At 60.0% G+C, this 92,947-nt stretch carries 93 protein-coding genes and 2 pseudogenes; 44 read left to right on the top strand and 51 right to left on the bottom strand.

Annotated features, from left to right (window positions below):
* Nucleotides 1-221 precede the first annotated feature (221 nt).
* Nucleotides 222-836, top strand: a pseudogene (locus tag SM754_RS18480) (restriction endonuclease); the annotation flags it as partial.
* Between the two features lie 10 nt (nt 837-846).
* Here SM754_RS18480 and SM754_RS18475 read toward each other — a convergent pair.
* Nucleotides 847-1,104 (bottom strand): helix-turn-helix domain-containing protein, encoded by a 258-nt coding sequence (locus SM754_RS18475; RefSeq protein WP_323677635.1) that lies wholly within the window; start codon nt 1,102-1,104, stop codon nt 847-849.
* Between the two features lie 265 nt (nt 1,105-1,369).
* Between SM754_RS18475 and SM754_RS18470 the strand changes: the two genes are divergently transcribed.
* From SM754_RS18470 to SM754_RS18440, 7 genes are all read left to right on the top strand, one after another.
* Nucleotides 1,370-1,687 (top strand): hypothetical protein, encoded by a 318-nt coding sequence (locus SM754_RS18470; protein WP_323677634.1) that lies wholly within the window; start codon nt 1,370-1,372, stop codon nt 1,685-1,687.
* A complete protein-coding gene (locus tag SM754_RS18465) occupies nt 1,684-1,947 on the top strand; it encodes a hypothetical protein (RefSeq protein ID WP_323677633.1) in 264 nt (87 codons plus the stop codon). The genes SM754_RS18470 and SM754_RS18465 overlap by 4 nt, the downstream gene beginning before the upstream one ends.
* A 70-nt stretch (nt 1,948-2,017) precedes the next feature.
* Nucleotides 2,018-2,404, top strand: coding sequence for a hypothetical protein (locus SM754_RS18460; RefSeq protein WP_323677632.1), 387 nt, complete (start codon nt 2,018-2,020; stop codon nt 2,402-2,404).
* Nucleotides 2,401-2,832: a hypothetical protein gene (locus SM754_RS18455; protein WP_323677631.1), complete on the top strand. Its 432-nt coding sequence runs from the start codon at nt 2,401-2,403 to the stop codon at nt 2,830-2,832. Before SM754_RS18460 ends, SM754_RS18455 begins: the two co-directional genes overlap by 4 nt.
* Complete coding sequence (locus SM754_RS18450) at nt 2,829-3,773, top strand: hypothetical protein (RefSeq protein WP_323677630.1); 945 nt, start codon at nt 2,829-2,831, stop codon at nt 3,771-3,773. Before SM754_RS18455 ends, SM754_RS18450 begins: the two co-directional genes overlap by 4 nt.
* 652 nt (nt 3,774-4,425) lie before the next feature.
* Nucleotides 4,426-4,728: a hypothetical protein gene (locus tag SM754_RS18445; RefSeq protein WP_323677629.1), complete on the top strand. Its 303-nt coding sequence runs from the start codon at nt 4,426-4,428 to the stop codon at nt 4,726-4,728.
* Nucleotides 4,729-5,238, top strand: coding sequence for a PIN domain-containing protein (locus tag SM754_RS18440; RefSeq protein WP_501993822.1), 510 nt, complete (start codon nt 4,729-4,731; stop codon nt 5,236-5,238).
* 113 nt (nt 5,239-5,351) lie between these two features.
* Here SM754_RS18440 and SM754_RS18435 read toward each other — a convergent pair whose 3' ends face one another.
* On the bottom strand, nt 5,352-5,786 hold the full coding sequence (locus SM754_RS18435) for a cytidine/deoxycytidylate deaminase family protein (RefSeq protein WP_323677627.1): 435 nt from the start codon (nt 5,784-5,786) through the stop codon (nt 5,352-5,354).
* Between the two features lie 229 nt (nt 5,787-6,015).
* On the opposite strand from SM754_RS18435, the pseudogene SM754_RS18430 reads away from it, so the two are divergent.
* The 4 genes and pseudogenes from SM754_RS18430 (at nt 6,016) to SM754_RS18415 (ending at nt 10,780) form a co-directional block, all read left to right on the top strand.
* Nucleotides 6,016-6,650: pseudogene (locus tag SM754_RS18430) on the top strand (IS6 family transposase).
* Nucleotides 6,651-6,985: 335 nt separating this feature from the next.
* A complete protein-coding gene (locus SM754_RS18425) occupies nt 6,986-7,774 on the top strand; it encodes a hypothetical protein (RefSeq protein ID WP_323677626.1) in 789 nt (262 codons plus the stop codon).
* Between the two features lie 363 nt (nt 7,775-8,137).
* Entirely contained in the window at nt 8,138-8,737 is a 600-nt protein-coding gene (locus SM754_RS18420) for a hypothetical protein (protein ID WP_323677625.1), read from the top strand.
* Nucleotides 8,738-9,199: 462 nt separating this feature from the next.
* Nucleotides 9,200-10,780 (top strand): hypothetical protein, encoded by a 1,581-nt coding sequence (locus SM754_RS18415; protein WP_323677624.1) that lies wholly within the window; start codon nt 9,200-9,202, stop codon nt 10,778-10,780.
* A gap of 330 nt (nt 10,781-11,110) precedes the next feature.
* On the opposite strand, the gene SM754_RS18410 is transcribed toward SM754_RS18415, so the two are convergent.
* Nucleotides 11,111-13,618 carry a hypothetical protein gene (locus tag SM754_RS18410; protein WP_323677623.1) on the bottom strand — a complete coding sequence of 836 codons (2,508 nt, stop codon included), beginning with the start codon at nt 13,616-13,618 and terminating at the stop codon, nt 11,111-11,113.
* 187 nt (nt 13,619-13,805) lie between these two features.
* On the opposite strand from SM754_RS18410, the gene SM754_RS18405 reads away from it, so the two are divergent.
* Entirely contained in the window at nt 13,806-13,979 is a 174-nt protein-coding gene (locus SM754_RS18405) for a hypothetical protein (protein ID WP_323677622.1), read from the top strand.
* A gap of 131 nt (nt 13,980-14,110) precedes the next feature.
* Here the strand turns inward: SM754_RS18405 and SM754_RS18400 are convergent, their stop codons facing one another.
* From SM754_RS18400 to SM754_RS18305, 20 genes are all read right to left on the bottom strand, one after another.
* Entirely contained in the window at nt 14,111-16,036 is a 1,926-nt protein-coding gene (locus tag SM754_RS18400; RefSeq protein WP_323677621.1) for a hypothetical protein, read from the bottom strand.
* The gene (locus SM754_RS18395; protein WP_323677620.1) at nt 16,036-17,397 is read right to left on the bottom strand and encodes a hypothetical protein; all 1,362 of its coding nucleotides are present in this window, start codon (nt 17,395-17,397) and stop codon (nt 16,036-16,038) included. The genes SM754_RS18400 and SM754_RS18395 overlap by 1 nt, the downstream gene beginning before the upstream one ends.
* Nucleotides 17,398-17,419: 22 nt before the next feature.
* A complete protein-coding gene (locus SM754_RS18390; RefSeq protein WP_323677619.1) occupies nt 17,420-18,535 on the bottom strand; it encodes a hypothetical protein in 1,116 nt (371 codons plus the stop codon).
* A complete protein-coding gene (locus SM754_RS18385) occupies nt 18,535-19,311 on the bottom strand; it encodes a hypothetical protein (RefSeq protein WP_323677618.1) in 777 nt (258 codons plus the stop codon). Before SM754_RS18385 ends, SM754_RS18390 begins: the two co-directional genes overlap by 1 nt.
* Before the next feature lie 16 nt (nt 19,312-19,327).
* Nucleotides 19,328-19,687, bottom strand: coding sequence for a hypothetical protein (locus tag SM754_RS18380; protein ID WP_323677617.1), 360 nt, complete (start codon nt 19,685-19,687; stop codon nt 19,328-19,330).
* A 42-nt stretch (nt 19,688-19,729) separates the two neighbouring features.
* Nucleotides 19,730-20,032, bottom strand: a complete 303-nt coding sequence (locus tag SM754_RS18375) for a hypothetical protein (protein ID WP_323677616.1) — start codon at nt 20,030-20,032, stop codon at nt 19,730-19,732.
* Nucleotides 20,029-20,247 (bottom strand): hypothetical protein, encoded by a 219-nt coding sequence (locus tag SM754_RS18370; RefSeq protein ID WP_323677615.1) that lies wholly within the window; start codon nt 20,245-20,247, stop codon nt 20,029-20,031. Before SM754_RS18370 ends, SM754_RS18375 begins: the two co-directional genes overlap by 4 nt.
* On the bottom strand, nt 20,244-21,602 hold the full coding sequence (locus tag SM754_RS18365; RefSeq protein ID WP_323677614.1) for a hypothetical protein: 1,359 nt from the start codon (nt 21,600-21,602) through the stop codon (nt 20,244-20,246). The genes SM754_RS18370 and SM754_RS18365 overlap by 4 nt, the downstream gene beginning before the upstream one ends.
* Nucleotides 21,602-22,045: a hypothetical protein gene (locus SM754_RS18360; RefSeq protein ID WP_323677613.1), complete on the bottom strand. Its 444-nt coding sequence runs from the start codon at nt 22,043-22,045 to the stop codon at nt 21,602-21,604. The genes SM754_RS18365 and SM754_RS18360 overlap by 1 nt, the downstream gene beginning before the upstream one ends.
* Nucleotides 22,046-22,048: 3 nt before the next feature.
* The gene (locus SM754_RS18355) at nt 22,049-22,225 is read right to left on the bottom strand and encodes a hypothetical protein (protein WP_323677612.1); all 177 of its coding nucleotides are present in this window, start codon (nt 22,223-22,225) and stop codon (nt 22,049-22,051) included.
* Nucleotides 22,215-23,090: a hypothetical protein gene (locus tag SM754_RS18350; protein ID WP_323677611.1), complete on the bottom strand. Its 876-nt coding sequence runs from the start codon at nt 23,088-23,090 to the stop codon at nt 22,215-22,217. The genes SM754_RS18355 and SM754_RS18350 overlap by 11 nt, the downstream gene beginning before the upstream one ends.
* Before the next feature lie 20 nt (nt 23,091-23,110).
* Nucleotides 23,111-23,389, bottom strand: a complete 279-nt coding sequence (locus tag SM754_RS18345) for a hypothetical protein (RefSeq protein WP_323677610.1) — start codon at nt 23,387-23,389, stop codon at nt 23,111-23,113.
* A gap of 129 nt (nt 23,390-23,518) precedes the next feature.
* Nucleotides 23,519-23,725: a hypothetical protein gene (locus SM754_RS18340; protein WP_323677609.1), complete on the bottom strand. Its 207-nt coding sequence runs from the start codon at nt 23,723-23,725 to the stop codon at nt 23,519-23,521.
* Nucleotides 23,726-23,727: 2 nt separating this feature from the next.
* Nucleotides 23,728-24,834, bottom strand: coding sequence for a hypothetical protein (locus SM754_RS18335; RefSeq protein WP_323677608.1), 1,107 nt, complete (start codon nt 24,832-24,834; stop codon nt 23,728-23,730).
* Between the two features lie 129 nt (nt 24,835-24,963).
* Nucleotides 24,964-25,782, bottom strand: a complete 819-nt coding sequence (locus SM754_RS18330) for a hypothetical protein (protein ID WP_323677607.1) — start codon at nt 25,780-25,782, stop codon at nt 24,964-24,966.
* A gap of 2 nt (nt 25,783-25,784) precedes the next feature.
* Nucleotides 25,785-27,398: a S8 family peptidase gene (locus tag SM754_RS18325; RefSeq protein ID WP_323677606.1), complete on the bottom strand. Its 1,614-nt coding sequence runs from the start codon at nt 27,396-27,398 to the stop codon at nt 25,785-25,787.
* A gap of 37 nt (nt 27,399-27,435) precedes the next feature.
* Complete coding sequence (locus SM754_RS18320) at nt 27,436-30,669, bottom strand: carbohydrate-binding protein (RefSeq protein ID WP_323677605.1); 3,234 nt, start codon at nt 30,667-30,669, stop codon at nt 27,436-27,438.
* 1,284 nt (nt 30,670-31,953) lie between these two features.
* Nucleotides 31,954-32,658: a hypothetical protein gene (locus tag SM754_RS18315; RefSeq protein ID WP_323677604.1), complete on the bottom strand. Its 705-nt coding sequence runs from the start codon at nt 32,656-32,658 to the stop codon at nt 31,954-31,956.
* Nucleotides 32,659-32,837: 179 nt separating this feature from the next.
* Complete coding sequence (locus SM754_RS18310; RefSeq protein WP_323677603.1) at nt 32,838-33,038, bottom strand: hypothetical protein; 201 nt, start codon at nt 33,036-33,038, stop codon at nt 32,838-32,840.
* Nucleotides 33,039-33,083: 45 nt separating this feature from the next.
* Nucleotides 33,084-33,350 (bottom strand): hypothetical protein, encoded by a 267-nt coding sequence (locus tag SM754_RS18305; protein WP_323677602.1) that lies wholly within the window; start codon nt 33,348-33,350, stop codon nt 33,084-33,086.
* A 206-nt stretch (nt 33,351-33,556) separates the two neighbouring features.
* Between SM754_RS18305 and SM754_RS18300 the strand changes: the two genes are divergently transcribed.
* Together SM754_RS18300 and SM754_RS18295 are read left to right on the top strand one after the other, a co-directional pair.
* Nucleotides 33,557-33,775, top strand: coding sequence for a hypothetical protein (locus SM754_RS18300; RefSeq protein WP_323677601.1), 219 nt, complete (start codon nt 33,557-33,559; stop codon nt 33,773-33,775).
* Nucleotides 33,772-34,041, top strand: a complete 270-nt coding sequence (locus tag SM754_RS18295; protein WP_323677600.1) for a PD-(D/E)XK family putative nuclease — start codon at nt 33,772-33,774, stop codon at nt 34,039-34,041. Before SM754_RS18300 ends, SM754_RS18295 begins: the two co-directional genes overlap by 4 nt.
* Before the next feature lie 12 nt (nt 34,042-34,053).
* Here the strand turns inward: SM754_RS18295 and SM754_RS18290 are convergent, their stop codons facing one another.
* A complete protein-coding gene (locus tag SM754_RS18290) occupies nt 34,054-34,617 on the bottom strand; it encodes a hypothetical protein (protein ID WP_323677599.1) in 564 nt (187 codons plus the stop codon).
* Nucleotides 34,618-35,050: 433 nt separating this feature from the next.
* On the opposite strand from SM754_RS18290, the gene SM754_RS18285 reads away from it, so the two are divergent.
* Complete coding sequence (locus SM754_RS18285) at nt 35,051-35,191, top strand: hypothetical protein (RefSeq protein ID WP_323677598.1); 141 nt, start codon at nt 35,051-35,053, stop codon at nt 35,189-35,191.
* Nucleotides 35,192-35,284: 93 nt separating this feature from the next.
* On the opposite strand, the gene SM754_RS18280 is transcribed toward SM754_RS18285, so the two are convergent.
* Nucleotides 35,285-35,572: a DUF7692 domain-containing protein gene (locus SM754_RS18280; protein WP_323677597.1), complete on the bottom strand. Its 288-nt coding sequence runs from the start codon at nt 35,570-35,572 to the stop codon at nt 35,285-35,287.
* Nucleotides 35,573-35,795: 223 nt separating this feature from the next.
* Nucleotides 35,796-36,329, bottom strand: a complete 534-nt coding sequence (locus SM754_RS18275) for a hypothetical protein (RefSeq protein ID WP_323677596.1) — start codon at nt 36,327-36,329, stop codon at nt 35,796-35,798.
* Nucleotides 36,330-36,539: 210 nt separating this feature from the next.
* Here SM754_RS18275 and SM754_RS18270 point away from each other — a divergent pair, with 210 nt between their 5' ends.
* Together SM754_RS18270 and SM754_RS18265 are read left to right on the top strand one after the other, a co-directional pair.
* Entirely contained in the window at nt 36,540-36,914 is a 375-nt protein-coding gene (locus SM754_RS18270) for a hypothetical protein (RefSeq protein ID WP_323677595.1), read from the top strand.
* 63 nt (nt 36,915-36,977) lie between these two features.
* A complete protein-coding gene (locus SM754_RS18265; protein WP_323677594.1) occupies nt 36,978-37,457 on the top strand; it encodes a hypothetical protein in 480 nt (159 codons plus the stop codon).
* A 22-nt stretch (nt 37,458-37,479) separates the two neighbouring features.
* Here the strand turns inward: SM754_RS18265 and SM754_RS18260 are convergent, their stop codons facing one another.
* Genes SM754_RS18260 through SM754_RS18250 form a run of 3 tightly spaced genes read right to left on the bottom strand, consistent with a single transcriptional unit; the run spans nt 37,480 to nt 38,841 of the window.
* Nucleotides 37,480-38,301: an IS5 family transposase gene (locus tag SM754_RS18260; protein ID WP_323677593.1), complete on the bottom strand. Its 822-nt coding sequence runs from the start codon at nt 38,299-38,301 to the stop codon at nt 37,480-37,482.
* A gap of 4 nt (nt 38,302-38,305) precedes the next feature.
* Complete coding sequence (locus SM754_RS18255) at nt 38,306-38,620, bottom strand: DUF4365 domain-containing protein (protein WP_323677592.1); 315 nt, start codon at nt 38,618-38,620, stop codon at nt 38,306-38,308.
* The gene (locus SM754_RS18250; RefSeq protein WP_323677591.1) at nt 38,617-38,841 is read right to left on the bottom strand and encodes a hypothetical protein; all 225 of its coding nucleotides are present in this window, start codon (nt 38,839-38,841) and stop codon (nt 38,617-38,619) included. Before SM754_RS18250 ends, SM754_RS18255 begins: the two co-directional genes overlap by 4 nt.
* A 207-nt stretch (nt 38,842-39,048) precedes the next feature.
* On the opposite strand from SM754_RS18250, the gene SM754_RS18245 reads away from it, so the two are divergent.
* From SM754_RS18245 to SM754_RS18220, 6 genes are all read left to right on the top strand, one after another.
* Nucleotides 39,049-39,249: a hypothetical protein gene (locus tag SM754_RS18245; RefSeq protein ID WP_323677590.1), complete on the top strand. Its 201-nt coding sequence runs from the start codon at nt 39,049-39,051 to the stop codon at nt 39,247-39,249.
* Nucleotides 39,249-39,617, top strand: a complete 369-nt coding sequence (locus tag SM754_RS18240; RefSeq protein ID WP_323677589.1) for a hypothetical protein — start codon at nt 39,249-39,251, stop codon at nt 39,615-39,617. Before SM754_RS18245 ends, SM754_RS18240 begins: the two co-directional genes overlap by 1 nt.
* Nucleotides 39,610-39,942, top strand: a complete 333-nt coding sequence (locus tag SM754_RS18235; RefSeq protein WP_323677588.1) for a hypothetical protein — start codon at nt 39,610-39,612, stop codon at nt 39,940-39,942. Before SM754_RS18240 ends, SM754_RS18235 begins: the two co-directional genes overlap by 8 nt.
* A 133-nt stretch (nt 39,943-40,075) precedes the next feature.
* On the top strand, nt 40,076-40,936 hold the full coding sequence (locus SM754_RS18230; protein WP_323677587.1) for a hypothetical protein: 861 nt from the start codon (nt 40,076-40,078) through the stop codon (nt 40,934-40,936).
* Nucleotides 40,933-41,673: a DUF8168 family protein gene (locus SM754_RS18225; RefSeq protein ID WP_323677586.1), complete on the top strand. Its 741-nt coding sequence runs from the start codon at nt 40,933-40,935 to the stop codon at nt 41,671-41,673. The genes SM754_RS18230 and SM754_RS18225 overlap by 4 nt, the downstream gene beginning before the upstream one ends.
* On the top strand, nt 41,670-42,581 hold the full coding sequence (locus SM754_RS18220) for a hypothetical protein (protein ID WP_323677585.1): 912 nt from the start codon (nt 41,670-41,672) through the stop codon (nt 42,579-42,581). Before SM754_RS18225 ends, SM754_RS18220 begins: the two co-directional genes overlap by 4 nt.
* Before the next feature lie 488 nt (nt 42,582-43,069).
* Here SM754_RS18220 and SM754_RS18215 read toward each other — a convergent pair whose 3' ends face one another.
* From SM754_RS18215 to SM754_RS18205, 3 genes are all read right to left on the bottom strand, one after another.
* Entirely contained in the window at nt 43,070-44,518 is a 1,449-nt protein-coding gene (locus SM754_RS18215) for a transglutaminase-like domain-containing protein (protein WP_323677584.1), read from the bottom strand.
* A 266-nt stretch (nt 44,519-44,784) separates the two neighbouring features.
* Nucleotides 44,785-44,955: a hypothetical protein gene (locus tag SM754_RS18210; RefSeq protein ID WP_323677583.1), complete on the bottom strand. Its 171-nt coding sequence runs from the start codon at nt 44,953-44,955 to the stop codon at nt 44,785-44,787.
* Nucleotides 44,956-44,988: 33 nt separating this feature from the next.
* The gene (locus SM754_RS18205; protein ID WP_323677582.1) at nt 44,989-45,387 is read right to left on the bottom strand and encodes a type II toxin-antitoxin system death-on-curing family toxin; all 399 of its coding nucleotides are present in this window, start codon (nt 45,385-45,387) and stop codon (nt 44,989-44,991) included.
* 828 nt (nt 45,388-46,215) lie between these two features.
* Here SM754_RS18205 and SM754_RS18200 point away from each other — a divergent pair.
* The gene (locus SM754_RS18200; RefSeq protein WP_323677581.1) at nt 46,216-47,121 is read left to right on the top strand and encodes a DpnII family type II restriction endonuclease; all 906 of its coding nucleotides are present in this window, start codon (nt 46,216-46,218) and stop codon (nt 47,119-47,121) included.
* Here SM754_RS18200 and SM754_RS18195 read toward each other — a convergent pair.
* A complete protein-coding gene (locus tag SM754_RS18195; protein ID WP_323677580.1) occupies nt 47,118-47,342 on the bottom strand; it encodes a transcriptional regulator in 225 nt (74 codons plus the stop codon). The two genes, SM754_RS18200 and SM754_RS18195, sit on opposite strands and share 4 nt — an antisense overlap.
* Nucleotides 47,343-47,447: 105 nt before the next feature.
* On the opposite strand from SM754_RS18195, the gene SM754_RS18190 reads away from it, so the two are divergent.
* The 5 genes from SM754_RS18190 to SM754_RS18170 all read left to right on the top strand — a co-directional run bounded on the left by SM754_RS18190 (nt 47,448) and on the right by SM754_RS18170 (nt 52,033).
* On the top strand, nt 47,448-48,380 hold the full coding sequence (locus SM754_RS18190; RefSeq protein WP_323677579.1) for a DNA adenine methylase: 933 nt from the start codon (nt 47,448-47,450) through the stop codon (nt 48,378-48,380).
* A gap of 154 nt (nt 48,381-48,534) precedes the next feature.
* Entirely contained in the window at nt 48,535-49,353 is an 819-nt protein-coding gene (locus SM754_RS18185) for a hypothetical protein (protein ID WP_323677578.1), read from the top strand.
* Nucleotides 49,354-49,358: 5 nt separating this feature from the next.
* Entirely contained in the window at nt 49,359-49,694 is a 336-nt protein-coding gene (locus SM754_RS18180; protein WP_323677577.1) for a hypothetical protein, read from the top strand.
* Nucleotides 49,695-49,844: 150 nt separating this feature from the next.
* Nucleotides 49,845-50,846 carry a Cdc6/Cdc18 family protein gene (locus tag SM754_RS18175; protein WP_323677576.1) on the top strand — a complete coding sequence of 334 codons (1,002 nt, stop codon included), beginning with the start codon at nt 49,845-49,847 and terminating at the stop codon, nt 50,844-50,846.
* Between the two features lie 395 nt (nt 50,847-51,241).
* Nucleotides 51,242-52,033: a DNA adenine methylase gene (locus tag SM754_RS18170; protein WP_323677575.1), complete on the top strand. Its 792-nt coding sequence runs from the start codon at nt 51,242-51,244 to the stop codon at nt 52,031-52,033.
* A 400-nt stretch (nt 52,034-52,433) separates the two neighbouring features.
* On the opposite strand, the gene SM754_RS18165 is transcribed toward SM754_RS18170, so the two are convergent.
* From SM754_RS18165 to SM754_RS18140, 6 genes are all read right to left on the bottom strand, one after another.
* Nucleotides 52,434-53,273: a DUF6036 family nucleotidyltransferase gene (locus SM754_RS18165; RefSeq protein ID WP_323677574.1), complete on the bottom strand. Its 840-nt coding sequence runs from the start codon at nt 53,271-53,273 to the stop codon at nt 52,434-52,436.
* Entirely contained in the window at nt 53,270-54,220 is a 951-nt protein-coding gene (locus SM754_RS18160; protein WP_323677573.1) for a helix-turn-helix domain-containing protein, read from the bottom strand. The genes SM754_RS18165 and SM754_RS18160 overlap by 4 nt, the downstream gene beginning before the upstream one ends.
* Nucleotides 54,221-54,675: 455 nt before the next feature.
* Nucleotides 54,676-56,166 (bottom strand): lamin tail domain-containing protein, encoded by a 1,491-nt coding sequence (locus SM754_RS18155; RefSeq protein WP_323677572.1) that lies wholly within the window; start codon nt 56,164-56,166, stop codon nt 54,676-54,678.
* 285 nt (nt 56,167-56,451) lie between these two features.
* Entirely contained in the window at nt 56,452-57,522 is a 1,071-nt protein-coding gene (locus tag SM754_RS18150) for a type I restriction enzyme HsdR N-terminal domain-containing protein (RefSeq protein WP_323677571.1), read from the bottom strand.
* Between the two features lie 265 nt (nt 57,523-57,787).
* Nucleotides 57,788-59,185: a hypothetical protein gene (locus tag SM754_RS18145; RefSeq protein WP_323677570.1), complete on the bottom strand. Its 1,398-nt coding sequence runs from the start codon at nt 59,183-59,185 to the stop codon at nt 57,788-57,790.
* Between the two features lie 513 nt (nt 59,186-59,698).
* Nucleotides 59,699-61,867 (bottom strand): hypothetical protein, encoded by a 2,169-nt coding sequence (locus SM754_RS18140; RefSeq protein WP_323677569.1) that lies wholly within the window; start codon nt 61,865-61,867, stop codon nt 59,699-59,701.
* Between the two features lie 378 nt (nt 61,868-62,245).
* Here SM754_RS18140 and SM754_RS18135 point away from each other — a divergent pair, with 378 nt between their 5' ends.
* Complete coding sequence (locus SM754_RS18135) at nt 62,246-66,040, top strand: helicase-related protein (protein WP_323677568.1); 3,795 nt, start codon at nt 62,246-62,248, stop codon at nt 66,038-66,040.
* 196 nt (nt 66,041-66,236) lie between these two features.
* On the opposite strand, the gene SM754_RS18130 is transcribed toward SM754_RS18135, so the two are convergent.
* Both SM754_RS18130 and SM754_RS18125 read right to left on the bottom strand, forming a co-directional pair.
* A complete protein-coding gene (locus SM754_RS18130; protein ID WP_323677567.1) occupies nt 66,237-66,674 on the bottom strand; it encodes a hypothetical protein in 438 nt (145 codons plus the stop codon).
* 9 nt (nt 66,675-66,683) lie between these two features.
* Nucleotides 66,684-67,760: a DUF8098 family protein gene (locus SM754_RS18125; protein ID WP_323677566.1), complete on the bottom strand. Its 1,077-nt coding sequence runs from the start codon at nt 67,758-67,760 to the stop codon at nt 66,684-66,686.
* A 210-nt stretch (nt 67,761-67,970) separates the two neighbouring features.
* Between SM754_RS18125 and SM754_RS18120 the strand changes: the two genes are divergently transcribed.
* The 3 genes from SM754_RS18120 (at nt 67,971) to SM754_RS18110 (ending at nt 74,402) form a co-directional block, all read left to right on the top strand.
* Nucleotides 67,971-69,146, top strand: a complete 1,176-nt coding sequence (locus SM754_RS18120; protein ID WP_323677565.1) for a PD-(D/E)XK nuclease family protein — start codon at nt 67,971-67,973, stop codon at nt 69,144-69,146.
* 168 nt (nt 69,147-69,314) lie between these two features.
* Nucleotides 69,315-70,682: an AlbA family DNA-binding domain-containing protein gene (locus tag SM754_RS18115; protein ID WP_323677564.1), complete on the top strand. Its 1,368-nt coding sequence runs from the start codon at nt 69,315-69,317 to the stop codon at nt 70,680-70,682.
* Between the two features lie 120 nt (nt 70,683-70,802).
* Complete coding sequence (locus SM754_RS18110) at nt 70,803-74,402, top strand: Eco57I restriction-modification methylase domain-containing protein (RefSeq protein ID WP_323677563.1); 3,600 nt, start codon at nt 70,803-70,805, stop codon at nt 74,400-74,402.
* Nucleotides 74,403-74,606: 204 nt separating this feature from the next.
* Here the strand turns inward: SM754_RS18110 and SM754_RS18105 are convergent, their stop codons facing one another.
* On the bottom strand, nt 74,607-77,831 hold the full coding sequence (locus SM754_RS18105) for a tetratricopeptide repeat protein (protein WP_323677562.1): 3,225 nt from the start codon (nt 77,829-77,831) through the stop codon (nt 74,607-74,609).
* 110 nt (nt 77,832-77,941) lie between these two features.
* Here SM754_RS18105 and SM754_RS18100 point away from each other — a divergent pair, with 110 nt between their 5' ends.
* Complete coding sequence (locus SM754_RS18100; RefSeq protein WP_323677561.1) at nt 77,942-79,003, top strand: SPL family radical SAM protein; 1,062 nt, start codon at nt 77,942-77,944, stop codon at nt 79,001-79,003.
* Here SM754_RS18100 and tcmP read toward each other — a convergent pair.
* Entirely contained in the window at nt 78,989-79,987 is a 999-nt protein-coding gene (gene tcmP / locus SM754_RS18095) for a three-Cys-motif partner protein TcmP (RefSeq protein WP_323677560.1), read from the bottom strand. The two genes, SM754_RS18100 and tcmP, sit on opposite strands and share 15 nt — an antisense overlap.
* Before the next feature lie 56 nt (nt 79,988-80,043).
* On the opposite strand from tcmP, the gene SM754_RS18090 reads away from it, so the two are divergent.
* The gene (locus SM754_RS18090) at nt 80,044-80,751 is read left to right on the top strand and encodes a hypothetical protein (RefSeq protein ID WP_323677559.1); all 708 of its coding nucleotides are present in this window, start codon (nt 80,044-80,046) and stop codon (nt 80,749-80,751) included.
* 344 nt (nt 80,752-81,095) lie between these two features.
* Here SM754_RS18090 and SM754_RS18085 read toward each other — a convergent pair whose 3' ends face one another.
* Complete coding sequence (locus SM754_RS18085) at nt 81,096-81,590, bottom strand: hypothetical protein (RefSeq protein WP_323677558.1); 495 nt, start codon at nt 81,588-81,590, stop codon at nt 81,096-81,098.
* Nucleotides 81,591-82,023: 433 nt separating this feature from the next.
* Here SM754_RS18085 and SM754_RS18080 point away from each other — a divergent pair, with 433 nt between their 5' ends.
* Nucleotides 82,024-83,028: a type II restriction enzyme NmeDI-related protein gene (locus tag SM754_RS18080; protein WP_323677557.1), complete on the top strand. Its 1,005-nt coding sequence runs from the start codon at nt 82,024-82,026 to the stop codon at nt 83,026-83,028.
* 136 nt (nt 83,029-83,164) lie between these two features.
* On the opposite strand, the gene SM754_RS20630 is transcribed toward SM754_RS18080, so the two are convergent.
* The 6 genes from SM754_RS20630 to SM754_RS18055 all read right to left on the bottom strand — a co-directional run bounded on the left by SM754_RS20630 (nt 83,165) and on the right by SM754_RS18055 (nt 87,094).
* The gene (locus tag SM754_RS20630; protein WP_501993821.1) at nt 83,165-83,449 is read right to left on the bottom strand and encodes a winged helix-turn-helix domain-containing protein; all 285 of its coding nucleotides are present in this window, start codon (nt 83,447-83,449) and stop codon (nt 83,165-83,167) included.
* 129 nt (nt 83,450-83,578) lie between these two features.
* Nucleotides 83,579-84,403, bottom strand: coding sequence for a hypothetical protein (locus SM754_RS18075; protein WP_323677556.1), 825 nt, complete (start codon nt 84,401-84,403; stop codon nt 83,579-83,581).
* Nucleotide 84,404: 1 nt separating this feature from the next.
* Nucleotides 84,405-84,668, bottom strand: a complete 264-nt coding sequence (locus SM754_RS18070) for a hypothetical protein (protein WP_323677555.1) — start codon at nt 84,666-84,668, stop codon at nt 84,405-84,407.
* Entirely contained in the window at nt 84,668-86,383 is a 1,716-nt protein-coding gene (locus SM754_RS18065; protein ID WP_323677554.1) for an outer membrane protein assembly factor BamB family protein, read from the bottom strand. Before SM754_RS18065 ends, SM754_RS18070 begins: the two co-directional genes overlap by 1 nt.
* Nucleotides 86,384-86,554: 171 nt before the next feature.
* A complete protein-coding gene (locus tag SM754_RS18060) occupies nt 86,555-86,749 on the bottom strand; it encodes a winged helix-turn-helix domain-containing protein (protein ID WP_323677553.1) in 195 nt (64 codons plus the stop codon).
* Nucleotides 86,750-86,836: 87 nt separating this feature from the next.
* A complete protein-coding gene (locus SM754_RS18055) occupies nt 86,837-87,094 on the bottom strand; it encodes an ArsR family transcriptional regulator (protein ID WP_323677552.1) in 258 nt (85 codons plus the stop codon).
* A 266-nt stretch (nt 87,095-87,360) separates the two neighbouring features.
* On the opposite strand from SM754_RS18055, the gene SM754_RS18050 reads away from it, so the two are divergent.
* The 7 genes from SM754_RS18050 (at nt 87,361) to SM754_RS18020 (ending at nt 91,773) form a co-directional block, all read left to right on the top strand.
* Complete coding sequence (locus SM754_RS18050; protein WP_323677551.1) at nt 87,361-87,687, top strand: hypothetical protein; 327 nt, start codon at nt 87,361-87,363, stop codon at nt 87,685-87,687.
* Nucleotides 87,684-87,953 (top strand): hypothetical protein, encoded by a 270-nt coding sequence (locus SM754_RS18045; RefSeq protein ID WP_323677550.1) that lies wholly within the window; start codon nt 87,684-87,686, stop codon nt 87,951-87,953. Before SM754_RS18050 ends, SM754_RS18045 begins: the two co-directional genes overlap by 4 nt.
* 73 nt (nt 87,954-88,026) lie before the next feature.
* Nucleotides 88,027-88,407: a hypothetical protein gene (locus SM754_RS18040; RefSeq protein WP_323677549.1), complete on the top strand. Its 381-nt coding sequence runs from the start codon at nt 88,027-88,029 to the stop codon at nt 88,405-88,407.
* Complete coding sequence (locus tag SM754_RS18035; protein WP_323677548.1) at nt 88,404-88,835, top strand: MarR family winged helix-turn-helix transcriptional regulator; 432 nt, start codon at nt 88,404-88,406, stop codon at nt 88,833-88,835. Before SM754_RS18040 ends, SM754_RS18035 begins: the two co-directional genes overlap by 4 nt.
* Nucleotides 88,832-89,779, top strand: coding sequence for a hypothetical protein (locus SM754_RS18030; protein WP_323677547.1), 948 nt, complete (start codon nt 88,832-88,834; stop codon nt 89,777-89,779). The genes SM754_RS18035 and SM754_RS18030 overlap by 4 nt, the downstream gene beginning before the upstream one ends.
* 861 nt (nt 89,780-90,640) lie before the next feature.
* On the top strand, nt 90,641-91,237 hold the full coding sequence (locus tag SM754_RS18025; protein WP_323677546.1) for a hypothetical protein: 597 nt from the start codon (nt 90,641-90,643) through the stop codon (nt 91,235-91,237).
* Nucleotides 91,234-91,773: a hypothetical protein gene (locus SM754_RS18020; RefSeq protein WP_323677545.1), complete on the top strand. Its 540-nt coding sequence runs from the start codon at nt 91,234-91,236 to the stop codon at nt 91,771-91,773. Before SM754_RS18025 ends, SM754_RS18020 begins: the two co-directional genes overlap by 4 nt.
* A 227-nt stretch (nt 91,774-92,000) precedes the next feature.
* Here SM754_RS18020 and SM754_RS18015 read toward each other — a convergent pair whose 3' ends face one another.
* Entirely contained in the window at nt 92,001-92,822 is an 822-nt protein-coding gene (locus tag SM754_RS18015; RefSeq protein ID WP_323677544.1) for a DUF429 domain-containing protein, read from the bottom strand.
* Nucleotides 92,823-92,947 lie beyond the last annotated feature (125 nt).

Below are 92,947 nucleotides of genomic sequence, written 5' to 3'. Positions count from 1 at the left end.
AGCAGGTCTGCGAGCATCCTAGGCAGATCACTCAACGACCTGCTCGTTCCTCAAACTGGCTCAACTAGACAGTGCCGAGAAACGAAATAGGTGCGTACATCGACAGAGAAACCGAGGAAACTACCATTCTTTCTAAAACCGAGGCCGCGCTCCATTCAGGTAGTGACCGACTTGTTCACGACATCCTGTCAGAACTGGCAACCAAACTCAGTCACTTCCACGAGGCTCACGAAGACCTGAACCTCTCACTTCTAGACTATCTCGGTGCATATGAAGAAGGGCAGGCGCTCAACGAGATTGGACTTACCCAACCTCCCGAAGGTTCCGCAGACTCTCTCCTACAGAAAACCACAGCAGAGCGGCCGAACCTCCGCGTTGGAAAGGCCACCGTGCAACGAGAGTCGGACTCGACGGTCGAAATCCGATTGACTGCCAGATACAAACCAGACACCGACGACGGTCACGAGCTCGACCAGTGGGGATACACCGAGACTGAACCACTCCCAGCGCTCCGCATCACCGACCTCACCGAGCTGCAGGCAGACCTGATTGAAGCCTTCGTCCCCGTGGCCGTCGACGAAGCAGGTGGCTTCGCCGGCTTCCGCGAAACTGCGACCAAGACGAACTCGTTAATCGACCGACTCCAGAAACTAACACTCCCGGTCGTCGACGACATCGAAGCAGGTCTGTCCAACTACAAGGACACGAAAGCACGTGCCGACGAGCTCAACGCAAAAATCGAACGCACTGACACCCTGATTGACGAAACCGTCTACCAGCTCTACGGCCTCACCGACGAAGAAATCGAGATCGTCGAAGAGGCCGTTGAAGGATGATATAGAGGGCCTACTCGTCGTCGAAGTCAGCACCCTCTGGGTCATCCTCACCGTTCAGCCAAGCACGCCCCCTAACTGACAGTTGGTGAAGCCCTCTGTCTTTGTCATAATAAGACACCATTCCATGCTTGCGGAGAGTTAGTAGATGGTTTCGAACGGTTCCCTGGTCCCAGTCTGAGTTCGCGGCCAGAACACTCGGAGTCAGCACCATCTCATTCCGGTCCCCGTTCTGGAGTAAATCCAAGATGTCCCGATCAACCGGAGTCATCCACGAGGTTAGAGACGGCCGCATCGTATGCACCGCCAACCCCACGCCGTTTTATAATTTTCATCCAGCGCACTGTAGTGAGTGCAAGACCACTTAGAATTACGTTAGCGTCAGTAACCACTAAGTATCTGGATGACGCCAGCGTAACTGACGCGAGCGCCACGCGGACCTGCCGCTCTCCGAGCGTGGGTCCTCACGAAAACTGCGGGCCCCGATGCTGGGACATCGGGCCCGCGTGGGCTCCGTCGAACCAGCCGACGCAGCCATGAACAAGGATGCTAGCGCGGGAGAAAAACCCCCCGCACTGATCGACGCACAGCCCGCCGACCACCACGACGAACCCGCGGTCCTCGTCCACCAAACCCACCGCGTCACCGCACGCGGCATCGAAACGAGCACCACCCTCACCACCCCCGACGAATCCCAACACATCACCGAAACCGTCGCCCACCAACTCCGGCACGCCTTCGACGTCGACCCGGAAGCGCACGGCCTCGACGTCGTCGCCCACGCTGCGGATGGTGGGACCGGGTGGACGGCGGGCCGCAACGCCGCCCGCAGAGCGTCGGAGGGTGAGCGATGACGGACCCCGCGTACGGGTACACTGACGCCTGCCCGCACTGCGACGCTGGTCCCGAGGCCCTCTATCGGCGCGGTCCTGGGTTCTCGAAGTCCCAGCGCACCGTCGACCCCGACAAAGACTGGTACTGTCGCGAGTGCCACCAGGGGTTCGACGAGCCTGCACGTCGTGAGCGCGGGCACCCGGGTGGGTTCGATCAGGGGAGTCTCGCCGCCCAGCTTGACCAGGCCGACCCCAGCGCCGTCAGTGGTGACCCACGATGACCACCAGCACTCGCCACACGCTCGCCACCACCACCACCATCGCACTCACCACCACCCGCACCCTCCACCCATGACCACGCACGGACTCCACGTCGGCGACACCCACATCATCCCCGGAACCATCCTCAGGCACGCCCAGCTCGGCGTCGTCCAGGTCACGCAGATCACGCCCGGGCACGACGGCGACCCCCGCATCGAGATCCAACCCACCGAGACCGACGCGCGAGACTGGTTCATCCTCACCCACACCGCCCTCCGCCAAGCGTGGGGCGACACCATCACCCCCACCCCCGACAGCCAGACCCCCACCACGGCGACGATGCACGAGGGTGTGCGGAATCAGCCGTGGGCGGATGGGGGGCGGGTGGTCGACGACGACCACGAGTGTCTCCCCGCGACGGATCAGACGACCGACCAACTGCGCTGCCGGCTCTGCGGCCAACTCCTCGACCAATGACCAACCACACCACCACCCCCGACAGCACCGACACCACCACCGACGACACCGAACACGACCCGGAGTTACGGTTCGACACCCTCTCCGGGTTCCAACGCGACATCCTCCGCGCGCTCTACGCGCTCGACGCCACGCACCCGCAGGCGAGTGAGCCCGCCACCACGATCCGCGCCCACCTCACCGCCTACCCCCACTACGATGACGCCCCCACCACCAGCCGCTTCTACCCCACCACCCACCGCCTCCAAGACCGCGGCTGGATCCACATCACCCACGACCTCGACGACGCCCGCCACAGACACTACCACCTCACCACCCCCGCAACCCACCAACTCGACCAGATCACCACCATCGAACACCACACCACCCACCCCGCAATCACGCACCCACACCCCACCCCCAACCCGCACGGTGGTGATGACGCATGACCAACGCAGACATCCAGGCCGAACTCGACGCGCTCCGAGAGCGCGTCGCCGACGTCGACGCCCTCGAAGCCCGCATCACCGAACTCGAAGCCCACGTCAACACCCTCGAAACCGAAGTCGACCAGCTCGAAGCCGAAGTTGACACGCTCGAAAGGGAGGTCGACACCCTCGAGACCGACCTCGAAGCCGAGCGCGAGCGCCGAGCACGTGCTGAGCGGGCGCTCGCGGCGGTCGACCGGCGGACGACCGCGGACCTGGAGTTCCTCCGCACCGACGTCTGGGACCTCGAAGACATCGTCTACGGCGAGCTGGACGGCGCGGCCGCCGACGTGCACGTGCAGAACGACGGCGACGTCTTCACGCGGCTCGACCAACTGGAGACCCGCGTCGAGGAGGTCGCCCACGGCGAGGTCGACGCCGCCGAACTCGCCGCCCAACAAGCCGGCCCCTCGGTTGAGGACCTCACGCCCCTCCATCAGCTCTACACCACCGCCACGAATCTCGAACCGTTCGAGCATGACCTCAGCTCGAATCAGGAGATCGCCGCCCGCCTGTTCCCGCATCTCGCGCAGTACGCCACGCCACACGGCGATGAGCTCCACCTGTCCGCAGCGAAGCTCACGGACGTCATCGAACGCGAGATCGCCACCCCAGAACTCGCGAAACGCCTCGACGTCCGACACCCGAACCGGAACACGGTGCGGCGCGTGATGGAGTTCATCGGCCGCTTCGGCAAGGACCTCCTCGAGTTCGCGCCCGCGAGCAGCAACACGCGGCGGAACGACCAGAACCTCGTCATCATCGACCGCGACGCCTGGCGCGAGTACACTAGCCAGTTCAGCGACCGTGACGCCGTCAACGGGGTGACGGCGACGGCCAGCGAGGGTGATGGCGAACAGCGCGTGCTCACCGACGGCGGGGGTGACGTTACGCTGTCGTAACACGGCCACGACGAGGACCGTAACACACCACGGTGGGCGATAGCCCCAACCTATCACCACGCCAAACGATTCCACCGACGCCGCCGCTGCAAGCATCTATCGACTAGCGGTTGGTGCGGGGACTCGTCCGGGACTCGTCCAGTATGCGGCGAGTCCCGGACGAGTGATTGTGCGTTACGACCGAGTTGGTGAGCGTGTTACGACAGCGTAACGACGGCTACTTGATTGCGGTTGGGTTGACCGCCACCGGGCATCGCGCTTCCAGCAGATGGGATCCCTGTCACTCCTGGTGGTTCCGCTTCTCGAATTACGTATTTGTGTAAGTGTAGCCGAACGCCTGCACCGTTTGGAGACGCTCGTCGAGCGTCATTGGTACGTGCCGCGGCACGGGTGGGTGAGCGAGACCGTGTCGCGAGCAACGGTGCGTGAGGATTTGGTGACGGTGTGTCATCGTGACGGAGACGCTGAAGTAGTGGTGCGGAATCGGGCGACGCTTGAGAGCGTCCGTAGCGGGTTCGCCTTGCGGGTCTGTCAAGCGGGTGGTGGTGTCGATGATAGGGACGGGAGCGCTGGTGTGGCCCGTGCCTGATCCTTGACGCTCACGTTGTACACACGAGAAGTGCTAAGTGGGTTGGCTCACAACGTACACATAATGAGCTCGGAGAAGAAGCGCGTCCAGTTCCGTGCGCCAAATCGGCTGATCGATCGAACGGACGCGCTCGCGAACGTCCTTGGCGAAGACCGCACCGATATCCTCGTCACCGCACTCCGCGAGTACCTCCAGGATGCCGCCCACGACGATGCGCTCACCCAGGAGATCGCGGCCGCATACTACGACGACGAGATCACGTACGAGGAACTGAAATCACTCGTTGGGGCCGAACAAGCCGCGAACTTCCGCGTCCTGAAACAGCAACTCGACGAGGGCTACGTCGACGACGTCGCCGACCTATAGATGCCGATGCTCATTGCAGATACGTCCGGCCTCGTCAGTCTCGGTATAGTTACCGAACCCGAACCAACGCTCCTCGAGACAACTCTTGACGCGTACGAGTGCCATGTGCCAACCGCGGTTGTCGATGAACTCGAAGATATCGCATCCTACGACGACGTCCACGGCCGGAGTGCCCAGCGCATCCTCGACACCACGGCTGCACTGACCGTCCATGACGTCGACCTCGATACGGAGTTCCCGCTGGATGACGGTGAGAACGCCGCCGTCACGCTCGCAAACGACGTCGACGCAGACCTGGTGCTCTGCGACGAGTTCAACCAACTCGGCCTCATCCACGCCTCACTGGCGAACACTCGACTCGTCACCACACCCACGCTCCTGTCTGCACTCGTCCGCACCGACCACCTAACGCCCGAGCAGGCTCGAACCCACCTCGAGAAAATCAGTACTGCACGGAGTTGGCACTCCAACACGTACGTCCAACGCGCCGAATCCCTCCTCGGTGAGTAACGACGACTACTTGATTGGCTGCGCTGTGACCCGCCTCGAGGTCAAGCCCCGAGGCACTCACCCTGCTCCGCCTGTAGAGACGCACACGCGCAATTCAGGGAGAGACAGTATCGTCACCAGGTTCGAGTCGGGAGCAGGTCGATGGCACTCACGACCTTGTTCTCTCCATCGACGGGGACGATGACGCGCAGCTGTTCGTTGTAGTCTGCCAGGAGCTCCCGGCAGCTCCCGCATGGTGGGATGACTCGTGGTTCGTCGGCATCGTGAGATGGCATCGGGTAGGCGACGGCGGCACAGGTGTCAACGTCATCGTGACTGTACCCGTCGGCGATCGCGGAGCCGAGCGCGACTGGCTCCCCGCACATCGATGCGCGACCGACGGACGCGGGCAAACTCACTCCCTCGTACAGAGCGCCATCGGTCATCCGGATTCCGGCGGTCACGATATGTGCGCCCTCGAAGAAATCCGCGTCGAAGGTGCGTTCGTTCGTCTGCACGATGTGCTCGATCAGAGCCTCGTCTTCGGGCGAGAGCGGAGCGGTCTCCATGCCCGTTCGCCTGACCGTCGACTAATAGGCTTTCTGAACCGATTGCATCAGACTTTGGCGAGTACGGTTCGGTTCGCAGGTGTCCCTGCCGGGTGATCCATTGCGGGTATTCACGGCGAAACCCACCCGGTACCATCACAGATGAACTCTTTCAGGGTGCTGCCCTTCAATGCGGGGCGGTGTTCGGATAAGCACTGAACGGTGAGGAACGGCATTTTTGACGTGTTCTATGCCGAAAAACACCGTCCTCAACGGTTGTTTGAGCGAGATTGAGTCAGGGTTTGTGGGGCGAGAAGCAACACCTGTGTCGTTGATGAAGCTCAGTATCCAGCTCCATCTTGCTGTCCTATCGCTTTCGAATCCTGTTTGTGGTCTCGAACTGTTTGGTGTTGGCCGCGTCAAGTCGACGGTTCACAACTGGGTGCACAAGGCTGACCTACAGCCAGACGGCGGCAAATCACCGGATCACGTCGCCGTTGACGAGACCGTGATTCAACTTGACGATGAGCGCTACTGGCTGTACGCCTGTGTCGACCCTGAAACCAACGAACGGCTCCATACGAAGCTCGGACCGACCAGAACCAACGTGCTCGCGCCCGCGTTCTTCACGGAGCTCCGGGAGAAACACGACGTCGACGATGCCGTGTTTCTCGTCGACGGTGCGACCTCGCTGAAAGATGCCTGCATCCGTCACGGCCTCGATCTCCACTACGAACGCCACGGAAATCGCAACAGCGTCGAACGTGTCTTTCGAGAGGCAAAACGCAGATCTAACGTCTTCTCGAACGGTTTCAGTCACCCGAAGCAGAACCTGTCGACGAGTGGCTCAACTCATTCGCCTTCGCATGGAATCAGCTACTCTGAACGCGACCATCGAGCCCGGGCGACAGTAGTTGAGACTGGCTATCTCAATGCATATGGATGGGCGGGTCAAGATAGTCCCAAAGAGTGCTGGATGGATCAACTGCGCAGTGTGCATACGAATTGAACACCAGTCATGAACGAAATGAGGGATAGTTCACCGCCGTATATATTACTGGAGCGACCAACCGGTTGATATGATGTGCCCTCCAAATTACAACACTCGGCGACAAGCTCTTCAAGCGATAGGGTGCATCGCCATTACAGCCACCGCTGGGTGTCTCACGTCGTTTTCACGATCGGACTCTTGTTCGAACTCGGACGAGGGTGGCTTTTCTTTGCAAGAAGCAACGGCGACCGGCATTTCCAACGAGTTTAGCACACCTCTTGACGCGTTGCCCTACGCTACGCAAGTCGCCGTTACCGAGGCACTCGATGCGAATACTGGTGAATCTACATCCCGAGGATACTACTCACCGGATTCAGGGACGGATTTCGTGGTCACGGGACGTGGTGCACGCTACTACCGTATCGAAACAACCGATCACGACGGAACACAGACAACCGGTTACGAATATTCAGTCGAGATCGATATCGATGAATCAGCGGTCTCGGATGGTGTGACAGTCCGTTCGTTCACGGAGTTACCTGCTCCCGATCGTGAAGCACTCCGCAGTGCAATAGGGAATTCAGGGCTCATTCATGCACCACATTACACATCGTTCTCAGTCGTGTTTGCGTACGAACGGACCGATGATCAGGGTCAGTCCGTGTTCATCCCGGATGGTGCTACACACTATCTAGAATGGGATGACACGTTGCTACGGTTGACGTTCAAGGAGCAACATATGGTGGAGATCACGAGCACGTCCGTCTTGACTGAACTCGTTGCTACTTCACCGGGCGAATTTAAAGAACATATCAGCGATAACCGTGGTATCGTTCTCGACTCCCTTACAACCCAACAGCAGGACATCGTAGTCCAAGCGATCGACGGAACGTACACCGAGTGTGAACCGTATTCGGAACCGTTTAACAACCTCCGCGAATCGCTCTCAATTCGTGACGATGGCGCCGTGTTACTCGTTCAGTACAACGCCGACTGGTACTTCGGGCATCTGTATTGAGTAGTTAGACGAATACTTGAACGCCCCGTGGTCAGCATTCTCTCGTGGCCCCGACATGAGAGTCCCGTCGCACCGTCTTCCGCCAGATTGCCCAGCTATGGGATGTCGGTTGTCTGGATAATTTCGAAGTCTGATGGCGGGACTGCGCCGATGGCCTGCAGCGTTGAGGACTGGGAACTAGGTTGGAAGCCCCCAGAGCGGAGATGCACTTGTTTCCGGTCGTGGAGGCCGTCCGCACGTGCGGAGCGCATGTGGTGGTGGTCAAGGGGTCGTGTTGGGGCCGGGCGACTGTCGTGTTGGCGATTGGGTGGTGACTGTCGCTGGCACCTAGCTTATTAGTTACCTGGCTGTAATGTCTCTGGCATGTCACCTGATACACCGAGGGAGGCTGTCGAGGAAAGCGCCGACCGATTCGGGCGACTTGAGACGCTCGTGAGGCGGACGAGCCGTATTGAGGGGCGTGTTGATGCGGTTGAGGATCAGGTGGAGACGGCGGGCGACAGTATTTCAGACGAAACTAGAGAGTCGATTGCGGAGTTGTGCGCGAATATTCGGTCAAATGCGGTGACCATGCGGACTGACGCCTCGGAATTCCTTGATACCGAAGCGGATTTCCGGGCGTTGATTTCGATGACGTCAGTTCTTACATCGGATTTGTCAGAGGTGGCGGAGCATGCCCCTGGTGACAGCGATTTGGGACAGGAAGTTGAACCGTTCGCGTCAGCGTATGACGACGTCTGTGACACACTCGAGCGCGAGATTACGCTCTTGCAGGCCGTTATTGCACATGAGTTGGATCACGGGGAGCCGTCTGTCGACGAGGACGAGGTCGAAATGACGCCCAGTGAGCTGCTCTCAAAGCTCAAGGAAATACAGGCCGAGCGGGGTTCCGTCTCGGAGCGCCAAGATGATCAGAGTGGACCGGCGGCGTTTGAACTCACGGAGACGGCGTTTTTCAACTAACCTAGCGACCCGGCCGCTGTGAGTATTACAAGAGTTTGTAGTTCGTTACCATCACTTCCTTCAGTTCGTGTGTCCTCACCAACACACGCCAATAGTGTAGTTGTTTTTATACTTAGTATGCGTGGAGGGTGTCGTGAGGGGCTTTTCGAAGCAATGGCGAGCGATTGTATACTTGGAGTCTCCAGCGCAACAGCTACGTATACACCATATATACATAGATAAATTATTCCGGCTGGCGGTTCTCCCGCTGGATCTCCTTCACCTACGACATGGAATGCTCTCCATCTGCCCGCAGCAGAACAAAGTGATACGGCGAATCTATCGCCAACTTAAGCACTCAACCAGCCCTCTCCACACCTGCGGGAACCAAGGCTCTGACACCCACTCGTCGCCCCCCGCAGACCACCCCCCGCGGATTTTTCGCAACCCAAACTCGTTCAGCCACCACTGAACCCAAACTCCATGTCAGGCCCACCAAGTCTCAACACCCTCGTCACCGACCGCAGCGACATCCAGGGACTCCGCGACCAGTTGAAATCCCTCGCCAAGCAGCGTCGCGACCAGGGCGACGACATCACCGTCGACGACATGCTCGCGATGAGCACCAAGAACGACCCGCTGTACGTCCAGCCCGCAGATTTCGAGAAAGCCGAGTGGTTCGCCGACATCTACCAGCAAGAGGGCGAACCCGAGATTCACCCGCGTGGCTTCCACTACCAGATTCTCGGCAAGGGCTACGAGACGCGCCACGGCGACCCGTACGAGAACTCCGGCGAGTGCTGGCAAGAGCTCAAGGAGGCCGTGAAGTGGGCGCGTATCCTCGGGCTCGTCGACAACGACCAGATTCAGGACCAGAAGAACGCCACGCCGACGCCCACGGCGTTCCCGAGCGTCGACGACCCATCCCCGGACACCACTGTTGCACGTGACCTTGACGCGAGTGCACGCGACACGAGTTCGCTCGCCCGGCACGTCCCGGATGGCTTCCGGCCCGCGAAGATACCCGACGAGGTCCGCCCGGCGACGTTGAGTTTCGACGACGTCGACGCGCTCTTCGACGCGGCCGCTCGCGCGCTCGCCGAACACGCCTACGAGGGCCTCTACATCGACGAGTTCCGCGAACAGGACTGGTACATCGAGATCTGGAGCGAGAAATCCGACGTCGTCCCTGAAGCTCTCGCCGCTGAGTACGGCGCCACCATCCGACCAGCGGGCGGTGGCGAGTTCTCGCTCTCGATGTGCCAGAGCGCACTCGACATCGCGCAAGCACGCGACCAGGACCTCGCGGTCATCATCGTCTCGGACTTCGACGCCAAGGGCGCCGACATGCCCGTCTCCGCCGCTCGAAAGTTCGAACTCGAAGGCGCGCTCCGCGGCGTCGACGTCGAACTCGTCCACGGCGCCGTCACCTTGGAGCAGGTCAAAGCCTACGGCATCCCCGGCGATCCCGCGAAGACGCCCGACGGCCTTGAGGACGACGTCCGCGGCGCGAAGGGCTACGAGACCCACAAGGAACTGTTCCGGGAGTTCGCCGGCCAGTACCCCGTCGAGATTCGTGCCTTCCAGTCGCGGTATCCCGCAGCGTTCAAGACCGAACTCGAGGAGCGACTCAAGCAGTACGTCGACGACGACCTCCCCAATCGTATCCGCGACCGCGTCCGCGACGCGCAGGCGGAGGCGTACGATGCGCTCCGGCGAGCGTTCGAGGAGGACGCCGACGACATCGAAGCAGCGTACCGCGAGCTCGATGCTGCGCTCGATCGCTACGAGAGCCGGTTGGAGGACGATGTGGCGGCGACGAACCAGGGGTTAGAGCGGATACGCGACCGGGAACACGCCGTTCGAGAGGCCGAGGACGTGGAAGGCGCTCGCCAGGAGCTCCGCGAGGCACTCGCCGACGTCGACGTCCGCAGTGCACTCGACGCCGTCGACCTCCAACTGCCCGAACCTGACGCGTCCGGCGATGACGATCCACTCCTAGATACGGGGCGCGGCTTACTCGACCAGCTCGCCGCCTACCAGGACTACAACATTCGCGACTAGCCACGCGATTCCTTCTCCACGCACTACCACGCAGCGTCGACAGCGACAGCCCTCGCTTCCGCTCGGCCTGAGATATCTGCCTGGGGTGTGGTTGTGTGGTGTGAACCACCTCTCGCCCCCGACCCGACACCAAGGTGTGGAGTAGAACTGACCTGATTTCTGGAAGACGCCGTACCTTATCGCGTAGGACGTACACCCGCGCACACCTGAACTGAAACCTGAAGGGATATTCGGGTACTGTTGAGAGGCGCTCTCACGCCATTCCGCACGGCTTTCCAGATTCAGAGAGGCCAGCAACAGACGTGAACAGAATTCGAAGCCGCTTGCTTCCTACCCGTTCAGTACAAACTCCCAATCGACGCCCAGCGCCCGTTCCCCGACCGGTGTGATCAAGTATGGCTGTCCATTCGGCGTGTCCTCGATGCACTCGCCGAGTTCCCCACCGTCAGAAAAGTATCCGCTCACTGTCCCGCTTGCTATCCCGGCTTCTTCAGCAATCTCACTGATTCTCGAGTACTCGTTTTCAGCTACCGCCATCAGCACCTGAGTCATGTTCTCGACCTTCGAGTCGCGGAACTCAACCCAATCACGACACGCTTCTGGGACGTCCACCTCGTTCATCCGGTCCTCCATCGCTTCCTCGAGTGCGTCTTCGGCGGAGCGCATCGTCATTGTGCGGTGCCGATTCGCGAACGGCGTCTTCTCGGGAAGGAGGTCACTCGGAACCGGGTAGTCGCGCCGCTGGAACATCGCGGCCCGCCGCACGATCTCCGCGACTGACCCGCCCGCGTCGGCGAGCGTCTCCCAGTCCCCACCGCTCGGTATCGTGGGTGCTTCATCGACGATGCCCGCGTGTGGGCACACGAGCAGGTCCGCCGGCGTCAGCCCCTCGATATCCGCGGGGAGCAGATACCACTTCAGGCGCTCGTCCACGGGCGGCTTCCCGTCGTCCTTAACGGCGTTCACTTCGCCCGTGATGGCGTTGATCCAGTACGCCTCGTCGCCGGACTCTTGCCAGTCGTCGCGGTCGTGCTCGCGGAGGCGGGCGCCGAACGCGATGCCGTACCGGTCCAGCCACTCCCGGTCCTTGTCGCCAAGCCCGCAGCGCGCCCCCGAGAAGTAGATCGGGTACGTCGGCCCCGAGGATTCAGGGTTGAACAGCATCCCCTGGCCGGGCGAGAAGCCGAGAATCTGCTCGCGCTCGCGTTGCGTGAACTGGTGGGAGTCGTCCAAGACCTTCAGGCCGGACCGGGACAGCTGGAGGACGATCTCGATACCCATGTTCGACCGGATCGAGCGGTACAGGTCGGTGACCTTCTGTGTGCTGCCGAGCATCATGATGCCGCGACTCTGCCCACGCGTCGACAGCCGGAACAGCGTCTGGCGGAGGGGCTTGATCTGTTCGACGTGCTCGACGTCGCCCCACTTCGAGGGGGCGACGTCTTTCATCTCGCGGACCTCCATCGCGACCCGCGGGAGGCGACTGCTGCCTTCGCCGGATTTCTCGTTGAAGATGAGGCGCGCGAAGATGTCCATCAGCGTGAACTTCAACCCCGCCTGCGCGTTCGACAGATAGTTACAGCACAGGACCGCGACGGAGTCTTGGTCGCGGAGGATGTCGCGGATGTCGAGGTTCGTGTCCGCCCCCGGCCGTGCGAGCAGGCCCTCGCCCGCGAGCCGCGCGATCTGCGTGGCAATCTGTTGGAGGACTTGCGTCGCGGGGAGTTCGAACTCGACGGTCTCGCCCTCCTGAATCGTCTCGCTGGGGTTGTCGGGGTCGTTCTTGAGTTCGGAGATCTCGATGGTGGTCTCGACGGTGTCAGCGAACTCGCGGAGCTTCTCGATGAGCTGGGAGACCGACCCGCGCCCCATCTGGGCCGCCTCAAGCGCCTGACTCAGCTTCTCGTCGAGCGTACTGTCGCTCTCGGGGATCTGCGCGAACCGGAGGAGGAGGTCGGGCGTGAGGTCGTCGATGCCGATGGTGAACGGCTCGAAGTTCCCCGGCAGGTAGTCCGGGATGTCGCCCATCGCGGGATAGTAGACCGTCGTCGGATACGCCCTTGGGGTCTTGTCGGCGGCTTCGAGACTGTTCTGGACCGGTGTCTCGTCGCAGGGGATGGCGATCATCGGGGTCTCCATCCGGCCGTCGTCGTGCAGGCTCACCCATTTGTAGTCGGCTGCCTCTTGGAGGTCGCCGCAGATGCCGGCGATGGTCGCGTCCTTCCCCATCCGCGGTTTCGCGTACGCGGCCAGATGCTCGCAGGACTTCGTGCTGACTGTGACCGCGGCGTCTTCGAGTGTGAGCAGGGAGTCGTGGCCGATGCGGCGCCGGCCGAACACCGGCATGTCGTCTGGCGTCTTCTCCTTGCCCGGGTTCGTGTTGAGTGGGCCCATGCGGACGGGTGCATACCCGCTCGGGTCCGTGATCGCTGAGAGGTAGCCGAGGGTCTTCCCGAGTTCGACGAGGGTGACGAACTCCTGGCGGACGTTCGCGGGCGCTCGGCCGTCGTCGCGGAGTTGCATGTGGCGGCGGACGTTCCGCCGGGTCTCCGCGTCGAGGACGCTGTTCGCCGGCGAGAGGAGGTCGCCGAGGCGAGGGTGTTGGCGGAGATGCCAGTGGAGTGCGGTCACGACCTCGCTGGGCGTGAACTCGCTCTCCCTCGCGAAGGCGCTCTTGGCTTCGTTCACGAGTTGGCGGACGCGGACCTGGTGTTCGTTCTTGCGGCGCCGGGCCTCGCGCTCAGCGCGCTGTTGGGTGAGGTTTCGTACCGCCGTGCCGGCATCGGTAGTGTCTGTTGCCTGGAGATGCTCGTAGGTCGTGTCTGAATCAGAAGGCATCGTATGTCCACGCCCGAGAATCGAACTCGGGGCTGAGAGAACCACTCGTGGGGAATCAGACCGAACTCCGCTTCGAACAGTTGCTGGAGAACCCCGGTCCTTCAGTGAGAGAACTACCCGAAACAGATGAGAAGTACAGATGCGTATTGAACACAAGATTTTTGTTGTCAAGTGGTTGTCTTCGGTTATGGCTGAGACCGCGGCTGAATCTTGCCCGGACTGTGGTGAGCTTGTTGAATTCGGAATTCCTCAAGACAAACGTGCTGTTAAAGAAGTGAAGCCCACGACAAGCACCCACAAAAACGTGAAAAACATCATTTGTAGCGAGTGTAACAACAAATTCGGAATCGTATTTAGGTAATCCGGAAGGAGGGCGAAACCGCCGAAATAGGTTGTGGTGAGTACCCAGCATGCAATCCTCCTCAACTACTATTTATACTAATCTGGCAGAGATGGATGTCCCAGTCTTGTCGAGCTCAACATCTGTATCTATCAACCTCCCACTGGTGGGAGCGCGCCGGCACTCTGAATCATGGTCTGCGTGTCGACCGGAACGGCGTGCCCCTGGAGGTCCTCGCGTGGGTCCACGTCGGGGAGTTCGTAGATGGGCTCGCCGGCAACGCCCATGAAGCGGCGACTGAACCGCGAGTGCAGCTCGGTCATATCCGGCAGGCGCGTCTTCGTCGTCGGATACACGAGCGTCAACGTGACCTCGCTGCCATCCGGCGTCTCCCGCGTGCTCTGGACCTCCGCGAGCTCGTGGCTCTCCTCGACCTTCTGCCGGAAGACCTCCGCGACGAGCTTCGGGTCGTGTCCGAGGTCGTAACTCAACCGGCCGCGGTCGCCTTCGATGACCTCGTAGGCGAGGCGTGACTTCGTGAGGACCTCATCCTGCGACCCCCCGATGGTGTCGGCGATGTCGCCGCGGATGGCGACGAGTTCGGTGTTCTGGAGGTGGCCGTGGAGGTTCGGCTTCATCTGCTTGAGGTTCCGCGCGTACTGCTCGAGAATCGACGGGCTGAGCGTCTCGTGTTCGCGCGTCATCTCCCAGAGACGCTGACTGAACTCCGAGACGAACTCCTCGCGGTCGTAGCTCGCGTACGTCCGCCCGCCAGCGGTCTGCCCGACGTACGCCGTCACGTCCGGCGCGGCCACGACCTTCACACGAGCGCCCGCATCCGTCCAGAACGACCCCGAACTCGACGTCCGATGCGTACTGATACGCCGGTCCTGGATGCGCTTCCGCACCCAGAACACGCCGAGTGCCGCCAGCGGACTCGTCCCACCGAGCACCACCAGATACACGAGTGGTTGGACCCAGAAGCCGCCGGCGACGAGTTGGAGCCACGCGGCCACGAGGTACGGGACGCCGAGCTCCCAGTAGATGCGGCCCTTGCTGACTGACGCCGACAACGACAGCCACAACGAGTGCAGCTCCTCCTTGACGGTAACGCCCCAGGGGACGTCGTCCTCGACCGATGCGGTCGGGATGTCCGCGTCATCGTCGTCGTCGAAGAGTGGTTCCGGTTCGGGCTCTGCGTCGACCGCGGAGCCGAGGCCGGCGCGGTCGGCCTCTGAGGGCTCCGTGGGGGCGACCGCCGCCGACTTGGTCGGCATGAACGCGCTCGAGTCGGCGAGCGAGGTGGCGAGCCGGTGGGCGTCGGTGGCGCCCTCGGTGACGTCTGCGCGCGTGAGCCATTGTTCGTCGTCGACGTCGACGACGTCGCTGAGGCTGGCGTAGAAGTCCGGGCGCTCGCGGTCGTGTGAGTCGCCGGTGATGCTCGCGTCGAGGCCGTCGTCGACGGCGCGTTCGATGTCCTTGCGGGTGTCGTCGCTGGAGACGATGACGAACGCCGACCCTGTCATCGACCGCACCTCGTCGCTCAGTTGCTTGACGGTCTCGACGAGCCACCCCGTCGTGTCCGCAGCTTGCCGCGCCGCCCACGACCGCCGCAGCCCGAACGCCCGATAGTACAGGAAGAGCGCGGCCCCGATGATGACCACCGGATTCTCCACAACCGCGGAGACGATGTTGAACAACCAGTACGAACTCGTCCCACCGTCACTACCACTGCCGGACTGCCCCAGCACGAACGCGACCGACACGACCACGAGGAGGATGAACAGGAACGCGAGGACCCGGAGGAGTCGGGAGGGGAACTGTCGCGGGTCCCCGATTGCCTTCCCGGCGGCGAGTCGGGCGAGTCGCGGGAGCCGTGGCACGAGGACCGACGCCACAAGCACGACGCCGGTCACCGCAACGCCGGTCACGACATCCTTCGTGAGGACCACGTAGAGCGTCCCAGCGAGCCCCACCAAGAGCCGGGACACCCAGACGAGGACGGTCCACATCGCGGCCCGGTTCTCGTCGGGGTCGCGCTCCCGCTCCTGCTCTGCGATCTCGTGTGGGTCGTCCATTAGTCGTCACCTCCCATGGGGACGCGGCGACTCTGTGAGCCCGCCGCGATGGCCGCGGTCTGCTCGCCCGTGTCGATATCCCGGAGTTCACCGAGGAGGTCCTGGACCTGCATCCGGGTCTCCCGGACCTGATTACCCCTGCGGTACTGCTTCTCGGCGACCTGCAGTGCTTGTTCGATGTTCGCGAGCACGGTCTCCGCTCGCATCCGGTTCTGGACGAGGATGGGCTTCAACCACGTCTCCTCACGGAGCGTGCGCTCGGTCACCGGGTCGACCTTCGTGAGGTCGTCGACACCGTGCGTGAGGAGCACGTCGTTGCCGTTGTCGTCGGTCTGGACGCGGCCGGTGTCGTCGGTCGCGACAATCCCCTTGCACGCGATCTCGACCATGTCGTCGATGGTCTCTACGCCCAGCTCCGAGATCCAGTATCGCGACGCGTTCGTCCCGATACCCTCGACCTCGGCGAGTGGATGCTGAGCGGCGGCTTGCCGGCTCTCCTCGTACTCCTGGCGGCCCCGAGCGCGCATGATGGCGCTGATCGACGCGCTCACTTGCTGGCGGGAGAGGATCCACCCGAACTTGCGCTTCCAGAGGTACGTTGTCGCAAGCAGGAACCCGAGGAAGGTGAGGACCATCGGGATGTTGGTGACGTTCGCGAGCCACAGGACGGGGTAGCGCTTGAAGTCCTCGCTGAGGAGGCCACTGAACAGGTCCGCCCGGTCCTCCACCTGCTCGACGTACGAGAGGCCGCCCGCGGGCGTGGCGTTGTAGCCGGAGTCCCCGGCGTTCTCGCGGACGTGCTTGATGAGCCCCTGCCACTCCGGGTTGATAGCCGTGGACGCGGACACGCCCGTGTTCCGCGCATACAGTTGGAGTGCCTTCGTGGAGTTGTCCTCGAAGAAGAGTTCGGTGGTGAACAGTGTCGCACTCCCGGGTTGGGAGGCGTCGTCCGCGTACTGCACGCGGAGCATGTGGCCGTCGGCGAGGACGTCCACGCTCGCGCCCTTCTGCGTGACGCGGGCGGCGGCGACCGGCTCCGACGTGGTGAACGTGACGAACCCACCGGTCGTGTTGAAGACCGCGTCAGACTCGACGACCGAGACGCCGACGTAGTCCTCGTTCGGAATCGTCGGCGTGATGCGTGCCTGCGACGCCATCGACGGCACCCCGGTCGTCGAGTTGTTCGGCGCCGCAGCGGTCGTCGTGGTCGTAGTGGTGTTGTTCGGTGAGAGACTGTACTGTGAGCTGTCGAGCGGCCCGTTGTGGTGTGGCCCGGCAGCAGCGCCTATCGGCACCGACGCAGCCAGGACGACTGCGAGGAGCACGAGCGCGAGACTGTGGGCGCGAGTATCTGCATCCATCTGTGTGCGTGAGAATCGTGGGTTAGTCGGCGGATGATTCGTCGCCGCCCCCGGTGCCGTTCTGGCTGCTGGCGCCGGGATGTGGGGCGAACCCGGAGGCGGTCTCGTCGGCGGTGTTGTTGGGGTCGAGTTGGAGCATCTCCATCTGCCCGCGGTCCAGTCCCATGGTCAACGCCATGGCGTTCTTGAACTGTTCTTGGAGGCGCTCGCTCCCGAAGTGGTCGGCGTTCTGGAGTTCGGTCTCCAGCGTCGCCATGTTCTCCGAGAGGATGCCGATGCGCCGGCGGAGATCCAGGACCAGCTGGCGGAGTTCCTCCTTGTCCTGTTGGAGCTGGGAGACCTCGGCCTCGCTCCGGCGTTTCGAGGGCGCGAACTCGTAGTCCCAGTGCTTGTTCGGGTTGTCGACGGTATCCCGCGACCGAGCGCGAACCGTGAGTTCGTTGGCCTCCTGGTCCCAGGTGACTGATTCGTCGTCGACCTCGACCCTCGCGAGCGCTCGATCCTCGGGGCGGCGGTGGTCGCGGTCCCGAAGCTCGTGCTGGTCGTGCGAGAGCAGGCGCTTCCAGAACAACCCGAACAACCGATTCTCGGAGAGCAACGGCAAGAGCAACGCAGTGCGTTCCTCGCCGGCTTCCTCGTAGGTGTGTTTCTGGATGCGGTCGACCTCGTACTGGTACGAGTCCTGGTGGTTCGCGTTCTCCTGCTCGTAGATGACCGTGAGTTCCCCGGACTTGGCGTCCTGTTTGCGCGTGATCCAGACGCCCATCGCGATGAGCACCACCGCGTACCCGCCGGCGGTGAGTTCCGTCGCGTACGCGATGGAGGACGGGCTCCCGGTCTGTGCGTAGACGTAGGTGCCGTAGGCGCCGATGGCGAGGAAGCCGATGATGGCCGCCCAGAAGAGCTTCGTGGTGACCGGCCAGCGCTTGGGCTGGTCCCGGAGTGCGACGCGCTCGCTGGTCGAGCCGGACTTGGATTCGTCGCGCATCCGGTCTTCGGTGTCGGCGCGGTCCTCGTCGCTGAGTTGCTTCGAGAGCCACTTGCTCCCAACGATGAACGCGAGGACGAGCCCGAGAATGACGACGAGCCCCACCAGCCCCATCTGGGCGAGCGGCCCGAGAAAACCTCCACTCGCCATCAGTCAGCCTCCTCCTCGTCCTGAGTACGGGTGTCCACGGCCGCACTCACGCGCTCGACCGTCTCGCGTACCTCCGTCGGCGGCTTGGTCTGCATCGCCCGCCCCGCCTGCGCTGCCTGCTGCGCGGCGGTCCCCGGCGAGACTGCCGTCGCGGCCCCGGCATCGGTGTTGGTCGACGCGTCCGCCACCGAATCGTCGGGTGCGTCGTCCACGCTGGGGATGTCGCCGTCGAGGTCGACGTCGTCGGCGTCCCAGTCGCCTTTGATGTGGACGATGGCGCGCTGGTAGAGTTCGTGCCCGGTCTGTTTCTGCGTCTCGATACCGCCCCGTCGAGTGGAGACGATGTCCTTGATGACGCCGCAGCCGTACTGACTGGCGATCTCGAAGAGCTTGCTCGCCAGTTCGTCGTCACTCGTCGAGGCGTCGTAGGCGCGCTTGAGGTGCTGTTTGCCGATGCGGTCGGCGAGAACTGGGCAGTGCTTGCCGTAGTGCTCGCAGCCCTCGCAGCGGTCGGGGAACGCGTCCTCGGGCTGGTCGACGCCGACGTGCGGGAACAGCTTGTGCTCGGGGTCGCTCGTCAGCTCCGCGAGCTCGCCACGCACCTGGCTTTCGAGCGAGCCCTGATGGCTTGTGTCGGCGGTCGCTTGCAGCCAGTTCGACACCGCCATCCAGAGGGCTTGGTCGGTGATATCCGGGAGGACGTTCATGAGGCGCCGGCGGAGCATCTCGATCTCGCTCCGTTGCTGTTCGCTATCAGGTGAGGTTGGTTGATGCATGAGTGATGGTGGTGAGTTAGTTGGGTGTCGGTGCGTCCGTCGAGTGCGTGTCGCCGTCGGTCGTGTCGACCGTGGCGTGCGTGTCCTCGTCATCGGCGTCGTCGCCGTCGGGGTTCGCGAGGTCGTCGTAGGTGGCGCCGGTGGAGGTGAGCGGCCATGGGAGTCTGGCAGGGTCGGGTGGCGGGACGGCGAGTTCGTCGGTCGGGAGGTCGCCGGCACGCCACGCGATGAGGAGACCACACTCCAGGACGCGGAAGCGGACGTCGTCGCCCGGACTGAACCCGAGCCGTGGGTTCTGTGCGACCGCCGTCGGGACGTAGAGTTGACCGCTGTTCCGAATGGGCGTGAACGTCGCCTCGCCGTAGTCCTCAGGCATATGTTCTCCTCGCTTTCTTTGTTATAACGCGAGTAAAGGGAGTCATCCGTCGGGTTTGAGGATGTCCGCGATGCGCTTTCGCGTCCCGTCCTGCTTGGAGGCCGCGCGGTGTGCGCGGTCGGCGTTGCTCAGGAAGATCGAGAAGAAGATCACCGTGAGCGCGAACCCGGCGTAGACGAACCCCTGAATGACGGTGGCGAGGGCGGCGAGCACCCAGACGAACGCGATGAGCGCGCGGAACGACGCGCCGAGGATGGTGACGTGGCGCGTGAACCGGAGGTAGAGGAGGTAGCCGACGCCGAGCCCGCCAGCGATGGCGAGGAACGGCAGGAGCGCGTCCATCATTCGTCGCTGACCTCGCGTCGATCGGGGTTGCTGTCGCCGCCCCACTTGCCTTTGCTCGCCGCGATGACGTACTTCTCCGCGAACGGCAGGCCGACCGCGACAGCGAGCAGGATGAGGACGATGAGGCCGGCGAGATACGCGCCGCCGTCGTTCAAGAGCGATACCAGGATGACGACCACCGCGAGCGCGGTGAAGAGGCCTTGCAGTATCTTCATGGGTGGTATTTTCGAGTCGCCGCGGCGACGCCGAGGCCGGTAACCGACAGCAGGTCCTGCGGGGTGCGCGGCGAGAACACGATGGTGAACGGGAGCGACAACGACTCCTTGAGCTCGTACAGCGACCGGTGGAGTGACTCGACGTCGTAGTCGAGTTTGTCGCCGGCCTCGGGGTTGGCGACGAACCGTACGGTCGCGTTCGGGTTGTTGAACACGAACTGGAGCTTCGACCCGCCGTCGACGATTCTATAGAAGACGCCGGCGTCGGACTCCTGCGTGATCGGGTCCCACGGCGCCTTACTCCCGGCTGGCCGGGAGAGCGCGTACCACTCGTCGATGGTCTGGTTCGTCGTCCGGTTGTCGAGACGCACCGTCAGGTAGTCCGACCCGTTCGGCTTCGAGAACTCGTAGGTCTTGGACTTCAACTGCTCCGTGTCATCGTCGAACGGACTCTCGAAGTCGAACGTCGACGTCACCTGCGCGAGGAACCCTTCGGCCTCGCGCTTCTGTTGGTCGCGCCACGCCGGGATCAGCACCGCCGGCTCCGACGGGGCGAACATCGCGGACTCGCCGCCCGAGAGCGTGAACTTGATCTCCGTGTACGTCTCCTGGGACTCGAACTCCGTGATGTCGTGCCACTCCGCGGTCGTCGTCCCGTTCACCGACGCGATGCTGCCGAGTTCGGTGGGTGGGATGATGTCCTCGTGGATGCGGACGGTGACGTGCACGCAGTACGCGTTCGGGTTCTCGGCGCGAACGCGGTAGAACGAGTCGGTGTGCTCGATGCTGACCTTCGTGTTCGCGACGACGCGGTCGACGCTGGAGGAGTTGTTGAACGTCTGGGCGGTCGCGTTCGTGAGCGGCCAGTCGTGCACCACTTTCTCCGAGCACGCCGCCGTCGACGACGTCGAACTCGTGGTGGCACCGGCCGGCGCCACGGCGCCCAGCGCACTCCCCATGAGGAGGACCGCCATTGCGAGCGCGACCGCCTGCTTCACGGTCGCGCTCCCGCGGCCGTCACGCCACGGAATGATCCGGCACCACGTGTCGTAGAGCCAGTCCGCGGAGTCCGCGCTCCAGAGCCATGCTGCGAAGTTCTCGACCGAGTTGAGGTGCGGGCGGATGGTGGCGGCGGCCCACACGAACAGGATGATACCTGCTGTCGCTGCGAGCAGTGGGGCGCCGGTGGTGGCGACGTACGCGAGCACGACTGCGATGGCGATGAACGCTGCCGTCCCCAGCAGATACAGACTGAGGTACTCGAGTTTCGCGGCGAGCGACCGCGGGTTCACGTCACGAACGCGGTCGACGGCGTTGTCGACGCGCTTGCGGCCGTGCTTTGGTTTCCGCGCCATCAGTCCTCACCTCCGCGTCGCGACCGCGTCGCGTACTCCTTCGGCCGCGAGAGCAGACCGCTTCCCGGGATGCTGATGTCGGTTCGTTTGCCGACCTTCGTCCAGGCGCGTTCGCCGTCGTCGCTGTACCGGAACACGCCCATTGCGAGGAACATCGTCCAGAAGGCCATGAGCGCCACCGCGAACGGTCCGGTGATCAGGCTGGTTCCGAAACTCCACGCTATCATGATGACTGCGCCAGTAATCTGGTCGTCGGGGTCTTCAGCCCCAAGCGCGTCGAGTGCGGCGCCGAGCGTGGCGCTGTAGAGGACCTTCCTGATGCGACCGAGGAGCTTCCCTTCCAGGTCGAAGTCGAGGAGGCCGTCCTTGATCTGGGCGAGATCCTTGACCGCTCGCAGCGGGAGTCCGAAGATGGTGCTGGCGGCGCTCGCGATGCGTCCCACGGGCTACCACCTCCGCCAGACCGCGACCTTCGATGCGAGCCCACGGAGCGTCCACCAGAGCCGCCGAAGGGTGGTCTGGAGGCGGTTCTCGTGGGCTTTCTTCCCGGCGTCCTTGCACGCACGCCGGTCGTAGTAGCGGCCGTCGTCGCCGCGCACGCGCCGGCCGCGTCTACGCGACACGAGACACCACCCCCGCGAGTGAAACCGACAGGAACCACAGGAACTCCTCCTCCTCCTCGTCACTGTCGGCGTCGGGCGTCCACTCGCCGACGTCGATATCGCTGTCGTTCATCCAGAGCGTCGACCGGACGTCGCACTCGCCGGGGTCCGTGAGGCTCGTCGACCCACAGTACCGCCCGAGGAGCTTCGCCTGGTAGTCACGGCCGAGGCTTTCGTTGTTCGCGATACGGTTCGCGAGCTCGTCGGTGCGGGTCGGGAGGTCCTCCGCGAAGTCACCGTCCACCCCCCACGTCTCGTCGACAGAGCGATTCGAGTAGGTGGCGTTGAACTCGCTTTTGTTCAGCGCCGTGATGGATTCGAGCGATGTCGTGTTGTTCGCGCTGGTGACGTTCCCGACGACGTACAGCACGGCGTTCTTGGAGCCGTCGTGGGAGACGATGATGCGGTGCGTGTCGAACGCCTCGCTCGGCGAGGTCCGGGCGTTGATCTCCGCGACGTACGTCTGGCTGTTCGAGTTGAGCTCGGCCTTCGTCTGCGCAACCGTCTCGTTGTTCGGCCGGACTTCTTCGTCGTCGAAGACGCTGCCGACGCTTGCTTGCATCCGGTCGAACTGGCCGTCGAGTGCAGCCGAGGCCTGACTCAACTTCGACCGCCACGCCTCGGTATCGACTTCCAGGTCGAACCAGCTGTTCTCCTCGTCGGCTGTTGGTTCGTCCTCGTCGGTAAGCCACGAGTCGAGGACGTTCTGGTCGTCACTGTCGCCGGACTGAGCGAGCGCGGGGCTCGCGCCGAGTGCGATACTCGCGGCGACGAGCAGACACGCCACGCCCACGGCGACCAGTCGATGATTGGGATTCCCGTTCATCTGTAAGTCGAACTCAGGGGTTAGTTGTCTGCGAGGAAGACACCGCCGGCAGCGGGGAGGGCGACGAAGAACCACGCCAGCAGCGACACCATGACCGTCCCGAACGGGTCCGTCGCGATGACGCCGATGTGGTCGGCGGGTGACAAGCTGGCGATGCCGGCCTGGACCTTCACGCTGAACAGGAACGCCCCGATGAAGCCCGCGATGAGGACTGCGGGGACCGGCCGGGAGACGGCCTTCTGGGCGCCGGTGATCGGTGAGCGAGACGACTCGTTCTGGACTTGGGTTTCAGTAGCCATGATTCGAGAATTCTCCGTGAATGAGTAGGGTGCCTGCCGGCGGAATCGAACTCGCCACCACCAGTTCCGATGCAGGAGACGGTGGACGTCCTGTGCAGGCAAAGAATCGAGGAAGTGAGTGTGCCGGGGTCAGTTGCGGCGGCGGCCGAGGTCGTCGACGTCCGGGAGCGAGTCATCGACCCGCCCGAACGCAGCCTGCAACGCCGCCTTCGTGATCGCTGGCAGCTGCTTCGCATCGCGAACGCCCGACGAGGCGGTTTCGACGGGCGTCTTCATGTTCTCCAGGGCGTTCTCGGGGATGCTCTTGAGTGCCGCGAGCGCTGACCGGCCTGCCATCGTCAGGCGAGCGTCCGCCGTGAGGCGACGATCGGGACGAGCGACGCCATCGCGGGCACGTTCGTGCTGCCGACGTCGGCGAGTGCGCCGAGGTCAGGCGTCACTACGAACGGGTTGAGGTGGTCGAGCGAGAGCTCGAAGTTCGACACCCAGAGGTCGAGGCCACGAGTGAACGACGGGACCCAGCCGACGTTGGTCTTGACGCTGACCTCCTCGACGCTGGTGTCACCGTCGAACTCCTCGCCGAGGTGGATGGTGACGTCGTTCGAGGACTCGTCGATCATCGCGTACGTCTCGTTCGTGTCGGCGTCGTCTGGGAGTTCCGTGTAGCCCTTCACGAGGACCTCCTCGTCGTCGCTCGTCGTGAGCGTGATGAGCGTCGACTTGTCCCAGTTTGCGCCCGTGACGGATTCGAGACTCGACCCGAGCCGGCTCTGCGCTGAGGAGTTCACCATGTTGACGCCGATGGTGGTGTTCGAGCCGTTGATCGCGACGTTCTCGGCGGTGAAGCTCGTGGTCTTGTCCTCGAAGTACCCCATGATACCGTCGGTCTCGAACGTGACGATGTCGGTGGTGGAGATGAGGTGGTCGTCGACGCGGTAGTTCGCGTACGTGGACGCGGCCGTGATGGAGACCGTGACGTTCGTGTACGTCTCGTTCTCGGCGCTCACGCTCGTGTTGTCGACGTACCGGAACACGACGTCCTTGGTCTCACCGGCGCGGATGTCGAGGTCGCTGAGGTCGCCGTGCGTGACGTTCAGCCGATACGCGTACGTCCCGGCGGTGGTGTCGTGCGCGGTCTGTTCGAGACTCGAGTTCCCCCACGTGGTGAGGGTCTCATCGCTCTCGTTGTCGATGAGCCGGACCGCTGGGTTGTTCGAGGTCGTCGTCTGGTTCAGGTATGCGGCCGTGGAGTCGTTGGCCTGGAAGTCGGTGACGTTGGTGCCGTCGGTCCACTCCGAGGCGTTCGCGAAGTCCGCCGCCATCATGGACGGCTGGATGGTCTGGGTTTGTTCGACTGTCGAGGTGGTCGTCGCGGCTGCGGCTGGCGCCAGGCTGGCGGCGGCGAGCAGTGCGACGAACGCGAGTGCAAGTGCTTGCTGTTTCATGAACTGCGAGGAGAACGAACGGGTTGGTTAGTAGCCGATACTAACAAAGCGCCTGGACGGGTTGTGGGGCGGGCGGTGGCACCGGCGGCGGTATCACACCGGCCTCGTAGCGGGGTTGCGTGGCGCACATTAGTCGTCGACCTCCGGAATCTCGTCGCTTTTCGTGGCGCCGCCGTAGTCCGTGAACGGGATGGACGACAGGCTCTTGTAGAACTTCGCGACGCCCTCGTAGCTCGAATACCCGAGCCCGAATGCGGTCCAGGTGTCCTTCCACCAGGACTCACGGAGCTCAAGCGACCACGGGTTCGTGTTCGCGCCCACGAACAGCGCGTTCGCGAGTTCGTCGCGGATGAGCCACTCGTCGTACCGCGTCTCGAACTCCGGCGTCGACGCCAGCAGACTCTTGACTGGGACGTCGAGCACGCCCTTCTCTGGGGTGATGGCGTACTGGTGCCAGGGTTTGATGACGCGGAACTGCGGGTGCGTCTCCTCGTACAGGGGGATGCCGTAGGCGGGGGCGCGGCCGGCGAGCCAGTGATACGCCGAGTACGTGACACCCAGCACCTGCCCGCTCTCCTCGTGAAACTGGACGAGACAGGGCTCGTGGTCGCCCAAGTGGGAGTCCGAGAGCGCGCCACCGAACGGGCTGAGGCCCTCTTGGCGGTCGTAGTCCGCCCAGTAGATCGCCATCGCGGTATCTCGGTGGGAGTTCCGGGCGACCCAGCCGTAGAACGCGTTCGGTGTGTACTGCAGATGGTTGATCACCACCATCGGCTTGTACCGCTCTAGCGTCTGCTTGTCAAACGAGAGCGTCACGTGGTCCGGGCGCGCCTTCCAGTATGGCTCCGCCGACAGCTCGTCTTCTTGTGCGCCGGCCGTCGAGGAGGCGACAGTCGTGGCTGCGAGGGCGCTGGCGGTCAGCTTCAGGACGTCTCGTCGAGTGGGCATCGCTAGAACAGGCCTCCGAGGAGTGACTCCGAGAGCGCGAAGAGGTTCTGGCGGAACTGGGCTTCAGCCGTCATCGCCTCCCGCTGCGTGGTTGGGGTCGCCTGTTCGTCGATGGCGGCGGTGACGTTCGGGTAGCCGTGCCCGACCTCGTGGACGCTCCCGTTCGGCACGCGCGTGGCGCTCTGGGAGAGCCACTCCAGGGTCTTCTCCGGACTCCAGTCGGGATGGGCAGCCATGACGAGGCCGCTGGCGCCGGCGACCGCGGGCGTGCTCATGGAGGTGCCGGAGAGGGTCTTGTTGACGACGATCCCGTTCACGTTCAAGACCGCCGCGCTCACGTTGAACCCCGGGGCGACGAGATCCACGGATTCCCCGCGCGTCTCGCCGTTCGAGAGGTCCACGTTCCCGCGGTCGGCGCCGTACTGACTGAAGTACGCACGGCTCGCGTTCGCGGCGGGGCGGGTGTTGGTGGCGCCGACGGCGATGGCGTGGTCGACGTCAGCTGGCGTCGCGATACCTGGCGACCGACCGCGGGCGGCCGAGTTTCCGGTGGCGACGAACACCATCGTCCCGTTCTCGTGCGCGTACTCGACCGCGCTAGAGAGCTCCTCGTTCCACACCGGACTCCCCAGCGAGAGCGAGAGGAAGTCCGCATCCTGGTCGGCGGCGTACCGGATCGCCTCCGCGATATCCGTCGTCGAGCCCCCGCCAGACTCGTCGAGCACCTGCAGGCACAGCAACGTGCCGTCGGGCATGAAGCCGTCCATCTCGTCGGTGCTGGTGCCGTTGGCGGTGGTGTTCGCGAAGATGACGCCACTCGCCCAGGACCCGTGGCCGTTCTCGTCGACGACCGCCCCGTACCCCGTCTCGTCGACGGTCGGGTTGCCCTGCTTGGTGAAGGTCTTCGACGCGTTCGATATCCGGAGCGTCGAGTTCTCCGCGCCGTCACCGAACACCTCGCCGGTCGGGGTCGAACCGTAGCAGCCGGTGTCCGCGACCGCGCCCACGACGCCTTCGCCGGTCGTGCTCGCGTTCATCGCGTGCAGATACCGGCGGAGGTCCGCGGGCGTCCCGGGCGGGCTATTGCCGGAGAACGCGATACCATCTGCGACCGTGTTGTCGTCCTTCCAGATGAGGTTCCACGATGACGTCGGACTCGTCCAGTCGCCCTGCCGCAGCCCGCTCGGCCGTTCGGGCGTCGTGAGGATCGTGTTCGCCGCGACGTACTCCACGCCATCCAGCTGCTCGAGGAGCGTCGCACTCCCGAAGATCTGCATGATGGCGGCGAGCCCACCCAGCTTGCGGACCTCGCTCGTCGGGCCGGAGACGAGCACGCTGTTCGACGCGTTCTGGTACTGCTCGATGTCGCGCCCGTCCGTGGCGTTCGCCCACTCCCGGACGTCATCGAGTGTCGAGTCGTCCTCGACGTGGACGATGTACGATGGCTGGCCGTCGTACTGCTGGATGGCGCCGGTCGTCTCGTCAGTGATCGGGGCGCCCGTGGCGGCGGTGGCGACACCGGTTGCGCCAACCACGGGGCCGAACATGCACAGGAGTGCGAGCGCGAGTGCTTTCGAGGCCGGTACGGCTGCCTGGAATCGGGTTGTGTAACTCATAAATGGGAAAACCTCCGATGAAGCGGTGGGATGTCGGTTAGTCCTCGCTCGTTCCGGTGCGCGTCCGGCGCCGGAGGACCAGGCCGACCCCGAGGAACGGGACCGGCGTCGTCACGAGCAGCGGGATATCGAGGTCCAGCGAGTGCGAGAGCTGGCGGAACTCCCAGCGGATCTCCTCACTCCACCCTGGGTCTCGAACGACGGTCACGACGCGTTCGCCGCTCGCGGTCGTGACACCTTCGATGGTGCTGGTGGTGCCGTTGACGCCCCAGTCACCACACGAGTTCCCACTCTTCGGGACCGGGCACTCGCCGACGTAGACGTGTGCGTCCTCGGGGAGCGCCTGCGTGTGCAGCGTGAACTGAACATGCGAGCGCACGTTCTGGCGCTCGCTTCCGCGGAGCACGCGCACGGTCGTGTCGCCCGATGCGGCCGCGTCCAGGTCCGTCGCGTGCACCTGCAACTCACTCGGCGCATCCCCGTCCGCGCTGATGACCGCCGCCGCGACGAGCCCGTTCACGCCCTCCTTGGTGAACGACCCACTCTGGAGGTCATCACCAGCAAGCGCGTACAGGCTGTTCGTCCCCGGGCGTGCGATGAGGGTTGCGGGGCCGTCGATGGACTTCGTGGCGGCGTCGACCTCGAACACGCTCGCGAACACCTTCCCCGACGGGTTCGTGTACCGCACCTCCACGCGATACGAACCGGCACCCGCGGTGGTGAACGCCACCGTCCCGTTCGATACCGAGGCGTTGACGCGAGCCCCGTCCGGGCCGCGAACGGTCGCGTTCGCCACCCCACCGAAGTTCGCCGCGTCCGTTGGTTCGGCGTCGATGGTCACGCGCGTCTCCGGCCCGGGATACAGCGTGTTCACGTCCATGCTCTCCAGCTCCGGGAGCGTGCCCGCGAACCCAGGGTTCGTGATGCGAGAGGTGATGCGGCCGATGCCGGCCTCGCCGGCGACGATGACCTCCACGCGCTTGACTGCCACGTCACTCTCGAGCGGGTAGTCCTCGATGACGATTGCCGGATTCCCCAGGCCGAGCGTCGCCTGCTCGACCCGCCAGTAATCGCTATCGAGCGACGTCGTCGACCCGCTCTGGGAGTGCATGATGACCTCCACGTCGCTCGCGTTGAAATCCGCGAAGCTGAGGTCGCCAGGCGCGTCGAACGGGATCGCTCGGTCGAGGTACCGCGTCGCCTCGAACGACGTGTTCACCGCCTCACCAGTCGTCGCTTCGAGGGTGGCGTTCACGCCCGTCACGGTCTGGCCGGCCGGCACCGAGTAGTTGATGCGGAGGACGTTCCGCGGGCCGTTCACGTGCGAGCGCGCCAGCGAGACGGCGTCGTTGCTGAGCGTGGAGGTGGTGCCGTCGTCGAACTCGACGGTCGCGGTCACATCACGCAGCGAGTCCGGGACCGCCGGCAGCGAGAGGTTCTTCCGGAGCTGCGCGGTCTCGGCGTCCACGTTCGTCTCGACGTCCGGTACTTCGGCGTCAGCCAACGAAATCGCAATCCGCCTTATCTCCCGACCGCCACCGTCCGTCCCACTCGAAGCGTCCGTACTGTCCGTAAGCGGGTACTTCGAGACGTGCAGCACCGTCAGCGGCCCGTTCGGCTGGAGCGACTCCAACTGGAGATGCTCGCTGGGTATCTGCTCGCGGGTGCCGTCCCCGAAGATGATGGTGGCGTTCACCGCATCCAGCGACCCGGGCGGCGCTGGGAGCCGGAAGTCATCCGTGAGCACGCGAGCGCGCTCGGAGATCTCGGTGGTGACGTCGCCCGCATCCAGCTCGGTGGGCGTGTTCCGGAGGACCGCTGTGAGCGCGCCGACCTGTCGGATGAGTCGCTTCGCCTCCGGCTTCGTGATGTTGTCCGCGTCGATCTCCTCGAACGCGAGGCTCTCGTTGGTGCTGTCACACCACTCGCTGTGTTGCCCGCAGAAGCGTGCGGTGGCGTTCGGGGTCGCTTCGACCATCCCAGCGAACGTATCGCGAGCGTCGAGGAGGTCCGTGACGTTGCTCAGCGAGTAGTTGTGGCCGGCGAAGCTGAACGACCGCCCGGCAGCGTAGTCCTCGAGCCACTCGGCGAACGCCTCGGTGGCGTTCATGTTCATGAAGTTCGAGTACTCCGCCTTGTACACCCCGACGGTCGCACTGTCAGTCTTCGCGGGCTGGATGTACGGCGACTGCTGGGGGTTCGAGAGGTAGACCGCCCCTGCGTACGCGGAGAGGTTCACCTCGCTGGCGTTCGCGTCCTCGGGGATGTCGAACTGGTCGTAGTAGTCACGGAGGTCCGCCTCGGTGGCGTTCGGCCCAAGACTCGGTGGGGTCTTGTACGCCATGAGCTTCACGCCCGCGACGTTCGACGCGAACGAGAGATTCACGCGGCCATCCGGCCCGGTCTTCGTGCGCACCGTCTCGATCTTCCCAGCGTCGGAGAGTTCTTGGAGTGTCTTCGCGCGCTCCGTGAGCTGGCCCTTCCGGTCCTCGAGGCGTTGTTTCCAGCCGTCGATGACGCTCTGCGGGTCACCAACCGTGATGAGGTAGGACGCCTGGGGGCTACCTTTGGGGTAGACGCGGTAGAAGCCCGGGGTGAGGCCGCCGCGCTGGATGGCGACCTCGTGCTCGTTCGTGAGGATGAACTCCTGATACGTCGTCGTCTCCTTGACCGAGCGCTCCTGCACGCTCCCCTCCATCGTGATTCGCTCAACCACGACGTCCGTGTCGTCCTGGATGCAGACGCCCGCGAGGTCGCTGTCGTAGTCGTCTTGGACCAGCGCGCCGGTGAACCCGCCGCAGTCGTCACTCCACATCGAGAACACCAGGTTCGTTCCCGGCTCGAACTGGATGCCCGGCGACGAGAGGTCGCCGCGCTGCCACTCTGCGCCACTGTGCACGGCGACACCCTTGGCGTTGGACTGGAGGACACCATCCGAGCCCGTGATGGAGAAGTCACCCTCGATCTGCTGAGTCCAGTTCCCTGGTTCGACGTCGTTCAGGCGTTTGTTGATGTCCTCGATCTGCTGCTGGGTCTGTCGTTTGGAGCCGGTGAAGTTCTTCGCGTCGAACCCGACGGAGACGACCGTCGCATTCGACACTGGATCGCCATTCTGGTCGACGACCTGTGTGCGTACGTCTTCGGTGGTTGGTCCCGTCCCCTCAGTCACGCCCGTGTTTATCTGGAGGTCATCAGCGTACCAGGATTGATTCTGTTCGCCTTGTAGTTCGACGATGGTCTTCGAATCTGTCCATGGGTCGACAGAGTCCATATTCTCTTTTTTGAAGACAAGGTTCCCCGTTTCCGCTTCAACTATCGCCAAGGAATACGTGTCACTCGCCGGGTCCGCATTGTAGACCGCGATCTTATACCACGTATCGGTGCCTAATTTCGCTGCTTTAACGTCATTGAAGGAAGAGTCTGAATACGTTAACACTCCACTCGAATTGACCGTAAGACTCGACACGATTCCCCCGGTTCCGTCGCCCGGGAGGATTCGGTAGCCGAACTCTTGATTATCTCCGAAGTCCTGAAAGTTGACGAACATCGAGATATTGGTTGGCATCCCAACACTACTATTCAGATTGTATCTTGCAGCGTCTGTTCCCGCCAGGTCGAAGTCCGCCCCATGATAATACAGCGAACTGCCACCACTCCACGCCACGCTATCAGAGACGTTCCACGGCTTGTTCTGGGGGTCATCTATGGCGGGGTCCGACGAAAATGAACTCGAGGCGGTTCTCCAATCCCAACTCGTATCGTCGATAGGTTCGAACCCCTCCACTACCGTTTGGTTGTCCGCAGCCACCGTCTTAGCCACCTGTTCCTCACTTCCCCCGACCGCACCCGCAATCGAATACCCCGCCATAGAGGTCACCAGCAACACCACGACCACGACCGGAAGTGCAGTTTCGCGAGCACGACGACCACCCGCGTCGAGCTGACTGGCCAAGCGACCGGCCGCACCAACGACCCTCCCACGGAACACCAGCAGCACTGTGAGAGCGACCATCGCGAACGCAAACCCACCGGTCGCCCCCAGCATGAACGAGTCGGGGAACCGGTGAAGTAAGACGAAAAAATCGTTCACAGCGTTCGCAAGCAGTACCCCGGTCGTCGCAACGGCACCACCAGTCGCAATCCGAGACGGGTTCCACGCCCCACGGTCGTCTAGGTCGTCGACGTACGCGAACACGCGGAACGCGAGCACGACCGCGGCGAGTTTCGCACCCGCCAGTGCCAGCCAGTTCACGTCGCCGATGAGCGCCGCCACCAGCGGGTTCGCCTCCTCAGCCATCGACGTCGACACGAGCAGGTACGTCGCCATCACGATGACCGCCGCCGCGGCGAGCGAGACGCCTTCGAGCTTCCGGAGTCGCGTTCGAGTGCTCATTGCTGGCCTCCGTTGTTCTTGGGCTCGCGCTCAGCCGGGGTGTGTACCTCGCGCGTAGGCCGGCCGTAGGCGGGTTCGGTCGCCTGCACTCCGCGAGTCGTTGGACACGATACCTGTCGCTCAGCATCGAGTTGGTGAATCATTGATTTGAGAAGGTGTTGGTTAGTGGTCGGGCATCCACGCGACGTCGCTAGCCGGGGTGACCTCGATTTCGTTCGCGTCCTCGTTGAGTCGCATCTTCCGCGAGCGTCCGTACCGGCGTTTCTCGACGCCAGCACGCGTCGCGTGCTTGAGGACGTGGTCGTCCTTCGAGCCGACACTCGGCTTGCCCTTCAGCGTCTTCGCGACCGCCACCAGGAGCGCCGGGTCGTGCGCAACGTCCTGTTCTTGGAGGCGGCAACTGACTGACTTCGCGTGTTCGACCAACTCGGCTTTCGAGAGCGTCGAGCGGTCGCCATCATCGTCGATAGCGGCGCACTCCGCGCAGAACACAGTCGGCTCCGGGCATGCCCGCTTCCAGGAGGCAGGGACGTCGACGTCAGCCTGTGCGGCGGTCGGCGCCGGCACGCGTGGCGGATACACGACCTCCACGGAGTCCACGGCGTCCGAGGACTCCATGAGGACGTACTCGTCGCCGGTGTCCGGTTCCTCCGCCGGTGTCATCTGGAGGTGGTCGCCGTTGGACTCGACCGTCTTGACCGGAACGACGTCGAGGGTGAGGGTGCGTTGGCGCGCGAAGCACCGCGAGCAGATTGCGTCGTTCTCGACGATTGCTTTTCGGAAGACGTCACTGGGGTTGGTTGACGGGTGGCTATCGGTCGTGGAGTCGATGCTATCGGCTCTGGATGCGGGTATAGTTGCAGACATGGCTAAGGATGGGGTCGAAGGGTGCCGGACGAGCCCCCAAGCGTGGAGACTAAATCGGCGGTCCCCGTGCGAGCACGAGTAATTGTGCCTTATGCGCGGTGACGGACACTACCGTACTTAAACTAGTGATAGATTCGCTTCATCACCTCACCCACAGAACGCGAAAACAAGAGAAGGCGTCAGTTCAGCGTCCCCGACCCGAGCACCTGCGACTTCTGCCCGTTATTCCAGAGCACCCGCACCGTCTCACCACTCCAGAACACCGACTGCGACGTCTCTTCCAGACCGAGCGTATCACCAGACTCAATCTCGCCCGCACCATCGACACCGCCCGCGACCACAGTTGACTCAACGTCGACGTCGACACAGACGACGGCCACGCGTGGACACGGCTCGTCCCCAGGATCCACGCCGGCGGCAGCATCTCAAAGACCTACGAACCCACCTTCTTCACGCGCGAAGACCGAGACGGCGGCCTTGCGAAACCCGAAGTCCACGTCCTCACGACCGCCCTCGACACCATCGGCCTCAACTACCACTTCAACGAACGCACGGAGAAGCGCGCACAGAACGACAGCACGCAGTGGCGCGCCACCGAAATCAACCCCCCAACCCCAGCGCGTCCTCCTCGGCACTGTCTCGCCGCCGCCGACGCCCCGGTCGGCGACAAAAACAAGACGCACCCAGAACACCTGCCAGAGTGGCTCACCGACAGCTCACTCGAAACCCAGCGCGCGTTCGCCCGCATCTACCTCCTCACTAGAGCCAGCATCCGCGAACACGAACCCCGGTTCGTCATCCACGAACAAACGACCAGAATCGTACCACGACGACCTCCAGAGACTCCTCGAGCGCACCGCCGGCCAAGACGCGATCTCGCGAACGGAGGCGATGCACGATGAACGTCGAAGCCACCGAGGACGACGACCAGGTGACCGTCCTCGCCGAACGCGACGACGTCAGCGTGCTTGCGACCGTCGACCGCGACGTGAGCCAGACCCCACTCCTCGAAGCGCTCTCGCTCGCCGACGCGGAACTCCAGCACGGCCTCGCCACCCCCATGGAGGACGCCCGCCTGCACGCTCGCCAGCACGCCACCGACGGAGGACGAGCATGACCGGCGGGGTCGGACTCACGGACTGCTGTCTGCACTGCGACGTCGACTCGACGGGGTCCTTCCAGATCTACGAACGAGCGCACGACCAGCTCCTCGAGGCCGACGGTTGGTACGCGTTCGCGCCGTACTCGCGAAGTGGTCGCGGGATGCGCGTGCTGAAGGTACGGATGCGTCGCGCGTCGAAGATGCCCCCGTTACGGTGGTCGTCGACGGGCGGCCACCGCGACAGTCAGAAGGCAAAGGTCCCATTCAAAACCGTACTCTAACGAGCGTTTTGATTAACTCCGGACATGCGAGAACCGCTCTAAATCGTTTCTCAGAGCACTCAGAAACAAGAGACCATGGATTGCAACTAATAGGGCAGCACCTGCTTTCAGCAATTCTATTGGGACACCTGACACCACTGGATGGAGCTCATTATTCCGAATGACGATTCCAACAATCGCAATGATGATGATTCCAAGGGTGTGGACGATGATAGACCTCATCGCGTAACCGTGTGTGGTGAGTGAATCGAACTCATCTATTTCAAGATACGGTAGTATAATCCAGAGAATCGCAAGCAAGGGACTCAAATCACCGAGTAAAGAGCTTGCCTGATAATCCAGAACCGCGAGCACGAACACAATAATCTCGGCATTCGCGAGATGTAGAAAGGCGAACCGGCCCATCTTTGGATCAACTCTATTGATTAGGTCTATACGGATTTGGAGCACCTCGCCTGGAGTCCTAGGCTTCTCTCTAACCACTTCGAACAAGTCGATCTCTTTCGCAGCAGAGGCTATCTGTAGAATAATCAGCGCTGTCACACTCACAATCAACGAAGCGGAACCTTCCACCATCGATTAGTTCACCATGTGGCGATATGAAAAGCGTTTCAATCTGATAACCGAGCATTATGAGGGACTGATTCACTGGAGTCTGTTCGTCTCTCAACCTTCTTGATGAACCCAATTTCTTGGTCGGTGTGTATGGTGGTGGTTCTCCATGCGGACATTGCATATTTCACCTGATAGGTCGACCAATCTCGACGTGAAATACACCCTATCTTATTGAGCCAATGAATCACCCAATAACCTTCGATGAACTGTTGCGCTAATGATGCCGATTACGTAATGCATGGTTGCTGTAACACTGTCTCACTGTTGTACAGTTATTAAGTTATTAGGTTAACAAGAACCCTAGATTCAAGTGCAACTGGGACCAGGTGGTAATTAGCCGATATATCCCAGAGATTCAAACCCTGGGTGAGGCTGGAGGTGAGAACGAAAATACATGAAAGAAAGCACGTCTTTCGACTTCCTGCCCCCGTACGGGGAGCCTGAAGTCACGACCAAGGGCAAGGACGCCAACGAGGTAGGGCTCGTTGTCGGTCTCGCCGCACTCGGTGTCGCTGCGTACCTCGCGTCCAAGTGATTGAGGACACCTTACGGTACGCCATCGTTCGACAAATAACCACTGGGCGGGGAAACCGTCCGACTTTTTCGAAGAACCGTCCACGATGAGGGATTAGCGAGGGTCAGAGTCTATTCTCTCAGTAGACTCGAACGAGACTCCCCGAAGGTGTTGATTTGCGAGTTCGACCAGTTCTGTTCGTTGAGCAATCGTGAGATCTTCGCGCTCAAGGACAGCACGGAGGAACTCAACAGCCCCGGTGGTATCTTCGCACGCGTACGCGACAGCGTCGGAGCGGTTGCAGTCGTAGTAGTCTGCGGCGGCCTGGATGGCGTCGTATCGCCATTCGTTGCCGTCGTCGGTGCGGATGCGGACGCTGCCGGGGACGTCTCGTCGGGCCATGCTCGTGAACACGAGGTCGTGAACTTAGTTCTCGGCACTGAGCGAAACGGTTCCAGCATATAAAGGACCCCGTCGAACCCGGTCGTCGACGAGCTGGGCGTCGCCCCGATCGGGCCGCGACCCCCGCGCTCGTGAACACGCCGGTCGACCTTGAGGACAGTCTCGTGTTCATATCTGGGCGAGGTCGTCTGTCGGCGTGCGACCCCTGGGGGTGTGGACGTAGTTACGAGCCGACGGCTTCGGCGACGGCCTGGATGAACTCGACGCCGGATTCGCCGTAGCTCAGGTTCTTCGTGGAGCCGTCGGCGAGGTCGAGGCGGAGTTGGACGTACGCGGAGTCGGTGTTGTAGGCTTCGAGGATATAGTACGCGGCGATGAGGACGAACAAGACGCCGATGCCGATGAGGCCGAGCTGGGGAAGCTGCTCTTCCGGGACGAGCGAACCGAACAGCATGAGGCCACCAACGCCGGCGGCTATGCCGCCCGCGGTGCGGGCCTCCTTGTCGACGGGTTCCTCGCCGTGGAAGTCGACGGTCGTGCTCGTGACGTGCTCGAGTGGGGTCGTCTCAACCTTCCGGCGAGCGCGCCCGGATTTGGATTCGGCGCCCTGCCAGACCGAGCAGAGGCGTTCGTCGGTGAGGACGTAGGTCTTCGCGCCGAGCGCGAGCGCGTCAGTGACGGTCTCGCTGCTCGCGATGTAGGGTTCGAGCGCGGTCTTGTGCGACTCGGGTATCTGCCGGCCTGCGGTTTCGGACACTACCCTAGACACGACACGGTGGGGTCTTGATACGCTAGGTGTATTATTCAACTTGTGTTCAGATTAGAACGAGCAGATTTGTCGGCGTGCGAGTTCCAGGAAAAGATTGAATTTTGATACTCTCTCGCAGGACAGGAAATCCGAATAGCGGAGAAATGGCAAGGGATAAACTAAAATGGTATCCCTCGATATCCCTAGGCCATCTAGAAAATGACCCTCTCTGATCAAGAGCGAACCCAGGCGGCGGCCACTGTTTCGCCGTTTAAAGCTCAAAGTGATTTAGTAGATGACTTACCTAATGTCATCTTCAATATGTTGAAAGAGCTAGCAAGCCGTTCGGGAGTTCCAGACGAGGTAAAATTAGGGAAGCGGAAAATTCGCCAGCTATGTGACCAGCGTTCTATCGGACCTGTAACGTTAGATCTTGAGCAAAGGTTGTCTGCTGAACTAAGCGACTACCCTTTTGAGGCTCAATATGAAGAAGGTCAAACTGCTAACGACCTTGATGATACTGTTTCTGATATTAAGGCTCTGTTGAAATCCTATTGGTTCGACACCTCTCCTGCTGAAACAGATGTTAGGTAGGTGTGCTTATTGATTGCTGAATTCCCAAAACCGCTATTAGGTACAAAACCAAATCTGTCAGTGATGAGCTATCTCAGGGATGTGCACCGCTCCTCTCACATCCTCGGTGAATCCCCGAGCAGGGGTCTGCTCCCACTGGCAGTCGTCGGTCTTCTCCTACTCGCGTCCTGTGGATTCGTAATCGGACTGGATGTTGGCCTTTCTCTGGGCTGGGTCGTACTGGCGCTCGGAATCGCTATCGTTGCGGGCTTTCTTGGTGCAGGTCTGGTGCCGACCATCGGTTCGCTGTGGCTTGTTGGGCTCTGGGGGTTTGTCTTCCCGCCACTCGTCGGTTACCTCACCGGCAGCTGGGCGGGGACGACCCGGTACAATCATCCGAGAGTTCTGGGATACGGGTATGAGACCGCACGCGCCGAATTAGTCGGTGGGATGGAATATGGCATCGAACTCGGTCTCCTGTTTGCCTTCGTCTTCGGTCTGGTGGGATACGCCACCGGGATGGTCATCGATTGGCTCTTGACGCGGATGAACAACTCAAGATAGGTACTTCCGCTGTATCTACCGATTAGAGCGATCGGTCGAGATTGTGAGCAAGGCAGGCGATAGTGAGTTCTCGAAACTGTTTCCACCAGTGCCGTGACCGGACGAACGCACCGTACTTGCGTTTGAGTCGGGAGTTCACCGTCTCGTTCTGACTACGCTGACCGTAGAGATCAGCATCCAGTCGAGCATTCCACGCCTTGTGGAGTGACGAAAACTCGCGGTGCTTGATGAGCGGTCGAACACCGGTCTCACGGGCTACTGCGCGAACCTTCTCGTCGTCGTATCCCTTGTCGCCAAGGAGAACCGCTATTTCCCCGGTATTCCGCTCGATGAGCGACGGCGCAATCTTAGAGTCGTGCTTTCGTGTCGTTGTCACGTGTACGTCGATGATAGCATTCGCTCTCGTATCCACGAGAAGTGTCACCTTCAACTGCTGAATCGTCAGCTTCGTTCGCTTCGTGTAGTGTTTTGAGGCGTGACTCCGGTCAAACCCTGAAGCGTCGATCCCGACGACACCGTTAGTCGGGAGAAGCGTGACTGAGAGATTTAGAAGAACCCGCCAGACGGCCATCTCAAGGCGGTTGAACGCTTTGCACAATGTTGAGGGAGATGGGAGTTCCTCCAGATTGATGGCGCCCCGAATGCGGGGCATCTCGATGAGCTCGTCGAGAAGCGTCCGGTACGTCGTGTTCTTCCGAACCTTGAGACAGAGTAGAACGATGTGCTGGTGGAGTGTGTAGCGTCGTTTTGAGAACTTCGAGGAGTAGCGGGCGACAGCTCGTTGAGCCAAGTGGAATGCCTGCTCGACAAACCGGAGTAACCGCGACTTCGGGAGGGCCTGCATCTGGTCACACTATCGGGCGAACGTGTAACCCTCTGAGGATTTCAACAGAGCCGTACTGTTCTATATGAGTGGTTTGCAGGTCAGCGTAAACAGAGTCGTCACTATCGAAGCCTGTTGAGGATTTTAATTGGATGAAGAAGTGTTCTCCGGTGACCTTTTGCAGATCGTTGTCCTCAACGTCGGCCTCAGTAGTGAGGTTGACTTCGAAATCGATTCCGAAATCGTTCTCATACGCGTTGACGACGTACCGCTCTAACTGCAGATTTAGGTGTGCCTCTCCACGCGTGTCGACTCGTTGATTACCACTACGGTTTGTCATGGCTTGGACGGTTCCTCATCCCTATTATCCTCACAGACGACTTCGCGCAACTCCTCAAGGAGTTGCGGGTGGTTCTCTTCCAGCACCTCAATGTCGGTTGACATTTCCTCCGTGATTCGTGATCGTATCTCAGAGATAGCCTGATATCTACGGTTTCCACCATCTTCCTCGGCCAGCAGTTCTCGGTCGCGCTCCGTGAGGAGCGCTCGCGTCCGCGCCATCTTAGTTTGCCTATCTGCACACATTCACTTCCATCTACCGTTCTATCTGCCTTTGAAGTTCACCCATAGGCAAACATTCACTCATGTGCAAACATTTAATGCAAGAGCATCGCATAGCCATGATTGAGAAGCGCGGGACGCCGGTCAGAAGATGGCCGGGGCGTGTTGGAGCACGCCCGACCGTGCTTCGCTGGAGACCAACGAAGCATGAAAAACTCGAACTCGAACCCAATTGAAGGCACCGTTCGCAACCGCGCCGGCGTCCGCACCGTAAACCACTACGTGAAGTTCGTCCGTGACGAGGTGGATGGCCGGGAGTGGGAGAACCGCCGCTACATCGCTAACGACGAAGACCCGGTCGCCGCGCTCGTTGACCACCTCCCGGACGCAACCGAGGTGGCCGCCTGATGCAGCGCCGTCAGTTCCTCGCCGCGGCCACCGCGCTCGCCGTGCTTCCACAGACGGCCGCTTGCGATACGGCCACTATTGAGGAGATCGTGGAAGACCGGAGCGTCACCAACGACGGTGACTACTCGGTCACGGACTGCGGTTCCATCCCCGGTGGCCTCAACAACGTCCACGTCCGGGCAGATATGAACGACGGGCCGATCAAGGTCAAAGGCGTCCACGAAAAGGGCGGCTGGAGTGGCGTCGGGCTCCGGTGGACTTCTGGCCCCATCGAGGTCGGCACCAGCCTTGACCCCGACGACGCCCGCGACCTCGCCGCCCGGCTGGTGGTCGCTGCGGAGGCAGCGGAGGGAAAGTTCGATGACTGACGACAGCGACGACGACCAGCTCCGAGCGTTCGCAGAAGTCGGTCGGGACTTGCTGTCGTTCGAGCTGGAGACGATGGCGGACGAACTCTACTACGAGCTCCGGAAGGCCTCGACGAAAGCCCGGAACGTCGACCGGATCACCGAGGCCGACGCCCGCCGGCTGGCCCACGCGATGGAACGCGCCGACATGTTCGTGGATGCGTTCTACGACGCCTGTCCCGAAGCCGACCGACCACCAGCCATCGAGGACTTGGTATCCACCGAAGAGCTTCAAGAAATCACCGCACGCAGCCCTGTTCAGGGTGGTGACGATGCCGACGAGTAACGCCCGCGTGACGGTACGCATCGTCCGCACCGAGGACGGCCAGACCTTCACCGAGTACGAAGTCGGCGGCGTGTCGTACCCGTCGGCTGAGGCAGTCGAAGCGGCGCTTGAAACACGCTAACGCCACAAAACCATGATTGAAGACATCCAACGCGACGTGTTCGTGCGAATCCAGACCGACCTGCTGGTGGTCGGCGACAGCATCATGACCGACAGACACCACTCCTCGAACGGCAACTACGAGGACGACGACCCGCAAAACCAGATCGGCGGTATCATCCCGGCGTTCAGCCTCTCCGGGTGGCTCCGCCACGGGATGGAGAAGGTCGTCCAGGAACGCGGCGGCACGGCCTGCCACCCGGGCGAGTCGAACGCGAACTTCCGCAAGGACGGCGTCTACAACCGCGACCTCGACGCCGGGTATCACCCGAAAGGCGACTGCCTCGAAGACGACGACGGCAACGGCTGCGTGATTCTCGACCTCTTCGGCGGCTTCGGGAACCGACCCGGCAAGGTGATGCGCCGACCCATCAAGTTCTCTCCTGTCCGCTCCAGCGTGGACTACACGCGCGGCCAAGCCGAAGGCCACTACCGGCGAATCAACCGCAACGTTGTCTCCCGCAACCGAGAAGACAACCGCGAGCCGCTCCGGAACGCCGAACTGGACGCCGTCGGGAACCTCGACGGCTGCTGGCACCTCTCCTTCCGGGAGACGAAGCCCGAGTTCGTCGCGCTCCTCGCCGAAGCCATCGACTACCTCGACGCGCACAAGACCGACTTCATGCACCAGCTCGGCGGCGCACGGAACTTCGGCGGCGGAATCGTCGATTGCGAGCTCGTGAATCCGCTGTACGAGGAACACGAGCTACGCCGCGTGTTCGACCGAGGGAAGGGCAACACGAACAAAATGGACGACAAGGACGACCGCTGGCAGAACGAGTACCTCTCGGAGTTCGAGAGCACCCTGTCGGAGCGTGTGGAGGCCGAATCGTGACGGACGTGATGCTTGCCGCGTTCCGGCATGACGCCCACAAGTTCACCGGCGAGAGCCACGAGGACGCCCGCGAGGAGTTCGCTGGCGTTCCCGTGAACCAGTCAGTGCCCGAGGGCGCGGACGGCGATGCAGCGGCGCTCTCGCGGCCTCAACAGAAGCAGGAACAGACCGTCCCGACCCACGAAGACCACTACCGACTCTCGCTGCTCACCGGCGAGACGGCCTACGACCCTGGTAAGTTCTCGCGGGCGACCATCGAGAGCGAAGTGTCGGAACTCATCGGCATCGAGGACGCACAGACCGCGCACGAGCGGTGGCTGGCGTCCGACGTCGCCGCCGCGTTCAACGAGTCGGTCTATCACCCGTACACGAGCCTGAAGTTCCACACGCTTCTCGTGGCGGCACTGCTGGACAACTACCGCGCCGGCCACGACTTCGCTGATCTCCGGCTCATCGTGGACTCGGCGGGCGAGGTCGTCCCGTTCCGGACGGTCTTCGACGGCGACCGCTTCGCGCTTCGTATCGACGAGAACACGGACGGGAATCCGTCGGCCCGGCTTGGGAGTCGTCCGTGGCGGTCGTGGGCGTCGGCGTGGAATCGCTTGACGGCGCACCCGCTTGATACCGACCGCGACAAGTACGACATGACGCTCGATGCCAACCTTCGACGGATGCAGTCTTGGAGCGCGGCGCTCCAGTACATCGAGGACTACGACGAGTGGAGGCCCGACCGATGACGGCGATTCAGCAAGTCCTGTGGGAGTTGCGGATGGACTACATCGGCCACCCGTACTACGTGAGCGGGAACGCCATCCTGCACGCCCTCGGCCAGCACCTCGATCCCGAAACGCACGCGGCGGTGTCGGCCAGTCACGGCGTCTTCGTGCCCGGCCAGTTCGGGACGTTCCCCGAGAGACACACGCAGTCGGGCATCCGCCCGTACCTCGGGAGTGGCCTGCCCGACGTCGAGGCCTACGACGACCTGTTCCTCCAGCGGGAGGCGATGCATCCGTGGCTGCTGGATACCCGCGCTCGGGACGCGCTGAACACGCACGATATCCGCGTCCAGGGCGGCCACCCGGCGCTTAGTCACGAGACCATCATGGGTCGCCGTGAAGACCAGCGGAAGCAACAGCAGACGACGAAGTGGTACGTTCACGCCTACCTGCACGCTGATGACCCGGCGGTGCTCCCGCTCGGCGAGGATGTGCTGGAGGGTCTCCAGTTCGGCGGGAAGCGGAACTACGGCTACGGCGAGGTCGAGTTGAAGGACACGCAGATGGTTGACCTCGATGAACTGGACTACTCGCGGCTCGAAGGCGCGGAGACGTACCTCCTCGAACTGGTGACGCCGTTCGTGGTGGAGTCGGAGTATCCCGACGCGGACGACCGGCCCGTCCCGTGGTGGTGGGCTGAGAACCGCGACGATCTCCGGCTCCGCCAGGAGAAGATACTGGAGCAGCGCGAGGTGTTCCGGCTGGAGACGGTCGATCACGGGCAGGTGGTGAAGTACCTCGGCGACCGTCCGGTGGAGACCGCGAAGAACGGCCTCCAGCGGGTCGGCTCACACTCCCGATACGGCTTCGGAGAACTGCGCGTGAAGCCCCTCGGCGAACAGTATCAAGAGTCAGGGGGGAAGGACTGATTACGCTCGTGAGTGAATCCATGAACGACGATGAATCGCCCGACAAATATTCGCGGTGCAGACTGAATAAAGAAATCGTATTACCAACAACTGGTAAGCGGGGAGCGGTGTATTGCTGTAAGTGAGCCGCGGTTCTCGGCGGGAATCCCGCCGCCTCGCCACAAGCTCGCTTGAACACTCTCCAAACCCACTTGCTAAGCGTTGTCGCTTAGCTGTAAGTGCGTTTGCCGAGAGTGTACGAAGCGAGGTGTAGCGAAGCGAGGCGTACAGATACGGGGTTGTTCCGACTTACAACAACTGTAAGTGGTGAGCGGGGAACGGCGGGGAGGTTGTTGGGGTGGCTGTCCGAGATGCTGGCCGTGGTTCTTCGTGGTTTTACTGGAGCTTTCGAGAACTGTCGTTACCGTCCGGCAGAACGAGGGCTGTTACTGTGGAACCGTGAAGATGGGTCGGTTGCCGATTTGCTTGACCTCGAGTTCGTCCGGTGGCTAGACTTCGTGGAGATAGGCTTTTTCGCCGTCGTACTCGTCGGGGATTTCGCCGACTTCCCACCCGTCGCCCGTGGTTTCGAGATAGTAGTAGCGTCGTCCGTCGTATTCCCAGTACGTGCCGGGGAGATCAGTTCCGTATACGCCGACAGCCATGTGTCCTGGCGGCTGAATCAGAATACAGTCGTAGTTAAATGGTTCAGCCTGCAGCACCGCTGCCATGAGAATCGCTGTGTCCTCGCAGTCTCCACCGCCTTCCACGAGCGTTTCCGTGACTGACTTGGTGTAGTCGTCGTAGTCCGTACTCACGTCGTCTGGGACATACGGCAGGTTCTGGACGAAATCGATGACGAAACGTACCTTCTCTTGTTTGGTGGTGAACTGGTTTTCTTCAGCCTCTTCTTCGAGCAACACGGCAAGGGCGTCGGCGAGACCAGAGTTCTGAGCAGTTTGAACATACTCAGCGCGTTCGGGCGCACGGATGGCCTCGGAAGCTTGCACGTAGTTGGCTTTGTACGCGACGAAGCTCGCCTGCCAATCATGTGAGTACTCAACGGATCCGTCAAATTCGAGTATGTAACAGCCCTCACCGCTCCGTCTTGCGAACCCGTCTGTTTCAAAGTCAGCGACTTCAGGTTCAGGTTCTTCGGCCGTGAGGCGGTTGCTCGCAATTTCGAGACGGTTCGTTTCACACAGGAATTCCGCATCCTCGATATTTGCGGTTTCCAAACTGGTATCGCCTGGGAAGAGGTACGCCTGCAGGTAGAAGGAGTACCCGGGCCTGCTTTCGAAGTCGAGCGAGATTGTCTGCGTGGTCTCAGTGACCTCGAATTTGTCGCTGAACCCGTAGCCGTACGCATCTTCGTCAGCCATCAATTCGTCAGGATACGCACCTGCAACCACGAACAGGCGTGCACCATTGAGATAGAACCCGTCGATGGTTTCGGGAGTCAATTTGACAGTGGCCTCCTGAAGCGAGTACGCTGTGAAATGCGACGTACGATTCGCAATCGCCTCCGTATCAGCCATGACCCGGTTTGTGGGGAGCTCTAGTTCACTAGTCTGCGTGACCGTTGAGGTCCCCGGAATATCGATGTCATTGTCGGCTCCGTCGCTGGTCGTTGTCGAGATTGTGTCGGGGTCGGACACGGTTTCGCCGCCGAAATCGAAGCCAGATTCCGTCGTCGTCGTCGTCGTCTCTAGCAGACTCGGGTTCACGGTACTATTCGGTAGAAAGGACGTGGTGGACGTGGTTGTTCGACCAACCGCGTCGCTCTTAGCCTGTACGCTGGGGTCTTTCGGGGCGTAGTCGTGTTCATCGGGAACACTGTCCCCATCGGTGTCTTGTAACTGACTCTCCCCAGAAAGCTCCGAGATGAGAGAGCTACATCCAGACAAGAGTGCAGTCGTCCCTGCACTCGCGGCTGCGAGATATTTCCGTCGCTCCATTAGTAAATAGTCAGTAAAACAAGACCATAGGTATTCTGGAAGCGAGCTCGGATGCCACGACACGTGGATGGTTGCAGGCGTGGCTATCCTTCGATGGTGAATACCCGGAACCCCGTCTCGATGCCCCACCGATATCGGTAACCCAACGCGCTCGCTGGCTTAGCCGAGGCTGATCTCGCCGAGGAAATGCAATCCAGTCGCGGTGGCAAGGTCAGTCGAGCCGACGGAAGTTATGGATACCTGCCTCAGAGAGGCAGTGTTGGTCGCTATTCGTCTTCGAGGGCGTCGTAGATTTCGGCGTGACGGCGTCCGTCGAGTTCCCCCATTTCGAGCGCGATTTCATGGCGTTCGGCATCGTTCTCGGCGGCCTGATATCGCTCGTAGAGCCGGCGGATTTCGTCGTCCGTCGCCGTCGAGGAATCGGAACTGGACGCCATCTCTGTCTCGTGTCTACACATCGTGGCTGTTTATCAGTTGCGGCGAGCACAGGCCCGAAAGTAGATGACCGCAGTCTCGATATCGATCTGAGATTCGTCCGTCGCAAAACGGTGGAGAAGGGCACGGACTTCATGGCCGTACTCGAATGTATAGCCGTTCAACATATAGAAGACGACCACTGTTCGAAGGGCTGTCCGCTTGTTCCCATCGACGAACGGATGCTCCGCCGTGAGTAATCGCATCAAATGGACTGCCTTCTCGTGAATCGATTCTGGGACTTCTCCGAAGAAGCCCTCTGAGACGTACTGGAGTGCCCCAGTAATGGGTTCAGTTGACCGAACACCCGGCTCCGTACGCTCACCATCGGCGACAATCTGCTCGTGAAGATCGAGGACGAGTTCCACAGACGGGTACGTGAAGTCCTCACTCACACCCGTTACCACCACTTCGCACCTGATAATCGTTTCTCCGGGCACCGACCATACGCATCCACGCGCCGGAGGCCTAATAACGATACCAAGACCTTCCAAGCCATCGAGCCTCGTTCTGAGAGAGATCTACGGTACTTGCGCAGTCAGCCATCCGACGACGACCAGCCAGATTACAGCCACGAACACGACCGCCAAGACCTGTCCCCACGTCAACCGGTGGCGTCGAACCCGCATCGACTACACTCTCGCCACGCCTGCACTTCCATCGCCATCACGATCGGTACCACCCGGTTGCCATGCCCGGAGCGCGAACCCGCCACGAACGCTCTCCAACGACTCCCGACCTCAAACTGCGAGCTCGGCATCTTCGTCGCGATGACACACTGTCACCAGGTCTTCACGCACCGTTGACCGACCCACCGTCTCACTCACTCACCCGTGCCGTGGCACGTCCTGATGAGGCTCGAACATCTCCCCACTCGACCCCGGCACCGCCAGAGACTCGATTCACTCCACACCACTCACGGTTCGACGCTGATACACTACCCCGACAGGTTCGTACTCACGAAGTCGGTCGCAGTGACAGAGGTGGTCGCGTCTGCAATCCTGTGCGAAATGCGACGACCCTGAGATACGCGGACTTCCTTGGTTGTTGAGTGACATTGGGAATCGCCTCGGTGGCCAGTGTGTTGGCCGTACCAGCTCTCGAGCCGTAGGCGCCCGGCTCACCAGCACCCAAGTCCGGATAGTCCAGTCAGCATGCTACCGACAAGCCGCTACAGTTGTCTTTAATGGATGCATATCAGGGTTCTTGGTGACGGCACGGGTATGGTCCTGCGCCAACAGCAACCGCCCACCGCTGACTTTGTTGATGCGTTCCAAGAGACAATCATCCCTTCTGCGATTCCCTCCAGCGAGTTCATCGACTGGGATGATATCGAAGCAGCTATCAAAAACTACGAACCCCAGATCGAAGCCATCCGCGACCTCGAAGACACCACCGAACAGGCATTCATCGACGGCCTCGCCGATGCCCTCATGGACGCTGACGATACTCGCAAATGGATCGACTTCTACTTCGAGATCCTCGGTGAACGCGGCAACAAATACAGCGCCCGAGAAGGCTTGTGGAAGTTCTACGACGTCCAACGCGCCATCGACAGCGGCACCCGAACAGAGGCTGTCAGCCTCGCCGAAGTTCTCCAAGAAATGGGGTTACAGTACGTCGTTGACCGCGTTGATATTCGTGACCACTATCGGGGGATGCTCGTCGGGATGGAAACTCACGCCCGAAAGAATCGTCAAGGTACCTGTTTCGAGAACGCCGTCGAAAGTGCACTCAGCATTATTATCGACACACTCAGCGAAAACGGATACTCCGCAGAGTTGGAGGCCGAGTATACGACGGCGTACAACGACCAGTCTGGTCAGAAGAAGACTGTCGATTTCGCAGTGTTCGTCAACGACCGGCTGGCGGTGGTTGTGGAGGCGAATTGCTACAAGGGTGGTGGAAGTAAGCCGTCCGAGATCCGGCGGTCCTACAATCATGTGGCGAGTCGGATGCGTGCCGATGATGTGGAGTTCGTTTGGGTGACCGACGGTCAGGGCTGGGCGAAGTCATTGACGAACGTCCTTCGGCAGAGCTACGAGGACATCACGGACGTCTACAATCTCCATCAAGTCGAGCACGAGCTCGGTGATGATATCCTCGCGTACGTCGAGAGCGAGTGCTAGTCGCGGTGCCAGAGGTAGGTGCCGCCGACGTCCGTGTTGGTGACGTGGTCGGTGTCGGCGAGGTTGGTGAGGCGGCGGTATGCCAGGTCGTATGAGCAGCCGACTGCGTCGGCGATGTTGGAGGTGGTTGGGGGGTCGGTGGTCGTGATCGCAGTTAGGAAGGCCTTGCGGGGGTATTGTTCGTTGTATTGGCCGGTGTTGGCGTCGCGTTCGTCTGCCACACGTGGCTAGCGGTGAGTGGGTGACTTAGTTGTACGTGGAGCCGCGGCCGTTCAATGCATCTTGAACGGGGAGTTTATCACACATGGGGCAGCTACCAACGTGTAATGGCAGACCCGGTTCTCAAATGGGCAGGCGGCAAACGCCAACTCCTCGACGAACTCAAAGCCCGCTTCCCCACTACCGACTACACGCACTTTCACGAACCATTCTTCGGCGGCGGCGCCCTCTTCTTCGACCTCGAACCCGAGGACGGCACCATCAACGACACCAACCCCCGCCTCGTCAACTTCTACAAACAAGTCCGCGACAATCCAACAGACCTCATCGAACTCCTCGACACCGAATTCCGCGACCCAGACGCCGACCCCAATCCGGACTTAGAGTACCACGACACCAATCACAAAGGCAAAGCCATCGACGAATTCTACTACCAAGCTCGCGCCCTCTTCAACAAGCGCCCATACGGCGAGGACTTCGACGCCCTAAGGGAAGCCGCCCTCCTCCTCTATCTCAACCGCACCTGCTACAACGGCCTCTACCGGGAGAACAACTCCGGCGGCTTCAACGTCCCCATCGGCAGCTACACCAACCCCGACTGGGTCCAAGCCGACCGTATCACAACCGCCAGCCGCATCCTCGAAGACACCACCATCCATAACGACGACTTCGAGTATATCCTCGACGCCGCGACCGCCGGTGACCTCGTCTACTTCGACCCCCCATACAAGCCGATGAGCGCCACCGCCTACTTCACCGACTACAGCCAGGACGGCTTCGACCAAACCGACCAACAACGCCTCCTCGACGTGGCATCTGAACTCGACGACCGCGGCGTCCACGTCATCCTCAGCAACAGCGGCGTCATGTACGACCTCTACGACGACGCCGGCTTCCACGTCGAGGTCGAAGGCGCCACCCGCGCCATCAATAGCGACGGCACCAACCGCGACGAAGTCGACGAAATCATCGCCACCACCATCGCCCCAACTGACCAACGCGGCCCCACCCAACAAGGCCTCACCGACTACACAAACTAACCCCCCAACGGACGCACGCCCACCACGCGCCGCCTAGTCTTACTCCTGGCGCCACTCTGGCACGCACGGATGCGCCGGCAGGGTGGGTGGCCGCGTACGCTTCGCGCTGGCTGGCCGATGGGTTGAAACACGGGGACTGTGGAGGGCTAGGCCGATGCCCAACGGTTTGTTTATCACGCTTGAAGATGAGCGGTCCCTCGCGTTATACCTCCGCGAAGGCGTCTTCAGCCAACACCAAGGCGCGCAACTCGATGACGCAGTCCATCATTCCAGCAACCACTACAAGATCCTCGCCGACTACGCCTGCGCCCGCCCCGGCACCCACGTCTTCTTTTTCCGCAACCGTACGATCTACTACGGCGGGCAAATCCAGAGCGACGGCCCGCAGGACACGGGTGCCTTCTATCTGAATGGTCCAACCAGCCCGATGGGGCGACGCGCGGACGCCGGCCTCGGCTGGGACGAAACCACGCGAAGCGATTTCACCGCCGCAGCCGACGGCACTCCTGGGACGTTCGAACGGCAAACGCGGAACGGAACCGCGACCTACGCCCAGCCGTTCCTCATCCGGTTCGATACGAGCGTGCCTGACGCGGGCGCGATGATCCGCTCCGACGACCTCTACTTCGAACTCGGCGACTACCCATTCCCCTTCCAATCTAACACCATCCGCGGCAGCGGCTTCGTCCCGCTCGGCCCCGGCGAAACACACATCCTCCACAATCAACTCCAGCAGAGTACTGAGACATACGACCCCGACGCGGCCGAGGTGGACGTCCCCGATGTGTCGCTGGATGCGAGCGCGCTCGAACCATACCATCCACGGTATGGCGTCCAATCGCTCTCCCGTGACACGTTGACGAGTGAAGCCATCTCGAAGCGAGCGTCATCGCCAACCCAGCCTTACTCCCGGCGGCTCTCCAGCCAGACTCGGATGAGAGTGTGGTCCGACAAGCCCCGATTTCGCCGTTGAAACCGATGCAAGTCGACGCCGTCGACATCGCCTACTACCACAGCGACTTCGAAGAGGGCCTGTACCCGCAGCGCATTCTCGAGCTCAAGTACACGGCTGCGAGTAGCGGGCAGGATGGTGATGCTGGCCAAATCGAGCGGTATCGAACCGCGATTGACAAGATGGCAACCCACTATCTCGACCCCGACCCGGACGCCTTCGACGTCGGGATGCTCGCACCCAAGTACGCCACTGCCTTCGGCGCGTCACTCAGCGACCACACTCGCGACCGAGTCACGTTCCGTCAGTACGACGCCACCCCCGAAACCCCAGCCTTCACTAGCACCCTCACTGACCACTAGACCGCACCCATCCAACCCGCACTGTCGGTATCGGGTGATAGGTGGTGTGGCGTTCGCTGAACGCTTCCTGTGATGGTTCTGGGTTTTACTTTCACTTTCACTGCGCCCGGCTCGCTTATTTACTCCCGGATCACTGACCGGTTGGGTGCAATGATTACAGATGCCCGCGCCCTCCGCCAACGCTTCATCCCACAAGAGCTCGTGCATCGCGACGGCGAGGTCGACGTCCTGACCAACGCGCTCGAACCCCTCGCGAAAGGCGACATCGGCGAGGACCTCCTCATCACCGGCCCCTCAGGCGTCGGCAAGACCAGCACCACCAAACACGTCCTCAACGACCTCGAACGCCAAACCCTCGACATCGAGACCGCCTACGTCAACTGCATCAGCGCCAACTCCCCCACCGGCGCCCTCGCCACCCTCGTGCGTGATACCGGCCGCTCGGCGCCTCTTGATCCCCGTGGTGGCATCCAAGCGAACCTCGTCGAATCACTCCGCCAACTCGACGGCACACTCGTCGCCGTCCTCGACGAAGCCGACGTGCTCGAAGACAAAGGCCTCATCCACACCCTGTATGAACTCCCGCACGTCACACTCGTCCTCATCACCGTCACCGCAGACGACCTCTTCATGAACGCCGACATCCGCGTCACGAACCGCCTCCGCAGCTTCCACCCCCTCGAATTCGATGCCTACACGCACCAAGAGCTCATGGACATCCTCGCGCACCGCGCCGACGTCGGCCTCCACCCCAACGCCCTCGGCGACGGCGTCCTCAACGAGATGGCCGATATCGCAGCCGGCAACGCCCGCCTCGGCATCGCGCTCTTGCGGCGAGCGGCGAAACGCTGCCAGACCATGCGCCAGCCCACCATCACCACCGACACCATCACAGCTGTCCACGGCTCCGCGCGCAAGGAGATAGCCAGCCGGTACGTCGACAAACTCGGCACCGACCAGCGACTCCTCTACGAGATTATCGCCGAACACGAGACTATCGAGCCAGAACCGCTCTACCAGACCTACGAGGACCGAGCCAGTGATCCCAACGCTCGGCGCACCCTCCGGAACTATCTGGCAGCAATGCGCCGCGAGAACCTCATCGAGAAGACCGGCGCCGGCCCCACCACACGATACCGCACCACCACTTAATACTGCTACAGGCGCCTGATAGCGGGGTCGTCTGAGACGCGCTTCCTGGGTGGTGAGCAGCTGTTGGTGGCACGTCTGGCAGGCTCGATTGCCAATTGATACGCGCCCTGGGAGTAGCTGGTGGTGATGCTGCGTCAAACTATCTGTGAGACGGCTGCGGGCGTGACTGTGACCGCTACTCTCGAACCAACCACGCGGGGGAATCGGTGCCTTCGGTTGGAGCATGACACCACCACGATTGAATACCAGCTGGCAGCCTCGCCCACGGGCGCCGCACTCGAGTTCCAAGCGCGCTATGACAACGGCCAACTGACGGCTGCCTCCCAGGGGGACACGACCCAGCCGGACTGGGCGACCGCCGTCATCGGTCAGTTCGGCGTTCAGGAGGTCCCGCAATGAGCGCGGTCTTCCCGTTCCCAGGCGGCAAATCCAGGCACGCCTCCTGGATTCTCGACTACGTTCCTGAGCACACGTGTTTCGTGGAGGTGTTCGGCGGCGCCGCCGGCTTGCTTGCCAACAAGAATCCGGGCTCGAGTGACGTGGAGGTCTACAACGACCGCGATAGGGACCTCGTCCAGTTCTTCGAGGTCCTGCGCGAGGACTGTGATGCGCTCGTGGCGTGGTTGGAGCAGGTGCCGTACTCGCGTGAGATTCACAGCGAGTGGGCGCGCAAGTACTACCAAGGCTATCGCCCAAAGGATGCGGTCAAGCGTGCGGGCCGGTTCTTCTACCTCCGGTACACCCAGTGGGGGGCGGGCTATGATTCGCCCAGCGGGTTCGCGACCAGCAAGGTGTCCTGTTCCGCGACATCGTACGCGAACAAACTCGACCGGCTTGAGGACTTCGCCCACCGCTTCGATGCCGTCACCATCGAGAACCTCGACTGGCAGGCCGTGTTCGAGAAGTACGACAGCCCCGACACCGTCTTCTACTGCGACCCACCCTACGTCGGGAAGGAAGACTACTACCCGGCCAGCAAGATCGACCATGACGAGCTCGTGGCGGCACTCCGAGACCTAGAGGGACGGTGTCTCTGCTCGTACGCTGACTTACCAGAATCGGCTACTGGGCTGCCGGTGGTGACGCGTGACAGCCACTTCTCCATGGGCAGCGGGAAACAGGGCCACGCCGTGGACACCACTGAACGGCTGCTGCTCAACTTCGACCCCGAAATGGAATCGACATAGGGAGTCGACAGGAGATAACTCGAGTTCCGAGTACGCACTATCGCTTGGGTATAGGAGCTCGACGTCCGGTCGTTCGACGGGATGCAGTGGTTCCTGTGCTTTGGACACCTGGTACCAATCTTTGCTAGTGACTTCAGTGAGAACGCTATCGGCTTCGTGTGGCTTGACAGCCTTATTCGCAGACGGGTCCGTCATGTTTGATGGGCGCGAACTTGCTCGGTGCGTCGTCGAGGAGGTTGTAGCTGCTTTTCATTAGCTCATTCAGCACCTCGCTAAGTCAAGAACATCTTGATTGATTGTCTTAGAATTGGTTTCGAGGGCGCTAAACAAAACACCCACAACAAACCCACCCAGTAGGTCACTTCTTGGTCGTCTTCTTCCGGCCGGGGTGTATCTCAGCCTATGACTCCTCGAAATCGTCTCGCTTCCCTGTATCGCGTATCCCTGAGTCGGTCCGTTCGGCGAACCCGAATTGAGTGAGGTACTCAAATCGGCGTTCGACCTCGGTCTCGGAAATCCCGATCTCTGTTGCAAGTGTCGAGACTGGTTTGCTCGTCGTTTCCTCAAGTGCTAACCTGAGTTCGAGTGCCTCCATGTATCTCCGATGACGGTCGCGAACAGCATCATCAAGTGGTGTCTGGATGCCTTCTTGTTCGTCCAGTTGCTCCAAGGATTGCGAGATGAAGGTCACGAAGCGTTCACCGCCAAGGAGCTCGAGTTGCGTTTGGATTTCGTGCTCGATTGTGTCGAAGTCGAGGTTGGTTTGGACGAGCGTGGCCATGTCTTCGATGTCGTCCGGACGTCCTGCGACGGATTTGAAGAGGAAGATGTCTTCGCGCGAGACGAGGCCGACTGTTAGGGTATCGGCTGTGATGAAGGGGTCGCTTCGGGTTTGCATGCCGTCGCTGAACACGAGCTTGTTCGCGATCTGATGCTGGAACACGTCGAATTGGCAGCCTTCGTCGTTTCGGACGCAGTGGCGGGCGCCGAGTTTGTCGTAGTCGGCGCCGAGGTCCGTTGCTTCTTCGTATCCGAGGTCGCTGAGCGTCCCCATGAGCCGCGAGAAGGCGTCGTGGTTTGCGACGACGAGGTCGATGTCTTTGGTGGTTGTTTTGAGGTCGCGGATGGACATTGCGCCGCCACCGATCAGGTAGGCGTCGACGTCGGTCTGGAGGTGGGTTGCGATTTGGTGGAGTTCGGTTTGATGGTAGTCGCGGTCGAATCGTGGGCGGGGACTCATAGGTGGATTCCGTAGTCAGCGGCGGTGCTCTTGAAGTCTGTCCATGCTGGTAGTTGTGGCGTGGTGTCGGCTCCTTGTGTCTCGAGGTATGCAAGGAGGTTGTCGATGGTGTTGGTGAGTGGGAGTGTGGCTTCGGGCTCGTAGTGGGCGGCACGATCGTGGAGGACGTGGTGGTCGAGGGATTTGTGCGCAAGGAGGAGGAGGCAGTAGGTCTGCGAGCGGGGGCCGTCGTCGACGAGGAGGGTGTGACAGACGAGATCTTCGGGCGTGACCGCGGTAGGTTGCTCCGAGTGGAAGTAGTGGGTGCGGCTTTGGGGGATGAGTGGGATGCCGTAGTCTTCGAAGCGATGAGTGCCGGTGAGGTGGAACGTGGCGTCCTCGATGTGGGTGTCGCAGGCGAGGAGGTATTCGGCGTGGGTTTCCCAGATTATGTTCACGCCGGTGGTGTGGCGTTCGGCTTCGCGGCGGTGTTCGTGGTGGGCGAGGCTGCGGGCGATCGAGGAGAGGCTGGTGAAGTCGTCGTTGAGTGCGTACTGTGAGTTGGTTTTGTTGACGATGCCGACTGATTGGAGGTCGTTGAGGCGTCGGTAGACGGTGGCGCGACTGATGGTGGTTCGGTCGGCGAGTTCGGTTGCGGTGCGGGGTTGGTTGAGATAGTAGAGGATTTCGAGGGCGCCGCCGGTGACGTGGTCGGCGAAGTCGATGTGAGCGTATTCGGTGAGGAGGGGTTTGAGGTCCTCTATTGGTTCGGTGTCTGCGATGGTGACTCGTTTTTTGCGCCCTCGTTTGGTGGTGTGGAGGTGGCCGTTTGTTTCGAGTGCGTCGACGACGCGCGAGGTGTGGCTTTGGCTCCAGTCCAGTTGGGATGCGAGGGTGCTGATTGGGACCTCTTGCTTGGCGTTCTGTATGAGATTGGAAAGGACCCTGAATTGACTCTTCGAAAACACGTTGTCTCAAAAAACACAACTATAGTATAAAATACTTTCGTGAAATGAGACAACACATGTGATTTACGACATACCCGCGGAGGGTTCTGCCAACAAACTAGCAATCCAAATCCGCCCACATCAACCCATACAAACCAATCCCGGAGAACCACCAATCGTAATGTTAGAACATAGCATTTCTTGCTGCAAGTACACTAACCCCACCATGGACGAGATGCTAGATCACGTCCACACCCGAATGCGGGATACCACACGACACAGTCAGTAGCAGCCACGCTATCTGACAACCCCCTACACCCTGCATTCGGCGACGAGGACTGAGACCAAATCCTGATTCCGGTACCGAAGTATGCACCGACGCAGTCGCCGACTGTCGCGGAGGGACAGGCCCACAGCCACGAACAGCGGCACTGCGAGCAGGTGGATCGCCCGCGGCTCTCAGGTAGATTCTGGAATCACAGGCGACGTAGGACCACTCCCACTGTCAGGAGAAGTCCCACAAGCGGAATCGGCGATTGGTCAGCTTGCGCCCCATACGTGTACTCTACCTCAAGGTTTCCAGAGTCGTCGTAGACGTAGATTGTGTCACCGCCGTTGTTCCAGATTGCAGCGTCGGACCCCCAGTAGACTGCCGTGTCACTATCAGTCCCCGACCCCGTGTACAGCGTAACCGTCGCCCCAGGCGCAACCGTGATATCCGGGAAGTAGTACACGTGGTCAGCTTCGTCTTCGACACGCCACCCAGCAAGGGATAGCTCACGATCGCCAGCATTCTTGAAGACGGTGTACTCGTCATTCTCGTTCTCGTGATCGTTCCCTGCGGCGTCCGCGTGCACATCAACGACCACGAGCTCGCCCGTCCCAGTCGTGGCTACGCTAGTTGTGGTCGTCATCGTCGTCGTGATCTCCGTCGGCGGGTCGTAGTTCCAGAGACCGACGTCGTTCGACCGTGCAGTCGCCTCAAGCGCCAAATAGTGCTCGCGGTTGCTGAACGAGCTCTCGTACACTCGCGCGTACCCTTGGGCGAGCAACTGTTCGTTGAACGACTCCCCGTCATGCCGCACGTAGACCAAGAGGCGTCCGTAGGCACCACGCCGATCCGCGTCCGAATCAGTTCGGATGGTGACTGTCTCCGACTGGAGTTGCGTCCGAGCGAAGTCACTCGCCTTGTGCCCCCAGTCCCGAAGCCACGCACGCCCAGCGTCAGATTCTGGAATCTCCTCGAACTCACTCGGGTTCGTCCCGGTGTGCACCTCGGGCGTATCGACGCCCAACAGTCGCACCCTCGCAACGCGCCCATCTGGGAACGCGACCTCGAGCGTGTCCCCATCCACGACCCGCACCACATCAACCTGCCACTCCGTCCGCCGCTCACTACCCGTCGTCGACGCAGCCGTCGTTGTCCTCGCCACCGTCGCAGTCGTCGTCGTTGTTGGTGGCGCGGTCGTCGCGACTGTCGGTGTCGCAGTCGCGTCCGTCGTCGATGCCTGGGTCGAGATGCTTGAGGAAGCTGTCGTGGTTGTCGAGCCCGTTGACACCGTACTCGCCACTGTGGTGGTCGTCGGCGTGGTCTGCGTTGTCGCAGCGACTGTAGCATCCGACCCTGACGCCGTTGGCATAGTGGTGGCTGGGGGAGTGGTTTGTGTCGCCGCCGGCGCGGAAGTCGCCCAGGCGAGTGCCAGGATTACGCCATAGAGACACAGCATATAGCCGCCAGCAACGACCGCAGTCGAGAGCCCACCATCGGTCGAGATTCCCGGGATGGCCGACAACCGGTCCGCGCTCCCACGCACATTCAACCCCAGCACGACCGCGACGACGAACGGCAACGTGTAGATGAGGAGACCAACTAGCACGAGGATAGCCCAGAGATAGAACACGACAAGGAGGACGTTCCGGAGAGTCAAACCGGGCTCCAACCGCGGCAACCGCTCAACCACACTCATACCCGTCGTTCACGGAGCAGCGCAGCAAATAATCGTATCTTCGTTCACCACCACCAACCCAAGTTAACCGCTCCAAACTTCTCACGCTCGGTGCTTCGCACAGTCATAGCCACCGAGATAGCCAAGAAGACACGATCCCAGGCCAACCACCCGATAATCGTCGACTACTACCCACACCCTCAACGTCCGCATTGGAGAGATCGCACCCCAAGCGAGTCAGGTAGTGACTCCGGAACCATCGAGTCAGAGTCTCCCTGCCCTGTGCGACCGGTATCATCCGTGACCTCACCAGTCGCCTTCAAACTGACAGTCCAACCCAACTACGTCAGCTAACTCCGGGAAGTATCGGTGCTTGTCCGTGGCACTGAGCGACGTGAACACCCAGACGTCATCGACGACCTCGTTGGCCTGCCGCATCTCGCTCCCATCCGCATGGTGGGGCGTCTCGTTGAGGAGCGCGTGACTGCCGCGGCCGGTCCCAGGGATGTACGGCAGCGACACCGCATCCAACAACGCTTCGTGGTCGACGAGATACCGGGCTCCTTCGGTCATGACGTCTGCCTGTGAGTCAGCACTCACCGTCGCCACGTGGTCCCCAGCCCGCGAAAACACGATCTGATACCTCCCATCCGGCTCAGGACCAGGCTTGGGCTGGGGTGGCTCGGGGTCCGTTTCGGGGATATGTGAGCGGGATTCGAGGGTGGTGATGAGGTCGTCCACGAAGGATTTCGCTGCATCCTCGACTGGTTGGGCGATGGCCTCCCCAGTCTCCGCGGTCACGAGCTCGGTGATGTCTGTCGCCAACGTTGGCTTCTCGTCGCGGAGCACCGCTATCGCCTCGAGTGTCGCCTCAATCTGCTGCGCGATTGGTTCGTCCTCGCCGGCCGCAATCGCTTCTTTCGTGAGCGCTTCGAGGACGAGCGTGTTCGCCGCAGCATCCTCTAAGTCGAACGACGCAAGGAGGAGTTCGTTCGGTGTCTGCGTGGTCGTATCACGCCGAAATACCCGGAACTCGCGACCATTCGTCAACAACCCCCAGTCAACCCCAATCTGCCGCATGTAGCTTCGGAGCTGCGTCTCGTGTTTCTCAGTAAGTGCCGTATCCGCGCCCTTCGCCTCCACAAACACTACCGGCCGTTCCTCCAACAGCAACGCATAGTCCGCCTTTTTCGTGCCCACACCAATCTGTACGGAGTACTCCAACTCCACGTCCGCCGAGACGACTCGCCAGCCAAGCAGCTCCAAGAGCGGCTCGATGATTTTCCGTTTCGTATTCGACTCATCCATCTGGGGCGACCCCTCGAGCAACTCCTCAGACGCCGCCACGTACTCACCGACCTCACTCTGCAACCCCATCGATAGCTAGCACGAAGACAGCCACACCTGATAAGTATATGCCACCAATCCCCACAGCAGTTGTACGAACTGAACCTGCACTCCACTATCTTCCTCGAATCAGAGAGGTCCAATGAGAATCCAGATTCACGTCCACACCTCTAATTCGGGAGACAACACGGACGCATTCAGATAGAGCCTTCGGGCTCGCACTCTCCATACTCGTTGCCGGGGCTGACGATTGATGCGAAATCGGGAGCCAGTATGGGAGCGGCAACTGACGCGGTCACCGACTATCGTGGAGGTACAGGCCCACAGCCACGAGGGGCGCCACTGCGAGCAGGTGAATCGTCCACAGGAATAACAATCTGTTGTGGCCACCGAAGCGCTGGAGGACGCGATACAGCCAACTCTCGTAGGCGAGGGCGGCATGCCACGCTGTCGGAAGCAACAGCACAACGGGCACAACACCACCAACGAGACCGAGAGAGAGCGTCGACTCCGGGACGCCAAGCAGTGCCAACGTTTCTGTAATCGCAAACCGCGGGATACCAGCGTATGAGAGTCCTGTGACGAGTGCGTTCTTCGCCGGGAGGAAGCCAAGCCACGTTGCTGCCATCTCGGGGTAGAGAGTCTTCCACGCATAGATCCCGGTGAACCACCCCAATCCGGGAACGGCCCATAAGAACGCGCGCGGCAGGTTCACTCCTTTGGCGCTTCCTTCAACGTCGGTCACGTGCCGTGGAAAGTAGCCGTAGCGGCCAGGCATCGAGACTGCGGTCTCTTGGACCACCTCGACATGCGTGTGCGAGTGTCCCTCGAACGGCACCAATCCAAAGGCTGCATCGGATTCAGCGTCACGTGACCGCTCAACGGGCAGAGTCTCCACCACTCGCGTCTGCAATGACTGAATCACACGCTCCAACAGGTACGGGAGCGCCTGAAGCCACGGTAGCGCCCGAAGTGCAAGCACCAACATCGCACTCACAGGAATCAACAAGAACGACATGACGAATATGAATGTGATCATAGTGATTGCGTCACCCGGGACGGCAAACGAGAGCACTTCGATGCCGGCCCTGGCTAGCAGCGCGACCAGAAACATCGCGAGTAGATTGAAGATGGTGAGCCCGAGAATCGCAGTGGCCCTGATGGTGAGGTCTCGAAGCGTGATATCGAAGACCGTCCTCCCAATCGGAGTGGCGAAATGCCGTGCCCAGAGTCCGCCTGGGACGACCGCGACAGCCGCGGTGGCCCATGCTAAGGCCACCGGTCGGTTGACTTCCCGCAGCGGAACGAACGGGATGTACAATAGGTACATCACAAAGATGAGACTCACGCACACTCCAGCCACGCGGAGAAGCTGACCCACCACCGCTCGTGGCTCCGTAACGAGTCGCCGCGGCCACGTTGTCAGCTTGGGTGGCTCGCCAGTGGTGAGTCGGACCGCCCGCTGCCACAGGAACAGCAAGCCTGGAATCCAATTCACCAGTGGGATCCACATCACAACGGCATAGTGTAACCCTTGCCAGCGCGGCCACGCAAGCTGCGTCTCCAAGCGTCGGCTCTCAAGGAACACCGCCCAACTCCCAAGCAGTAACAACAGCCACATGCTGCCCTGCGCAAGCGGGCTGATCTCGTCGAGTGGTCCGAACGCCAGCCGCCACGCGAACGGGCTTGCCATCGCACCACCCAACACCAGTGTCCACCGCGAATGCTGCCTGAGTTGCCGTACAAACCCGAGTTCTGAATATTCCCCGACGTACCCACGTCGAGTCGACGCCTCACCAACTCCCGCACGACCATCCGTGTTACTCATCTGTCACCTCAAATCAACCAACGCACCGTACCAACCGAACCATCAAAACGCTAGCGGCCACCCCCAACACGACCCCAGACCGACAAAGACCCATCCAAATCAGACTCCTACTACAGGAACCGAATCCATCCGGACCAACCGCCAGCTCAAAACAACAATCGGTCACATGTGTTCCCAAGATTCACCACAGCCGCTCGGGGAGCGCACCACCCAACAGACGCTGGTCTACTCCCAGCTTCAATCTCACGCTGCCGAAACTGGACTCCAACACCGTTCACGCCCGCATCAGAAATATCGAGGGAGGGTATTCCTGGAGCACCCATGGACCGACTGCAGTCTCGCTGGAATCTCCGCGCTGAAGAGAGCAGTTGGAGTGCGTTACCGCCGACGGAAGGCGATCAAGAGGAGTACGAGAGCGGCAGGGAGGATGGTGAACCCTGGCACTGGACTGTCCTCAAGCGGGCCCGCCCCGTTATTGGGCTCTCCCGTGATGGAGGTGGCGGACGTCGGCGATGTCGTAGAGGTTTGGGATGCTTCAGTTGCTGGTTGCGTGCTGGGGTCTGCGGTGGGTTGCTCCGTTTGAATGGATTCTGTCGACGTCGTGGAGGCTCCGGTCGACGAGCTCGTCGTGGCTTCGGTCCTTCCTGATGTGGTCGACTCGTTTGGGATTGCTTTGCCGGCGCTGCGTTGGTGGTAGGTCTGGAGGCGGGTAGCTTGGGTATCGATGAGCGACCGGGCTTCCGTGGCGACCGACTGGTAGTCGATGTCCTCAATCCGTTCGGCCTCATGGACGACGAGGATGCTGCCGTCGGGGAGACTCTCGTTGATCCGGCTCGAGGAGACGAGTTCACCCGTCAGTTCGTACCGTCCGCTCGTCTGGACGAGCGGGTCGTCCTGATGAGAAGCCGAAAGCCCAATGACCGGGAGGATGTCGTCGCGGGATTCGGGGACAGTGGTCCACGCGATACCGGCGTCAGCACGGACGTCTGCGGCGACGTTCACGCACGCTGGACCACTCGGCGTCTGCACAGTCAACAGGTCCTCACTACACTGGCTCGTCGTCGCATGTTCAGCCGTCTCCTGAACGCTGACGTGAGACTGGTAGACGCGCGCCGTAAGCGTGACCTCCTTGCCATCCAGATCGTCACTGTTTGTCGTGAGGTCGGCGACCGAGTCGTACGTGTCGGCCTCGAACGCTGCATTGACGACGTACAGCGACGGCACGTCGCGGCCGTCCGCATACGAGAGCAACCCGTTAGTGTCGAGGGTTTTGGCGAACTCGTAGGCCTGGCTCGACGGGTTGAGGACGACGCCGTCGACAGTCGCGGGGGCGCTCGCCCAGTACTGCTTCTGGAACGTGAACGTCGGCAAGAACGGTGCCTCCGGATGCTGGAGGACGCGCTGGACGGTCGTTGCGTTCGGGTAGCGAGCGAGCGTGCGTGCTCGCCGCGTCGAATCCTCGTACAAGCCCGCAGTATTCTGAGGGTTGGCGACGAGTGCACCGACCGTCATGGCCGCGGTGACGTCGTCGCCTTGGTCTGGGTCGGCCAACGCCGACACGCGACGGTACTCGGTGGCAACGCGAACGATATCGAGCGCATAGTCGTCAGGGTTGTCGCGAATCGATTGGACGGAGGCGGTGCGGCCGGTCTGCTCGTAGTCGACGTTGCTGGCGATGGCGACGTCGAGCGTGAAGTCGTCGTACGAGATGGCGGCGTCAGTGCCTTGCCCCTGGACGGTGGCGAGCCCTTTCTGTGGGGTCGTGGTCGTGAAGACGAGCGTCAGCGAGTCCTGAGTGGCAAGGACGAACGCGTTCATAGAGCTATCGAGCCCGAGCTGGGAGCGATAGCTATCGACCTCGTCCTCCAGCGACGCTGGCGTCTTGAACACCACCCCAGACGTGTCCACGGTCTCGGTTCCCGATTCGACGATGATCGTTCGACTCGTGCTTGCGGAGACGCGTTGGTCGGCGAGCGTGCCGGTCGCTGAGACGGTCAGGGTGGTCTCGCCACTCGACGTGAACGCGTGGGAGAGCGACACGGTCTGTGACTCGCCGTCGCTGACCGTGACCGTCTTCGAGGCGACGGTACGGCCTTCGACTTCGAGTGCAACCGTGATGTCGCCCGAGACGGTCGTGCCGGCGACCTCTGGGAGACTGATGGTACTCGAAATCGACGTGGACTCGTCGACGACGGCCGAGTCCGCTGCAGTGGTCGACACGTCGAGCGGGCCGATGTCGGGCGTCGTGGTGGCTGGCTCCTCCACGGTGAGGGTTTCGCTGGCGCCAGCGTTGAAGCTCTGCCCCGCAAATTCGGTGCCAGCCGTGATGCGGACGTCGTGACTCCCACTGTCCGCGAACGTGTGAGAGAACGAGATCTGGGTCGGCGCCCCGTCCGTGACCGTGACCGTTCGTTCACTGACTCGGGTGCCGTCGACCACGAGCGCGAACGTCAGTTCCGTCTCGTACGACCCGACGAGGTCCGGGAGCGTCGCACTCGCATCGATGGACACTTCCTCCCCAACTGTCGGGTCCGACGGGAGCGTCACAGACACCTCGAGATCCGACACCGACGAACTCGATGTGTGCGGCACCGCCGCGACTCCCGACACCATTGGTGCAAGGACCACCAATCCAACAACGAATACAAGCTTCAACCGTATCGACAAATCAAACGTCACACCCGTACCAAACAAGCCAACCAGATAATTATTATGGCAGGTTTGAACCCCCCAAGAACGTCATGTCGAGGAGGAACTGTAGCGAGACTCTCGTAGGACAGGAAAGAACCCTACCCGCCGATGGTTGACGGACGCATCTAGCCCCAGGAGACTCATTCTTCGACAATAGACTGGTCCTGCAATCCTGTGCGTTGGCTAGATACTAAAAACAATTAACAGGCCAGACTGTCTGTGGCTACCAAGGAAATGCTCGGTCTTGACCCGCTTGTTGACAATGCAAAGAGAACACTCGAGGATGTCTATCAGGACTTGCTCCCAGAGACCGAAGAAGTGCGTATCGCGACCGGCTATTTCTACCTTTCAGGATTCGACCTCTACAAAGACGATTTATCTAATCTGAAACAACCGGAAGACTCCGCGACTGCCCCCCTTCGTATCCTCATGGGCCGGGAAACAGATATGCAGACAGCTGACGAAATTGAACAGGGGAGGACCCTTCGAGAGCAATTGAAAACCGAAGTGAAAGCTGACATCCAGGACCTCAATAATGCACAGTTGGACCGGCTCGAACGACTTCGTGATTTCATCGCTGAAGGGCTCGTTGACGTCCGCGTTCGAAACCCTGAACAGGGCTACTTCCATGCCAAAGGCGCGTGTTTCAGACTGGTCCCTGACGACCCCAGTGCAGGAGAAGGAGAACGCGACCGACGCCCAAGAGCAACCATCGTTGGATCGTCGAACTTCTCGCAAAGCGGCCATCAGAACAACATCGAGCTGAACCTCACCAGTGCAGACCTCGGGGATGCCGAAGAGTTCGAACGCTGGTACGACAATCAATGGGCGAACGCCGAGGACTTCAGCGAAGAACTGGTGAAAGTCATCGAGAACAGCGACCGGTATCAGGAATACAAGGACCAATCGTCGGACAATGATACCGAACTCGGCACGTACATCGAACCGTTCGAACTCTACAAATTACTGGCGTACGACGAACTCAACGGTAACGTCAGCATCCGCGACAGCCCACTGTACTACTTCCAGACGTTGGGGTATGAGAGTGCCAAGGAGAAGCTGGCGCAGTACGATGGCTGTATCATCTCTGACTCCGTCGGCCTCGGCAAATCATTCATCGGCGGCGAGCTTCTTCACGACTATCGGCAGGCTGGCGACCGCTGTCTGTTGATTGTGCCGGCGAATCTCACTGACCAGTGGCGGGACCTGCTCCAAGACGACACCGACGAGGACGGAGAGCCCTACTTCGGTCTCGAGGTTGACGGCACCCATCTTGAGGTGATGAGTATCAGTAAGTTCCAGAACTTCACCTACGACGAAGTCCAGGATTTCAGGGACGAGTTTGAGGTGGTGTTGGTCGACGAGGCGCATCGGTTCCGGAATCATGGCAAGTGGCGGCCCCAACCGGACCACGACGATGACTACAAGGGCACGCGTCGGCACGCCAATCTCCGCCAGCTGCGCGGGAAGACGATGGTCATGCTGACGGCGACACCAATCAACAATTCGGCGACGGACCTGAAGAACCTCATCAGCTTGTTCACGAGTGCAGAGGAGTTGCGGAACAAGGCGTCGCTGGATTTCGACGCCTTCGACGAGTACATCGAGTTGTCGGAGGAGCGTAAGCAGATTGCGGCGGGGAAGGAGGAGGTGAGCGATGAGGAGCAGGCGGAGTTGACGCAGCAGTTACAGCAGCGGTCTGAGGAGATCTCGCGGATGCTGAACGAGGTGATGGTGTTGCGGACACGGAATCACGTCAAGACCCAGATTCAGGACGGCGAGGACTTCGAGATGAGCTTCTCGCCCCCGACGCTCTCCAAGGAGGAGTACTCGCTGCCGCGTGCGTATCAGCCCATCTATCGGATGCTGCCGGACGTGATGGATGCGCTGCACCTGCCGCATATCACGGTGAAGAATCCGAATGCAGGGGGGACGCTCAAAGCATTGTACAAGCTGAATCTGTTGAAGCGCTTGGAGTCCTCGACGTACGCGTTCGTGCAGTCCATCGAGACGCTCCACGGGAGCGAACGCCAGCTCCTCAAGGTTCTGGACGGGCTGCCCGAGGACGAGGATATCGACGTGTTGCGGCGCGTGCAAGGGGGTGAGGATTCGAAGGCTATCGATGACTTCGTGGAGGGGGCGGATGCGGCCGAAGATCTGGAACAGACGTTGGAGGAGTTTGGGTTCGACACGACGGCCGTTCGTGCCGACGACGCAGAAAGCGACGCACCGGATGAACTCGCAGACGCCACAATCGGTGAGGTGAAACAGTACGTCCGCGAGGACCTCACGTTGTTGGCGTACTTCCTGTCGCAGTTCATCGGCGACGTGGCCCGTGATGCGGGCGACGTGGGCGACCACGCCGTCGAGATCAGACAGTGGTTGCACGAACACGATGCGGGGACGCTCCCGGAGGTTCCGGAGGACGAGCGGAGTCCGGTGCTGTACCCGCGGAGTGACCTCGAGGAGGTTGTGGGGGCGACGGCGGAGTTCTACGAGGCGGTGTTCGCGCTGCAGGAGTTCCGCGACCCGAAGATTGACCGGCTCGCCGACGTGCTCGAGCGGCACGACCGGAAGGTCCTGATATTCACACAGTATCGGGGGACCGCAGACTACGTGTATCGAACGCTGCGCGATGATCCGAACTCGCCGCTGACGGCAGCGAACAGTGCCGTCGTCAAGGGCGGGGACGACAACAAGCAGCAGGTAATCGAGCGGTTCGCGCCGGAGGCGTCTGGATACCAGCAGACGCTCGCGGAATCAGGCGAGTCGGAGTTACAGTACGTGGTGGCGACGGACACGCTGAGTGAAGGGGTAAACCTGCAGGACGTGCACGTCGTCGTGAACTACGACCTGCCGTGGAATCCGATGCGAATCGTCCAGCGGGTTGGGCGTATCGACCGCATCGGGTCGACCGAGGAGAAGTTCGTGCACAACTTCTATCCGGACGGCGACATCGAAGCAGCCATCAAGCTCCTCAAGCGCCTCCAAGCGAAAATCAACGACATCGCACTCATCGTCGGGAAAGAGAACAACATCCTCGACCCCAACGAAGACCAGATCCTGGAGCAAGCTGGCGTCGATACCCAGAAGACGATTGGAGAGCTGGAAGTGGAGGAAATCGAGGATTCGCTCCGGCGGAGCCGCGAGGTCACGGACGTGAACGAGCTCGACGACACCTCGAAGAATCCGCTGTTGCGGAACGCGGGGAGTGATGAGGATGCAGCGTTCGAGCGGTACCTGTTGAAGCAGGAGTTGAACGAGGACTTCGAGTTGGACACTGAGGACTTCGAGTTCGCTGAGGACTTTTTCGACACGCCGCCGGGTGAGCGCGAGCACCTGTACACGAACGCGACCGACCACAGTGACGGGCCGTTGCCTGGTGTGTTCGGGCTCGCGCATTTGTGGTTCGAGGATGACGACTCGCCACGCGACGCCCCGCTTGGGCGGACGCGGCGGGCGCTGTACTACAAGCGCTTCAGTGGCGACGAGGTGAAAGAACGCCCCGTCCGACACATCGGCCTCACACCTGGCGCTCCTGGCGAGCCACTCTCAGGGACTGCGGAGCATGCAGTGGCGAACCGTGACCGGATCGAGGCTGTCCTCGACGATCGATTGGAGTCGGTTCGGGAGAGCCAGGTCGGTGGCGCGTTCAAACACGGCGAGAAGCTCTCGCCCGAGCAAGAGACCATCCTCGACTTCATCGACCAGTACATCAAACCCAGGTACGGGAGTGATGACGCACCTGTCGACGGGTTCGACACGGTAGCGGAGTGGGCGAGTGCGCTCGCTGAGGACCTCGAGGCGGTACGGCTCAAAAATACCGACGAGGACCGGATTCTCCGAGAGACCTTCCGCCACCACGACGACTACGAGTCGTTCACAGACTGGCCGCCCATCGAATTCCTCGAGACATTGGAGACGTTCATCGAGGGGAATATCGCGGGGTCCGCGGAGTACCAGGAGACACTTGTCAACGAGAGCGACGTCCAGGGCCGCCTCGTCTGCTGGGGTATCATTGACCGCTAGCAACCCTACCTCGATGTTGTGGTTCGGTTAGTACCCAGCGAGCCCACCCTCGCTTGGTTTGGATCTCAGACGGAGTATGGTACTACTGGACCTGCTCTTGCGTACTCGCCCTGAGTGAGATGCGGTCGATATGGTGGGGTGGTGGGAGCTCGGCGGAGGGAGCGTAGGGCTTCCGAGTTGGGGTGGAGGGAGGTGCCTATTCGTCAGGGCCGATGACGAGGTAGTCCTCGTTGGCGCGGAGGTTCTCGATATAGGACTCGATGGCCCCGTCTTGGTTCTCCTCGTCCAGAACCTGCTGGTACTCCGCTACCTTTGACTGGTAGAGTGTTTTCTCAAGCCAGAAGTCGCCTTTGTCGTCTTCCTTGAAGACAGCCAGGACGATTAGGAGATGAACGCCGCCGATCTCGATGTAACTGCCGAAGCCGCGTGTGGCTCCGCGGTCGCGTTTGATGTAGTCGACGTCCTTGGTCACCGTCTTGTCGTCGTCGAAGACGTCGGTGGCATTCCAGGCAGTGAGGAACTTTCGTGCTTCCTTCCGAATCCGTTTCTCAAGCGATTTATCCAGTGCCTCCAGTTGGTCGCAGGCCTCATTCAGGTAGATGATGTACCGTGGACTGCCTGTCTGCGCACTCATCGATACAGGTCAGTCACTCGTGCCGTTCAGCGCCCGTCGAAACTCCTCGCCCGACGGCAGATCACGGCCCACGCCGGAGCCTTCAGCATCGTCCTCTGGCGGGGTCGAATCAGTAGCCCCGGGGAGCAACCCAACGGCACGGCATTCCGATTCGATACGCTCCATGCGAATCCGGTACCCGTCCAGCAGTTGGTCGATGTCCGACCGCGACCCCCACTCCAGCGCGTCCGCGTTCGGCCCATGCGTCGTGTGAATCGAGATGACCTTCGTCACGAGGTTCCACGCGTTCTCGTGATAGAACTCCTCGATCATCCCGAGCTGGTACGACAGATCGCCAGGGAAGTCATCCAAGTCCCCCTGTGCGATAGTGAAGTACACGTCATCGACCAACTCAAGGAACTCGGTGAGCAGATCAGCGGGGTTCTCGTCGCTCTCCAGGTCGACATCAGCAGCTTCGAGCGCACTCGGAGACATCTCCCGGTGACTGTAGAGCTCCTGCTCGAACGCAGCCAGTACATCGACGAAGTCGTGGTACTCGGGTTCGCCGAACGAATCCAGTCCATCCACGTCGTACTGATGGAGGACCTCCTGAATCCGAACGTTGATCAGATACAGCTCAACCCACTCCTCGATATCGCCACTATATGCAGTATAGAACGCTTCAAGAAGCGTCTCCCGGTCCGCGTTCAGAATCTCCGAGAGCGATTCGAGCGACCCGATCGAGACGTTCAAGAAGAACTCGCGATAGTCAGCTTCGTCCCACACATCTTGCTTCGATTCTGCTCCTGGCTGAGCCGGTTTCTCGGTAGTAGGTAGATTCGCCAACTCGGTTTGCTTGATTGTACTCGCACTTGGGACGAGCGTACCGAGATCGCCACCGTATCGATGCCAGCTGTGCTGCATCTCCTCGTGGAGCCCACGTTCAGCCATCGCCACGTACATCAGCTTGTTCAGCTTGATGTGAGCATACTCGAACGTATCCAACGACCGCTCTACAGACGACTCAGCAAGTGCCGCCTTCAGTCCCTTCCGAATCGCTGTGGAGTAGTAATCCTCCCAGCGTTCGGAGAGCTCATCCTGGGACATGAGTTATTTCGTACGTGTAGCTAGCCGGCGGCGTTGGTAATTCTTCTGGTTATCCCTCACCCATCCACCGCGCGAATTCAAGCCGGAGAGAGCCTACACCAGTACACGAGAGGTTTGAGGCAGTACGTCGTAGCAGACCAGACGTCGGACTCCATCGTGCAGAAAGGGCCAGCCCGCAGTCTTTTCTCAGTTCAATGCAATCGTCTGGTAGTGCCAGACGACTCTCTCGAAGCAACACTCCAAACAATCGAAGCCCAGCTTGACGACGTTGAACAGCGTCCAGCGACCACCCTCGACGTACTGGGTGAAGCGACCCGCGAGCGGTACTGGGAGGCGCTCTTGGTTTACTTCCTCGACCCAGCGAATCCTCATGGGTTCTCGACGGACGTGCTCAGAGCCTTCCTCAAGGCGCTCGCGGCACACGACGAGACGACAGTGCGTGCCGCGCTCCACGATCTGGATGGCGTCGAGGTGCATTCGCAGGTGGTGACCACTGACGGCCTGGTTGACGTCGTGCTCTGGAACGACGACGCGTGGTTCGTCTGTCTCGAATTGAAGGTCGAGGCCGGGGAGACGGACGCGCAGACGACGCGGTACGCGAACGCGCCAGCACTCGGGGACCTCGTCGTCGACGAGCATGGGGGTGTCGGTGAGTATGTCTATCTCGCACCGCGTCGTGCAGGGTCGTCTAGCGCCGCGTCGTTCGTCGACGTCTCCTGGGAGCATCTGGTGCCGTACTTCGAGGATGTGTTACGGGCTAGTTCGGGCCAGTATCCCGCGAAGAGCCAGGCACAGTTCGCTGATTTCGTCGATACGATACGCCGCACACTCAACATGGACGATGACACCATCATCTCAGAGGAGACGCGACTGTACACGGAATACGCGGAGACAATCGACCGCCTCGTCGGCGCGTTCGAGGACGACAAGGAGACGGTGTTCACGCGACTTGAGGAGGCCTTCCTCGCAGACCTAGGCGGGGACCGCGAGAACTGGCGGGTCAACACCCGACCGAACACCTATATCAACTTCGCGAAGCCCACGTGTCAGAACCTCCCAGGTGGGACGACCATCGAGTACGAACCCCACGTCACCCTCAACCGAGATACCCAACAGATCCGTCTCCGGTTGGACATCGAACACGGCGACAAGGACACCATCCGGGACGCCCTTCGTGATCGACTCTCCGAGGACGAGCGAGAGGCACTCGACGCGGCAGACTGGCAGGTAGAAGATACGACGTACGCATACCTCGCGAAGACCTGCCCCCTCGACCTGGCCGCCCCCGAGGCGTCCATCCAGACCGCCAGCGACGACCTCCACGCCCTCCACGACATCGTCGGCCCCCACATCGACGCCATCGTCACCCAGCGTCGAGACGCCTGACACCGTAGTCGGGTACAGCAGGCACCCGAAGCTACATCAGCGTTGAAACAAGGGGCTGATGTCTGAATCTCCTGGAAGAGTTGGTGATCGGTGCTGAGCGGGGGCTTTTGTCGGTGGGGGAGCGGTAGCACTAAGCCTCCTCTTTGTGAGTTGACGGTACGAGTTGCGATGGATATTGAAGCGTTGATTAGTCGAAATTCGATTGAGAACAGTGACGTCGAGTTCAAGCACGAGGAGGAGAGTCACGAGGACGTCGTCAAGGAGCTGACCGCGTTCGCGAACAGTGGCGGTGGGACCATCATCGTCGGGGTGACAGAGGACAGTGGCGAGTTCACGGTGACTGGCGTCGACACCCCCCAGCATCTCGAGGAGAAAATCAGTCAGACGATCGACCGTCGGGTCTCACCACGACTCGAGCCCACCTTCGAACTCGAACCGTATCAGGACGAAACGGTCCTCTGCATCAGTGTGAGCGGTGGTGGCGAACTCCATAGCTATGGCATCGACCAATCGGTGTTCCCTGCCCGTCAAGGGTCGACGACGACGTATCTGAACGGGAAGGAAGTTCGATACCGCTACCGCCACCTGACTACTGCTGCAGACGGCCAGTCGGCCGATTCCGAGCCTGTCGACGAACACGACCCAGAGGTTCGAACCCTCGGAGAGACATCCCACTGGCTGGACAGGGAGCTTCACTTCATTCCGAAGCCAGACGGACGAATCGCGAACCCGTGTAGTTTCGGCGAGCTCTATCTGCCTTCGAATCCGGTGCGCACGACCACGGCAGTCAACCGACCCGACATGGAGACCATCGAGCACGTGTTGTCGTGTCTCGCCGAGACCTTCGGCCTAGACAACACGCGAAGTCACTTCACCATCGAGCAAAGCACTGGCGCATGGGTCGGGAGCGGCCTCTCCACGTTCTTCGACGCAATCCAATCGCAGCACGAACGCTACCTCGACGCTGGCATCGAGAAGCCGGAACTCTACAAGGCTGAGGAGGCACTCTATCTGGCAAATACATCACGCCCGTACCCGGAATCGCTCTTGCTCGTCTACGTCGAGCCGTGGGTCTCCGAGGACTTCGCGCGGTACTTCAGAATCGCACTCATCACTGACGGGTCTCCGCTCGACACGGCGCCGCTGACCGAGTTCGGTGACCGGACAGAGGCTCGCTTCCTGACCTCTGAGTCCGTGGATGCGGAGTTCAGCGCCCTCCCAAACCCGGAGCGCATCCCCTTCGACCCGGTCACGGAGGTCCAGACACGCGGTGAAGAGGATGGCATCGGGACTGACCCGGTCGGGTTCCTGGGCGAGAATCCATTCCACCGGGAGGCCGACGTGGTCGAAGAGTTGTTCGGCTCCCGGGAGGCACGGGCGCTGTCGCAGTACGAACAGCTCTACGCGCACTTCCTCCAGTTACCGCCAGCGGACGTCACTGAGTTCCGGCCCGGCCAGTTCAGGTTCATCGAGTACAGCAAGCTCGCACATCTCCCAGTCAGTGGCATCCACGTCGACTTCCAGCTGGAATGGTGAAGGCAGAGCGGTCATCCACGAGTGATTTCACGAAAGGATGCTGCGTGCGTGGCTTGGTTTCGTGGGGTGATTCGGGTGCCGCACGTGGGTTTTATGTGACCTGCCGGGTTGGTCTGGGGCATGGCTGGCCAGATCTCCGCCGACGATATCGCGGACTGGGATTCGCTTGAAGATATCGCGGAGTCATTGAAGAAACGCGGCTTGAAGACGTACGACGGGCTTGACGAGGAGCACAAATTAGCGCTGCAGATTGACGACAACGAGTTCATCGTTCTGGTCGAGGCAGGTGCTGGGGAGTCCGCGAACGATTTCAAGCCGGAGAATCGGTCCCGCCGGACGAATCTGGTCGCGACGAACGACTTCGAGGAGTTCACGTTCCTCACGCGAATCCGGAGCTGGGAGGGTCAACAGCACGGTCGCATCAAGCACCAGAAGCTCTCGTTCACCAAGGAGCAGATGACGAGCGACAGCGGCCAGAAGAACACGGTGCTCCAGAAGCTCAACAGCATCGAGTACGGCAACCCCAACACGGTCGTCGACACGCTCTACGACACCAAGCAGGTCGTCAAAGAATTCTACGAGCAGTTCGAAACGCTGCGAACGGACCTCGTCCAGGAGGTCGCTGGCATCCCGGACGACCGTGGGGATGCGAAGCAGCGGTACGTCCAGATCGTCCTGGACCGCATGATCTTCCTCTACTTCATCCAGGAGAAACGTCTGCTGGACCGGAATCGCTCGTACCTCCACGACAAACACGAGGAGGTCGTCGACGACGACGGCGACGTGTACGCGGACTTCTATCATCCGTTGTTCTTCGAGATGCTCGCCGAAGGCATCGACCGCGGGGACTTCGGGAGCCTCCCGTACCTCAACGGCGGGTTGTTCTCGAAGAACCCCGTCGAGGAGGAGTTCGACGACGCCCGCCTCGGCAGTACCACGGCGCGAACGAACGAGCTGTTCGGCGACATCCTCGACTTCCTCTCGGACTGGAACTGGAACGTCGACGAACGCCTCGACATCGTCGACCCCAAGAACCTCTCCCCCGCCATCCTCGGCCACATCTTCGAACAGACAGTCAACCAGAAAGAGATGGGCGCCTACTACACCCCCGAAGAGATCACCGGGTTCATGGCGCGCCGAACGATCCATCCATATCTCCTCGACCAACTCAACGACGCGGTGGACGCGGACTACGAGGATATCGACGACGTGTTCGCACTCGAAGACGTCCAGAGTGGGGGTGCGAACGAGGCACTCGCAGACGGCGGCGCCATCACCGCCCAAGCCCCCACCAACAACGTGGAGACCGAACACGTGGAGACGCTCTACCACGACATCCTTACCGAGATGAGCGTCCTCGACCCAGCCGTCGGCAGCGGCGCCTTCCTCCTCGCCGCCCAAGAAGTCCTCCTCGACATCTACCTCCAATGCATCGAATACTTCCAAACACTCGACGACCAAGGCAAAGCCTGGGAACTGTCGAGCCAGACCCGCGACGAACTCGAAACAATCACCGAAACCCAAGGCGGCCCCTCCCTACACGCCAAACGACAAATCATCCTCAACAACCTCTACGGCGTCGACATCGACGACGGCGCCGTCGAAATCTGCAAACTCCGACTCTGGCTCTCGATGGTCGCCGACATCGAAGACGAACCCAAAGACGTCGAACCCCTCCCCAACATCGACTTCAACATCCGCCAAGGAAACAGCCTCATCGGGTACGTCGACGAGGTCCCCCAGAACAAGGGGAAGACAACCTTCGACGATTGGACCGTGCGGGAGAAGTACCACGAAATAATTGAGGCGGTTCAGAATCATCGGGGAGCCACTGACAGCTCAGAGGCAGCGAACTGGCGGAAGCTCGCTGAAGAGCGGATGAACCGTCATCGACCAGACTTCGACGAACAACTCGCAAAAAATGCTCGCGAAGCTGGTGTCGAGAATCTCACGACAGAAGAACTCCAATCGTTCGACCCACTTCACTGGATCGTCGAATTTGCCGAAGTCTGGAACGACGGCTGCTTCGACGTCATCATCGGGAACCCACCCTGGGAAGTACTCAGTCCCAATCGAGACGACTTCTTCTCCCAGTACGACGAAACCTTCCGCCAGTACGATTCGGAGCGCAAAGACGAAATCCAGGAAAAGCGTCTCGAAGAAGACACCATCGCAGCGGAATGGGACGCCTATCAAGAGAGCATGGAACGGCGTGCCTCGTACTTCAACAACAGCACCGAATACCAACTACAATCTCCCAAAGTCGCCGGACGAACCGTCGCGAGCGAGAACGACCTCTCAGCTCTCTTCACAGAACGCGTCTTCGATCTTCTCGCCGACACCGGCTACGTCAGCCTCATCCTCCCCGGTTTCATCCTCAATGGTGCCATCGCCAAAGACATCCGCAACCACATCCTCGACAACACCACGCTCGACACCGTCGTCGGCTTCGAAAACAAAGGCATCTTCGACCAAATCGACAACCGCTATCGGTTCGGGATTCTGACTGCCCAGAATGGGGGGACGACAGACGGAATCGAAGGCATCTTTGCTCAGATGACGACCGACGTACTCAAACGAGTCGACGACGTCGCCGCAGACATTCCGCGCGAGGTGTTGACAGAGTATTCTCCCGAGGCTGGAATCTTTCCATCTATCACATCACAACAAGAGGCGGACGTACTCGCAAGTCTCCTAACCAATCCGTCGTTAGGAGACGAGGTAGACGAAGGTTGGAACGTAAACGTGCTCACGAAGGAGCTTCATGAGCCATCTGACAAGCACCTTTTCGTAGACTCTGAGGATGTTGGAGACTATCCGGTCTACGGTGGCGAGAACATCCATCAGTTCGCGTTCGACAACACCTTCGAATCGGATCTGGAACCGCCCCAATACTGGAGTCTCGATGCAGATTCAGAACAGAATGCTAAGAATAGGATTCAAGAGAAGAAATTCAACCAAGGAAACCTCAAGAAATCCCTTTATACCGCCTATGGGGGAGAAAAAACTTCCAAGTCGCAGGTCCAGTTTGTCGATGATTTGCTAAATGAAAAGAGAGACAAACCGCTCAATCAGAACGACGTCTTACTCGATTGCACCGAGTACCGAATCGCATACCGGGACGTGGCGCGGGCCACGGACGAGCGGTCAGTAATCGCGACGGTACTTCCGAAAGATACCGTTTGTCTTCACACTCTCCAGACCATCAAACCGTTCGAGATTAAGGCAGAGGAAGCAGACTTGACTGAAGAGCCTCTCCACAGCGCCTACACTAGAACATTCGCAGATCGAGAACTCTTCGCTGCGGTCGGGCTTTTAAACAGCATTCCCTTTGACTTCCTCATGCGAACCAAGATTGATACGCACATAGTCAAATACAAATTCCTTGAAGCAAAGGTACCCCGGCTGACCGATACCGACGACTGGTTCAACTATATCTCCCATCGCGCAGCTCGGCTGAATTGCTACGACGGGTCGTTCGCGGAAATGCGCAAGCGTCTGGATGACATCTCCCCAGCAACAGAGGAAGAGGAGCGGTTAGAACTTCGGGCAGAAATCGATGCAGCTGCTTTCCATGCATACGGTTTGGAGCATAGAGATGTTCAGTTCGTCCTAAACGACTTCCACCGCGTAGAGAACCCTCGTCTCATGACAGACGCATACCTCGACATGGTCTTCGAGAAGTATGATTTGCTATCGGATGAAGGACCGTACGACTAAATTCGGTAAGCGGAACAGGTAGCGCAGTAGCTTCAAGCGCTTCCAGTTTGAGCGGCTAGGCGGGATGACTCGTCTCTCGATCGTCCCCGCAGGAAGTGAGTAGAATATTCGCTTCAAAGAGACTGTCGCGTCACCTATTCCGCCACCAGAAGCGGCGTCGGAAGAGATATCTCGACATCATAAGAGGACAAAATAAAAATGTATTCACTCGGTCGCGGATCTGCTTCTTGCAAAGGAGTCTAACTCCTGATGGAGGATTATAGTGAAGGGATGACTCAATGGGGCCAGATTTTCCATCATTTCAATACTATTCTCGCATACCCGGATTCCTTCTTCATACTGGCCATCGTCCTTGAGAATTTTTAGAATCTGTCGGACAGTGGTTTTCCAATTCTCAATATTGCCATTCTTCACGTGGAGTTCTTTGGCCTCTCTGAGATATTTTAGCCCCGCTCGTACATTTCCAGTCTCCCCCTCAACTTGGCCCAATCCGAACTTTGCATTTGCATACTCATCATTTAACTGAATGGATTTGAGATAGTGTCGTTTCGCAGTTTCAAGAGCCCCGGTGTAGTAGAGCAACTGTCCATAGTTGAAATGAATTCGGTGAGCCTCAGAATTCATGTCAGTAGAACCATCCAGTGATTTGATAGCAGCTTCATAACACTTTGCTGCTGCTCCGTATGCCACATTTTCGAAATTGAGCAGACCGTAATCGTTGTAGATTTGTGGATCGTCCGTCCCCTCAATAGCTGCCTGGAATTGAGCCTTAGCTTCTTCAATACGGCCTCTATGCTTGAGAAAATTCCCGTAATGATGACGAGCTTTGTGATTTTCCGCGTCTAACTGTACCGCTTTCTGATAGTGGGTTTCCGCCTGTTCATAATGGTTCAGTTTCTCCCCACAATCTCCCAACCGGCGGTGAAGCTCTGAGGACTCACTTCCCTGTTCCAAGAAATGAGTTCCTCGCTCCCAGACCTTCGTGTATCGCTCCTCCCGCGCCATCGCATCAAGCGCTCTGAGCTCGTTCGATTTCGATTCTAAATCTGGCCGACTCCGAATATCCTCAACTGTACTATTTTCCACGAAGTCATCTCCTAATAGGTTTGTCGAAGTGTTCTCCCCTACCTCTTTTGCGTGTTTCTCCATGAGCTCTCGCTCACCAAGGTCAGCAAAGGCTCTCGCTAACAGACCGTGAACAATTGGTTGAATCTCTTGGTTGGTATCAATCAGAGGACGCAGCATGTCTCTGGTCCTATCCGGGTATTCAAGTTCAAGATAGAGATTAGCTAAGATGAGTTTCACATGGTGGTTTTCAGGGAACAGCTCTCTCCCTCTCTCAGCGATTTCTTTGGCTTCCAAGTAGTTTCCAATTGACTTATTCACAACTGCTAGATTGTAATACAAGTCGGGAACATGATATCCTTTGGTTCTGGCCTTCTCGAATTGGACTTTCGCCTCAGTGAACTCTTTCAACTCACTGAGTAACGCCCCTAGATTGTAGTGAGCCATCACCGAGGGCTGGTCAGACTGAATCGCTTTCCGATATTCCTGGACCGCCTCATATGGACGATCAACCTCATCGAGTGTCGCTGCGTAGGCATTCCGGAGTGTAGCCCATTCCGGTGCCACCGCCAGCGCCTTCTCGTAATGTTCGAGAGCTTCTTCCTGGCGTCCTTCAAGTTCCAAGAACAATGCAAAGTTGTTCTGGATACGAGGATCAAATGGCGCGAGTTCTTCAGCACGCTCCAAATGAGCCTCTGCCAGTTTCCGCGTGTCCCCAATCAAATTATACATGAGAAACCCAGCTAGATTTGAGTGATACTGGGGAATCCAGTCCCGAGCAGCGTCTGGAATCGTTGACACAAGGGATTCTAAAACGAAGTCAGAGAATCTGTCAATCACTTGCATCCGGTCTTCGTCCACTCCTTGAAGTTGGGCTGCGCGGATATCGTATTGCGGTTCATCAACAGGCGGATTGGGATTCCTTTCTTCCCAAACCCATTGGTTCCGTTCGAGCACCTTGAGCTGCCGGGTAAATTCAAATTCATCACGCCCAAACACCTCACTATAGACTTGGCGTAAGGTGGATTCGTAAATTGGAATGGCCGCCATCCGGAGTAAATCCATACCCCACAGAAGAAATCGCGCTTCGGGGTTCTCTCGACAAAGATGTTCGTACTGTTCATGCCAGATTCCACTGACGTCCACCGGAAGGTTCTCCACCTGGTTTTCGATATCGTCCGATGAATTCAGTGTTGCAACGACAGCTTCAACGTACGACGGTGAGGGATCGGCATACCAGACCTCATACGCGATTTTACTTGCCAGTTCCTCATCAACATCCACCCCATATGCCGAAAGCATCTGGTCACAAAGTTCAGAAACACCAGCTCTTGGAAGCGGTTCCAGAGTAAGCTCCTGGATCGCGCTCCAAACACGGTCATCTGGCCGAGCTAGATAATCGAGTTCATCTTTGTATTCGGCCCCCACCGAGCAGAGGAGATACAGCTCAGATTCTTCGGCTGATATGTTGCGGGATAATCGTTGGATGGCTTCACGAACTGTCCCTCCCTGTTCACCGGGCTGTACTCCGTGGATGTCATCCCAAATCAGTAGGACATGTCCCGAAAACGATTCCTGTGAAAGACCTCTCACGTCCTTCTTCCCGATGTACCCTGATTTCGGGAGAATTACGTGTTCAACGTCCCGTTGCTCCAAAATTCGTTGTTGAAGAGTCTTTAGTGCGTGTGTTTTCCCAATTCCACGACGCCCCTGAATCAGATATTGGTCGTGATCAAGTGTCTCAGGAAGCTCCGCACGTTGAATATGAACGTCTTCAGTGACCGGGGGCCCAGTCAGCAATTCAGATTCAACCATAGCTGCTGCCTCTTTGGTATCCTCCACATCTATCCGTTCATACCACTCTTGAGACGCCTGCGTCTCAATCACACAATCGAGCTTACGCTGAATTCCATCTAATTTCGCATCTACGTTTTTATTAATCTCTAAAAGGTACCTCTGAGCGGTTTCAGTACCCTGTATCTCATCAAACCACACACTCAATGCTACATCCATCGCTTCAGAAACAACTGTTTCAGCTTCCCGCTTTTCATCTGGATAGACAACTGAATCCGAGGTAGCCAGTCGAATCGCTATTTGTGATTCAATTTCACTCCTCGATTGGTAAACGCCCTCCAGAGAAAAGTCGTCGACTGGCTGGAGTAAATCCACACTTAGCTCGTCCTGTTGCTCAGGTTTGAGTTCAGCTTCCTCTGAAAGGGCTTCCACTAATGCCGCCGAGAGAAGTTCCGCATCAGATTCTGATATTAAGTCATTCAGGGTGTGATAGACGCGATTTCCTGAAATTGAAATCGTATCAGCAACTCCGTTGGCAATTAAGCTCGCCGCCACAGCGCTCTCTAGCACGATGAAAAGGTCGTATGGCGTTACGGTACGTAGTTGTTTGGGTCGCTGGTAGATTCAACCTTATAGACCATAGTCGACAGAAGTTTGGGTCTAGAACTAGATAAGAGACTATGGGCATCGCCGACGAAAAGTTGACGACGGGTGACGACCCGACTGAGTCGGTGTTATCGAAATCAGCGTTACATTCGAAGTCACTGTGTGACTACGTCATCAACGTCGCAACGGGCTGTCGACACGGCTGCAAGTTCTGTTATGTACCGTCGACACCAGCGATTCGCGCCCGCCCAGACATGCTGAAAGAGGAGGCTGGCGTCGATGCCCCACAGAAAGAGTGGGGCCAGTACGTGCTATATCGCGACAGCATCCCCAATCGATTGCCAGGTATTCTAGAGCGAAAGCGGACCTGGCACCAGACACCGCACGGCCAGGGTATTGTCGGCATCTCGTTTGGGACTGATTGCTACATGGACGGCCGTGCCGGCGAGATTACGCGCCAGACAGTCCAAGCACTAGCGGACCACGAGCGATACGCACGGGTGTTGACGCGGAATCCGATACTCGCACTCCAAGACCTCGACGCGTTCAAGTCCGCAGGCAAGTACGTCACCATCGGCTCTTCAATTTCTTCGCTCAATGCTGGTCAGGTCACTGCCATCGAACCACGCGCCCCCGGCCCAGCCCATCGTCTTCGCGGTCTTAAGCAATTCGCAGAACACGGTGTGAACACGTTTGTTTCGATGTCACCGACGTATCCGACGCTCTCGAAGCCAGAACTGCGAGATCTGCTTCAAACAATAGCCGAATGCGAACCGGACGTCATCTTTCACGAACCAATCAATCCCCGATCCGGCAACTTCCGGATGACAGTCGAGGCCGCCCGGGATGCCGGCCAGGACGAACTCGCCACCGAACTCGACCGCATCCGAGATCAAACCGCCTGGTTGGAGTATAGTCTTCGCCAGTTCGTTTGGGTCCAACAACTCGGCATGGAGCTGGAGTTACCGGTACATCTCTGGCCCGACAGCCGCCACCTCAAACACACTGATGGTCAGGTCCACGACTGGCTGCAGGGATGGAAGGACCGTCAGCCACCAGAGAACTTCGCCAACCGACCAACTCCTGAGAATCCACCGCCGGAGATTCCGTCGACACTATTATCAGAATTCGGTTAGTTCTCGTTGGGGTTCATCATCTGGGAGTGCATCGGCGATATCGGTGTCTGGGGTGAAATCGGTGAGGCCGGTCTGGCCGTCGTCCAGAATGGTGTCGACATGCCCCGAATGGACTGATTCGATGAATTCGCGAACGTACCGAATCACGCGCATATAACCGTTGCTTCCACCCGTCTTGCGGGTAGCATACGCAAGATCGAACCAAAAGCTGCCCACGTCCGTTTGGACACGCGTCGATTCAATGACCTCACGGCCTTGGTTTTTAATTCGGTCCAGATACAGTTGCAGGAGGTCTTCACGGGTCACGTCGCCCGTGGCGTGCCCATGCATGTCGATTCCGTAAAAGGCAGATAGGGCTTCCATGGTGTTCTGATTGGCGCTGCGGCCAATTGCATGGGTGATTGGGATGTTGATGAGGAGGTCGCCATACGGCGTTGGGGTGATATCCGAGATAGCGTTCCAGTTGACGTCCATCGCTTGGTTGTCGATGAAGCAGTAGTAGTTGAACCGCTCGTCGTAGTCACCCAGAGATTGGATCTCTCGGGCAATGTCACCTAACGCGTCATTAGCGTCCCTGTCGATAATTTCATATTCGTCTGGCTTGGTGAACTTGGGCAGTGAAAACGCATGCTCCAGACGGTCCTTCAGTGCCCGCGCGTAGTCGCCGTTCGCTTCGATGAAATACATCTTCGTGAACGGTTCCTGGGCTGCTTTGCAAGCCACCAAAGGTGACCCGAGGAAACATTCGGAGTCGGAGTATTTTGACACTCCTGACCCGGCGAGGGCATCGATGTAGAACGTCTTTCCCGTCTCCTGGCCCTGATGGACGTCAGTATACATACGCACAGCTGCTGAATGCAATATCAGTTTTAGCACCGACCAACTGTCAAACTCGTTCGCCACCCCGGGAGCGACAGCCAGCACCTCATCCGAACGTTGGCGTACTGCGTCAATCCGGCGCTTCAAATACGTAGGGCCATCCATCGATAGATCCTATGATGGAATTGAAACATAATGAATGTTATCCAGTACCCACCGACATGCTCTTATGCAACCCGGTGACAGTGAGAAGCAGACTCTCTAGTATGCACTATTTTGGAGATGTCTCCGGTCACCTCCGAAACCTACTTCATGGCGACTGTGAGGTCTGTGTCTTCGGTGTCGTCGGTGGCGACAACGTGTCCGCGGGCCGCTGCGCGAAACGAGCCGTTCGACGCATCGACGATATCCCAGAAGCGAAGTGGAACGATCTCACCAGCACGCAGAAACGCCGGTTCTTCGACTGCCTCGCTGATCAACAGGACACCGTCGAATACGGGTACTCAGTCATCACCAAGGGGCAACTCCACTCCATGGACAATTATCACCTGCTCTACCAGGACGTAGATCTCACCTGGGACCTCGCGTTCACCGGCTATGTGTACGGCGAGATTCTCTTCGAGATGGGTGCCACCGAGGAACGTCGAGCCCTCTTCACGTTCGACCGAGTCGCCTCGAAAAAACAATGCGAGAAGGTGAAGACGCATCTTTCAGACTTCATCCCAGACGTCAAAGTCTATTACGAGGGGTCACGGCAGTCAAACGGCATCCAGTCCGCTGACTGCCTCGCAGGTGGCATCGCGGAAGACACCAAGGCCGGTACCGACTGGATGAGTGAGCTCGAGACGGACGCTGTGACCAAGGGCATGAACAGTGCAGCGCTCGCACATCTTGAGAAGTCTCTCTCGGACATTAGTGCCGGACCGTGATTGGTCTCCCACCCGCCAGCCCGACTGATTCCCGATCCCAAAGGACGGATGTGGGATTCAGTCGAACGAGGTGGTTTTCCCACCTATGCGAGGTCATCGACCGCACACGGCTTTATCGGTAGACAATAATTGTCTATCGACGGTCAAAAGTCTTGTGCAGAGATTCCCCCAAGAAGTCCCACCAACAATACGAATCAAAAAACGGCCGTTCGACCCATTGTGACACCCAAAGAAACTCAAGCTATTGTACGATGCAAACATCCGTTCTTTGCCAGCATAACAGAGAAGGTGCAGAATAGAGGAAACAATCAGCCTGTAACATCGGTTCACCGGTGCCGACTCTCCTACACCAGTTCACCCAGATAGAGACTCCAGAAGAGGGCCGCCAGCACCACACAGCACGTGTAGACACCCAAACTAAGATAACCATGTACGGCAGCAGACCGGTTTGATACAAAATTCATCGCCCGGTCTTCAATCACCTCAATAGACACGCGGAACAGGTTCAGATAGCCAACTGCAACTATCACGCCTGGGATAATTCGAATTCCGAGGTTCGCCACGACCTCCAACGGATTTGCGGTCGAAAGGTCACTCAACAGTAACCTATCAGCTCCGGGTCCGACAAGAATCGAGATGCCAGTCGAAATCACGTCCCACGGGAGGGCATACACGTACGGGTCGTACCAAGATTGGAATGCCAATTCGAACTGCACGAACGCCGAAAAGGCCATCGCGGTGGCCATCCCCAACGACGCACCCGATTCCCACCCTCCTCGCTCGCTGCGTCGCGGCTTGCCGCTCTGCAAAGGTCGGGGCGAGAGCAGGAACCGCGCCACCAAAGTGCGGCGGCGTGACCAGCTTCCAAACCGCACGAATCGCGTTCCTAACCTTCACCGCACCTACGAGTAGAATCGCAAGATAGAGACCGACACCGTTAGCCGGTATCGCCTGCGAGACCACAAGAGTCCAGATAGAGATCATCGTCGCACCCGACTGGGTCGGCAGCAATAGCACGCTCAACACCTGCTGCGCAGAATAGCCGAGTCCACCAACCACACCCATCGCTATCAACACTATCAGCGCGTCAAGCATCTCAACACTCAACGAAAACGTCCATCTCCGACAACGGCTTAGAAATATCGTCATCCTAAGACAAACTGGCGACGCCACCACTTCATAGCTTCCTACTCAACCATCACACGAAGCAGCACTACAGACTCCAAGGCCCGCAGTAGCTACAAGACACTGGATGTTGACAGGCTAGGCAAGATGACGCGGCTCTACATCGTCCCAGTAGGAGGTGACTGGATCGACCATTTCCAAGATACGGTCGAGAGTCCACTCCCTCCACCAGAGGAAGCACCACCAGAGGTCGCCTTACAGGACGAAGTACGAGTCTGGGGGACTACCGATGGCGAGCAGAAACGAAAGTTCTTCGAGGAGATGCAATCAGGCGACCCACTCCTCTTCTATAACGACGGTGAGTTCTTCGCCGCTGCTCGTGTTGGTACCACGTTCGAAAGCCCAACAGTGGGCGACAAACTGTGGGATAATGCTGACAGCTCACTCATCTACACCGTAACGAACTATCACCAGATCAGCGTGGCGCGAGAGCGAATCGCGCGGGACCTCGATTACGAAGAGGGCTGGGTCCCCCATGGATTCATGCGCGTATCCGAAGACGCCATCAACAGTCTCCTGCAAGAATACAACTCCATCGAAGAAGCCTTCCAAAAATTCCAACGCGGCAACGATATTGGTGGTAACGGCGACGATGAACAATCAACGGACCATACCGAGATTCAGTACCGACTCATCGAGCTGGGCGTGCAACATGGCTACGACGTCTACGTGGCGAAGAACGACAAATCCCGAGAATACAATGGTGAAGAACTCGGCGAGGACTGCATCGACTCCCTGAAGCTACCAGGATTCAGTTCTGCCACGACCAACATCATCGAGTACGTGGACGTCATCTGGCTCAAAGACGACTACATCGCCCACATGTTCGAGGTCGAAAGCACCACTAGCATCTACAGCGGCATCCTCCGAATGACCGACTTCGTCGTCAAGGTCCCCAACATCGTCGTCAACATGCACATCGTCGCCCCCGAAGCCGACGAAGACAAAGTCCGGAAAGAAATCGACCGCCCGACCATTCAAGCAGTCCTCGGCGACTCACCACACTGCTCACTCGACTACATCTCCTTCGACACCGTTCGCGAGAAAGCCAAGACTGTCCGCCAAGCCGGCCCGCTTCAACAAGTATTCTGAACTCGTAGATTTTCGAACCGACGTCACTCATTAACTGGCAAGTCTGGCACACTCGCTCGCCGATTGAACTATCTCCTTCAGTAAGGCTGCGGCATGCTTTCAGTCGAAGAATCCAGTAGCCGGTTCCAGCCGAGTGCTATGACTCGTCATCGTCCAATTCAGAGACGTCGAGGTTGCCAGCAAGGTACGCGCGGCCCCGGTCTGAGAGTTGATAGATTCCCGCAGATTCATCGTGGTATTCGATTAGATTGTGGTCTCGGAGAACCACGACATGTTCTCGGATTGTGTCTCTGGCCCAGTCGGTGTTCTCAGCAATTAGACGAGGAGTCAGGACTAGTTCGCGGCGTCCACCCTCGTTCGCAAGGATTTCGAGGATATCCCGGTCTGAGGGAGTCATCCAATTGGCTAACCGGGGTTGCATTGGTCATACGCCCCAGCGCGGCTAAGTTGATTGTTTTCATCACAGAATGTTTCCATTCAGTCCAAATGAAGATTCACAAAGTTTCGGTGCTTTTGCTTGTTTGGTCTGGGTGGGGGGAGAGGGGTTCTGTTAGGGAGGGTGGTTGTGTTGGGTGGTGCGGTGTTGGTTGTAGAAGAGGGCCCAGAAGAGGAAGCCACAGAGGAAGCCGATGGCGCTGATTGGGTAGCGGGCCCAGTCGGGGATTGGTGTTTCGAGGTAGGGGCCGAGTTGGGTGAGGTATGCTGAGAAGCTCACTGGCTGATAGAGGAAGGCGCCGACAATGGCGATGATGAGGCCGACTCCGGCAAGCAGCGGGAGACGGTGGGCAAAGTGTCGGAAGTCAAATACGAGTCCGGCGGTGATGAGGAAAAAGTAACCAATCCAGAACCGCTTGATCGCGGTGGAGATTACGCCGTCGCCGATGAGGAAAACAGCGAGAACGCTAATCGTGGTGTAGGTGCTGATGATGCCAGTGGCGATGATGATGGTGAGGCGGTCTTTGAGCTTGGTAAGGATGTACGAGTAGGCTCGTTCGGGGAGTGATTGTGAGTGCAGCTTTGTAGTACTGGTCGTGAGAGAGGCATGGATTTCTTCGATCGCGTCGATGACTTTACCGATGATGCGGGCTGTGAGCGCGCCTTGGATAAGGCGGCCAGTGAAGAAGATTTGCACGACGAACAAGAGCGTCATATCGAACCGTTGAATGACGGTGTAAGTAGCAGCCGCCACAGAGAGGGTTACTGTAATGATGAGTGGGTAGCCGTGATACGGAAGCGACGAAAGCGGCCCGTCCGCAGACGTAACGTAGCGCCTGGTAAGCCCGAATAACACGAGGACCGTTCCAGCGGACAGCGTGGCCGTCGGCAACCAAGCCGGAATGAGATTCAGGAACGACGTCAATTGCAGCGGGTACATACTAGCCTTCCTCCACAAGCAGTTTGATCGAGACAAGACCAAGCCCAAGCGGCGCCCCAAAACCGATAGTAGTCAACGCAACGCCAACGGCCGCACTCAACGGCTGAATCACGTATAAGACGCCAATGCCACCCGCGACCAAGCCCACAACAACGACCATCGAAACCTGTCCACGCGCAGGTGGACAGTATGCAAGTCCCAACTGGAGCAGCGACAACACAAACAGCGCGGGCCACAAGAGCTGGGCGAGCTCAAAGAGCGCCACTATCGATCCTCGTCTGTGAACGTCCGCGTGATGAGCACTCCGACGACAGCTGCGCCAACAACAACCAAGCCCTGAACCGACACCATCTGTTTGAGAAACGCCGTGAGTGCAACAACAAACCCAGAGCTCGGACTATCCGATGTTGCAGGAGGCTGGGTGAAATTGATACCTGACAGATCGGTGCCAGGCGCGGTGACGACGAGCTGTTGGGGGGGACTCTGGCTTGACCCGCCAAGCAACGAGCCCACGGCACTGAAGATACCACCGCCACCATCGCCCCTACCCTGAAGCATCTCCTGGTCAATTTGACTCGGTGACGAGAGTTTGGCAACTCCGTGAGTTTTATCTGGCGAAAACAGATACCCATCACCGAAAGACGGGTAGTCACCAATCTCGGCATACCGGCCAGTCTCTATCAGGTCGCCACCGTCGCTGACTATCGTCGCAATCCCTCCTGTGATGACGACAAAGCCCTCTGAGTGACTGCCGAGCACATGTTTATCACGCCCTATCCGATAATCAACCGCGCCACGGTCTGACGCATTGGCTTCAGAGAGGTTCAAGTCATCGTCTTCGGAGAGATGCCATTCGACATCGCCATCAGCGCTGGCTTTCGCGATTCCAAAGCCACCTTCGGAAATCAGTACGCCCCCGTCACTGGTCTGTCGGATGAGTCCGACCGACCGCCCCAAATCAGGATGCACGAGCCACTTGTTGTATTGCACTGTCCCAGTAGTCGCATCCAGAACTGTCACAGCACTCGTGTTGAAATCCGCCTGCCCACCCGGGTAGACACCGCCGGAAACGGACACCGTTCCGTGTCGCGGACTGTACCGCAACTGGTGCGCTGCGCTCTGATTAATCGCATCTGGTTGCTCCCATTCAGTCTTGCCAGCAGCCGTTAGTTTAGCTACCGTCCCCCCATTCCCCAATACGAACAAACCGGAATCCGTTGCGATATAATCTTCGACGCCAGAGACTCGCTGCTGTTCCTCTAAGGACTGGTCAAAGAAATACAACTCATCAAAAGCATCCACAAGGAGATTCCCTTGCCACCTTCTAACAGAATTTACATGTATATCGTGAGTTACCGTTTGGTTTGCAAGCTGTGTCCCGCCCGGCCCAACCCGATAGATTGCCGTTTCTCCGTTCCGAGTTCCGAAGAACACCACATCTGAACCGACTGCCGTGACACCAGCCACCTCATCGAATGAATCTGTCTCCCATTGTCCCCCGTCGTCATACTGCACCCCTTGAACCCGTTCCTTGTCGTCTCCAATCACGTGAACAAACCCGTCTGCAACCAGAGCTTCTGGGGCAGCAGTTCCGCTCTGTTCCCAGAGCTGGTCTCCATTCGTCCCGAATGCCGTGGTGTGAGTAGCGCCCGTGTCGATGTTCTCCGCCCGAACCATGACCTGTGAATCGTGCACGTAGAGAGTGTCGACCCCACTCACTGGAGACTCGAACGACTGCCGCCAGACGACTTCACCATCGGCAGCAATCTTCATCAGCTCTGCACCCTCGAACGACGGGTACTCATCCCGAAATATCACGTACGTATAGTCCTCACCAGACGTCACCTCCATCTCACTAACCCACTTCTCCTCGTCCGAGACTTCCCAGTCCCAGGCTTGGTCCTGTGCAACGACCGTCACCCCTCCTACCACAGTTCCGAAGATGAGGACCGCACAAACCACCCCCACTGTCCGTCCCAAACCCCAATTCGACATTCATCTGCCACATGAACACCCCATCACAAATGCATTTGGGACCATCGCGTAGAAGTGGCACATCTGGCACACTCGCTCGGCGGTTCAACTACCTGCTGCAGTAAGGCTGTGGCGTGCTTTCACCCGAAGAATCCAGTAGCTGGTTCCAGCCGAGTCCTAGGCGTCGTCGTCCAGTTCGGAGACGTCGAGGTCGCCTGCAAGGTACGCGCGGCCTCGATCAGATAGCTGGTACACGGCAGCGTCCTCGTCGTAGTACTCGACCAAACCGTGGTCGAGGAGTTCTAATAGGTGCTCTCGAACGGTCGTCCGCGCGTAGTCGGAGTTATCTGCAAGAAGACGCGGAGTTAGCACCAGTTCGTCGTTGCCCTCGTTCCGCGGCCATTCCAGTATTGCTCAGCCGGCTGGAATCATCCAACCAGCGAGTCCCGGCTTCATCGACTACGGGTCGTCGTAGTCGTTCCCAGCGGGGTCTTCGTCACCGGCAAGGAAGGCGCGACCTCGGTCTGTTAGTTGATAGACTCCACCCTCCTCATCATAGTATTCGACCATATTGTGGTCGCGTAATTCGAGGAGGTGAGTTCGGACAGTACTGCGGGCGAAGTCAGTGTTATCCGCAATCGGTCTCGGTCCGAGGACAAGTTCGTCAGCTCCCTCGTTCTGGAGACGTTCCAAGAGGCTTCTATCGACGTGGGTCATCCAGTCTGGGAGCGGTCTCCGCATCGAGAAAACGGTTAAATCGGACGATAATGACCGTTTTCATGCCCCGATTTTCAGGCACCATACTTGTCTTACTAGGCATTATACTGTGCCTAAGAACTAAGTCCCCCAAGCACAACATGGTGCCTGACGCGAGCCTCGCGTGGACCCACCACTCACGAATCAACAACCTACGCGAGAACTGCGGGCCCCGATGCTTGGACCATCGGGCCCGCGTGGGCTCCGTCGATAGAGGCGACGCAGCCATGAGCAAGGATGCTAGCGCGGGAGAAAAACCTCCCGCACCGACCCAGGACGCACCGCACACCAATCACGACGACCGCGCGCCCAGCGTCGTCGTCCACCAGACCCACGAGGTCACCCGGCGCGGCATCGAGACGCAGACGACGCTGGAGACGCCCGACGACGTGGATGCAATCCCGGAGGCAGTCGCAGATCAACTCCGGCTCGCTTTCGATATCGACCCCCACGAGCACGACCCCACCGACACCCGGCCGCGTGGGGATGGTGGCTTTGAGTGGTCGTATGCGACGCATGCGCTCACGCGCCTCTCCAGGGGTGATGGGGCGTGAGCGACGACGACCAAGGGTACGGGCAGACGGATGCGTGCCCGTACTGTGATGCGGGGCCGGAGGCGTTGTATCGGCGCGGCCCCGGTTTCTCGAAGTCCCAACGGACTGTCGCCCCCGACAAGGACTGGTACTGTCGCAACTGCGAGGCGGCGTTCGACACCCCCGAGCGACGCGCCCGCGCCCACCCCGGCGGCTTCACTGCCGGGAGTCTCGCCGACAGACTCGACCAAGCGGACCCCAGCGCCGTCGGTGGTGACCCGCGATGACCCACTACACCACCCGCACTCTCACTCTCGCCGCCCTCACCAGCACCCCCTCCCTCGCCCACGGAGGCCCCCAATGACCCCCAGTAGCGAACGCGGGGTCACCGTCCACGGCCACCACCTCACCACCGGCACCCACCTCCACCACGCGCGACTCGGCCCGGTGCGGGTCAGCCACATCACCGCGACCAATCCACCACGGGTCGAACTCGAAGTCCTCGAAACCAGCGCGCGCGACTGGCACACCCACACCCTCCCCCAGGTGCGCGAAGCCTGGGGCGACACCATCACCCCCACCCCCGAACCCCACACCCCGAGTCCCGAGATCGAGCGGACGCGCGGGCCGGTTCGCGCGGACGGTGGGCGGGTCGTCGACGACGACCACGACTGCGTGCCCGAGACGAATCAGACGACCGACCAGGAACGCTGCCAACTCTGCGGCCAACTCATCCAATGACCAACCACACCACAACCGACAGCCCTGACACCACGACCAGCACTGACGAGAGCGAGCCTGCGCCGGAGCGGTTCGACACGCTCAGCGGGTTCCAACGCGACATCCTCCGCGCCCTCTACGCGCTCGACGCCACGCACCCACAGGCCAGCGAGACCGCCACCAGCATCCGCGAAATGCTCCGCACCTACCCCCACTACGACACCGACGAACCAACCACCAGCCGCTTCTACCCCACCACCCACCGCCTCCAAGACCGCGGCTGGATCAAGATCCAACACGACCTCGAAGACGCCCGCCGCCGCCACTACCACCTCACCACACCCGCCATCCAGACTCTAACCACCATCACCGCTATCGAACTCGGCCACAACACCACCACTACAGCACACGACACCACCGCCGATGCCACGGGAGGTGACGGCCAATGACCACGAACAATATCGAGGACCGGCTTAACGACCTCGAAGCCGACGTCGCCGACCGCCTCCAAGAACTCGAAGACCGCGTCGACAGTCTCGAGGATGAGGTCGAGAATCTCGAAGGCGACGTCGACGAGCTCGAACGCGAGAACGACGACCTGGAACGCGAGGTGGATAGGTTAAGCTCGCAGTACGAACGCGAACAGCAGAAGCGTCGGGGCCTCGAACGCACCATCGCCCACATCGAACGCGACATCACCGACCGCCTGGACTTCCTCACCACCGACGTCTGGGACCTCGAAGACATCGTCTACGGCGACCTGGACGGCGCGGCCGCGGACGTCCACGTCCAGAACGACGGCGACGTCTTCACGCGGCTCGAACACCTCGAAACCCGCGTCGAGGAGGTGGCCCACGGCGAGGTCGACGCCGCCGAACTCGCAGCACAGCAAGCCGGCCCCAGCGTCGAGGACCTCACGCCACTCCACCAGCTGTATACGACGGCTACAAACCTGGAGCCCTACGAGCACGATCTCTCCTCGAACCAGGAGATCGCCGCCCGGCTCTTCCCGCATCTCGCCCAGTACGCCACCCCGCACGGTGAGGAGTTGCATCTGTCATCGAACAAGCTCCGTGATGTGATCGAACGCGAAATCGCCACCCCAGAACTCGCCAAGCGCTTGGACGTCCGGCATCCGAACCGGAACACGGTGCGACGCGTCATGGAGTTCATCGGGCGCTTCGGCAAGGATCTCCTCGAGTTCGCGCCCGCCAGCAGTACCGACCGGCGGAACGACAAGAACCTCGTCATCATCGATCGCGAGGCGTGGCGCGAGTATACCAATCAGTTCAGTGACGGAGACGACGTCACCAGTGTGACAGCCACGAACAGCGAGAGCGAGGGCAGCCAGCAGGTGCTCACCGATGGCGGGGGTGACGTTACGCTGTCGTAACCACCTACGAGCGAGCACCGTAACACGCGGCTCTGGGCGATAGCCCGAACCTATCACCACGCCAAACGCTTCCACCGACGCCGCCGCTGTAAGCATCCATCGACTAGCGGTTGGTGCGGGGACTCGTCCGGGACTCGTCCAGTTTACGGCGAGTTCAGGACGAGTGCACTTGCGTTACGACCTAGGTTGTGTCTGTGTTACGACAGTGTAACCCACATTGGTTAGTGGTTGCATCAATGGCCCTGGATTTGGGTGCTTCCTAGTAGTGAATGTTCGCGAGGAGAATTGCATGTCAGGGCTGGGGGTTGAACTGGCGGTGCACGTGCTGTTGTGGGCTGCAGTAGTTCTTTGGCTGTGTAGGATGAGAAATTGTGTGATGGGGTTCGTATGGAGATAGTCGCGACGGCCGGTGAGTGGATGGCAATTGACGAGTGGTGGCCTGATACCGAGCCCCAGCAGCCGGTCGGTGCTGCGCGGTACTCGGGTGAGTGCCTCACGCTTGAATCTCGTCCTGGGTTGTCGTCGGCTGTGACGGACTGGTCGGAGCAGAGCGAGGTGACAGTCGCGCAGCCAGGCTGTGTGACGCAATCGATGGCGGGTGAGACTGTTACTAGTTGGTGGGCCGGGGTTGACGTGTGGTGGGGTGATTTTGCTGGAGGTGGGCGTGCGCGAGCGAGTGCGCTCGCTGAGGAGTTTGAGCGTGCGAATGCTGCGTGGAGGGCTGGGTCGGGAGTGTTTGACACGGACCCGTTAGCAGAAGATACTAACGTGGATCGGAGCGAGCGTGGACCATTACCCCCAGCAACGGAGCCTGATTGGTCAGCGTGGCTCGCGCGCACGCTCCGCCCCTCCCAGGCATTCGTGGAGACACTGTTCGAGATCACCGTCTCACGTGAACCAGCCTCCGTGCTGACAGAGGCGTTTCTGTCGAACGCTGGTGGAGTGGACCGGCGGGCAGATATTCTCGTGTTCCACGAGGACCGCGCGGTGTCAATCGAGGTGAAGCTTGGTGACGAGCACTACGGGAAGACCGCTGAAACGGTCGCCCTCATCGAACAGCACTATCCGAACTACGAGTGGACACACGTCCTGTTACTCCCGGAGCAACAACGAGGTGCGCTCGACTCGACACTGGACACGACCGTCACCGACACTGAGACTGGTGGAGAGCGTATCAATTGGCCTGGTCACGCGCCGGTCCAGATCCGATACTGGACGGATGTCGCGATGGCGTTGCGGTCCTGCCTGGTTGGTGGAGAGAGTGTGGATGCATATTGGGCGGCGAATGCGTATTTGTTGTGTGCGAGTATCGAGCGTCGCGTGCTGGGGTTCCAGTCCCAGGCCGTCGTTGAGGCGCTCGCCGCACCGACAGGGATTGTGGATCTGTTGCCGACGGCACAGCGGACGCGCCAGTTGCGCAAACAACTACAGTACCTGCGTGACTGGGTGGATGCATGAGTGAGGATATTGTCTCGAACGGGTTGGTGGACGACCGATACGTGAAAGCGCTGCGGTTAGTTGATGAATTTCAATCCCAGATGGGGGCGCTGCTCCGACAGTTCGAGGAGCGGATGATTGCGGTCCAGCCGGAGTTGTTCCAGCGGGGAGAGAGTGCACGCGTGCGCCAGAGTGAGAATCCGGGGAGTGGGTTGGCGAATCACCGGATCAATCATTCTTTGACGGGGCCGGCTGCGCCGGAGGGCGTCAATTTGAACGTGCATCTGTATTGGATGCCGCCAGCGGAGTACAATCGGACTGATATTGACGGCGCCCTGCGCGCGTTTGGCTACAAACTCAAAGGAGCAGATGGCGAGATTGACAATTCCGTTGTTGAACGGACTCGTGCGGGTGAGTGGGAAGTGGATATGGCGCCGAATCCGTATGATTCGAACACCGTGTTCTATCGGCACGTCAGTTCGAAAGCTGAGATCATGGACGCGATGGATGTCCTTGTGGATCACTTCGAGATGTTCGGCGATGCATACCACGTGTAGGTCAGCCTGAGGAGTTTCGGCAAGGGCTTATGTGACACAGTTTGAGACACGCGGTATTGTGTCGTTCGCTGGGTCGTGCGGGTTGCAGTGTTATTGTGGGTCAGGTGGTCGGAGTGGCAGGTTTCGATGGGGGTGGTGGACGGTGGCTGGAGGAATGGTGTGTTGGTCGTGGCCACGTGAGGGAGTCGTGTTCAGGTCAATGGGGTGGGGAGTGGGATTCATGTGGGTTAGCTGTAGATGTGGCCTTCGATAGGGGTGTAGGGGGTGCGTGTGAAGGGTGAGGTTTGGTGGGTGGCGCGGTAGGTTGCGAGTGCAGCGACGAGACTGTCGAGGGCGTGGCCTTCGGAGTCGTTGATTACTGTCGCTTGTGGGAGGTTGGAGAGGTTGAGTGCTGGGAGTTGGCTGAGGGTTTGGATGTTGTGTTGTCGGTGGTCGCGTCCGGAGGAGGTGTTTTTGTAGTGGGTGGCGATGAGGTTGGGTTCGGCGGCGAGTGTGGCTGCGGGGTATGTTTCGAGGACAGTGGTTGGGCCGGTGTTGAGCATTGGTGCGATGGAGACGTTGCGGTTGTGGAGAGGTTTGAGGATGTCTCTGATGCCGTGGAAGGTTTGTTTGTAGACGCGGATGCTGTGAGGGTGGTCGCCGCGATGCATGGCGTCGGTGAGGCGATACTGATCGCCAGAGGTGTTGGTGCATTGGTGGCGGAATTGGTCTGGAGTGAGTGCTGGCCACGTCGGGCTTGTGAGGAGGTCTTTGTAGCAGGTGGCGTCGAAGACTGAGTGTGCGATTGCTTTGGGGATGCTGAAGGGGAAGTCGAGGCCGATGGTTGCGCTGGACAGTGAGTCAGTCCAGTCGACGAGTGCTTCAAACACCAGCTCCTTGTCGGGAGGGATGTTGAGGAAGTCTGTGGCTGGGTTGCAGGCCGTGACGGTGAGGGTGCCTGTTGTTGTTGTTCCGGTGGTGATCCAGATGTTGTCTCCGGCGTTTTGGGCGCCACTGAAATCGATTCCGACGATGTCTGGTTGAGAGTTCCACACAGTACGTACTGTCATTTGTATTAGAAGGAGTTTGGGGGATGTGCAGTCAGGTAGTTCAAAAAAGGGCCTTGTTTAGACGCGTGATTTCACAGGTGTGAGCCGCTGACGCTAAGTTCGATGTTTCTGACGGCGCATTTCAG

The sequence above is a fragment of the Halorubellus amylolyticus genome (assembly GCF_034808145.1).
Classification (GTDB): Archaea; Halobacteriota; Halobacteria; order Halobacteriales; family Natrialbaceae; genus Halorubellus.
Note: the sequence above shows the minus strand (reverse complement) of the source record. Positions and strands in the feature narration are given on the sequence as shown.

Excerpts from the sequence above, each read along its gene's own strand:
- SM754_RS18475 (WP_323677635.1), bottom strand. The coding sequence starts at position 1,104 with ATGACTCCGGTTGATCGGGACATCTTGGATTTACTCCAGAACGGGGAC.
- SM754_RS18470 (WP_323677634.1), top strand. The coding sequence starts at position 1,370 with ATGAACAAGGATGCTAGCGCGGGAGAAAAACCCCCCGCACTGATCGAC.
- SM754_RS18465 (WP_323677633.1), top strand. The coding sequence starts at position 1,684 with ATGACGGACCCCGCGTACGGGTACACTGACGCCTGCCCGCACTGCGAC.
- SM754_RS18460 (WP_323677632.1), top strand. The coding sequence starts at position 2,018 with ATGACCACGCACGGACTCCACGTCGGCGACACCCACATCATCCCCGGA.
- SM754_RS18455 (WP_323677631.1), top strand. The coding sequence starts at position 2,401 with ATGACCAACCACACCACCACCCCCGACAGCACCGACACCACCACCGAC.
- SM754_RS18450 (WP_323677630.1), top strand. The coding sequence starts at position 2,829 with ATGACCAACGCAGACATCCAGGCCGAACTCGACGCGCTCCGAGAGCGC.
- SM754_RS18445 (WP_323677629.1), top strand. The coding sequence starts at position 4,426 with ATGAGCTCGGAGAAGAAGCGCGTCCAGTTCCGTGCGCCAAATCGGCTG.
- SM754_RS18440 (WP_501993822.1), top strand. The coding sequence starts at position 4,729 with ATGCCGATGCTCATTGCAGATACGTCCGGCCTCGTCAGTCTCGGTATA.
- SM754_RS18435 (WP_323677627.1), bottom strand. The coding sequence starts at position 5,786 with ATGGAGACCGCTCCGCTCTCGCCCGAAGACGAGGCTCTGATCGAGCAC.
- SM754_RS18420 (WP_323677625.1), top strand. The coding sequence starts at position 8,138 with ATGTCACCTGATACACCGAGGGAGGCTGTCGAGGAAAGCGCCGACCGA.
- SM754_RS18415 (WP_323677624.1), top strand. The coding sequence starts at position 9,200 with ATGTCAGGCCCACCAAGTCTCAACACCCTCGTCACCGACCGCAGCGAC.
- SM754_RS18410 (WP_323677623.1), bottom strand. The coding sequence starts at position 13,618 with ATGCCTTCTGATTCAGACACGACCTACGAGCATCTCCAGGCAACAGAC.
- SM754_RS18405 (WP_323677622.1), top strand. The coding sequence starts at position 13,806 with ATGGCTGAGACCGCGGCTGAATCTTGCCCGGACTGTGGTGAGCTTGTT.
- SM754_RS18400 (WP_323677621.1), bottom strand. The coding sequence starts at position 16,036 with ATGGACGACCCACACGAGATCGCAGAGCAGGAGCGGGAGCGCGACCCC.
- SM754_RS18395 (WP_323677620.1), bottom strand. The coding sequence starts at position 17,397 with ATGGATGCAGATACTCGCGCCCACAGTCTCGCGCTCGTGCTCCTCGCA.
- SM754_RS18390 (WP_323677619.1), bottom strand. The coding sequence starts at position 18,535 with ATGGCGAGTGGAGGTTTTCTCGGGCCGCTCGCCCAGATGGGGCTGGTG.
- SM754_RS18385 (WP_323677618.1), bottom strand. The coding sequence starts at position 19,311 with ATGCATCAACCAACCTCACCTGATAGCGAACAGCAACGGAGCGAGATC.
- SM754_RS18380 (WP_323677617.1), bottom strand. The coding sequence starts at position 19,687 with ATGCCTGAGGACTACGGCGAGGCGACGTTCACGCCCATTCGGAACAGC.
- SM754_RS18375 (WP_323677616.1), bottom strand. The coding sequence starts at position 20,032 with ATGATGGACGCGCTCCTGCCGTTCCTCGCCATCGCTGGCGGGCTCGGC.
- SM754_RS18370 (WP_323677615.1), bottom strand. The coding sequence starts at position 20,247 with ATGAAGATACTGCAAGGCCTCTTCACCGCGCTCGCGGTGGTCGTCATC.
- SM754_RS18365 (WP_323677614.1), bottom strand. The coding sequence starts at position 21,602 with ATGGCGCGGAAACCAAAGCACGGCCGCAAGCGCGTCGACAACGCCGTC.
- SM754_RS18350 (WP_323677611.1), bottom strand. The coding sequence starts at position 23,090 with ATGAACGGGAATCCCAATCATCGACTGGTCGCCGTGGGCGTGGCGTGT.
- SM754_RS18345 (WP_323677610.1), bottom strand. The coding sequence starts at position 23,389 with ATGGCTACTGAAACCCAAGTCCAGAACGAGTCGTCTCGCTCACCGATC.
- SM754_RS18340 (WP_323677609.1), bottom strand. The coding sequence starts at position 23,725 with ATGGCAGGCCGGTCAGCGCTCGCGGCACTCAAGAGCATCCCCGAGAAC.
- SM754_RS18335 (WP_323677608.1), bottom strand. The coding sequence starts at position 24,834 with ATGAAACAGCAAGCACTTGCACTCGCGTTCGTCGCACTGCTCGCCGCC.
- SM754_RS18330 (WP_323677607.1), bottom strand. The coding sequence starts at position 25,782 with ATGCCCACTCGACGAGACGTCCTGAAGCTGACCGCCAGCGCCCTCGCA.
- SM754_RS18325 (WP_323677606.1), bottom strand. The coding sequence starts at position 27,398 with ATGAGTTACACAACCCGATTCCAGGCAGCCGTACCGGCCTCGAAAGCA.
- SM754_RS18320 (WP_323677605.1), bottom strand. The coding sequence starts at position 30,669 with ATGGACTCTGTCGACCCATGGACAGATTCGAAGACCATCGTCGAACTA.
- SM754_RS18315 (WP_323677604.1), bottom strand. The coding sequence starts at position 32,658 with ATGTCTGCAACTATACCCGCATCCAGAGCCGATAGCATCGACTCCACG.
- SM754_RS18300 (WP_323677601.1), top strand. The coding sequence starts at position 33,557 with ATGAACGTCGAAGCCACCGAGGACGACGACCAGGTGACCGTCCTCGCC.
- SM754_RS18295 (WP_323677600.1), top strand. The coding sequence starts at position 33,772 with ATGACCGGCGGGGTCGGACTCACGGACTGCTGTCTGCACTGCGACGTC.
- SM754_RS18290 (WP_323677599.1), bottom strand. The coding sequence starts at position 34,617 with ATGGTGGAAGGTTCCGCTTCGTTGATTGTGAGTGTGACAGCGCTGATT.
- SM754_RS18285 (WP_323677598.1), top strand. The coding sequence starts at position 35,051 with ATGAAAGAAAGCACGTCTTTCGACTTCCTGCCCCCGTACGGGGAGCCT.
- SM754_RS18280 (WP_323677597.1), bottom strand. The coding sequence starts at position 35,572 with ATGGCCCGACGAGACGTCCCCGGCAGCGTCCGCATCCGCACCGACGAC.
- SM754_RS18270 (WP_323677595.1), top strand. The coding sequence starts at position 36,540 with ATGACCCTCTCTGATCAAGAGCGAACCCAGGCGGCGGCCACTGTTTCG.
- SM754_RS18265 (WP_323677594.1), top strand. The coding sequence starts at position 36,978 with ATGAGCTATCTCAGGGATGTGCACCGCTCCTCTCACATCCTCGGTGAA.
- SM754_RS18260 (WP_323677593.1), bottom strand. The coding sequence starts at position 38,301 with ATGCAGGCCCTCCCGAAGTCGCGGTTACTCCGGTTTGTCGAGCAGGCA.
- SM754_RS18255 (WP_323677592.1), bottom strand. The coding sequence starts at position 38,620 with ATGACAAACCGTAGTGGTAATCAACGAGTCGACACGCGTGGAGAGGCA.
- SM754_RS18250 (WP_323677591.1), bottom strand. The coding sequence starts at position 38,841 with ATGGCGCGGACGCGAGCGCTCCTCACGGAGCGCGACCGAGAACTGCTG.
- SM754_RS18245 (WP_323677590.1), top strand. The coding sequence starts at position 39,049 with ATGAAAAACTCGAACTCGAACCCAATTGAAGGCACCGTTCGCAACCGC.
- SM754_RS18240 (WP_323677589.1), top strand. The coding sequence starts at position 39,249 with ATGCAGCGCCGTCAGTTCCTCGCCGCGGCCACCGCGCTCGCCGTGCTT.
- SM754_RS18235 (WP_323677588.1), top strand. The coding sequence starts at position 39,610 with ATGACTGACGACAGCGACGACGACCAGCTCCGAGCGTTCGCAGAAGTC.
- SM754_RS18230 (WP_323677587.1), top strand. The coding sequence starts at position 40,076 with ATGATTGAAGACATCCAACGCGACGTGTTCGTGCGAATCCAGACCGAC.
- SM754_RS18220 (WP_323677585.1), top strand. The coding sequence starts at position 41,670 with ATGACGGCGATTCAGCAAGTCCTGTGGGAGTTGCGGATGGACTACATC.
- SM754_RS18215 (WP_323677584.1), bottom strand. The coding sequence starts at position 44,518 with ATGGAGCGACGGAAATATCTCGCAGCCGCGAGTGCAGGGACGACTGCA.
- SM754_RS18210 (WP_323677583.1), bottom strand. The coding sequence starts at position 44,955 with ATGGCGTCCAGTTCCGATTCCTCGACGGCGACGGACGACGAAATCCGC.
- SM754_RS18200 (WP_323677581.1), top strand. The coding sequence starts at position 46,216 with ATGGTCCTGCGCCAACAGCAACCGCCCACCGCTGACTTTGTTGATGCG.
- SM754_RS18190 (WP_323677579.1), top strand. The coding sequence starts at position 47,448 with ATGGCAGACCCGGTTCTCAAATGGGCAGGCGGCAAACGCCAACTCCTC.
- SM754_RS18185 (WP_323677578.1), top strand. The coding sequence starts at position 48,535 with ATGCCCAACGGTTTGTTTATCACGCTTGAAGATGAGCGGTCCCTCGCG.
- SM754_RS18180 (WP_323677577.1), top strand. The coding sequence starts at position 49,359 with ATGCAAGTCGACGCCGTCGACATCGCCTACTACCACAGCGACTTCGAA.
- SM754_RS18175 (WP_323677576.1), top strand. The coding sequence starts at position 49,845 with ATGATTACAGATGCCCGCGCCCTCCGCCAACGCTTCATCCCACAAGAG.
- SM754_RS18170 (WP_323677575.1), top strand. The coding sequence starts at position 51,242 with ATGAGCGCGGTCTTCCCGTTCCCAGGCGGCAAATCCAGGCACGCCTCC.
- SM754_RS18165 (WP_323677574.1), bottom strand. The coding sequence starts at position 53,273 with ATGAGTCCCCGCCCACGATTCGACCGCGACTACCATCAAACCGAACTC.
- SM754_RS18155 (WP_323677572.1), bottom strand. The coding sequence starts at position 56,166 with ATGAGTGTGGTTGAGCGGTTGCCGCGGTTGGAGCCCGGTTTGACTCTC.
- SM754_RS18150 (WP_323677571.1), bottom strand. The coding sequence starts at position 57,522 with ATGGGGTTGCAGAGTGAGGTCGGTGAGTACGTGGCGGCGTCTGAGGAG.
- SM754_RS18145 (WP_323677570.1), bottom strand. The coding sequence starts at position 59,185 with ATGGCAAGCCCGTTCGCGTGGCGGCTGGCGTTCGGACCACTCGACGAG.
- SM754_RS18135 (WP_323677568.1), top strand. The coding sequence starts at position 62,246 with ATGCTCGGTCTTGACCCGCTTGTTGACAATGCAAAGAGAACACTCGAG.
- SM754_RS18130 (WP_323677567.1), bottom strand. The coding sequence starts at position 66,674 with ATGAGTGCGCAGACAGGCAGTCCACGGTACATCATCTACCTGAATGAG.
- SM754_RS18125 (WP_323677566.1), bottom strand. The coding sequence starts at position 67,760 with ATGTCCCAGGATGAGCTCTCCGAACGCTGGGAGGATTACTACTCCACA.
- SM754_RS18115 (WP_323677564.1), top strand. The coding sequence starts at position 69,315 with ATGGATATTGAAGCGTTGATTAGTCGAAATTCGATTGAGAACAGTGAC.
- SM754_RS18110 (WP_323677563.1), top strand. The coding sequence starts at position 70,803 with ATGGCTGGCCAGATCTCCGCCGACGATATCGCGGACTGGGATTCGCTT.
- SM754_RS18100 (WP_323677561.1), top strand. The coding sequence starts at position 77,942 with ATGGGCATCGCCGACGAAAAGTTGACGACGGGTGACGACCCGACTGAG.
- tcmP (WP_323677560.1), bottom strand. The coding sequence starts at position 79,987 with ATGGATGGCCCTACGTATTTGAAGCGCCGGATTGACGCAGTACGCCAA.
- SM754_RS18090 (WP_323677559.1), top strand. The coding sequence starts at position 80,044 with ATGCTCTTATGCAACCCGGTGACAGTGAGAAGCAGACTCTCTAGTATG.
- SM754_RS18080 (WP_323677557.1), top strand. The coding sequence starts at position 82,024 with ATGACGCGGCTCTACATCGTCCCAGTAGGAGGTGACTGGATCGACCAT.
- SM754_RS20630 (WP_501993821.1), bottom strand. The coding sequence starts at position 83,449 with ATGCAACCCCGGTTAGCCAATTGGATGACTCCCTCAGACCGGGATATC.
- SM754_RS18075 (WP_323677556.1), bottom strand. The coding sequence starts at position 84,403 with ATGTACCCGCTGCAATTGACGTCGTTCCTGAATCTCATTCCGGCTTGG.
- SM754_RS18055 (WP_323677552.1), bottom strand. The coding sequence starts at position 87,094 with ATGACCCACGTCGATAGAAGCCTCTTGGAACGTCTCCAGAACGAGGGA.
- SM754_RS18050 (WP_323677551.1), top strand. The coding sequence starts at position 87,361 with ATGAGCAAGGATGCTAGCGCGGGAGAAAAACCTCCCGCACCGACCCAG.
- SM754_RS18040 (WP_323677549.1), top strand. The coding sequence starts at position 88,027 with ATGACCCCCAGTAGCGAACGCGGGGTCACCGTCCACGGCCACCACCTC.
- SM754_RS18035 (WP_323677548.1), top strand. The coding sequence starts at position 88,404 with ATGACCAACCACACCACAACCGACAGCCCTGACACCACGACCAGCACT.
- SM754_RS18030 (WP_323677547.1), top strand. The coding sequence starts at position 88,832 with ATGACCACGAACAATATCGAGGACCGGCTTAACGACCTCGAAGCCGAC.
- SM754_RS18020 (WP_323677545.1), top strand. The coding sequence starts at position 91,234 with ATGAGTGAGGATATTGTCTCGAACGGGTTGGTGGACGACCGATACGTG.
- SM754_RS18015 (WP_323677544.1), bottom strand. The coding sequence starts at position 92,822 with ATGACAGTACGTACTGTGTGGAACTCTCAACCAGACATCGTCGGAATC.